This window comes from Cellulomonas sp. NEAU-ZC6 (genome assembly GCF_056844425.1).
Genome location: NZ_JBXFYH010000004.1, coordinates 229,505 through 341,960 on the forward strand (window position 1 = coordinate 229,505; position 112,456 = coordinate 341,960).

103 protein-coding genes, 2 tRNA genes, 2 rRNA genes, 1 other RNA gene and 1 riboswitch (2 of these 109 cut by a window edge) are annotated in these 112,456 nt (G+C 74.4%); of the genes, 63 read left to right on the top strand and 45 right to left on the bottom strand.

The window, feature by feature from the left end; genetic code table 11:
• The 6 genes in view from AC1050_RS17065 to mnhG are tightly spaced (each overlapping or abutting the next) and all read left to right on the top strand, a layout consistent with a single transcriptional unit that may run on beyond the window.
• Window positions 1-1,622, top strand: the 3' portion of a protein-coding gene (locus AC1050_RS17065) for a Na+/H+ antiporter subunit A (RefSeq protein WP_482388601.1). Its footprint begins 1,480 nt before the window's first position; the window shows 1,622 of its 3,102 coding nt (coding positions 1,481-3,102); the start codon falls outside the window, past its left edge; the stop codon is at window positions 1,620-1,622.
• Complete coding sequence (locus tag AC1050_RS17070) at window positions 1,619-2,155, top strand: Na(+)/H(+) antiporter subunit C (protein WP_482388602.1); 537 nt, start codon at window positions 1,619-1,621, stop codon at window positions 2,153-2,155. Before AC1050_RS17065 ends, AC1050_RS17070 begins: the two co-directional genes overlap by 4 nt.
• Window positions 2,152-3,699 carry a Na+/H+ antiporter subunit D gene (locus AC1050_RS17075; protein ID WP_482388603.1) on the top strand — a complete coding sequence of 516 codons (1,548 nt, stop codon included), beginning with the start codon at window positions 2,152-2,154 and terminating at the stop codon, window positions 3,697-3,699. Before AC1050_RS17070 ends, AC1050_RS17075 begins: the two co-directional genes overlap by 4 nt.
• On the top strand, window positions 3,696-4,277 hold the full coding sequence (locus AC1050_RS17080; RefSeq protein ID WP_482388604.1) for a Na+/H+ antiporter subunit E: 582 nt from the start codon (window positions 3,696-3,698) through the stop codon (window positions 4,275-4,277). The genes AC1050_RS17075 and AC1050_RS17080 overlap by 4 nt, the downstream gene beginning before the upstream one ends.
• Window positions 4,274-4,921, top strand: coding sequence for an MrpF/PhaF family protein (locus AC1050_RS17085; protein ID WP_482388605.1), 648 nt, complete (start codon window positions 4,274-4,276; stop codon window positions 4,919-4,921). Before AC1050_RS17080 ends, AC1050_RS17085 begins: the two co-directional genes overlap by 4 nt.
• A complete protein-coding gene (gene mnhG, locus AC1050_RS17090; RefSeq protein ID WP_482388606.1) occupies window positions 4,918-5,316 on the top strand; it encodes a monovalent cation/H(+) antiporter subunit G in 399 nt (132 codons plus the stop codon). The genes AC1050_RS17085 and mnhG overlap by 4 nt, the downstream gene beginning before the upstream one ends.
• Before the next feature lie 66 nt (window positions 5,317-5,382).
• Here the strand turns inward: mnhG and AC1050_RS17095 are convergent, their stop codons facing one another.
• On the bottom strand, window positions 5,383-5,667 hold the full coding sequence (locus AC1050_RS17095; protein ID WP_482388607.1) for a DUF4235 domain-containing protein: 285 nt from the start codon (window positions 5,665-5,667) through the stop codon (window positions 5,383-5,385).
• A gap of 144 nt (window positions 5,668-5,811) precedes the next feature.
• A riboswitch (TPP riboswitch) is annotated at window positions 5,812-5,943 on the top strand.
• An 80-nt stretch (window positions 5,944-6,023) separates the two neighbouring features.
• On the opposite strand from AC1050_RS17095, the gene AC1050_RS17100 reads away from it, so the two are divergent.
• Genes AC1050_RS17100 through AC1050_RS17110 form a run of 3 tightly spaced genes read left to right on the top strand, consistent with a single transcriptional unit; the run spans window position 6,024 to window position 9,890 of the window.
• On the top strand, window positions 6,024-7,133 hold the full coding sequence (locus tag AC1050_RS17100; RefSeq protein ID WP_482388608.1) for a thiamine ABC transporter substrate-binding protein: 1,110 nt from the start codon (window positions 6,024-6,026) through the stop codon (window positions 7,131-7,133).
• A gap of 10 nt (window positions 7,134-7,143) precedes the next feature.
• The gene (locus AC1050_RS17105; protein WP_482388609.1) at window positions 7,144-8,895 is read left to right on the top strand and encodes an ABC transporter permease; all 1,752 of its coding nucleotides are present in this window, start codon (window positions 7,144-7,146) and stop codon (window positions 8,893-8,895) included.
• Window positions 8,892-9,890 carry an ABC transporter ATP-binding protein gene (locus AC1050_RS17110; RefSeq protein WP_482388610.1) on the top strand — a complete coding sequence of 333 codons (999 nt, stop codon included), beginning with the start codon at window positions 8,892-8,894 and terminating at the stop codon, window positions 9,888-9,890. Before AC1050_RS17105 ends, AC1050_RS17110 begins: the two co-directional genes overlap by 4 nt.
• Before the next feature lie 23 nt (window positions 9,891-9,913).
• Here AC1050_RS17110 and AC1050_RS17115 read toward each other — a convergent pair whose 3' ends face one another.
• Complete coding sequence (locus AC1050_RS17115) at window positions 9,914-11,032, bottom strand: GNAT family N-acetyltransferase (protein WP_482388611.1); 1,119 nt, start codon at window positions 11,030-11,032, stop codon at window positions 9,914-9,916.
• 121 nt (window positions 11,033-11,153) lie between these two features.
• Here AC1050_RS17115 and AC1050_RS17120 point away from each other — a divergent pair, with 121 nt between their 5' ends.
• The 4 genes from AC1050_RS17120 to AC1050_RS17135 all read left to right on the top strand — a co-directional run bounded on the left by AC1050_RS17120 (window position 11,154) and on the right by AC1050_RS17135 (window position 14,888).
• Entirely contained in the window at window positions 11,154-11,804 is a 651-nt protein-coding gene (locus AC1050_RS17120; RefSeq protein WP_482388612.1) for a hypothetical protein, read from the top strand.
• 74 nt (window positions 11,805-11,878) lie between these two features.
• Window positions 11,879-13,117, top strand: coding sequence for an Nramp family divalent metal transporter (locus tag AC1050_RS17125; RefSeq protein WP_482388613.1), 1,239 nt, complete (start codon window positions 11,879-11,881; stop codon window positions 13,115-13,117).
• Window positions 13,118-13,312: 195 nt separating this feature from the next.
• On the top strand, window positions 13,313-13,975 hold the full coding sequence (locus tag AC1050_RS17130) for a TetR/AcrR family transcriptional regulator (RefSeq protein WP_482388614.1): 663 nt from the start codon (window positions 13,313-13,315) through the stop codon (window positions 13,973-13,975).
• A 73-nt stretch (window positions 13,976-14,048) separates the two neighbouring features.
• Window positions 14,049-14,888, top strand: coding sequence for a class II glutamine amidotransferase (locus tag AC1050_RS17135; protein WP_482388615.1), 840 nt, complete (start codon window positions 14,049-14,051; stop codon window positions 14,886-14,888).
• 24 nt (window positions 14,889-14,912) lie between these two features.
• Here AC1050_RS17135 and AC1050_RS17140 read toward each other — a convergent pair whose 3' ends face one another.
• The 6 genes from AC1050_RS17140 to AC1050_RS17165 all read right to left on the bottom strand — a co-directional run bounded on the left by AC1050_RS17140 (window position 14,913) and on the right by AC1050_RS17165 (window position 19,447).
• Complete coding sequence (locus AC1050_RS17140) at window positions 14,913-15,680, bottom strand: ABC transporter permease (RefSeq protein ID WP_482388616.1); 768 nt, start codon at window positions 15,678-15,680, stop codon at window positions 14,913-14,915.
• On the bottom strand, window positions 15,677-16,465 hold the full coding sequence (locus AC1050_RS17145; RefSeq protein ID WP_482388617.1) for an ABC transporter ATP-binding protein: 789 nt from the start codon (window positions 16,463-16,465) through the stop codon (window positions 15,677-15,679). Before AC1050_RS17145 ends, AC1050_RS17140 begins: the two co-directional genes overlap by 4 nt.
• Window positions 16,462-16,830: a DUF1048 domain-containing protein gene (locus tag AC1050_RS17150; protein WP_482388618.1), complete on the bottom strand. Its 369-nt coding sequence runs from the start codon at window positions 16,828-16,830 to the stop codon at window positions 16,462-16,464. Before AC1050_RS17150 ends, AC1050_RS17145 begins: the two co-directional genes overlap by 4 nt.
• A 1-nt stretch (window position 16,831) precedes the next feature.
• Window positions 16,832-17,236: a PadR family transcriptional regulator gene (locus tag AC1050_RS17155; protein WP_482388619.1), complete on the bottom strand. Its 405-nt coding sequence runs from the start codon at window positions 17,234-17,236 to the stop codon at window positions 16,832-16,834.
• Between the two features lie 192 nt (window positions 17,237-17,428).
• Entirely contained in the window at window positions 17,429-18,949 is a 1,521-nt protein-coding gene (locus AC1050_RS17160; protein WP_482388620.1) for an SDR family NAD(P)-dependent oxidoreductase, read from the bottom strand.
• A gap of 117 nt (window positions 18,950-19,066) precedes the next feature.
• Window positions 19,067-19,447 (bottom strand): HNH endonuclease, encoded by a 381-nt coding sequence (locus AC1050_RS17165; RefSeq protein ID WP_482388621.1) that lies wholly within the window; start codon window positions 19,445-19,447, stop codon window positions 19,067-19,069.
• Window positions 19,448-19,542: 95 nt separating this feature from the next.
• Between AC1050_RS17165 and AC1050_RS17170 the strand changes: the two genes are divergently transcribed.
• Window positions 19,543-20,499, top strand: a complete 957-nt coding sequence (locus AC1050_RS17170; protein WP_482388622.1) for a cold-shock protein — start codon at window positions 19,543-19,545, stop codon at window positions 20,497-20,499.
• 10 nt (window positions 20,500-20,509) lie between these two features.
• Here AC1050_RS17170 and AC1050_RS17175 read toward each other — a convergent pair whose 3' ends face one another.
• Window positions 20,510-21,964: an MFS transporter gene (locus AC1050_RS17175; RefSeq protein WP_482388623.1), complete on the bottom strand. Its 1,455-nt coding sequence runs from the start codon at window positions 21,962-21,964 to the stop codon at window positions 20,510-20,512.
• 79 nt (window positions 21,965-22,043) lie between these two features.
• Between AC1050_RS17175 and AC1050_RS17180 the strand changes: the two genes are divergently transcribed.
• Both AC1050_RS17180 and AC1050_RS17185 read left to right on the top strand, forming a co-directional pair.
• A complete protein-coding gene (locus AC1050_RS17180; protein WP_482388624.1) occupies window positions 22,044-22,805 on the top strand; it encodes a TetR/AcrR family transcriptional regulator in 762 nt (253 codons plus the stop codon).
• A 137-nt stretch (window positions 22,806-22,942) separates the two neighbouring features.
• Window positions 22,943-23,812, top strand: a complete 870-nt coding sequence (locus AC1050_RS17185) for an AraC family transcriptional regulator (RefSeq protein ID WP_482388625.1) — start codon at window positions 22,943-22,945, stop codon at window positions 23,810-23,812.
• A gap of 4 nt (window positions 23,813-23,816) precedes the next feature.
• On the opposite strand, the gene AC1050_RS17190 is transcribed toward AC1050_RS17185, so the two are convergent.
• The gene (locus tag AC1050_RS17190; protein WP_482388626.1) at window positions 23,817-24,767 is read right to left on the bottom strand and encodes an SDR family oxidoreductase; all 951 of its coding nucleotides are present in this window, start codon (window positions 24,765-24,767) and stop codon (window positions 23,817-23,819) included.
• A gap of 285 nt (window positions 24,768-25,052) precedes the next feature.
• On the opposite strand from AC1050_RS17190, the gene dnaK reads away from it, so the two are divergent.
• The 6 genes from dnaK (at window position 25,053) to AC1050_RS17220 (ending at window position 31,156) form a co-directional block, all read left to right on the top strand.
• On the top strand, window positions 25,053-26,921 hold the full coding sequence (gene dnaK / locus AC1050_RS17195) for a molecular chaperone DnaK (RefSeq protein ID WP_482388627.1): 1,869 nt from the start codon (window positions 25,053-25,055) through the stop codon (window positions 26,919-26,921).
• Between the two features lie 53 nt (window positions 26,922-26,974).
• Window positions 26,975-27,550, top strand: coding sequence for a nucleotide exchange factor GrpE (locus AC1050_RS17200; protein WP_482388628.1), 576 nt, complete (start codon window positions 26,975-26,977; stop codon window positions 27,548-27,550).
• Window positions 27,551-27,626: 76 nt separating this feature from the next.
• Window positions 27,627-28,637 (top strand): DnaJ C-terminal domain-containing protein, encoded by a 1,011-nt coding sequence (locus tag AC1050_RS17205; protein ID WP_482388629.1) that lies wholly within the window; start codon window positions 27,627-27,629, stop codon window positions 28,635-28,637.
• A 67-nt stretch (window positions 28,638-28,704) separates the two neighbouring features.
• A complete protein-coding gene (locus tag AC1050_RS17210) occupies window positions 28,705-29,151 on the top strand; it encodes a heat shock protein transcriptional repressor HspR (protein WP_482388630.1) in 447 nt (148 codons plus the stop codon).
• Window positions 29,141-30,124, top strand: coding sequence for a class A beta-lactamase (bla, locus tag AC1050_RS17215; RefSeq protein ID WP_482388631.1), 984 nt, complete (start codon window positions 29,141-29,143; stop codon window positions 30,122-30,124). Before AC1050_RS17210 ends, bla begins: the two co-directional genes overlap by 11 nt.
• A gap of 258 nt (window positions 30,125-30,382) precedes the next feature.
• Window positions 30,383-31,156, top strand: coding sequence for a hypothetical protein (locus tag AC1050_RS17220; RefSeq protein ID WP_482388632.1), 774 nt, complete (start codon window positions 30,383-30,385; stop codon window positions 31,154-31,156).
• Here the strand turns inward: AC1050_RS17220 and AC1050_RS17225 are convergent.
• From AC1050_RS17225 to AC1050_RS17245, 5 genes are all read right to left on the bottom strand, one after another.
• Window positions 31,101-31,916, bottom strand: coding sequence for an ABC transporter ATP-binding protein (locus AC1050_RS17225; protein WP_482388633.1), 816 nt, complete (start codon window positions 31,914-31,916; stop codon window positions 31,101-31,103). The genes AC1050_RS17220 and AC1050_RS17225 overlap by 56 nt on opposite strands.
• Before the next feature lie 12 nt (window positions 31,917-31,928).
• The gene (locus AC1050_RS17230) at window positions 31,929-32,840 is read right to left on the bottom strand and encodes an ABC transporter permease (RefSeq protein WP_482388634.1); all 912 of its coding nucleotides are present in this window, start codon (window positions 32,838-32,840) and stop codon (window positions 31,929-31,931) included.
• A gap of 71 nt (window positions 32,841-32,911) precedes the next feature.
• Complete coding sequence (locus tag AC1050_RS17235) at window positions 32,912-33,895, bottom strand: ABC transporter substrate-binding protein (RefSeq protein WP_482388635.1); 984 nt, start codon at window positions 33,893-33,895, stop codon at window positions 32,912-32,914.
• A gap of 77 nt (window positions 33,896-33,972) precedes the next feature.
• Entirely contained in the window at window positions 33,973-35,763 is a 1,791-nt protein-coding gene (gene atzF, locus AC1050_RS17240) for an allophanate hydrolase (protein ID WP_482388636.1), read from the bottom strand.
• The gene (locus tag AC1050_RS17245) at window positions 35,760-36,488 is read right to left on the bottom strand and encodes a GntR family transcriptional regulator (RefSeq protein WP_482388637.1); all 729 of its coding nucleotides are present in this window, start codon (window positions 36,486-36,488) and stop codon (window positions 35,760-35,762) included. Before AC1050_RS17245 ends, atzF begins: the two co-directional genes overlap by 4 nt.
• A gap of 591 nt (window positions 36,489-37,079) precedes the next feature.
• Between AC1050_RS17245 and nrdH the strand changes: the two genes are divergently transcribed.
• The 4 genes from nrdH (at window position 37,080) to nrdF (ending at window position 41,074) form a co-directional block, all read left to right on the top strand.
• Complete coding sequence (nrdH, locus tag AC1050_RS17250; protein ID WP_454050183.1) at window positions 37,080-37,325, top strand: glutaredoxin-like protein NrdH; 246 nt, start codon at window positions 37,080-37,082, stop codon at window positions 37,323-37,325.
• A gap of 84 nt (window positions 37,326-37,409) precedes the next feature.
• Entirely contained in the window at window positions 37,410-37,826 is a 417-nt protein-coding gene (gene nrdI / locus AC1050_RS17255) for a class Ib ribonucleoside-diphosphate reductase assembly flavoprotein NrdI (RefSeq protein WP_482388638.1), read from the top strand.
• Between the two features lie 35 nt (window positions 37,827-37,861).
• On the top strand, window positions 37,862-39,967 hold the full coding sequence (nrdE, locus tag AC1050_RS17260; protein WP_482388709.1) for a class 1b ribonucleoside-diphosphate reductase subunit alpha: 2,106 nt from the start codon (window positions 37,862-37,864) through the stop codon (window positions 39,965-39,967).
• Between the two features lie 132 nt (window positions 39,968-40,099).
• The gene (nrdF, locus tag AC1050_RS17265) at window positions 40,100-41,074 is read left to right on the top strand and encodes a class 1b ribonucleoside-diphosphate reductase subunit beta (RefSeq protein WP_482388639.1); all 975 of its coding nucleotides are present in this window, start codon (window positions 40,100-40,102) and stop codon (window positions 41,072-41,074) included.
• Window positions 41,075-41,153: 79 nt separating this feature from the next.
• On the opposite strand, the gene AC1050_RS17270 is transcribed toward nrdF, so the two are convergent.
• The gene (locus AC1050_RS17270) at window positions 41,154-42,818 is read right to left on the bottom strand and encodes a catalase (RefSeq protein ID WP_482388640.1); all 1,665 of its coding nucleotides are present in this window, start codon (window positions 42,816-42,818) and stop codon (window positions 41,154-41,156) included.
• Between the two features lie 46 nt (window positions 42,819-42,864).
• A complete protein-coding gene (locus tag AC1050_RS17275) occupies window positions 42,865-43,113 on the bottom strand; it encodes a DUF2180 family protein (protein ID WP_482388641.1) in 249 nt (82 codons plus the stop codon).
• A 148-nt stretch (window positions 43,114-43,261) separates the two neighbouring features.
• Here AC1050_RS17275 and AC1050_RS17280 point away from each other — a divergent pair, with 148 nt between their 5' ends.
• A complete protein-coding gene (locus AC1050_RS17280; protein ID WP_482388642.1) occupies window positions 43,262-43,891 on the top strand; it encodes a Type 1 glutamine amidotransferase-like domain-containing protein in 630 nt (209 codons plus the stop codon).
• 114 nt (window positions 43,892-44,005) lie between these two features.
• Here AC1050_RS17280 and AC1050_RS17285 read toward each other — a convergent pair whose 3' ends face one another.
• The gene (locus tag AC1050_RS17285) at window positions 44,006-44,761 is read right to left on the bottom strand and encodes an SRPBCC family protein (RefSeq protein ID WP_482388643.1); all 756 of its coding nucleotides are present in this window, start codon (window positions 44,759-44,761) and stop codon (window positions 44,006-44,008) included.
• A gap of 174 nt (window positions 44,762-44,935) precedes the next feature.
• On the opposite strand from AC1050_RS17285, the gene AC1050_RS17290 reads away from it, so the two are divergent.
• Complete coding sequence (locus AC1050_RS17290; protein ID WP_482388644.1) at window positions 44,936-45,370, top strand: methyltransferase domain-containing protein; 435 nt, start codon at window positions 44,936-44,938, stop codon at window positions 45,368-45,370.
• A gap of 6 nt (window positions 45,371-45,376) precedes the next feature.
• On the opposite strand, the gene AC1050_RS17295 is transcribed toward AC1050_RS17290, so the two are convergent.
• Window positions 45,377-46,057, bottom strand: a complete 681-nt coding sequence (locus tag AC1050_RS17295) for a class F sortase (protein WP_482388645.1) — start codon at window positions 46,055-46,057, stop codon at window positions 45,377-45,379.
• Window positions 46,054-46,707, bottom strand: a complete 654-nt coding sequence (locus tag AC1050_RS17300) for a DUF4142 domain-containing protein (RefSeq protein ID WP_482388646.1) — start codon at window positions 46,705-46,707, stop codon at window positions 46,054-46,056. The genes AC1050_RS17295 and AC1050_RS17300 overlap by 4 nt, the downstream gene beginning before the upstream one ends.
• 169 nt (window positions 46,708-46,876) lie before the next feature.
• Here AC1050_RS17300 and AC1050_RS17305 point away from each other — a divergent pair, with 169 nt between their 5' ends.
• Window positions 46,877-48,142: a YihY/virulence factor BrkB family protein gene (locus AC1050_RS17305; protein ID WP_482388647.1), complete on the top strand. Its 1,266-nt coding sequence runs from the start codon at window positions 46,877-46,879 to the stop codon at window positions 48,140-48,142.
• Here AC1050_RS17305 and AC1050_RS17310 read toward each other — a convergent pair.
• Genes AC1050_RS17310 through AC1050_RS17320 form a run of 3 tightly spaced genes read right to left on the bottom strand, consistent with a single transcriptional unit; the run spans window position 48,123 to window position 52,323 of the window.
• Complete coding sequence (locus AC1050_RS17310) at window positions 48,123-49,493, bottom strand: L-serine ammonia-lyase (RefSeq protein WP_482388710.1); 1,371 nt, start codon at window positions 49,491-49,493, stop codon at window positions 48,123-48,125. The two genes, AC1050_RS17305 and AC1050_RS17310, sit on opposite strands and share 20 nt — an antisense overlap.
• A 29-nt stretch (window positions 49,494-49,522) precedes the next feature.
• On the bottom strand, window positions 49,523-50,785 hold the full coding sequence (locus tag AC1050_RS17315; RefSeq protein WP_482388648.1) for a M20 family metallopeptidase: 1,263 nt from the start codon (window positions 50,783-50,785) through the stop codon (window positions 49,523-49,525).
• On the bottom strand, window positions 50,782-52,323 hold the full coding sequence (locus tag AC1050_RS17320; protein ID WP_482388649.1) for an MFS transporter: 1,542 nt from the start codon (window positions 52,321-52,323) through the stop codon (window positions 50,782-50,784). Before AC1050_RS17320 ends, AC1050_RS17315 begins: the two co-directional genes overlap by 4 nt.
• 101 nt (window positions 52,324-52,424) lie before the next feature.
• Between AC1050_RS17320 and AC1050_RS17325 the strand changes: the two genes are divergently transcribed.
• The 7 genes from AC1050_RS17325 to AC1050_RS17355 all read left to right on the top strand — a co-directional run bounded on the left by AC1050_RS17325 (window position 52,425) and on the right by AC1050_RS17355 (window position 60,466).
• Window positions 52,425-53,420, top strand: a complete 996-nt coding sequence (locus AC1050_RS17325) for an Lrp/AsnC family transcriptional regulator (protein WP_482388650.1) — start codon at window positions 52,425-52,427, stop codon at window positions 53,418-53,420.
• 70 nt (window positions 53,421-53,490) lie between these two features.
• The gene (locus AC1050_RS17330; RefSeq protein ID WP_482388651.1) at window positions 53,491-54,522 is read left to right on the top strand and encodes a LacI family DNA-binding transcriptional regulator; all 1,032 of its coding nucleotides are present in this window, start codon (window positions 53,491-53,493) and stop codon (window positions 54,520-54,522) included.
• Between the two features lie 270 nt (window positions 54,523-54,792).
• Complete coding sequence (locus tag AC1050_RS17335) at window positions 54,793-56,499, top strand: glycoside hydrolase family 13 protein (protein ID WP_482388652.1); 1,707 nt, start codon at window positions 54,793-54,795, stop codon at window positions 56,497-56,499.
• Window positions 56,496-57,881 carry an extracellular solute-binding protein gene (locus AC1050_RS17340; protein WP_482388653.1) on the top strand — a complete coding sequence of 462 codons (1,386 nt, stop codon included), beginning with the start codon at window positions 56,496-56,498 and terminating at the stop codon, window positions 57,879-57,881. Before AC1050_RS17335 ends, AC1050_RS17340 begins: the two co-directional genes overlap by 4 nt.
• Before the next feature lie 99 nt (window positions 57,882-57,980).
• Window positions 57,981-58,910, top strand: a complete 930-nt coding sequence (locus AC1050_RS17345; protein ID WP_482388654.1) for a carbohydrate ABC transporter permease — start codon at window positions 57,981-57,983, stop codon at window positions 58,908-58,910.
• The gene (locus tag AC1050_RS17350) at window positions 58,907-59,902 is read left to right on the top strand and encodes a carbohydrate ABC transporter permease (RefSeq protein WP_482388655.1); all 996 of its coding nucleotides are present in this window, start codon (window positions 58,907-58,909) and stop codon (window positions 59,900-59,902) included. The genes AC1050_RS17345 and AC1050_RS17350 overlap by 4 nt, the downstream gene beginning before the upstream one ends.
• 267 nt (window positions 59,903-60,169) lie before the next feature.
• The gene (locus tag AC1050_RS17355; protein ID WP_482388656.1) at window positions 60,170-60,466 is read left to right on the top strand and encodes a DUF1540 domain-containing protein; all 297 of its coding nucleotides are present in this window, start codon (window positions 60,170-60,172) and stop codon (window positions 60,464-60,466) included.
• A 160-nt stretch (window positions 60,467-60,626) separates the two neighbouring features.
• Here AC1050_RS17355 and AC1050_RS17360 read toward each other — a convergent pair whose 3' ends face one another.
• From AC1050_RS17360 to upp, 3 genes are all read right to left on the bottom strand, one after another.
• Window positions 60,627-61,292, bottom strand: a complete 666-nt coding sequence (locus AC1050_RS17360; RefSeq protein ID WP_482388657.1) for an SDR family oxidoreductase — start codon at window positions 61,290-61,292, stop codon at window positions 60,627-60,629.
• 313 nt (window positions 61,293-61,605) lie between these two features.
• Window positions 61,606-62,010 (bottom strand): hypothetical protein, encoded by a 405-nt coding sequence (locus AC1050_RS17365; protein ID WP_482388658.1) that lies wholly within the window; start codon window positions 62,008-62,010, stop codon window positions 61,606-61,608.
• Between the two features lie 250 nt (window positions 62,011-62,260).
• On the bottom strand, window positions 62,261-62,896 hold the full coding sequence (gene upp / locus AC1050_RS17370) for a uracil phosphoribosyltransferase (RefSeq protein WP_482388659.1): 636 nt from the start codon (window positions 62,894-62,896) through the stop codon (window positions 62,261-62,263).
• A gap of 64 nt (window positions 62,897-62,960) precedes the next feature.
• On the opposite strand from upp, the gene AC1050_RS17375 reads away from it, so the two are divergent.
• Window positions 62,961-63,425 carry a nucleoside deaminase gene (locus AC1050_RS17375; protein ID WP_482388660.1) on the top strand — a complete coding sequence of 155 codons (465 nt, stop codon included), beginning with the start codon at window positions 62,961-62,963 and terminating at the stop codon, window positions 63,423-63,425.
• A 15-nt stretch (window positions 63,426-63,440) separates the two neighbouring features.
• Here AC1050_RS17375 and AC1050_RS17380 read toward each other — a convergent pair whose 3' ends face one another.
• The 6 genes from AC1050_RS17380 to AC1050_RS17405 form a co-directional block, all read right to left on the bottom strand.
• On the bottom strand, window positions 63,441-64,811 hold the full coding sequence (locus tag AC1050_RS17380) for an ABC transporter substrate-binding protein (RefSeq protein WP_482388661.1): 1,371 nt from the start codon (window positions 64,809-64,811) through the stop codon (window positions 63,441-63,443).
• 40 nt (window positions 64,812-64,851) lie between these two features.
• Entirely contained in the window at window positions 64,852-65,832 is a 981-nt protein-coding gene (locus AC1050_RS17385) for a carbohydrate ABC transporter permease (RefSeq protein WP_482388662.1), read from the bottom strand.
• Complete coding sequence (locus tag AC1050_RS17390) at window positions 65,832-66,818, bottom strand: carbohydrate ABC transporter permease (RefSeq protein ID WP_482388663.1); 987 nt, start codon at window positions 66,816-66,818, stop codon at window positions 65,832-65,834. The genes AC1050_RS17385 and AC1050_RS17390 overlap by 1 nt, the downstream gene beginning before the upstream one ends.
• A gap of 252 nt (window positions 66,819-67,070) precedes the next feature.
• Entirely contained in the window at window positions 67,071-69,659 is a 2,589-nt protein-coding gene (locus AC1050_RS17395; RefSeq protein WP_482388664.1) for a LuxR C-terminal-related transcriptional regulator, read from the bottom strand.
• Window positions 69,656-70,951, bottom strand: coding sequence for an MFS transporter (locus tag AC1050_RS17400; RefSeq protein ID WP_482388665.1), 1,296 nt, complete (start codon window positions 70,949-70,951; stop codon window positions 69,656-69,658). Before AC1050_RS17400 ends, AC1050_RS17395 begins: the two co-directional genes overlap by 4 nt.
• A 61-nt stretch (window positions 70,952-71,012) precedes the next feature.
• Window positions 71,013-71,909 (bottom strand): Sir2 family NAD-dependent protein deacetylase, encoded by an 897-nt coding sequence (locus tag AC1050_RS17405; RefSeq protein ID WP_482388666.1) that lies wholly within the window; start codon window positions 71,907-71,909, stop codon window positions 71,013-71,015.
• Window positions 71,910-71,973: 64 nt separating this feature from the next.
• On the opposite strand from AC1050_RS17405, the gene AC1050_RS17410 reads away from it, so the two are divergent.
• Window positions 71,974-72,060, top strand: a tRNA-Ser gene (locus AC1050_RS17410).
• Window positions 72,061-72,208: 148 nt separating this feature from the next.
• Here AC1050_RS17410 and AC1050_RS17415 read toward each other — a convergent pair.
• Window positions 72,209-72,730 (bottom strand): MarR family winged helix-turn-helix transcriptional regulator, encoded by a 522-nt coding sequence (locus tag AC1050_RS17415; RefSeq protein WP_482388667.1) that lies wholly within the window; start codon window positions 72,728-72,730, stop codon window positions 72,209-72,211.
• A gap of 175 nt (window positions 72,731-72,905) precedes the next feature.
• Between AC1050_RS17415 and AC1050_RS17420 the strand changes: the two genes are divergently transcribed.
• Window positions 72,906-73,331: a DUF6069 family protein gene (locus AC1050_RS17420; protein ID WP_482388668.1), complete on the top strand. Its 426-nt coding sequence runs from the start codon at window positions 72,906-72,908 to the stop codon at window positions 73,329-73,331.
• Between the two features lie 207 nt (window positions 73,332-73,538).
• Here AC1050_RS17420 and AC1050_RS17425 read toward each other — a convergent pair whose 3' ends face one another.
• Entirely contained in the window at window positions 73,539-74,297 is a 759-nt protein-coding gene (locus tag AC1050_RS17425; protein ID WP_482388669.1) for a DeoR/GlpR family DNA-binding transcription regulator, read from the bottom strand.
• A 77-nt stretch (window positions 74,298-74,374) separates the two neighbouring features.
• Here AC1050_RS17425 and AC1050_RS17430 point away from each other — a divergent pair, with 77 nt between their 5' ends.
• Both AC1050_RS17430 and AC1050_RS17435 read left to right on the top strand, forming a co-directional pair.
• The gene (locus tag AC1050_RS17430; RefSeq protein ID WP_482388670.1) at window positions 74,375-74,740 is read left to right on the top strand and encodes a DUF4406 domain-containing protein; all 366 of its coding nucleotides are present in this window, start codon (window positions 74,375-74,377) and stop codon (window positions 74,738-74,740) included.
• Window positions 74,741-74,824: 84 nt separating this feature from the next.
• A complete protein-coding gene (locus tag AC1050_RS17435) occupies window positions 74,825-75,406 on the top strand; it encodes a dihydrofolate reductase family protein (protein WP_482388671.1) in 582 nt (193 codons plus the stop codon).
• A 3-nt stretch (window positions 75,407-75,409) separates the two neighbouring features.
• Here the strand turns inward: AC1050_RS17435 and AC1050_RS17440 are convergent, their stop codons facing one another.
• Window positions 75,410-76,123 (bottom strand): hypothetical protein, encoded by a 714-nt coding sequence (locus tag AC1050_RS17440; RefSeq protein ID WP_482388672.1) that lies wholly within the window; start codon window positions 76,121-76,123, stop codon window positions 75,410-75,412.
• 85 nt (window positions 76,124-76,208) lie between these two features.
• Here AC1050_RS17440 and AC1050_RS17445 point away from each other — a divergent pair, with 85 nt between their 5' ends.
• Complete coding sequence (locus tag AC1050_RS17445; protein ID WP_482388673.1) at window positions 76,209-77,237, top strand: Fpg/Nei family DNA glycosylase; 1,029 nt, start codon at window positions 76,209-76,211, stop codon at window positions 77,235-77,237.
• Between the two features lie 19 nt (window positions 77,238-77,256).
• On the opposite strand, the gene AC1050_RS17450 is transcribed toward AC1050_RS17445, so the two are convergent.
• From AC1050_RS17450 to AC1050_RS17460, 3 genes are read right to left on the bottom strand one after another with little or no spacing between them, the layout of a single operon-like run.
• Window positions 77,257-77,709, bottom strand: a complete 453-nt coding sequence (locus AC1050_RS17450) for a GNAT family N-acetyltransferase (RefSeq protein ID WP_482388674.1) — start codon at window positions 77,707-77,709, stop codon at window positions 77,257-77,259.
• Between the two features lie 41 nt (window positions 77,710-77,750).
• On the bottom strand, window positions 77,751-78,410 hold the full coding sequence (locus tag AC1050_RS17455) for a DUF1684 domain-containing protein (protein WP_482388675.1): 660 nt from the start codon (window positions 78,408-78,410) through the stop codon (window positions 77,751-77,753).
• 12 nt (window positions 78,411-78,422) lie between these two features.
• A complete protein-coding gene (locus AC1050_RS17460; RefSeq protein ID WP_482388676.1) occupies window positions 78,423-78,626 on the bottom strand; it encodes a hypothetical protein in 204 nt (67 codons plus the stop codon).
• Window positions 78,627-78,708: 82 nt separating this feature from the next.
• On the opposite strand from AC1050_RS17460, the gene AC1050_RS17465 reads away from it, so the two are divergent.
• Window positions 78,709-79,653, top strand: a complete 945-nt coding sequence (locus AC1050_RS17465; protein WP_482388677.1) for an LLM class F420-dependent oxidoreductase — start codon at window positions 78,709-78,711, stop codon at window positions 79,651-79,653.
• Here AC1050_RS17465 and AC1050_RS17470 read toward each other — a convergent pair.
• The gene (locus tag AC1050_RS17470) at window positions 79,634-80,986 is read right to left on the bottom strand and encodes a glycosyltransferase 87 family protein (RefSeq protein WP_482388678.1); all 1,353 of its coding nucleotides are present in this window, start codon (window positions 80,984-80,986) and stop codon (window positions 79,634-79,636) included. The genes AC1050_RS17465 and AC1050_RS17470 overlap by 20 nt on opposite strands.
• Before the next feature lie 120 nt (window positions 80,987-81,106).
• On the opposite strand from AC1050_RS17470, the gene AC1050_RS17475 reads away from it, so the two are divergent.
• Complete coding sequence (locus AC1050_RS17475; RefSeq protein ID WP_482388679.1) at window positions 81,107-82,444, top strand: uracil-xanthine permease family protein; 1,338 nt, start codon at window positions 81,107-81,109, stop codon at window positions 82,442-82,444.
• Between the two features lie 28 nt (window positions 82,445-82,472).
• Here the strand turns inward: AC1050_RS17475 and AC1050_RS17480 are convergent, their stop codons facing one another.
• Both AC1050_RS17480 and AC1050_RS17485 read right to left on the bottom strand, forming a co-directional pair.
• Window positions 82,473-83,135: a LytR C-terminal domain-containing protein gene (locus AC1050_RS17480; protein ID WP_482388680.1), complete on the bottom strand. Its 663-nt coding sequence runs from the start codon at window positions 83,133-83,135 to the stop codon at window positions 82,473-82,475.
• Entirely contained in the window at window positions 83,125-83,433 is a 309-nt protein-coding gene (locus tag AC1050_RS17485) for a type II toxin-antitoxin system VapB family antitoxin (protein ID WP_482388681.1), read from the bottom strand. Before AC1050_RS17485 ends, AC1050_RS17480 begins: the two co-directional genes overlap by 11 nt.
• A 185-nt stretch (window positions 83,434-83,618) precedes the next feature.
• Here AC1050_RS17485 and AC1050_RS17490 point away from each other — a divergent pair, with 185 nt between their 5' ends.
• Complete coding sequence (locus tag AC1050_RS17490) at window positions 83,619-86,420, top strand: bifunctional diguanylate cyclase/phosphodiesterase (RefSeq protein ID WP_482388682.1); 2,802 nt, start codon at window positions 83,619-83,621, stop codon at window positions 86,418-86,420.
• On the opposite strand, the gene AC1050_RS17495 is transcribed toward AC1050_RS17490, so the two are convergent.
• Window positions 86,312-88,795 carry a hypothetical protein gene (locus AC1050_RS17495; RefSeq protein WP_482388683.1) on the bottom strand — a complete coding sequence of 828 codons (2,484 nt, stop codon included), beginning with the start codon at window positions 88,793-88,795 and terminating at the stop codon, window positions 86,312-86,314. The two genes, AC1050_RS17490 and AC1050_RS17495, sit on opposite strands and share 109 nt — an antisense overlap.
• Window positions 88,796-88,929: 134 nt before the next feature.
• Here AC1050_RS17495 and pheA point away from each other — a divergent pair, with 134 nt between their 5' ends.
• Window positions 88,930-89,895: a prephenate dehydratase gene (pheA, locus tag AC1050_RS17500; RefSeq protein WP_482388684.1), complete on the top strand. Its 966-nt coding sequence runs from the start codon at window positions 88,930-88,932 to the stop codon at window positions 89,893-89,895.
• A gap of 1 nt (window position 89,896) precedes the next feature.
• Here the strand turns inward: pheA and AC1050_RS17505 are convergent, their stop codons facing one another.
• Window positions 89,897-91,075, bottom strand: a complete 1,179-nt coding sequence (locus AC1050_RS17505; protein WP_482388685.1) for a diacylglycerol/lipid kinase family protein — start codon at window positions 91,073-91,075, stop codon at window positions 89,897-89,899.
• A gap of 154 nt (window positions 91,076-91,229) precedes the next feature.
• Here AC1050_RS17505 and serS point away from each other — a divergent pair, with 154 nt between their 5' ends.
• From serS to AC1050_RS17540, 7 genes are all read left to right on the top strand, one after another.
• Window positions 91,230-92,525, top strand: coding sequence for a serine--tRNA ligase (serS, locus tag AC1050_RS17510; RefSeq protein WP_482388686.1), 1,296 nt, complete (start codon window positions 91,230-91,232; stop codon window positions 92,523-92,525).
• Window positions 92,522-93,343, top strand: a complete 822-nt coding sequence (locus AC1050_RS17515) for an HAD family hydrolase (RefSeq protein ID WP_482388687.1) — start codon at window positions 92,522-92,524, stop codon at window positions 93,341-93,343. The genes serS and AC1050_RS17515 overlap by 4 nt, the downstream gene beginning before the upstream one ends.
• A gap of 106 nt (window positions 93,344-93,449) precedes the next feature.
• Window positions 93,450-94,502: a LacI family DNA-binding transcriptional regulator gene (locus AC1050_RS17520; protein ID WP_482388688.1), complete on the top strand. Its 1,053-nt coding sequence runs from the start codon at window positions 93,450-93,452 to the stop codon at window positions 94,500-94,502.
• A 74-nt stretch (window positions 94,503-94,576) separates the two neighbouring features.
• Window positions 94,577-95,962 carry an ABC transporter substrate-binding protein gene (locus AC1050_RS17525; RefSeq protein WP_482388689.1) on the top strand — a complete coding sequence of 462 codons (1,386 nt, stop codon included), beginning with the start codon at window positions 94,577-94,579 and terminating at the stop codon, window positions 95,960-95,962.
• A 100-nt stretch (window positions 95,963-96,062) separates the two neighbouring features.
• Entirely contained in the window at window positions 96,063-97,052 is a 990-nt protein-coding gene (locus AC1050_RS17530; RefSeq protein ID WP_482388690.1) for a carbohydrate ABC transporter permease, read from the top strand.
• Window positions 97,049-98,014, top strand: coding sequence for a carbohydrate ABC transporter permease (locus tag AC1050_RS17535; RefSeq protein WP_482388691.1), 966 nt, complete (start codon window positions 97,049-97,051; stop codon window positions 98,012-98,014). The genes AC1050_RS17530 and AC1050_RS17535 overlap by 4 nt, the downstream gene beginning before the upstream one ends.
• Window positions 98,015-98,130: 116 nt before the next feature.
• Window positions 98,131-99,096, top strand: coding sequence for an EamA family transporter (locus AC1050_RS17540; RefSeq protein ID WP_482388692.1), 966 nt, complete (start codon window positions 98,131-98,133; stop codon window positions 99,094-99,096).
• Window positions 99,097-99,098: 2 nt separating this feature from the next.
• Here AC1050_RS17540 and AC1050_RS17545 read toward each other — a convergent pair whose 3' ends face one another.
• Together AC1050_RS17545 and AC1050_RS17550 are read right to left on the bottom strand one after the other, a co-directional pair.
• Complete coding sequence (locus tag AC1050_RS17545; protein WP_482388693.1) at window positions 99,099-99,674, bottom strand: bacterial proteasome activator family protein; 576 nt, start codon at window positions 99,672-99,674, stop codon at window positions 99,099-99,101.
• Window positions 99,675-99,700: 26 nt separating this feature from the next.
• A complete protein-coding gene (locus AC1050_RS17550) occupies window positions 99,701-100,684 on the bottom strand; it encodes an NAD(P)H-quinone oxidoreductase (protein ID WP_482388694.1) in 984 nt (327 codons plus the stop codon).
• 172 nt (window positions 100,685-100,856) lie between these two features.
• Between AC1050_RS17550 and AC1050_RS17555 the strand changes: the two genes are divergently transcribed.
• The 10 genes from AC1050_RS17555 to AC1050_RS17600 form a co-directional block, all read left to right on the top strand.
• The gene (locus tag AC1050_RS17555) at window positions 100,857-105,173 is read left to right on the top strand and encodes a sensor histidine kinase (RefSeq protein ID WP_482388695.1); all 4,317 of its coding nucleotides are present in this window, start codon (window positions 100,857-100,859) and stop codon (window positions 105,171-105,173) included.
• Between the two features lie 49 nt (window positions 105,174-105,222).
• The gene (locus AC1050_RS17560; RefSeq protein ID WP_482388696.1) at window positions 105,223-105,672 is read left to right on the top strand and encodes a roadblock/LC7 domain-containing protein; all 450 of its coding nucleotides are present in this window, start codon (window positions 105,223-105,225) and stop codon (window positions 105,670-105,672) included.
• Window positions 105,673-105,680: 8 nt separating this feature from the next.
• Window positions 105,681-106,055 (top strand): DUF742 domain-containing protein, encoded by a 375-nt coding sequence (locus AC1050_RS17565; protein WP_482388697.1) that lies wholly within the window; start codon window positions 105,681-105,683, stop codon window positions 106,053-106,055.
• Window positions 106,036-106,683 carry a GTP-binding protein gene (locus tag AC1050_RS17570; RefSeq protein WP_482388698.1) on the top strand — a complete coding sequence of 216 codons (648 nt, stop codon included), beginning with the start codon at window positions 106,036-106,038 and terminating at the stop codon, window positions 106,681-106,683. The genes AC1050_RS17565 and AC1050_RS17570 overlap by 20 nt, the downstream gene beginning before the upstream one ends.
• Before the next feature lie 36 nt (window positions 106,684-106,719).
• Entirely contained in the window at window positions 106,720-107,166 is a 447-nt protein-coding gene (locus AC1050_RS17575; protein WP_482388699.1) for a PIN domain-containing protein, read from the top strand.
• 10 nt (window positions 107,167-107,176) lie between these two features.
• A complete protein-coding gene (locus tag AC1050_RS17580; protein ID WP_482388700.1) occupies window positions 107,177-107,977 on the top strand; it encodes an SDR family NAD(P)-dependent oxidoreductase in 801 nt (266 codons plus the stop codon).
• 48 nt (window positions 107,978-108,025) lie between these two features.
• Window positions 108,026-108,117, top strand: a tRNA-Ser gene (locus AC1050_RS17585).
• Window positions 108,118-108,174: 57 nt separating this feature from the next.
• Window positions 108,175-108,561: RNase P RNA component class A (gene rnpB, locus AC1050_RS17590), an RNA gene on the top strand.
• Window positions 108,562-109,279: 718 nt separating this feature from the next.
• Window positions 109,280-110,800, top strand: a 16S ribosomal RNA gene (locus tag AC1050_RS17595).
• A 370-nt stretch (window positions 110,801-111,170) separates the two neighbouring features.
• Window positions 111,171-112,456 (top strand): 23S ribosomal RNA (locus tag AC1050_RS17600) (it continues 1,826 nt past the right edge of the window).
• The 16S and 23S rRNA genes sit together here, the layout of an rRNA operon.

A 112,456-nucleotide genomic window follows, 5' to 3' on the forward strand; every position in this document is an offset into this window, starting at 1 on the left:
TCGCCGTGCTCGGCCTGGCGGTGGCGCTGCTGCCCGCGTTCGGCGAGGAGCTGCTCGCGCCGTACGCGGACACCTACCCGGCCGGCGAGCCGGGTCACCTCGTGCTGTGGGGCGGCTTCACGCCGGTGCTCGCGATCACGGTCGCGGTGCTCGGCGTCGGCGCCCTGCTGTTCCTGGTGCGCGGGCCGGTCGAGGCCGCGCAGGCCGCCGTGCCCCACGTGCCCGAGGCCGACCGGGTGTACCGCCGGTTCATGCGCAAGCTCGACGACCTGGCCGCGGACGTCACCGCGATGACCCAGCGTGGTTCGCTGCCGTTCTACCTGGGCGGCATCCTCGTCGTGTTCGTCGTCGCGGTCGGGGTCCCGCTCGCGCGGTTCACCCAGCTGCCCGACGACGCCCGTGCCTGGGACCGACCGGCGCAGCTGGTGATCGGCGCGTTCGTCGCCGTCGCCGCCGTGCTGGTCGCGCGCGCCCGCCGGCGGCTGAAGGCGGTCATCCTGCTCGGGGTGTGCGGCTACGGCATCGCGGCGCTGTTCCTGCTGCACGGCGCACCCGACCTGGCGCTGACCCAGGTGCTGGTCGAGACCGTCACCCTGGTCGTGTTCGTCCTGGTGATGCGCCGGCTCCCGCCGTACTTCTCCGACCGGCCCCTGGTGGCGTCGCGCTTCGTGCGCCTCGTGGTCGCGCTGGCCACCGGCCTGACGGTCGGCGCGCTCGCGCTGGTCGTCCCGGGCGCGCGCATCCACGTGCCGGTGTCGGTCGACTTCGCCGAGGAGGCCTACTCGTTCGGCGGCGGCAAGAACATCGTCAACGTGACGCTGGTGGACATCCGCGCCTGGGACACCATGGGCGAGCTCTCCGTGGTGCTGGTCGCGGCCACCGGCGTCGCCTCGCTGGTGTTCCTGCGCCGGCGGTCCGGCGCGATCTTCCGCGCCGGGGACGCGCCCGAGCAGCGGCAGGTCTGGGGCGGCGGCGACGACCCGCTGGCCCGGGTCCGGCGGCCCGCGCAGGCCCGCGCCGCGTACCAGCCGCGCGAGTGGCTGCGCGCCGGCCGCACCCTGGCGCCGCGCCGCCGGTCCGTCGTGTTCGAGGTCGTGGTGCGGCTGCTGTTCCACACGATGATCGTGTACTCGCTGTTCCTGCTGTTCTCCGGGCACAACGCCCCGGGCGGCGGCTTCGCGGCGGGCCTGGTCACGGGCATCGCGCTGATCGTGCGCTACCTGGCCGGCGGCCGGTACGAGCTGGGCGAGGCGGCGCCGGTGCAGCCGGGCCTGCTGCTCGGCAGCGGCCTGTTCCTGTCCGCGGGCGTCGGGCTGGGCGCGCTGATCTTCGGCGGCAGCGTGCTGCAGTCCTGGATCATCGACGTCTCGCTCCCGCTGGTCGGGGACATCCACCTGGTCACGTCGCTGTTCTTCGACGTCGGCGTCTACCTGGTCGTCGTCGGTCTGATCCTCGACATCCTCCGGAGCCTCGGGGCGGAGATCGACCGGCAGTCCGAGGCCGAGGGCGATCCGGTGGGGGTCGGCGGCGACGCCGAGCCCGCCGAGGAGATCCGCGTGGACGCGGCGGCGGCCGGCCTCGTCGAGCACCGGCCCGGCGCCCGGACGGAGGACGCGCGATGATCGACATGAGCCCCAACCTGGTCCTGGTCGGTGTGATCGTCGTCCTGGTGACCGCGGGGGTGTACCTGCTGCTGGAGCGCAGCCTGTCCCGGGTGCTGATCGGCGTGATCCTGATCGGCAACGGCGCGAACCTGCTGTTCCTGGTCGCGGGCGGCGCCGCCGGGCGGCCGCCGATCGTCGGGCTGGAGCCCGAGGGCCGGATGAGCGACCCGCTGCCGCAGGCGATGGTGCTGACCGCCATCGTCATCACGCTCGGCATGACCGCGTTCCTGCTGGCCATGGCCTACCGGTCCTGGCAGCTGCACCGGCACGACGAGGTGCAGGACGACCTCGAGGACCGCCGCATCGCCCGCCTCGCCGCCCGCGACGAGCGCGCGTTCGCCGACGACGACACCGAGGAGTCGACGACCACCCTCGACGAGGAGGCCGCCGAGACCCGGGACGAGACGGACGAGGGCGAACGCTCGCCCGCCGCGGTGGGCCACGACGACCACGACCGACCGACCGACGACCGAGGGCAGGAGGGCCGATGAGCGAGTACAGCTGGCTCGTGCCGCTGCCCGTCGTCGTGCCGCTGTTCGGGGCCGGGCTGGCGCTCGCGCTGTACCGCCGCCCGCGGCTGCAGCGGATCATCAGCGTCATCGCGCTGAGCATCGTGCTGGTGGTCGCCGCCACGCTGCTGGTGCTCGCGGACGACGGCCCGCTGGTCGTGGACATCGGCGGCTGGGCCGCCCCGGTCGGCATCGACCTGGTCGCCGACCGGCTGTCGGCGCTGATGCTCACCGTGTCGGCGGCCGTGACGCTGTGCGTCCAGCTGTACTCGCTGGCCCAGGGCGAGGCCGACGGCGACGAGGCCGCGCCGGTGTCGATCTACCACCCGACCTACCTGATCCTGACCGCCGGCGTCGCGAACGCGTTCCTGTCCGGCGACCTGTTCAACATCTACGTCGGGTTCGAGATCCTGCTCGCCGCCTCCTACGTGCTGCTGACGCTCGGCGGCACCGGGGAGCGGATCCGCGCCGGCAGCATCTACGTGGTCGTGGCGCTGCTGTCCTCGCTGCTCTTCCTGATCGCCATCGCGATGACGTACGCCGCGACGGGCACCGTGAACCTGGCGCAGCTGGCCGAGCGGCTGCCGGAGATCGACCCCGGCGTCCGGCTGGCGCTGCAGGTGATGCTGCTGCTCGCGTTCGGCATCAAGGCGGCGATCTTCCCGCTGTCCGCCTGGCTGCCCGACTCGTACCCGACCGCGCCCGCGCCGGTGACCGCCGTGTTCGCCGGACTGCTGACCAAGGTCGGCGTCTACGCGATCATCCGCACCCAGACCCTGCTGTTCCCCGAGGGCCGGATGGACGACGTCCTCATGTGGGCGGCGCTGGCGACGATGGTGGTGGGCATCCTGGGCGCCGTCGCGCAGGACGACCTGAAACGTCTGCTGTCGTTCACGCTGGTCAGCCACATCGGCTACATGATCTTCGGCATCGCGCTCGCCTCGGAGACCGGCTGGGCCGCGGCGATCTACTACGTCGCGCACCACATCATCGTGCAGACCGGCCTGTTCCTGGTGGCGGGGCTGATCGAACGCCGGGGCGGGTCGACGTCGCTCGACTCGCTCGGCGGCCTGGCGAAGATCGCGCCGGTGCTGGCGATCCTGTTCTTCATCCCCGCGATGAACCTCGGCGGCATCCCGCCGCTGTCCGGGTTCCTCGGCAAGGTCGGGCTGCTGCAGGCCGGCGTGCAGGACGGCTCCGGGCTGGCCCTGACCCTGGTGGTGGGCGGCGTGCTCACCTCGCTGCTCACGCTCTACGCGCTGATCAAGGCGTGGAACAAGGCGTTCTGGCAGACCCCGCCGGAGCCGGTGCCCGACACGCACCTGCCCCGCGGCATGGTCGGCTCCGCCGGTGCCCTCGTGGTGCTCGGCCTGGCCCTGACCGTCGGTGCCGGACCCCTCTACGGGTACGCCGAGCGCGCGGCCGGCGCGCTGGCCGACCGCTCCGTGTACATCCAGTCCGTGCTGCCGGAGGACGGCCGCGGGTCCGGGGAGTCCGTCGACGCGGCGAGGGAGGGCGACCGGTGAGCCTGCACCCGCGCCGTCGCCGGCTGGCGACCCAGTGGCCGACCATGCTGTGGCTGGTCGCCGTCTGGGTCCTGCTGTGGGGCGACTTCTCGTTCGGGAACCTCCTGGCGGGCGCGGTGATCGCCGTGGCGGTCACCGGTCTGCTGCGGATGACCCCCATCGAGTTCCACGGCACGATCCGCCCCGTCGCGCTGGCCGTGCTGGTCGGCCGGTTCGCGTGGGACCTCGTGCACGCCTCGGTCGAGGTCTCCTGGGTCGCGCTGCGGCCCCGGCACACCCCCCGCGGAGCCGTGATCGGGGTCCAGCTGCGCAACCACTCGGACCTGTACCTGACGATGACCGCGGAGCTCTGCTCGCTGGTCCCCGGGTCGCTGGTCGTCGAGGCGCACCGGCTGACGGGCATGCTCTACCTGCACGTGCTGGACGTCGAGCAGTCCGGCGGCGTGGAGCGGGCGCGGCGCACCGTGCTCGAGCAGGAGGAGCGCGTGCTGCGGGCCTTCGCCTCGGACAGCGAGCTGCGGGAGGCGGGCCTCGAGCCGCGCGGCCGCGGCGCCCGACGCGCGGAGGTGCGCGCATGACCGTCGTCCTGCTGATCTGCGCCGCGCTGCTCACCGCCGCCGGCGTCCTGGCCCTGATCCGCGCCGAGCGCGGGCCGTCGATGCTCGACCGGACCGTGGCGCTCGACATCATCGTGACCGTCGTGGTGGCGGCCGTGGCGCTCTACGCCGCCGCCGAGCGCCGGACCGACGTCGTGCCGATCCTCGTGGTGCTGTCGCTGGTCGGCTTCGTCGGATCGACGACCATCGCCCGGTTCGCGTCCGTCGAGCCCGAGGGCGAGGGCCGCGTGCGGTCCCGCGAGGAGATCGCGGCGGAGGAGGCCGAGCGGATCCGCGCCGAGGAGGAGGCCGAGACCGCCCGCCGCGCGCGCCGGGCGCGCGAGGCCGAGGCGTCCGCCGTCGAGGCCCCGAGGCCCGCCGCGGACCCGGCCGAGGTCCGGGCCGAGCACGCCGCGCACGGCGACCAGGCGCGGCGTGCCGAGACCGTGCCCGACGAGGACCGCCGCGAGCACGGCGACGAGGCGCAGGTCGACGAGCACGGGCCGGGGGAGCACGCGGACGCCGCCGAGCTGGCCGGCGCGGACGCCGCCGCGGACCGGGCCGCGGCCGAGCGCGCGACGACCGACCACCCGTCCGACCGGTCCGAGCAGGGAGGTGCCCGATGAGCTGGGACACCATCGCGGACGTGGTGTCCGCGGTCTGCATGCTCGGCGGCGCGCTGCTCGCGCTGGCCGCCGGCGTCGGCGTGCTGCGGTTCCCCGACCTGCTGTCCCGGATGCACGCCGGGACCAAGCCGCAGGTGCTCGGGCTGATCCTGGTGCTGATCGGGCTGTCGCTGCGGCTGCGCTCCGGCGCCGCCGTGTGGGCGCTGGTGCTCGTCGCGCTGTTCCAGATGCTGACGGCGCCCGTCGCCGCGCACCTGGTGGGTCGCGCCGGCTACCGCACCGGCAAGGTCCGCCGGGACCTGCTGGTCGTCGACGAGCTGACGCAGGCGCAGGACGAGGTCGACGGCCGCGACGGCGGCGAGGCGGACGAGAGCCGCGACGAGCGGGACGCCTGACCCGCGCCGGGCAGCACGACGCCGGTGGCGGTCCGTCACGGCCCGCCACCGGCGTCGTCCGGAAGGTCAGCCGGGGAGGCGGCGGTTCCGGTCCACGCGCTGCACGAACTTCTTGGTGCCGCGGGTCGCGAACACGCGAGCCAGCGACACGGCGCCCGACGTGATCGCGGCGGCCAGGACGACCTCGCCGATCCGGATGTCGGTCGCGTCGTCCTCGGGCTTCGGCGGCTTGTGCCCCGAGGTGGCCTTCCAGACGGCGTCGACGGCCTTGCCGGCCAGCCAGGCGACCGCACCGGCGACGACCAGGCCGGTGATCTTGGCGAACGTGGACTGGGCTTCTTCGTCGGCCACGGGACCTCCAGGGTCGGGCGTCGTGCGGGCTCGGGTACCCGGCCCACGCTAGCGCCGTGGCGGCCCGGCCGCAGGTCACGGGCGGTCCGGGCCGGGCGCGCGCGGGCGGGGCCGGACGGCGCGCCCGTGCGGTGTAGGGTCGGCGGCGAACGACAGGGGAGCGTCCCGGGTCGCGCGACAAGCCGCGGCCCGACCGACGCTGAGAGTGCGGACGGACCGCAGACCCTCGAACCTGATCCGGTTAGCACCGGCGTAGGGAGTCGGGACTTCTCAGTCGCCCCGTGCCGTCGTGCACCGCTCGCGCGGGCGCGCCGGTGCGGAGCGACCCCCTCGGTGCCCATCGAGGAGGAACCACCATGGCGCGCACGCGCGCACACCGCCGGGCGTCCCGGCTCCCCGCCCCCGCGGGGCTGGCCGGGCTCGCCGCCACGGCCCTGGCCCTGTCCGCCTGCTCCGTCGCGGGGTCGTCCGGCTCGGCGTCGACCGCGGACCCCGCCGGGTCCGGCAGCGGCACCGTCACGCTGGTCACGCACGACTCGTTCCACGTGAGCGACGGGCTGCTGGAGCAGTTCGAGGAGGAGACCGGGCTGACGGTCACCCAGGTCGCGCCCGGTGACGGCGGGGCCCTGGTCAACCAGCTGATCCTGACCAAGGACGCGCCCCTGGGCGACGTCGTCTACGGGATCGACAACACCTTCGCCTCGCGGGCGATCGACGAGGGCGTGCTGGAGCCGTACGAGTCGCAGGTCCCCGCGGCCGCCGACGCCGCCCGGTACGCGCCCGACGGCTCGGGCTCGCTGACCGCGATCGACATGGGCGACGTCTGCCTGAACGTCGACCACGCCTGGTTCGCCGCGCAGGGCATCCCGGAGCCGGCCACGCTCGAGGACCTGACCGACCCGCGGTACGCGGACCTCACGGTGGTCACCAACGCCGCGACCAGCAGCCCGGGCCTGGCGTTCCTGCTCGCGACCGTGGGCGCGTTCGGCGAGGACGGCTGGCAGCAGTACTGGGCCGACCTGCAGGCGAACGGGCTGAAGGTCGCCGAGGGCTGGTCCGACGCCTACTACACCGACTTCTCCGGCGGCGGCGGGGGCGGCCCGAGGCCGATCGCGCTGTCCTACGCGTCGTCCCCGCCCGAGACCGTCCCCGAGGGCGGCGGCGAGCCGACCACCGGCGCGCTGCTGGACACGTGCTTCCGGCAGGTCGAGTACGCCGGCGTGCTGGCCGGCGCGCAGAACCCCGAGGGCGCGCAGCAGCTGGTCGACTGGCTGCTGTCCGACGAGGTGCAGGCCGACATCCCCGGCTCGATGTACATGTACCCGGTCAGCTCGGCCGTGGACCTGCCGGAGTCCTGGGCGCAGTGGGCGCCGCTCGCAGAGCAGCCGTTCGAGGTCCCGCTGGACGACATCGCCGCGCACCGCGACGACTGGGTCCGGGAGTGGACCGACCTGGTGACGGGCTGAGCACGCCCCGATGAGCACCACCACGCGGCCGTCCCCGGCCGGCACCCGCCGGCCGGGGGCGCCCGCGCGCCCGGGACCGGACCGGCCGCCGCTGCGGCCGCCCGCGCGGGCGTGGGCCGTCGGCCGGGGTGCCGCCTGGGCGGTCGCCGCCGCGGTGCCGCTGGTGTTCCTCGGCGTGTTCTTCGCGTGGCCGGTGCTGGCGCTGGTCGGGCGCGGGTTCGTGCCCGACGGTGCGCTCGACCTGTCGGGCTTCACCGAGGTGTTCGCCCGGCCCCGCACCTGGCGGATCATCGGGCTGACCCTGGCGCAGGGTGCCATCGGCACGGTGCTCGCCGTGCTGCTGGGCGTCCCCGGCGCCTACGTGCTGTACCGGTGCCGGTTCCCCGGGCGGGGCGCGCTCCGGGCGTTCGTCACCGTGCCGTTCGTGCTCCCGACCGTCGTCGTCGGCGTCGCGTTCCGGGCGCTGCTGCGGGAGAACGGGCCGCTGGGGTTCCTGCAGCTGGACGGCACGTTCACCGCGATCATCGCGGCGCTGGTGTTCTTCAACTACGCCGTCGTGGTCCGCACGGTCGGCGGCATGTGGGAGCGGCTCGACCCGCGGCCGGAGCAGGCCGCGCGGTCGCTCGGCGCGTCGCCCGCCCGGGCCTTCCGGACCGTCACCCTGCCCGCGCTGACCCCGGCCATCACGTCCGCCGCGTCGCTGGTGTTCCTGTTCTGCGCGACGGCGTTCGGCACGGTGCTGGTGCTCGGCGGGATGCGGTTCGGGACGGTGGAGACCGAGATCTGGATCCAGACGACGCAGTTCCTGGACCTGCGGGCCGCCGCGGTGCTCTCGGTGGTGCAGGTGGTGGTCGTCGCCGGCGCGCTGGCCGTCGCGGCGCGGGCGCGGTCGCGCCGGGAGCGCGCGCTGTCCCTGGTCGACACCGCCGTCGCCGCGACCGGCCGCCCGCACCCGCTGCCCGCCGCGGTGACCGCCGTGGTGCTGGTCCTGCTGGCGCTGCCGCTCGGCACGCTGGTGGCGGGCTCCCTGCGGACCGGCGACGGGTGGGGCCTCGGCCACTACCGGGCGCTCGGCACCACCGGCGGGCGCAACGCGCTGACGGTGACGGTGTGGGAGGCGCTGGGCAACTCGCTCCGGATCGCCGTCGACGCGACCGTGCTGGCGCTGGTCGTCGGCTGCCTGGTCGCCCTCGTGGTGTCCCGGCGCCCCCGGGTCCCCGCGGCCCGGCGCGCGGTCGGGGTGCTCGACGGCGTGTTCATGCTGCCGCTCGGCGTCTCCGCGGTGACCGTCGGGTTCGGCGCGCTGCTGACGCTCGGGCACCCGTTCGGCATCGCGACCGACCTGCGCAGCACCGGGGTGCTGGTGCCGGTGGTGCAGGCGGTCGTCGCCGTGCCGCTGGTGGTGCGGACCGTGCTGCCGGTGCTGCGGGCCGTCGACCCCCGGCTGCGCGAGGCCGCGGGCACCCTGGGCGCCGGGCCGGGCCGGGTGCTGCTCGGCGTCGACGGCGCGCTGGCTGCGCGGTCCGTCGGGCTCGCGATCGGGTTCGCGTTCGCGGTGTCGCTGGGCGAGTTCGGCGCCACGGCGTTCCTCGCCCGTCCCGACAGCCCGACGCTGCCCGTCGTGATCTTCCGGCTGATCGGGCAGCCGGGTGCCGACAACTACGGGATGGCGCTGGCCGCCAGCGTGGTGCTCGCCGCGCTGACCGCCGGCGTGATGGCCCTCGCGGAGCGTCTGCGCGGGCCGGTGGGAGGAGAGCTGTGACCGACGACGGGCTGGGCGTGCGGGACCTGGTGGTCCGCTACCGGGGCACCGGGCGCGGTGCGGGCGAGGTCACCGCCGTGGCCGGGGTGTCCCTCGACGTGCCCGCCGGCCAGGTGCTCGGGCTGCTCGGGCCGTCCGGCTGCGGCAAGTCCTCGCTGCTGCGCGCCGTCGCCGGGCTGGAGCCGCCGGCGGCCGGCTCGGTGACCTGGGACGGCACGGACCTGACCCGGGTGCCCGTGCACCGGCGGGGGTTCGGGCTGGTGTTCCAGGACGGCCAGCTGTTCCCGCACCACGACGTCGCCGGCAACGTGGCGTACGGGCTGCGCGCGCTCGACCGCGCCGCGCGCGCGGACCGGGTCGCCGAGCTGCTGGCCCTGGTCGGCCTGCCGGGGTACGCGGCGCGGCCGGTCGCCACGTTGTCCGGCGGTGAGCGGCAGCGGGTCGCGCTCGCCCGGTCGCTGGCGCCCCGTCCCCGGCTGCTCCTGCTGGACGAGCCGCTGTCCGCCCTGGACCGGTCGCTGCGCGAGCGGCTCGCCGACGACCTCCGGCACGCCCTGGTCGCCACCGGCACCACCGCCGTGTTCGTCACGCACGACCAGGACGAGGCGTTCACCGTCGCCGACCGGGTCGCCGTGATGTCCGCCGGTCGGCTGCTGCAGCTGGACGCCCCCGAGGCGCTGTGGCGGCGGCCGGCGTCGCGCGAGGTGGCGGAGTTCCTCGGCTACCGGACGTTCCTGGACGGCGCGCCGCTGGCCGTGGCGCCGGGTGGCTGGCGTGTGCTGGCGCCCGACGACGAGGGCGCCGCGACGCCCGTGCGGTCCGCGCTGGTCACCGGGCGACGCACGCGGCGCGGTCGCGTCGAGCTGGTCGCCCTGCTCGACGGCGAGGACGTGCCCGTCACCGCGGCGCTGCCGCCCACCGGCGACGTGCCGGCCGCGGGGGAGCGGGTCCGGGTGGCCGCCGACGAGGGCGCGGTCGCGGTCGTCGGCGGCTGAGGTCCGCCGCGGGCCCGCGTGGCTCAGGTCAGGCGGAGCTGCCACCCGCCGCACCCGCCCGCGGGCCGGAAGCCCAGCGCCACGTTGATCGCCAGCATGTGCGCGTTCTCCTCGGCGTTCCAGGTGACGATCCGGCGGGCCGCGGGCTGCACCTCGGCCAGCCGCGCCAGGTTGGCCGTCTTCACCAGCATCCCCAGCCGCCGGCCGCGGTGCTCGCGCAGCACCAGCGTGTCGTCCTGGTAGAGGAGCTCCTCGGTGTCCGGGCGGCTGAGCAGCACCGAGAACGCCGCCAGCACGCCCGTCGGCCGGTGCAGCGCCGCGGAGACGCGGTAGGTCATCTCCCGCTCGACGAACGCCTGCTCGGCGGTGCGGATGCGCGCGGCGTCCCAGACGTCCTCGCGCAGGTCCAGCCCGCCCGACGGGGCGTCGGTGCTCATCCGGGTCTGCAGCAGCGCGTACTGGTCGACCAGCTCCTCGGGGCAGCGCCGGTCCCACTGCACCACCTCGTAGTCCGGCCCGGCCACGGCCCGGGCGGCGTCGGCGTGCCGGGCCAGCGCGCCCGCGGGCAGCGGCACCGGCAGCAGCGACCGGCGCTCCACCTGCTCCAGGTCCCAGCCCCGCCGCACCAGGAACCGGACGCCCGCGTCGTCCGCCCGCACGCGGCCCGAACCGGTGCTGGGGACCAGCGTTCCGGGGCCGGCCTCGGGCTCGGTGCGCTGGTCCGTCGCGCCGGTGAGCATCGTGCGGCCCTGCTCCCGCGCGGTGCGCAGCGCCAGGTCGTGCAGCGCGGTGCCGATCCCGCGGCCGCGGTGCTCGGGCCGCACGCCGACGTCCGCGTCGCCGGTGTGCGTGTTGTCCTGCCGCGGCAGGTCGAGCAGCAGGTAGCCCAGCACCCGCGCGGGGTCCGCGGGCCCGGCGTCGACGGGGCCGTCCAGCGCGACGTACCGCAGCTTCGCGGTGTACTCCTGGTGCTGCAGGCCCCGCAGCGTCTCCCCGGGCAGCCGGGCCTCGTCGAGGGTGCCCCACTCGTCCAGCAGCACCGCGTTCCACGCGTCGACGAAGCCGTGCAGCAGCCACGCGTCCGGCGCGTCGAGCGCGTCGGGCACGGGGAGCGGGACCAGGTGCGGCTGCGTGGCGATCATGCGGCCATCGTCCCGCCGTGCCGCGCGCCGGTCGACGGGTTTTGCCGCCCGGGAGGTCGCGCGCGGTTGTCGGAGTCGCGCTACCGATTGCGCGGCGGCCCGCGGGCGGTACGGTCACGCCATGCTGGTGCTGGAGATCATCGGGTGGGTCGGGTCGGCGCTCGTCGTCGTGTCGCTGATGCAGGCGCGCGTGCTGCGGTTCCGCTGGATGAACCTGGCCGGGTCCGTCATCGCGACCGCCTACAACGCGGTCGTCGGGATCTGGCCGTTCGCGGTGATGAACGGGGTGATCGCGATCATCGACGTCTACTGGCTGGTGCGGCTGCAGCGCGAGCGCCACGACGCCGACGTGTACGAGGTGGTCCCGGTGGGCGCCGACGACCACTACCTGCGGCACGTCCTGGGCGTGCACGCGGACGACATCGCCCGGTACTACCCGTCGTTCGTGCTGCCCGGGGCCGGCGCCCCGGCCGACGCGCCGGCCCGGTGGGCCTACCTGGTGCTGCGCGGCGACGAGACGGTCGGCGTGGTCGTCGTGCGGGACGTGGGCGACGCGGTCGGCGAGGTCGAGCTGGACTACGTGACGCCGCGGTTCCGGGACTTCACGCCCGGCGAGTTCGTCTACCGCCGCAGCGGGGTGTTCGCGGGCACCGGGCTGCGGGCGCTGGTGGTGGCCGACGACGCCCGGGACACCGGGGACTACCTCGAGCGGGTCGGGTTCGAGCAGGTCGGGGGACGCTGGCGCCGCGACGTGCGGCCCGCCGCGGCCTGACACCCGTCGTCGCTGGCTGGCGTCGGCGGCAGCGGTGCCTACACTGAGTTCGGACATCCGAACTTGGAGGTACGGTGACCACGACAGCCGATCGCCGCGCGGTCTCGCGCGGCCGGGTGCTGCCCCTGCTCGGCCCCGCCTTCGTGGCGGCGATCGCCTACGTGGACCCGGGCAACGTCGCGGCCAACCTGACCGCCGGCGCCCGGTACGGGTACCTGCTGCTCTGGGTGCTCGTCGCCGCGAACGCGATGGCGGTGCTGGTCCAGTACCAGTCGGCCAAGCTCGGCATCGTCACCGGCGACTCCCTGCCCGGGGTGCTCGGCGCGCGGCTGCGCAAGGGCCCCCGGCTCGCGTTCTGGGCGCAGGCCGAGGTGGTCGCGGCCGCCACCGACATCGCGGAGGTCGTCGGCGGCGCCATCGCGCTGAACCTGCTGTTCGGGCTGCCGCTGGTGCTGGGCGGCCTGGTGGTGGGCGGCGTGTCCATGCTGCTGCTCGCCACGCAGGACCGGTACGGCCAGCGGCGGTTCGAGACGCTGGTGATCGGGCTGCTGCTGGTGATCGTCGTCGGGTTCCTGCTCGGGCTGGTCGTCGGGCCGCCCGACCCCGCCGCGATGCTCGGCGGCCTCGTGCCGCGGTTCGCCGGGACGGACTCCGTGCTGCTCGCCGCGTCGATGCTCGGTGCGACCGTCATGCCGCACGCCATCTACGTGCACTCCGCGCTCAGCCGGGACCGGTTCGGCCGGGTGACCGACGACGAGGGCCGCCGCGGCCTGCTGCGTGCCACGCGCTGGGACGTCGGCGCGGCGCTCACGCTGGCCGGCACGGTCAACATCGGCCTGCTGCTGCTCGCGGCCGCCAACCTGCGCGGCGTGGAGGGCACCGACACCATCGAGGGCGCGCACGCCGCGATCAGCTCGGCCCTCGGGCCCGTCGTGGGCGTCGTGTTCGCGATCGGGCTGCTGGCCTCGGGCCTCGCGTCCACCTCGGTCGGCTGCTACGCCGGCGCGGCCGTGATGGAGGGGCTGATCCACCGCCGGATCCCGCTGCTGCTGCGGCGCGCGATCACGCTGGTCCCGGCGCTCGCGCTGCTCGGCGTGGGTGCCGACCCGACGTGGACGCTCGTGGTCAGCCAGGTGGTGCTGAGCTTCGGCATCCCGTTCGCCGCGATCCCGCTGGTGAAGCTCAACCGGGACCGCGCGCTGATGGGCGAGTTCGCCAACGGCCCGCGCCTGCAGGGCGCCCTGGTGGTCGTGGTCGTCCTGGTCGTGGCCCTGAACCTCGCCCTCCTGGTCCTCCTGGCCACGGGCGCGTGACCGGCTTCCGGTAGCCCCGCTACCAAAACCGCCCCGTACCCAGCCCACTCGCACCCGTGCGTGCTCGCCGAGCGGGCAGCAGGCGTCGCCTCGCGGGCGCCGGAAGCCGCATCGAGTGCCCGCTCGGCGGGCGTGCCGCGGGAAGTGGGAGTGGCGCTACGAGAAGGAATTCGTAGTTCTGCTACCGTTGCGGGCGTGAGCAGCGGGGATGCCGTCGGCGACGGGCGGGCGCGGCGGTCGGCCGCGACGCGCGCGAGGATCGCCGCGGCCGCGACCACGCTGTTCGTCGAGCAGGGCTACGCCACCACGTCCATCACGGCCGTCGCCCGCGCCGCCGGCGTCGGGGTGCAGACCGTGTACTACTCCTACCCCAGCAAGGCCGACATCCTGGTCGGCTGCCTGGACCACGCCGTCGACGGGGCCGACCACCGCGACGCCGACCCGGACCTCGCCGCCCAGCCCTGGGTGCGCGCGGTCGCCGCCGAGCCCGACCCCGCGCGCCGCGTCTTCCTGCACGTCCGCGGGTCCGCCGAGCTGATGGGCCGCGCGGGCGCCGTGCTCGACCTGGTCCGGCTCGGCGCCGCGGGGGAGCCCGTCCTGCAGCAGGCGGCCGCCCGGGACGAGCAGCGGCGCCGCGCGGTGCACCGGGTGCTCGTCGACGCCTGCGCCCGCGACGGCGTGCTCCGTGCGGGCCTGGACGCCGGCCAGGCGACCGACCTGGTCACCCTGGTGCTCGGTCCGGAGACGTGGAACGCCCTCGTCCGGCGCGGCGGGTGGAGCGCCCTGGCGTGGGTGCGGTGGGCGCACCGGACGCTGCTCGCCGACCTGGTGCCGTCCCGCTGGGAGGCGGACGCGTAGCCGCTGCGAGGCCCGGGTGCACAGTGGCTCGTGGAGGGCCCGCGCCCGCGGGTCCACGCCCCAGGAGGCCGCCATGTGCCGTTGGATCGCCTACACCGGGTCGCCGGTGACGCTCGACGAGCTGCTCTACAAGCCCGCCAACTCCCTGGTCATGCAGAGCCAGAAGAGCAGGCTGGGGGTCGAGCCGACCAACGGTGACGGCTTCGGCGTCGGCTGGTACGACGAGCACTCGCCGATCCCGGGGGTGTTCCGCAGCACCGAGCCGGCGTGGAGCGACCGGAACCTGCGCGAGCTCGCGGCGCACATCCGGTCCGGGGTGGTGCTGGCGCACGTCCGGGCGACCACGGGCACGCCCGTGCAGCAGACCAACTGCCACCCGTTCCGGCACGGCCAGTGGTTGTTCGTGCACAACGGGGCCATCAACGGGTTCAGCACGCTCAAGCGGGACCTCCAGCTGGCGGTCGACCCGACGCTGTACCCGCTGATCGAGGGGTCGACCGACTCGGAGACGCTGTTCTTCCTGGCGCTGACGTTCGGGCTGGCCGACGACCCGCCCGCCGCGATCGCCGCGGCCATCGGGTTCGTCGAGGACGTGGCCCGCTCGCACGGCGTGCCATTCCCGATGCAGGGGACGGTCGCCACGACGGACGGCCAGCGGCTGTGGGCGTTCCGGTACTCGTCCGAGGGGCGGTCGCGGTCGCTGTTCCGGAACCGCGACGTCGCGGTGCTGCGCGCCCAGTACCCGGACAACCCGGTGCTGCACGGGCTGTCGGACGACACGCGGCTGGTGGTGTCCGAGCCGCTCGGCGACCTGCGCGGCGCGTGGCTCGAGGTGCCGGAGAGCTCGTACCTGGTGGTCGCCGGCGGTCAGGAGGAGATCGTGCCGTTCGCCCCGGTGCTGTCGGCGGCCTGAGCCGTCACGCGCGGGCGGGCCGGCTCAGCCGACCTTGCGCCGGTAGGCCCGGACCGCCAGCGCGTACGCCAGCGCCAGGATCCCCACCAGCCACGCCAGCGCGATCCACAGGTCGCCGCCGACGGGCTCCTGCTCGAACAGCGCGCGGATCGAGTCGACCACGGCCGTCACCGGCTGGTGCTCGGCGAACCACGCGACCGCGGTCGGCATCGACTCCGTCGGCACGAACGCCGAGCTGATGAACGGCAGGAAGATCAGCGGGTAGGAGAACCCGCTCGCCCCGTCCACCGTCTTGGCCGACAGCCCGGCGAGCACGGCGATCCAGGTCAGCGTCAGCGTGAACAGGACCAGGATCCCGGCGACGCCGAGCCAGGCGAGGACCGACGTCCCCGTGCGGAACCCCATGAGCAGCGCGATCCCGACGACCAGGACCACCGAGGTCAGGTTCGCCGCCATCGAGGTCAGCACGTGCGCCCACAGGACGCTCGGCCGGGCGATCGGCATGGACTGGAAGCGCTCGACGATGCCGCCCTGCAGGTCCAGGAACAGCCGGTACGCCGTGTACGCGACGCCCGACGCGATGGTGATGAGCAGGATGCCGGGCAGCAGGTAGTCGACGTACGACGCGGTGGAGCCGCCGTGGATCGCGCCGCCGAACACGTAGACGAACAGGAGCATGAGGGCGACCGGGGTGACCACGGTCGTGATGATCGTGTCGGGGCTGCGCAGGATGTGCCGCAGCGACCGGTCGGTGAGGGCGACGGTGTCGCCGATGACGTGGGCGGTGCTCATCGCGGGTCCTTCCCGGCCGGCTGGTCGCCGGTCCCGACGAGGGCGAGGAAGACGTCCTCGAGCGTGGGCTGCTTCTCGACGTACTCGACCCGCGCGGGCGGGAGGAGCCGCTTGAGCTCGGCGAGCGTGCCGTCCTGGATGATCGTCCCCTCGTGCAGGATGGCGATCCGGTCGGCGAGGCGCTCCGCCTCGTCCAGGTACTGCGTGGTGAGCAGCACGGTCGTGCCGGCGGTCGCGAGCTCCTCGACGGTCCGCCAGACCTCGTTGCGGGCCTGCGGGTCGAGGCCCGTGGTCGGCTCGTCGAGGAAGATGACCGGCGGGTCGCCGATCAGGCTCATGGCGATGTCGAGCCGGCGCCGCATGCCGCCGGAGTAGGTCGACGCCCGCCGCCCGCCGGCCTCCGTGAGGGAGAACCGGTCGAGCAGGCGGTCGGCGACCGCACCGGGGTCGGGCAGGTGGCGGAGCCGCGCCACCAGCGCGAGGTTCTCCCGCCCGGTGAGCATCCCGTCGACGGCAGCGAACTGGCCGGTGAGGCTGATCGACTCCCGGACGTCGGCCGCCGCGGTGACGACGTCGAACCCGTGGACCGTGGCGGTGCCCGAGTCCGGCTTGAGGAGCGTGGACAGGATGCGGATCAGCGTCGTCTTGCCCGCCCCGTTGGAGCCGAGCAGCGCGACGATGGTCCCCGGCGCCACCTCGAGGTGGACGCCCCGCAGCACGCGCAGGTCGCCGAACGACTTCTCGACGCCGCGGACGGCGACGGCCGGCGCGGTCCCGGCGCTCACCGGGGGTCTCCCTGCTCCGCGTCCTCGATCGCCTGCGTCAGGCGCGAGCGCTCCTTGTCGATCCACCGCTCGCCGACGTACGCCTGGCCGAACGTCTCGGCGAAGTCGACCGGGTCGTCGCCCACGACGTCCCGGACCGGGGTGCCGTCGGCGGCCGCGCGCTCCCAGAGGTCGGCGAGGTCGGTGAACATGGTGATCATCGCCTCGCCGCCGGTGACGCCGCCCGAGTACAGGAGGTACCGGTGCGTGGCCTTGGCGGCGGTGCGGTACGGGGCCGGGAGCGCGTCGATGCGCGCCACGGCCTGCTTGTACTGCTTCTTCTGCTCGAGCGAGCCCGTCAGGGCCTCGATCCACTTCGCGACCATGTCAGTCGTCCCCTTCGGTGCTGTCGGTGGTGCTGCGGGTGGTACCGGTGTCGGTGCTGGTGGAGCCGGTCGTGCTGTCGGTGCGCGCGGGGCGGAGGTGCTCGATCCGCGCCACGAGGAACGCCCAGGTGGCCCAGAACTCGCCGAGCTGGGTGCGGCCCGCGTCGTTGAGCGCGTAGACCTTGCGCGGCGGGCCCTTCTCGGACGGCACCTTGGTGACGTCCACGAACCCGCGCTGCTCGATGCGGACCAGGAGGGCGTAGACGGTGCCCTCCGCGAGGTCGGTGAACCCCTCGTCCCGCAGCTGCGCCGTGATCTCGTAGCCGTAGGCCGGGCGGGCCTCGAGGATCGCGAGGACGATCCCCTCGAGCGTGCCCTTGAGCATCTCGGTCATCTGGCTGGCCATCGGGGCCTCCTGTACTCGGTGTCGCTGACTACCGGTACAACGTAACGCTAGGTACCGGTACTTGGCAACACTGATTACCGGGCCAGTGCCGTCCGCGCCGGTGGACGGGACGTGGGTGGACGAGACACGCCCGGGGCGCCCTCGTCGAGGGCACCCCGGGCGTGTCTCAGGCGCTCCGGCGAGCGGGCGCGCTCACCACTGCGAGCGGGCGTAGTCCTTGAGGAAGCAGCCGTACATGTCCTCGCCGGCCTCGCCGCGGACGATGGGGTCGTAGACCCGCGCCGCCCCGTCGACGAGGTCGAGCGGGGCGTGGAAGCCCTCCTCGGCGAGCCGCACCTTGGTGGGGTGCGGCCGCTCGTCGGTGATCCAGCCGGTGTCGACCGCCGTCATCAGGATGCCGTCGGCCAGCATCTCCGTCGCGCTGGTGCGGGTCAGCATGTTGAGCGCGGCCTTGCTCATGTTGGTGTGCGGGTGCCCGGGGCCCTTGTAGCCGCGGGAGAACACGCCCTCCATCGCGGAGACGTTGACGATGTACGTCCGGCGCGCGGGCGACGCGGCCAGCGCCGGGCGCAGCCGGCTGACCAGGATGAACGGCGCGGTCTGGTTGCACAGCTGCACCTCGAGCAGCTCCATCGGGTCGACCTCGTCGACCGTCGCGACCCAGCTGTTCGTCTCGGCGACGTCCGGGACGAGCCCGCCGGCGTCGATCGACGTGCCCGCGACCAGCCGCTCCAGGCTGGCGGCCTCGGCCGTGAGGGACTGCGCGACGAGCTCGTCGGCGTCCCGGGCGGCGCGCTCGATGGCCAGCGCGGGGCTGGTCAGGTCGCTCACCGAGCCGGCCAGCGCGCGGGGGTGGGCGTCGCTGGTGCGCCCGAACGTGGTGATCATCCGCGCGGCGTCGTCGGCGAGCGGTGCCAGCTCCGCCTCGGCGATCCGGGAGTACGCGCCCGGCGACCGGCGGACCGTCTGCGCGGCGTTGTTGATCAGGATGTCGAGGGGGCCCTGCGCGGCGACGTGGTCGGCGAGCGACACCACCTGGGCGGGGTCGCGCAGGTCGATCCCGACGACGTGCAGGCGGTGCAGCCAGTCGGCCGCGTCGTCCATCGCGCTGAACCGCCGGACCGCGTCCTTCGGGAACCGCGTCGTGATGGTCAGGTCGGCGCCGTCCCGCAGCAGCCGCAGCGCGATGTACATGCCGATCTTCGCGCGGCCGCCGGTCAGCAGCGCGCGGCGGCCGGTCAGGTCCGTGCGGGCGTCGCGCTTGGCGTGGTGCAGCGCCGCGCACTCCGGGCAGAGCTGGTGGTAGAACGCGTCGACGACCGTGTAGTCCTGCTTGCAGACGTAGCAGGCCCGGGCCCGCAGCAGCACGCCGGCGGTGGCGCCGGTCGCCGCGGAGGTGAGCCCCAGCCCGTTGGTCTCGTCGTCGATCCGGCCCGGGCTGCCGGTCGCCGTCGCGGCGACGACGGCGGCGTCGGCCGCGGAGATCGCGCGGCGCTTCTCGGTGCGGCGGTGCTTCTTGGCGGCCTTGAACAGGCCGGAGGCGGCACGGCGCGCGGCGGAGTGCTGCGCGTGCGTCTGCGGCAGGGCGGCGACCTGGTCCGCGACCCGCAGGAACGTCGCGAAGTCGGCGGGGTCGACACCGGGCAGGTCGAGCTGCTCGGGGTCCGTGCCGTCGCCGGCCTCGCTCGCGGGCGTGGTCGTCTGCGCGCTCATGCGCCGTCCGTCCTGGGGTGGGAGAGGGCCGTCGCGGTGTGCCGCGGGCCCGGAGAATCGTACGCGGGCGGCGCGCCGGGGCCGAGGGTGCGACTGGTCACACCCGCTCGTCGCGCGTCAGGCGACGTCGGGGTCGGCCGGCAGCAGCGCGCGCACGATCGTCGCCTGCCGGACCAGGAACGCGCGCTCGTCCAGCTTCTTGCGCCGGAGCCACCCGGTGACCTCGTCGTTGTGCTTGCTCGCGTTGCAGGACGCGCAGGCCGGGACCACGTTCGCCAGCGTGTACCGGCCGCCGCGCGAGATCGCCAGGACGCAGTCGCGCTGCAGCGGGACCCCCGCCGCCCGGCAGTAGGCGCAGCCGGCCCACTCCTCGACCAGCGCGTCCCACTGCGACGCCGTCAGGTCGTTGTCCGCGAGCGCGACCCGGCGGCGGCGCCGCTTGGCGTAGCGGGCCCGGGCCGTCGTCGCGGCGGCGGAGGTCGTGCGGCGTGGGACCACGCGCCGACGGTACCGCCCGGGCGCCGGAGGCGGTGCCCGCGACCCGCGTCGGGGACACTGGGGGCAGCAGCCGCCGTCAACACGAGGAGTCCACCGTGCCCCAGGGAACCGTCCGCTGGTTCGACGCCGAGCGGGGGTTCGGCTTCCTCGCCCTCGGCGACGACGCCGAGGACCTGTTCGTCCACGCGTCCGAGATCGTCGGCAACGACGACGGGACGCGGTCGCTCCGCGAGGGGCAGGAGGTCGAGTTCGAGGTCGGCGAGGGGGACCGCGGCCCGCAGGCCCGCCGCGTCCGGGTCACGGGTGACCTCCCGGCGGACGCCACCCTCGGCGTGCTCGGCACCGTCGCCTGGTACGAGCCGGCCAAGGGCTACGGCTTCGCGACGGTCGACGGCAGCGACGCCGAGATCTTCGTGCACAGCTCCGCCATCGTGGGCGGCGGCGTGATCACCGAGGGGCAGCGGGTCGCGTTCCTGGTCGTCGAGGGGGAGAAGGGGCCGCAGGCCGACCACCTGCTGCCGCTCGGCGCCGACGCCGGTGCCGGCCCGCGCCAGGAGGCCGCGCGACCCGACGGCGCCGACGGCACGGTGACCTGGTACGACGCCGGCAAGGGGTTCGGCTTCATCACCCCCGACTCCGGGGACCAGGACGTCTTCGTGCACGCCCGGTCGCTGTCCGGGGACGTCGGCGAGCTGACCGAGGGCGACCGGGTGAGCTACCGCCTCTCCGAGGGCGAGAAGGGCGCGCAGGCCCAGGGCGTGCGGCTCGTGGGCGGTTCGGCGACCCGGGGCGGGCGCGCCCCGGCCGGTCGCGGCGGCCCGGGCCGCCCGTCCCCGTCCCGCGCCCCGGCGCGCGGCGGCCAGGGCACCGTCGCGCGCTACGACGCGGACCGCGGCTTCGGGTTCATCACGCCCGACGACGGCGGGCCGGACCTGTTCGTGCACGTGTCGGTCGTGCGGGACGGGACGGTGCTGTATGAGGGCGACCGGGTCCGGTTCCAGGTGCGGCAGAGCGACCGGGGGCCGCAGGCCGACCGGGTCGACCTGACCTGACCGCGGCGGCTCACGGGTGCTCCTCGACCGCCCGTGAGCTGCTGAGGGACAGGGCGCCTGCGCCTGCGACCAGTCCGACCACGACGGCGAGCGTGGTGTAGACGACGCGCTCGCCGTGGAAGAACGACGCCACGAGGGCGCTGGTCCACGCGCCGTCGGGCAGGACGGTCGTGACGAGCACCGCGACGAGGGTCCCGACCAGGGCGGTCCCGACGCTCGTGCCGACCTCCTGCGCGGTGTCGTTCAGGGCGGCGCCCAGCGACGTGCGGTTCTCGGGCATCGCGCTCACGAGGGCCACGGCGCAGATGGTCATGATCGTGCGCAGGCCGAGCGTGAAGGTGACCATGAGGAGCGCGATCGCGAGGTAGCCGTGCTCGACGCCCCACGCGAGCCCGCCGAGCGACCCCGCGAGCAGCGCGGCGCCGACGAGGCAGGCGACGCGGTGGCCCCAGCGCCTCGCCATGCCCTCGGACAGCGGCGTGGCGAGGACCATCGTCGCGATCAGGGGCAGGTTGGCGAGACCGGCTCGGACGGGGCTCCAGCCGTACGCGTACTGGAAGTGCAGGATCAGGCCGAACATGACGCCGGCCATCGCGATCGAGGTGCCGACCTGCGCGAGCGCGGCGCCCCGGACGACGCCGTCCCGGAAGACGGACAGGTCGAGCATCGGGTGCGCGGTGCGGCGCTCGTGCCGGAGGAACCCGACGAGGGCGAGCGCGGCCCCGATCCCCGCCGACCAGGTCCACGCCGACGTCCAGCCGTGCTCGACGCCGCTGGTGGCGGTCCAGCAGGCGAGGCCGATGGTGGCGATGCTCAGCACCGAGCCGGGCAGGTCGAGGCGGTCGCGCGTCAGGCCCGCGGGGTCGTCCGGAGCGACGCCCGCCCGCACGCCGATCCACGCCACGAGCGCGATCGGGGCGTTGACGAGGAGCAGCCACTGCCAGCCGACGTGCGCCAGCGCGGTGCCGCCGAGGACCGGCCCGAGGATGAACCCGCTCATGCCGACGACGATCATCACGGTCATCGCCCGCGCGCGCAGGGCCTGCGAGTCGAAGAGGCGGAACACCAGCGAGTTCGTGATGGGCGCCATCGCGGCGGCGGCGACGCCGAGCGCGGCGCGCAGCGCGACGAGCTCGCCCGACGTGGTGACCAGCGCGGCCAGGAGGCTCACGAGCCCGAACGCGGTGAGCCCGGAGAGCAGGACCCGGCGGCGGCCGAGCCGGTCGGCGGCAGAGCCCGCCGTCAGCAGCAGCCCGCCGAAGGTGAGCGAGTAGGCGCCCGTGACCCACTGCAGCGCCGTGGTGCCGGCGCCGAGGTCCCGGCCGATGGTCGGCAGCGCGATCGTGAGCAGGGTGTTGTCGACCATCTCGACGAAGAAGGCGAGGCAGAGCGCGGCCATCGGGATCCACGCGGCACGGAGGGAGGGGTAGGTCCGCCGGAGCGCGGGCGCGGCAAGAGCTGACATGGAGAGTCCTCTACTAGAACAATGTTCGGTTATCGAACAGTGTTCCGTACGCTAGAACGGCGTTCGGTAGAGTGCAACCATGCGCGAGGACGAGGTCGTGGACGACGCGGCGCCGGGTGCGCCGGCGGAGGCGGGCCGTCGCCGTGGCGGTGCTCGCGCTGCGAGCGGCCGGCGGCGCTCCTCGCACTCGATGGAGGCCGTCGTCGCGGAGGCCGTGGCGCTGCTCGACGAGGCGGGGGAGTCCGGCCTGACGTTCCGCGCGCTCGCGGCTCGCCTCGGCGGCGGCGTCGGGAGCATCTACTGGTACGTGTCGAGCAAGGACGAGCTGCTCGAGCGCGCGGCGGACCACGTGCTCGCCGAGGTCCTCGCCCGGACCGCGCACCTCGGCACCGGTGACGACCCGATCGCGGAGCTGCGCGAGCTGGCGACCGAGTTCTACGCGGCGACGGTGGACCGGCCGTGGCTCGGCGCGTACTTCCTGCAGGACTCCGGCACCCAGGTCAACGGGCTGACGCTCTACGACCGGATGGGCCAGGAGCTGATGCGGCTGGACCTGACGCCGCGGCAGCGGTTCGACGGCGTGGCGGCGATCATGGCGTACGTCGTGGGCGTGGCGGCCGACCGGGGTCAGGACCCGCCGCCGGAGGTGCGCGACGGCCGGGTCGAGCGCGACGAGTTCGTCGCGACGTTCCGCGCGGGGCTCCTCGCCCTGGACGAGGTCGACTTCCCCTTCCTGCACCACGTCGCCGAGGAGTTCGCCGCGCACGACGACGCCGAGCAGTTCCGCGCGGGCCTCGACCTGCTGCTCGCCGGGATCCGGCTCCAGGCCGGAACGCCCTAGCAGGTCCGGCCGCGGGCCGCGGGCGAGCGTCGGGCGGGGCGGGAGCGCGAGGCGAGGCTCCGGCGATCGCACCGGACCGCGATGATCGGGTCCCGGGCGGCGTGGGTGCGCGAGGCTCGACGGCGGAAGGGAGCACCGTGATCGCCTCGCTCAACCGGCTCGTCGACCTGGTCGAGGACCACCTCGCCGAGGACCTCGACGTCGCCCGCCTCGCCACCGCGCTCGGCACCACCGAGCACCACCTGCGGCGCATGTTCTCGTCGTTGGCGGGGATGCCGCTGTCGGAGTACGTGCGCCGCCGGCGGATGACGGTCGCGGCCGCGGAGGTCGTCGGCGGGTCCGGGGACCTGCTGGGCATCGCGGTGCGCCACGGGTACGGCTCGGTCGAGGCGTTCGGCCGGGCGTTCCGGTCGGTGCACGGCGTCGGCCCGGGGGACGCGCGGCGTTCCGGTGGTCCCTTCCGCAGCCAGCCTCGCCTGAGGTTCCGCCTGACCGTCGAAGGAGCAGCACCCGTGGACGTCCGCATCGCCGCCCGGCCCGCCTTCCGCCTCGCGGGGCACGCCGCCCGCGTCCCCCTCGTGCACGAGGGGGTCAACCCCGCGATCCAGCAGCACGTCGCCGCGATCGCCCCCGAGGAGCACCTGCGGCTGAAGGCCCTCGGTGACGCCGAGCCGGCCGGCCTGCTCGCCGTCAGCACCGACCTGGACCCGGACCGGCGCGAGGGGTCGGAGCTGACGTACCTGCACGGCGTGGCCGTCACGGCGCAGGCCGTCGTCCCCGGGGACCTGGACGTCGTCGACGTCGACCCGGGCACCTGGGCCGTCTTCCGGGCGGAGGGCGCCTACCCGGACGCCCTGCAGGAGCTCTGGGCGGCGACGGCGACCGAGTGGTTCCCGTCGAACCCGTGGCGGCTGCGGCCCGGTCCCGAGGTGGTGGCGGTGCTCGACCGCGCGGACGACTTCAGCACCGCCACGGTCGAGCTGTGGCTCCCCGTCGAGGGCGGCTGACGGCTCACACCCCCGCGCCCAGGCCGAGCTGCACCCCCGCCAGCGCCTCGGACACCCGCCAGACGCGCTCGGCCTCCGCGGCGTCGCGCAGCGGGCGGAACAGGGCGTGCTCGGCCGGCGCCCCGCCGAGGTGGCCCGGTCCGGCGGGGCCGTAGAGCCGCCCGCCCCGTGCCTGCGGGGACGTCGCCGCGTACAGCGCGGGCAGCTGCGCGCTGTCCACCGTGCCGAGCAGGATCCCCGCGCGGGACAGCCGGCGGATCACCCCGATCTGCGGGGTGTCGCGCTCGCGGCCGAGCTCGGGCCGCGCCGAGAGCAGGCTGGTCGGGGCGACCCCGGGGTGCGACAGGTTGCTCGTGATGCCCCAGCCCTCGGCGCGGCTGCGGCGGTCGAGCTCGAGCCCGAACAGCCCGAGCGCGATCTTGGACTGGCTGTAGGCGCGGCGGCCGTCGTAGGAGGTCTCCCAGCTGACGTCGTCCCAGTGCATCGCCCCGCTCCGGGCGGCGACGCTGATCTGGGAGGTCACGCGCGCCCGGCCGGCGGACAGCAGCGGGAGCAGGTGCGCGACCAGCGCGACGTGCCCGACGTGGTTCGTGCCGAGCTGCAGCTCGAGCCCGTCGACGGTGGTCTGCCGCTCCGGCGGCGTCATGAGCCCGGCGTTGTTGACCAGCAGGTGGATCGGGTCGCCCTCGGTGCGGAGCAGCAGGCCCAGCGCGGCGACGGAGTCGAGCGACGCCAGGTCGAGGTGCCGCAGCGAGACGCGGGCGCCGGCGTACGCCCCGCGGATGCGGTCGAGCGCCGCCTCGCCCTTGGCGACGTTGCGGACGGGGAGCACGACCTCGGCTCCGGCGACGGCGAGCCGCTGCGCGATGCCGAGGCCGATGCCGTCGCTGGCTCCGGTCACGACGGCGCGCCGGCCGGTCAGGTCGGGCAGGGACAGGTGCGGGGTACGAGGCACGGTGGGGCTCCTGTGGTCGAGGGGGTCGGCTCGGTGGCGTGGTCGTACCAGCGTCGGGCGCGGCCCCGACCGCAACCAGGACCTGCCGATCCGTGCCTGCGCCCGGCCCGGGAATGCGGCGCGGCGATCCGTAGTTGAGCCAGGCAGACTCAAGTTCGACGCCGCGAAGTTGCCAACCGGCGACCGCCGACGCAGACTTGAGCGCAGCAGGCTCAAGGCGCCGCCGTCCCAGTCCCGGGGCGGCTCCGGACGCCGGACCACGCAGCACGACGAAGGAGCACAGACATGGCACGAGCAGTCGGCATCGACCTGGGCACCACGAACTCCGTGGTCGCCGTCCTCGAGGGCGGGGAGCCCACCGTCATCGCCAACGCGGAGGGCGCGCGCACGACCCCCTCGGTCGTCGCCTTCTCCAAGACCGGCGAGGTCCTCGTCGGTGAGGTCGCCAAGCGCCAGGCGGTCACCAACGTCGACCGCACCATCGCCTCGGTCAAGCGCCACATCGGCACGGACTGGACGACCGAGATCGACGACAAGAAGTACACGGCGCAGGAGATCTCCGCCCGCGTGCTCGGCAAGCTCAAGCGCGACGCCGAGGAGTACCTGGGCGAGCCCGTCACCGACGCGGTCATCACCGTCCCGGCGTACTTCAACGACGCCGAGCGCCAGGCGACCAAGGACGCCGGCCAGATCGCGGGCCTCAACGTCCTGCGCATCGTCAACGAGCCCACCGCGGCCGCCCTCGCCTACGGGCTGGAGCGCGGCAAGGAGGACGAGCTGATCCTCGTCTTCGACCTCGGTGGCGGCACGTTCGACGTCTCCTTGCTCGAGGTGGGCAAGGACGACGACTTCTCGACGATCGAGGTCCGCGCGACCTCCGGCGACAACCGCCTCGGCGGCGACGACTGGGACAACCGGATCGTCGAGTGGCTGGTCGGCCAGGTGAAGAACTCGACCGGCGTCGACCTGTCCAAGGACAAGATCGCGCTGCAGCGGCTGCGCGAGGCGGCGGAGCAGGCCAAGAAGGAGCTGTCGTCCGCGACCAGCACCAACATCAGCCTGCAGTACCTCTCGATGTCGGAGAACGGCCCGATCCACCTGGACGAGAAGCTCACCCGGGCGCAGTTCCAGCAGATGACGGCCGACCTGCTCGAGCGCACCAAGGCGCCGTTCAACGCGGTCATCCGCGACGCGGGCATCAAGCTGGCCGACATCGACCACGTCGTGCTCGTCGGCGGCTCCACCCGCATGCCGGCCGTCGCCGACGTGGTGCGCGAGCTCACCGGCGGCAAGGAGCCCAACAAGGGCGTCAACCCGGACGAGGTCGTGGCCGTCGGCGCCGCGCTGCAGGCCGGTGTCATCAAGGGCGACCGCAAGGACGTCCTGCTGATCGACGTCACCCCGCTGAGCCTCGGCATCGAGACCAAGGGCGGCGTGATGACCAAGCTCATCGAGCGCAACACCGCCATCCCGACCAAGCGCTCCGAGATCTTCTCGACGGCCGAGGACAACCAGCCGTCGGTGCTGATCCAGGTGTTCCAGGGCGAGCGCGAGTTCGCCCGGGACAACAAGCCGCTGGGCACGTTCGAGCTGACCGGCATCGCGCCGGCGCCGCGCGGCGTCCCGCAGGTCGAGGTCACCTTCGACATCGACGCGAACGGCATCGTGCACGTGTCCGCCAAGGACCGCGGCACGGGCAAGGAGCAGTCGATGACGATCTCCGGCGGGTCCGGCCTGCCGAAGGACGAGATCGACCGCATGGTCAAGGAGGCCGAGGCGCACGCCGCCGAGGACAAGGCGCGTCGTGAGGAGGCGGAGACCCGCAACTCCGCCGAGCAGCTGGTGTACTCCACCGAGAAGCTGCTGACCGACAACGACGACAAGCTGCCCGACGACGTCAAGACCGAGGTCCGCTCGGCCGTCGACGACCTGAAGAAGGCGCTCGAGGGCGACGACCTGGCCGAGGTCACCGCGAAGCAGACGGCGCTCGTCACCGCCAGCCAGAAGATCGGCGAGGCGCTGTACTCGGCGAACCAGCAGCCCGAGGGCGCCCCGGCCGGCGAGCAGCCGACCGACGGTGCGACGGGGTCGTCCGCGCAGGACGACGACGTGGTGGACGCCGAGATCGTCGACGACGAGGGTGACAAGAAGTGAGCGAGGACCCGACGAGGGAGACCGGAGGACCGGACCCCGAGGAGCAGCCGCGCGTGACCGACAAGCGCCGCATCGACCCGGAGACGGGTGAGCTGCGCGAGCCGACGGCCGAGGAGCAGGTGCTGGCCGAGGCCGAGCAGGCGGCGTCCGCCGCCGAGGAGGCCGTGGTGCTGGAGGGTCTCGTCGAGGCGCAGAAGCTCGCGGCCGAGCGGCTGGACGAGCTCCAGCGCCGGAACGCGGACTACTACAACCTCGAGCAGCAGTACTCGGCGTACGTGAAGCGGTCGAAGGCCGAGGCGCTCGGCGCCCGCGACCAGGGCGTCGCCTCGGTCGCCGAGGCGCTGATCAGCGTCCTCGACGACATCGAGCTGGCCCGCCAGCACGGTGACCTGGTCGGCCCGTTCGCGTCCATCGCCGAGAAGCTGGAGGCCACGCTGGGCCGGTTCGGCATCGAGCGGTACGGGGCGGCCGGCGAGCCGTTCGACCCGCAGGTGCACGAGGCCCTGATGCACGGCCACTCGGCCGACGTGTCCGAGCCGACGGTGCAGCAGGTGCTGCAGCCGGGCTACCGCATGGGCGACCGCATCGTGCGCGCCGCCCGGGTGGCGGTCGTCGACCCGGAGGCGTGACGAGCAGGATGGGGACCCGGCCGCGCAGGTGCTGCGCGGCCGGGTCCACCACGATGGCAGGACGGAAGGAGGCGTCGTGAGCGGTCAGGACTGGCTGGAGAAGGACTTCTACGCCGTGCTCGGCGTCCCCAAGGACGCCGACGCCGCGGCCATCAAGAAGGCGTACCGCAAGCTGGCCCGCACCATGCACCCGGACCACAACCCGGGCGACGCGGTCGCGGAGGCCAAGTTCAAGGAGGTCGGCGAGGCCTACGCCGTGCTCTCCGACGCCGAGCAGCGCCAGCAGTACGACCAGCTGCGGGCCATGGCCGGCGGCGCGCGGTTCCGCGCGGGCGCCGGTGGCCCCGGTGGTGCGGGTGGCGCGAACGGCGGGTTCGAGGACCTGTTCGGCGGCGTGTTCAGCGGGGCGGGCGGCGGCGGCAGCCGCGTGCGGTTCCCGCAGGGCGGCGCGCCCGGCGGCGCCGGCGGCAACGGCGGGTTCGAGGACATCCTCGGCGGGCTGTTCGGCGGGGGCGGCTTCGGCCAGACCCGCACGGCGCGCCGCGGCGCGGACCTGTCGGCGGTCACCACGCTGCCGTTCCGGCAGGCCGTGGAGGGCTCGACCGTGCAGCTCGGCGTGGAGGGGCGCACCGTCAAGGCGCGCATCCCCGCGGGCGTGCGGGACGGGCAGAAGATCCGGCTGCGCGGCAAGGGCCGCCCCGGGGAGCACGGCGCACCCGCCGGCGACCTCGAGGTCACCGTGCGCGTGACGCCGCACCCGGTGTTCGCGCTCGACGGCACCAACCTGCGCCTGACGCTGCCCGTCGCGTTCGACGAGGCGGCGCTCGGCGCGGAGGTCACGGTGCCGACGCTGGACGGCAGCACCGTCCGGCTCAAGGTCCCCGCGGGCACGCCGTCCGGGCGCACCCTGCGGGTCAAGGGCCGCGGCGTCCCGGGGCCCGACGGCGCCGGCGACCTGCTGGTCACGGTGCAGGTGGTCGTCCCGCAGCGGCTCAGCGCCGCCGCCAAGGAGGCCGTGCAGGCCTTCGGCATCGCGACGTCCGGGGAGGACCCGCGCGCCGACCTGCTGGCCCGCGCGAAGGAGTGACCGAGCCGGCCGGCGGGACGGGGCCCACCCGTCCCGCCGGGCCGCGACCCGTCGGGAGGTGGTCGTGATGGCGTCCGACGACGCCCAGCTCTACGTGATCTCGGTCGCCGCCGAGCTCGCGGGCATGCACCCGCAGACCCTGCGGCAGTACGACCGGCTCGGGCTCGTGCAGCCCGGCCGCACGCGCGGCCGCGGCCGCCGCTACTCGATGCGCGACATCGCCACCCTCCGCGAGGTGCAGCGGCTCTCCCAGGAGGAGGGCGTCAACCTCGCGGGGATCAAGCGGATCCTCGAGCTCGAGTCCGAGGTCGAGCGCCTCAGCCGCCAGGTCGAGTACCTGCGGGCGTTCACCGAGACCGGGCGGCGCGTGTTCACCGCGCACCCCTCGGGGGACGTCGTGGCGATGGGCCGTGGTCAGCGGCGGCGTGCCGCGACCGCGGGCGAGCCGGTCGAGGACCCGCGCGCCACCGGCTCGCGCGGCGCCATCGTGCTGTGGCGGCCCGGTGGGCGCTGAGCCGACGCGCCCGCTCGTGGCCCGGGCCGGGGCCGTGATGGCGCTCGCGGTCGGGACGGCCCTGCTCGTCGCGGGCTGCACCGCCGGCGGCGACGCCACGGTTTCCGGGCCGGTGGCGCCGTCGGCGAGCGCGTCTCCCACCCCGAGCCCGGCCGCCGCGCCCGTCGACCTGAGCCCGTCGGTCGCCGACGACCTGGCGGCGCTGGAGTCGACCTCGGGTGCGCGGGTCGGCGTCTACGCCGTCGACACCGCGACGGGCGACGTCGTCGCGCACCGCGCCGACGAGCGGTTCGGCTACGCCTCGACCATCAAGGCCCTGGCCGCCGGCGCCGTGCTCGCCGGCCGCCCCGCCACGGCGCTCGACGAGGCACTGGCGATCACGGCCGAGGACGTCGCCGGGGCGGGCCACGCGCCCGTGACCGGCGAGCGGGTCGGCAGCACGATGACGGTGGCGGAGCTGTCCGCGGCCGCCGTCTCCGTGAGCGACAACGGCGCGTTCAACGTGCTGCTCCGGCACCTCGGCGGACCGGAGGCCCTGCAGGCGGCGCTCGTCGGGATCGGCGACACCACCACGCAGGTCGACACCGGCGAGCCCGGGCTCAACCAGTTCACCCCCGGCGAGACGCCCCGCACCAGCACCCCGCGCGCGCTGGCCGACGGCCTGGCCGGCTACGCCCTCGGCGACGCGCTGCTTCCGGACGTGCGCGCCGCCTACGTCGGCTGGCTCACCGGTAGCACCACCGGCGCGGACGCGATCCGCGCGGGCACGCCCGACGGCTGGGTCGTCGGCGACAAGACGGGCACCGCCGGCCGGTACGGCTCCCGGAACGACATCGCGGTCCTCTGGCCCCCCGACGGCGCGCCGGTCGTCCTGGCCGTCCTCACCGACCGCCCGGCGTTCGACGCCGAGCCGGACGACGCCGTGCTCGCCCGGGCCACCGAGATCGTCCTCGCCGCCTACACCTCCCGCTGACCCGGCGGCGCCCCGTTCCGCACCGCCAGCCGATTCTCGCGTCCCCAGCCGCGATCCCAGGGGGCGTCCCGAGAAAGCGCCGGCGATGCGGCCGGGCCGGCGCACCTGCCTGCGCCCGCTCCTGCGCCGAGATGGCACTCCGCGCCTGTGATCGACGTCCGGCACGCAGGCAGGAAGTGTCATCTCGGCGGGGCTCTCGCGCACGGCGGGCGCGGCGCCGACGTGCGGCGGCGGGCGGGCTGCGCCAGCATGCCGGGCATGGGCCAGCCGGACACCGACGCCGTCGTGCCGCCCACCCGCGCAGCCCGGCACGCCGCCGCGGCCGCGGTCGGCTGGCAGCCGATGCGGTTCCGGGACGTCGCCGCGGTGACCTGGACGACGGCGTGCGACGGGGTCCCGGCCGGCGTGCGCGGTCCGGTGCGGGCCGTCCTGGCGGCGTGGTGCTGGCCCGGGCGGCTGCTCGTCGTCGCCGGCGGGCGCTACCACCGGGACGACCGCCGGACGACGGTGTCGCTGCAGCGGGTGCCGGCCCTGGCCTGGACGGTCGGGCTCGGCGCCGCCGTGCTCGTCCTGCTCCGGGTGCTGCGGCGCTCGCTCCCGGAACAGCTGGTCACGGCGATGTTCGTCGGCATCGGCGCGGCCTGGGCGTACGGGCTCACGGTCGCCGTCCTGCAGTGGCAGCGCAACCGTGGCGAGCGCACCCCCGCCGAGCGCCGTGGCCTGATGCGCACGCCCGCGCAGCTGCGCACCACCTGGTGGCTCGGCCGGGTCGCGACCCGTGACCCCGACGTCGACCGCCGCGAGGTGCTGGCCCGGGCGGCGGAGCTGGTCCGCGCGGTCACCGCGCCGGGCGAGACCGTCGGCGCGGCGGCGAAGTCCGACCGCCAGCAGCGCGAGCTGGAGGAGGAGGGCTTCGCCGAGCCGCGCGGTCACAAGGGGCTGGTTGTCTACCCGCCGCCGGCCGCGGCCGAGCGGATCACGCCGCCGGGGCCGCGACCTCCTCGTGCACGAGGGCCGCGATCCGGCGCTTGAGCGCGTTGAACTCCGTCGACGTCACGTCCCGGTCCGCGCCGAGGTCGACGCGCACGATCTCCCGGACGTGGCCCGGCACGCCGTGCGAGGCGCCGCCGGCCATGACCACCACGCGGTCGGCGAGGAACACCGCCTCCTCGATGGAGTGCGTGACGAACAGGACGGTCGTGCCGGTCTCGCGGTGGATGCGGGACAGCTCGCCCTGCAGCGTGGACCGGGTGAGCGCGTCGAGCGCCCCGAACGGCTCGTCCATCAGCAGGAGCGACGGGTCGTTGGCCAGCACCCGGGCGATCGCGACGCGCTGCTGCATGCCGCCGGACAGCTCGTTGGGGTACTTGTCCGCGAACCGGGTCAGCCCGACGGCGTCGAGGAACCGGTCGGTGCGCTCGGTGACCACGCCGCGCTGCAGGCGCGCCTGCCTGGGGCCGTAGGCGATGTTCTCCCGGACGGACAGCCACGGGAACAGGCCGTAGTCCTGGAACACGACGCCGCGCTCGGGGTCGGGACCGGTGACGGGCGCGCCGCCGACCGCGACCTCGCCGAGCGAGGCGTCCTCGAAGCCGGCGAGGATCCGCAGGAGCGTGCTCTTGCCGCACCCGGAGGCGCCGACGACGCAGACGAACTCGCCGGCCGGGACGTCGAGGTCGACGTCGGCCATGGCCACGACGGTGCCGCCGGAGCGGGTGGCGTACTGCTTGCCGAGCCCCGCGACGCGGACGTCGGCGGGCTGGCGGGGACGGACGGAGCCGATGCGAGGCATGTGCTCCTCCTCTCAGGTCAGGGTGGGGCGCCCGCGGGTGACGAGCGTGAGGAGGGCGGTCAGGAGCCGGTCGGCGACGAACCCGCAGAGGCCGATGACGACCATGCCGGCGACGATGAGGTCGGTCTTCGACTGGTCGCGGGCTTGCGTGATCATCGCGCCGAGCCCGGTGTTGATGCCGACGGTCTCGCCGACCACGAGGATCACCCAGGCCAGGCCCAGGGCGACCCGCAGGCCGCTGGCGATCGACCGCATCGAGGCCGGTAGCACCACCTTGTAGAGCACCTGCGCGGGCCGGGTGCCGAGCATCGCGGCCGCCTCCAGCAGGCGGACCGGAACCTGGCGCACGCCCGCGATGGTGTTGAGCAGCACGGGGAAGAACGCGGCGAGGAACACGAGGAAGATCGCCGAGCCGTCGCCGTACCCGATGATCAGCAGGGTCAGCGGCGCCCACGCGGTGACCGGGATCGGCCGCGCGAGGTTGACCGTCGGCTCGAGCATCCGGAACGCCAGCGAGAACCGGCCCATGACGACGCCGAGCGGCACGGCGAGCGCCACGGCCAGGGCGAACCCGGCCAGCACGCGCTGCGTCGAGGCCCACAGGTGCGCGAGCAGCGTGCCGCTGAACGCGTCGTCGACCACGCCGCCGACGGCCAGGTCGACCAGCCGCCGCCCGACCTCCAGCGGCGTGGGCAGGAAGCCCATCTTGATCCCGAACGGGAGCTCCCACGCCTGCTGCACGCCGAGCGTCCACAGCACGAGGACCAGGGCGGGGACGGGCAGGGCGAGCAGGAGCGGGCCGACGCGCGGGCGGCGGCGGGCGGTGCGCGCGGGGGTCGTCGCGGCGGGTGCCGGGACGGTGGGCGCGGCGGGGGTGCGGGGACGGGCGACCCCGGTGGCCGCGGGGGCCTCGGTGCTGCTCATGTCTCTCCCTCGGGGAAGTGGGGTGGTGCCGGTGGGTGCCGGCCCCGCACGCGGCGGGGCCGGCACCGGGGTCAGGAGGCCTCGCCTGCCTCGGTGGCCTCGACGAAGGTGGTGTCCAGCAGCGCGGACACGTCCACGTCGCCGTCGATCTGCTGCAGGGCCGTCATCTGCTCGACGAGCGCCGCGACCTGGCTCTCGTACTCGGCGTCGATCTCCCAGCGCGGCCAGATGTTCTGCACGGCGGTGTCGACCACGGCCTGGTCGATGCCGAACTCGGCGACCACCCCGTCGGCCCACGCCTGCGGGTCCGCGGCCATCTGCTCGGTGGCGCGCACGTGGGTGTCGACCACCTGCTGCACCAGCTCGGGGTCCTCCTCGATCAGCGTGCCGGTCGTGTAGAGGCCGATGTTCACGCGGCCGACGGGGGTGTCGTACGGCGAGGCGACCTCGACGGCACCCGCCTGCAGCGCGGTCGACGGGCCGAGCTCGGCGCTCGCGAACGCGTCGATCCGGCCGGCCTCCAGCGCGCCGGCCATGTCGGAGAACGGCAGGTTGACCAGCTCCAGGTCGGTGTCCGCGTCCATCCCGGCGGCCTCGAGGGTGAGGCGCAGCAGGATCTCCTGCGACGAGCCCTGCGGGTATCCGACCGTCTGCCCGGCGAGCTGCTCGATGCCCTCCAGGCCCTCGCGGCCGATGATGCCGGAGCCGCCGTCGGCCGCCGCGGCGACCACGACGACGTCCTGCCCGGCGGCCGTGCCCGACACCGCGGACGGCACGCCGGCCACCCCGAAGTCGATGTTCCCGCTCACCACGGCGTTCTTGATGTCGGGGGAGGTGTCGAACTGGACGACCTCGAACTCGACGCCCTCCGGCGCGAGGTCGGCGTAGAGGAACGGGTGGTACAGGTGTGGCTGCCCCTTGAGGGTGCCGACGGTGACGACCGTGGTGCCGTCCTCCTCGGCCGTGCTGGCGCCGGCGGAGTCGGGGCTGCACGCGGCGAGGCCGGCGACGAGCAGGACGGAGGAGGCGGTCGCGAGGCGACGGGTGAGGCGCACGGGGATCTCTTCTCTTCGGGGGTTCGGGGGGGTCGGGAGGCTCAGGAGGGTCCGGCGGGGCCGGCCGGACCGGGGGGTCAGGCGGGAGGGGCCGGGACCAGGCCGGCGTCGAGCGCGGCCCGCCAGCCGCCCAGGTGCGTGACGTCGACGCCGGTGCCGTCGGCCACCGCGCCGGGCTGGCCGAGGAACCCGACGACGTCGCGCCCGTCCTCGGTGCGCAGCCGGCCCAGGCCGAGCGGTGCGCCGATGCTCAGCAGCAGCCGGCCCAGCGCGTGCGGGGTCAGCAGCCACTCCTCGCCGGCGAGCGCACCGCCGGTGCCGGGCGGGACGGCGTGCACCAGGGGCTTGGCCGGGGCGGTGGGCAGCGCGAGCATCCGGTAGTCGGGCGCCGTGCGGACCGGGCCGACCCACCGCGCGCCGAGCGCGACGAGCTCGTGGTGCAGCGGCTGCCCGCGCAGGTGGGCGCCGAACACCACGACCGGGACGCCGCCGGCCGCGTACGGGTCGGGGGCCGGGGCGTCGCGGTCGACGTCGTCCACCAGCAGGGCCGCGAGGTCGATCGCGACCTGGTCGTCGAACGCCCGGGTCAGCACCGTGACGCCCGCCTCGCCGTGCGGCGTCGCGCCGAGCGGCACCGCCACCCCGGCCATGTCGAACAGGTTGACGAAGTTGGTGAACACCCCGAGCCGCGCGTTGGTGGTCAGCGGGTCGGCTGCGACCTCGGCGAGCGTCGGGTGCTCCGGGGCGGTGGGCACGAGCAAGGCGTCGCAGCCGTCGATCCGGGCCTGCGCGGCGAGCCGCAGCTGCGCCACCTCGTCGCGCGCCGCGATGTACTCCGCGGCGGTCACCCGGCCGGCCGCGGCCGCGATGCCGGCCACCGACGGGTCGGCGCCGTCCGGGTGCTCGGCCAGGAACGCGCCGTAGGAGGCGTAGCGCTCGGCGACCAGGCCGCCGCCGTAGAGCAGCTGCGCCGCCTGCAGGAACGGCGTGAGGTCGACGGTCCTGATCCGGGCCCCGGCTCGCTCGAGGCGCGCCACGGCGGCGTCGAACCGGTCCAGGACCTCCGGGTCCACCACGTCGAGGTCGGCCCGGCGGGGGACCGCCACGACCGGCGACGGCGGGGCCGCGAGCCGGACGTCGGCCGGCCAGGTGCGCGAGGCCGGGTCGAGGGCGCTCGGCGCGGTCATCACGGCGAGGGTCCGGCGCGCCAGGTCCAGGTCGCCGGCGAGCACGGTCACGCAGTCGTAGGACGGGCAGGCCGGGACGACGCCGTCCTTGGGCACCAGGCCGAGCGTCGGCTTGATGCCCACCACCCGGTTGAACGCGGCCGGCACCCGGCCGGAGCCCGCGGTGTCCGTGCCGAGCGCGATGTCCGCGACGCCCAGCGCCACGGCGACCGCCGAGCCCGACGACGACCCACCGGACACCCGGTCCGGGGCCACCGCGCTGGCCACCGCGCCGTACGGGCTGCGGCTGCCGGTCAGCCCGGTGGCGAGCTGGTCGAGGTTCGTCTTGCCGAGCAGCACCGCCCCGGCGTCCCGCAGCAGGTCGACGACGGTCGCCGACCGCTCGGGCACCACCTGGCGGGCCGGGTGCGCGGCGGTGGTCGGCAGGCCGGCCACGTCGATGTTGTCCTTGACGGCCAGCACGAGGCCCGCGAGCGGCAGGTCCTCGCCGGCCGCGACCCGGGCGTCGACCGCGCGGGCGTCCGCCTCGACGTCGGCCCGGGACCGGACCAGGGTCCACACGTCCGGCCGGGCGGCGGCGTCCAGGTCGGCGAACGCCCGGGCGACGCGCTCCGCCACGGTGCCGGTGGTGCCGGGGCCGCCGGTGGTGCTCGTGGTCGGGGTGCTGGTCACGGCGGTCATCGCTGCTCCTCGCTCGCCATCATCCGGGTCGTGGCCAGGGCGGCCGCGGCGCGCTCCATGACGACCTGGCGGGACGCGCCGACGTGGGCGCGCAGGGCCTCGAGCGCCTGCGGCAGCCGGTCGCGGACGACCAGCTCGGCGATGCCGATGTGCTCGGTGATCGTGGCCGCCATCCGGTCCTCGGTCAGGTAGTCGTACATCCGCACGGACCGGATCCGGCGGTTGGCCTGGTCCAGCGCGTGGGTCAGCGCCGGGTTGCCCGAGGTGTCCAGCAGGGTGGCGTGGAACCGCTCGTCCTGGGCCACGAAGCCGGCGTCGGGGGCGGGGCGGTCGTCGCGGTACGCGTACCAGCGGTCCAGCTCCGCCTCGAGCCGCGCCCGGTCGTGGTGCACGGTCGGGTCCTCGAGGGCCCGGGTGAGCCCGCGCAGCTCCAGGGTGATCCGCAGCTCGTACAGGTCCGTCAGCTCCTGGAAGCTCGGCACGTACAGGTGCAGCCCGCTGTCCCGCTTCACGACGATGCCGTCGGCCTGCAGCCGGGCCAGCGCCTCGCGGACCGGCGTCCGGGACACGCCGTGCCGCTCGGCCAGGCGCTCCTCGGTGAGCCGCTCGAACGGCGAGACCCGCCCGCTCATCAGCTCGGCGCGGATGGTCAGGTAGACCCGCTCGCGGCGGGAGACGACCGGCCCGGGCGGCGGGACCGCCCCGGGGACGACTTCTGTGCTCATGGATGTATACAGAACCGGGTACGTGTTTCGGCACGTCACGCCCTGTGTTGCGAGCGCGTGACGCGTGCGCGGCCCCCCGACAGCTGCTCTCCGCGCTCGCGCGCGCGAGGCCCGGGTGCTCCGGCGACGACGTCAGGGGACGTGCCGCGGCGCCGCGACACGCCGACGCGGCACGACACGCCGCGGCTTCCGGGTGCTGCCACCTGGGACCTGCGTCACGCCCGCCGAGCGGGTGAAACGTCGTCCACATGTGCACCCACATGTGGGCGGATCTGGGGACGCCTGTGGACGAATCCGCAGGCCCGCAGCACCGTCCCCAGGCGGGGTGTGTGTCAGTGGTCGCCCGTAGCCTGTGGATGAAGTCGGACACAGGGCGGTCGTGCACAGGCTGTGGAGAACGACACGGGTGTAACACCAGTCCTAGTGGTCCCTTGCCGGACCGACCCCTAGGTGTAGTGTTCTGACTCGCCGCTGGACGTGGGGCCCGGACCTCTGGTCGACCCGCCGCAGCGGCTCGAGAACAGCAACCAGCAGTGCGGGGCGGGCGCGGGGGCGCACGTACCAGCCAGGCCTTCAGACCGGGGAGACACGATGACCATCACCGTCTACAGCAAGCCGTCGTGCGTCCAGTGCAACGCGACCTACCGCGCCATGGACAAGGCCGGCCTGCAGTACGAGGTCGTCGACATCACCGAGGACGCCGACGCGCGTGACTACGTGATGTCCCTCGGTCACCTCCAGGCGCCGGTCGTCGTGGCCGACGGCCAGCACTGGTCCGGCTACCGCCCCGACCAGATCAAGGCGATCGCCGACCGCGCCGCGGTCTCCGTCGCCTGACGCGGCCGCGCGCCGCCCGGAGCACCCGGGCGGCACGGTCGCCCCGCAGCACGACCCAGGTCCGGGACGAGGAGTGAGCACGCCATGAGCTCCCTGGTCTACTTCTCCAGCGTCTCGGAGAACACCCGCCGGTTCGTCGACAAGCTGGACATCGACGCCACGCGGATCCCGCTCCGTCCCACGGAGCCCGCCCTGCACGTGCAGGACCCCTATGTGCTGGTGGTCCCCACGTACGGCGGCGGGAACGAGGGCGGGGCGGTGCCGCGCCAGGTCATCAGGTTCCTGAACGACCCGGCCAACCGTTCCCTCATCCGCGGCGTGATCGCGGGCGGGAACACCAACTTCGGCTCGCACTACTGCATGGCCGGAGACATCATCGCGGCGAAGTGCCAGGTCCCGTACCTGTACGCCTTCGAGCTCATGGGGACCGCTGAGGACGTCAGCAGGGTCCGAAAGGGATGGGGACGATTTTGGCAGCGACACTCACAGATGCCGGCGTGACGGACGCGACCGAGGTCATCTCGATCACCCCGGACATGGACTACCACTCGCTCAACGCGATGCTGAACCTGTACGGCGCGAACGGCGAGATCCAGTTCGACAAGGACCGGGAGGCGGCGCGGCAGTACTTCCTGCAGCACGTCAACCAGAACACGGTCTTCTTCCACGACCTGGAGGAGAAGCTCGAGTACCTGGTCGAGAACAAGTACTACGAGGCCGAGGTCCTGGCCCGGTACAGCCAGGAGTTCGTCAAGGCGCTGTTCAAGCACGCGTACTCGAAGAAGTTCCGCTTCCAGACGTTCCTCGGCGCGTTCAAGTACTACACCTCGTACACGCTGAAGACGTTCGACGGCAAGCGGTACCTGGAGCGCTTCGAGGACCGCGTCGCGATGGTGTCGCTCGCGCTCGCCGAGGGTGACGAGACCTTCGCGCTGCAGCTGGTCGACGAGATCGTGTCCGGCCGCTTCCAGCCCGCGACCCCGACGTTCCTCAACCTCGGCAAGGCGCAGCGCGGCGAGCCCGTGTCCTGCTTCCTGCTGCGCATCGAGGACAACATGGAGTCCATCGCGCGCGGCATCAACTCCGCCCTGCAGCTGTCCAAGCGCGGCGGCGGCGTGGCCCTGCTGCTGTCGAACATCCGCGAGCACGGCGCGCCGATCAAGCACATCGAGAACCAGTCGTCCGGCGTGATCCCCGTGATGAAGCTGCTCGAGGACTCCTTCTCCTACGCGAACCAGCTGGGTGCCCGCCAGGGCGCCGGCGCCGTGTACCTGCACGCGCACCACCCGGACATCATGCGGTTCCTCGACACCAAGCGGGAGAACGCGGACGAGAAGATCCGCATCAAGACCCTGTCGCTGGGCGTCGTGATCCCGGACATCACGTTCGAGCTCGCGAAGAACAACGAGGACATGTACCTGTTCTCGCCGTACGACGTCGAGCGCGTCTACGGCAAGCCGTTCGCCGACGTGAACGTCTCCGAGAACTACCGCGCGATGGTCGACAACGGCCAGATCCGCAAGCAGAAGATCAAGGCGCGCGACTTCTTCCAGACGCTGGCCGAGCTGCAGTTCGAGTCCGGCTACCCGTACATCCTGTTCGAGGACACGGCCAACAAGGCCAACCCGATCAAGGGCAAGATCACGCACTCGAACCTGTGCTCGGAGATCCTGCAGGTCTCGACGCCCTCGACCTTCAACGAGGACCTGTCCTACGACCACGTCGGCCGCGACATCTCCTGCAACCTCGGGTCGATGAACATCGCGCTGGCGATGGACTCGCCGGACTTCGGCCGCTCGGTCGAGACCGCGATCCGCGCGCTGACCGCCGTGTCCGACCAGACCGACATCGAGTCGGTCCCGTCGGTCAAGCGGGCCAATCGCGGCGGCCACGCCATCGGCCTCGGGCAGATGAACCTGCACGGGTACCTGGCGCGCGAGCGGATCTTCTACGGGTCCGAGGAGGGCCTGGACTTCACGAACATCTACTTCTACACGGTGGCGTACCACGCCATCCGCGCGTCGAACCTGCTGGCCAAGGAGCGGGGCCAGGCGTTCGGAGGCTTCGAGGACTCCAAGTACGCCTCGGGTGAGTACTTCGAGAAGTACGTGACCGGCACCTGGATCCCGAAGACGGCCCGCGTCGCGGAGCTGTTCTCGACGGCCGGCGTGCACATCCCGACGCAGGACGACTGGCGGGCGCTGGCGGAGTCGGTGCGCGAGCACGGCCTCTACAACCAGAACCTGCAGGCGGTCCCGCCGACCGGCTCGATCTCGTACATCAACAACTCGACGTCGTCGATCCACCCGATCGCGTCGAAGATCGAGATCCGCAAGGAGGGCAAGCTCGGCCGCGTGTACTACCCGGCGCCGTTCATGACGAACGACAACCTGGAGTACTACGACGACGCGTACGAGATCGGCTACGAGAAGATCATCGACACGTACGCCGAGGCCACGCAGCACGTGGACCAGGGCCTGTCGCTGACGCTGTTCTTCAAGGACACCGCCACCACGCGCGACATCAACAAGGCGCAGATCTACGCCTGGCGCAAGGGCATCAAGACGATCTACTACATCCGCCTGCGGCAGATGGCGCTCGAGGGCACCGAGGTCGAGGGCTGCGTCTCCTGCATGCTCTGAGCCGATGACGCCGGCCGGGCCCTCGGGCCCGGCCGGCGCACCCGCGTCAGGGTGCAGGATGGACGCAGTACCTCGCGGGCCCGCCCGCCGCCGCGGTGATCGCGGCCCGAGAAGACACGACATGGAGCTGTGATGGCCGAGAAGCTGAAGCTGGTCGACCGCGTGCAGGCGATCAACTGGAACCGGGTCGAGGACGAGAAGGACGTCGAGGTCTGGGACCGGCTCGTCGGGAACTTCTGGCTGCCCGAGAAGGTGCCGGTGTCCAACGACATCCAGTCCTGGGCGACCCTGACCGAGGCCGAGAAGCAGATGACCAGCCGGGTGTTCACCGGCCTGACCCTGCTCGACACCATCCAGGGCACCGTCGGCGCCGTGTCGCTGATCCCCGACGCGATCACCCCGCACGAGGAGGCGGTGTACACCAACATCGCGTTCATGGAGTCGGTGCACGCCAAGAGCTACTCCTCGATCTTCTCGACGCTGGTCTCCACCCGCGAGATCGACGAGGCGTTCCGCTGGTCGGAGGAGAACCCGAACCTGCAGCGCAAGGCCGAGATCGTCCTCGACTACTACCGGGGCGACGAGCCGCTCAAGCGCAAGGTCGCATCGACCATGCTCGAGTCGTTCCTGTTCTACTCCGGCTTCTACGCGCCGATGTACTGGTCCAGCCGCGCCAAGCTGACCAACACGGCCGACCTGATCCGCCTGATCATCCGCGACGAGGCCGTCCACGGGTACTACATCGGGTACAAGTTCCAGAAGGGCCTGGAGCAGCTCACCGAGGCCGAGCGCACCGAGCTCAAGGACTACACGTTCGAGCTGCTCTTCGAGCTCTACGACAACGAGGTGGAGTACACCCAGGACCTGTACGACCCCCTGGGCCTCACCGAGGACGTCAAGAAGTTCCTCCGGTACAACGCCAACAAGGCCCTGATGAACCTGGGCTACGAGGCGCTGTTCCCGCGGGACGAGACCGACGTGAACCCCGCGATCCTCGCGGCGCTGTCGCCGAACGCCGACGAGAACCACGACTTCTTCTCGGGGTCGGGCTCGTCGTACGTCATCGGCAAGGCCGTGAACACCGAGGACGAGGACTGGGACTTCTGAGCCCCGCCTGAGACGCACCGACGACGACGCCCCGCCGAGCAGCAGCCCGGCGGGGCGTCGTCGCGCGTGGCGGACCCGCTCAGCGCTCGACGACCACGTGCTCGTTCGGGACGACGTGCGTCATCCGGAGCCCCGTGACGTCCCGGGGACCGTTGGCCCCGAGGTTCGCCAGGCGCTTCAGCTCGTCGTCCGACAGCGTCTGGCTCTGCAGCGGCGGCAGGTCCTTGACGTCGTCGACCCCGATGCCGAGGCCCTCGCCGACCCGCAGACCGAGCTCGTCGTCGGCCATGAGGAAGTGCCACACCATGCGCTCCTGCACCGGTCGGGCGGCCTGGCCGATCAGCGTGACGAAGTTGGCGACCAGGTCGTCCTTCTCCCACTGCTCCATGAGCTGGTAGCGCTGTCCGGCCTGCGTGTAGTCGTTCGTCCGGGGGATGCGCTGCCGCGTGAGGCGGCCGGAGAGGACCGGACCCTGCTCGTCGTGCGTCGGGTACTGGGCCTCGCGCAGGCCGCCGGTGATGGACGGCTCGTAGTTGACGTGCGGGTTCTGCCCCTCGCCCAGGTCGACGCCGTAGGACATCTGGCCGCCGCGCTGGTTGGTCGCCACCCGGGCGCCGCGCGGGCTGTTGACCGGCAGCTGCAGGTAGTTCGGCCCGACCCGGTACCGCTGGGTGTCGGAGTAGGAGAACGTGCGCCCGACCAGCATCTTGTCGTCGGAGAAGTCGAGGCCGTCGACCAGGACGCCGGTGCCGAACGCGATCTGCTCGTTCTGGTTGTGGTGGTCCGAGACGTTGCTGGTCAACGTCATGGTGCCGACCAGCTTCGGCTCGAAGTCGTTCTCCGGCCAGACCTTGGTGTCGTCCAGCGGGTCGAAGTCGAGCTCGGGGTGCTCGTCGTCGCTCATCAGCTGCACGTACAGGTCCCACTGCGGGTGCTCGCCGCGCTCGATCGACTCGTAGAGGTCCTTCGAGGCGTGGCCCAGGTCGGTGGCCTGGATGTTCGCGGCGTCCGCCTCGGTGAGGCTCGCGACCCCGGCTCGCGGCAGCCAGTGGTACTTCACCAGGTGCGTCTCGCCCTCGGCGTTGACCCACTTGTAGGTGTTCACGCCGAAGCCCTGCATCGTCCGGTAGTTCGCCGGGATGCCGCGGGGGCTGAACAGGTTGACCAGCATGTGCATCGACTCGGGGGTCTGCGACATGAAGTCGAAGATCCGCGCCGGCTCCTGCCGGAACGTCACCGGGTCCGGCTTGAGCGCGTGGATGACATCCGGGAACTTGATGGCGTCGCGGATGAAGAAGACCGCGAGGTTGTTGCCGACCAGGTCCCAGTTGCCGTCCTCGGTGTAGAACTTCACCGCGAAGCCGCGGGGGTCGCGTGCCGCCTCCGAGGAGTCGCGGCCGCCGATCACCGTGGAGAACCGGATCGCCAGGTCGGTCGTCTTCCCCGGCTCCGCGAACAGCTTGGCGCGGGTGTACCGGGCGATCGGCTCGTCGCCCCAGGTCCCCGTCGCCTCGAAGTGGCCGAACGCGACGGCGCCCCGCGCGTGCACCACCCGCTCGGGGATCCGCTCGCGGTCGAAGTGGCTGACCTTCTCGAGGAACTGGTAGTTCTCCAGCGTCGCCGGGCCGCGTGCCCCGACGGTCCGCTGGTTCTGGTTGTCGTAGACGGGGTGCCCCTGCCGGTTGGTGAGGACCGGACGGTCCTGCTCGCTCGGCTCGGGCCCCTGGTGCGCGACGTCGGTCATGCGGACTCCCCCTTGCACTGGACGGCGACTGCTCGCCGTCCCGAGGCTAGGCGGCGACCCGGGACGCGGCGACCGGGGCGCGGCCCGCCGTGCCGGACGGCGCGGCCCGGTGGCAGGTCGGGCAGTGCAGGACCCGGCCGTCGGGCCGGACCGTGGGCGCGCCGACCCCGTTGGTGCTGATGCTGGTGGTCGCGGACTCCTGGACGTGCGTCGCGCACACGCCCGCCCCGCAGCTCCGGCAGAGCGCCACCGCGGGCACCTCGTCGCCGGTCTTCGCGTCCTCGTAGCAGAGCACGTCCGCCTCCTGTTTGATCGTTACTGGAACGACTCCAGAATAGGGGCGGGTCGTGCGGCCGGCCGCCGCGTCCTCATCGTGGACACCGGGCGCTCCCACCAGGGAGGCCGTCGTCCGTCCGTCGGCGGCACCGCGTACCGTCACGACCGTGACCTCCCTGCTGCTGCTCTCGCTGGGCGTCGGTGCCGTCCCGGCGTTCCTCGCCTCCCAGGCCCCGGCGGGCCGGCCGCTGACGATCGGCTACGTCCCCGACGCCGCCCGCGCGGACGCCGACGCCCCGTGGGCCCGCGCCGAGCGCGAGCGGGTCGCCGGCCTCGGCCACCCGGTGGTCGACGTGCGCCTCACGGGGACGGACGTCGAAGCCCTGGCGGTCACGCTCGACGGGGTCGACGCCCTCTACGTCGCGGGTGGCAGCACCTTCGCCCTGCTGGACGCCTTCCGCACGTCCGGTGCCGACCGGCTGGTCCCGGAGCGCGTCCGCGCCGGCCTGCCGTACATCGGCCTGAGCGCGGGGTCGATCGTCGCCGGGCCGAGCATCGAGCCCGCGTCGCTCATGGACGACCCCGCCGACGCCCCCGGGCTGACGGACCTGCGCGGGCTCGGCCTCACGGACGCCGTCGTCGTGCCGCACGCGGACGGGAAGCTGCCGCCGTACCCGCTGGAGCTCATCGGCCGGACGCTGGACCGGTACGGGTCCGACCACGAGCTGGTGCCGCTGTGCGACGACGAGGCGCTGCTGGTCACGGGCCCGGGGTGGAAGGTCGTCGCCTCGGCCTGACCGGGTAGCTCGCCGGGGGCCGAGGCCGGCGCGCCGGCGGCTCGCGACGGCCGAGGGGCCCCGACCGCGGACGGCGGTCGGGACCCCTCGGTGCGCAGGACGGCGCCGTGCTGCTCAGATCCGCGTGCCGGGGTCCGTCCCGTCGTCGAGCCCGGTCCCCGTCGGCGGCACGTCGGTGACGACGACGTCGGTCTCCTCGACGACGACCGGCGTCACCGGCTGCACGTCGTCCACCGGCGTGACGTCGGCGGTGTCGTCCTTCCGGGACGCGGCTGCGGCGCCGGCCGCGGCGACCCCGGCAGCAGCGACGCCGGCCGCCGCGGCGACGGCCTTGGCCGAGACGCCGGCCTTGCCCTTGTCGCCCTGGGACGCGGCGGCGTGCTCGACGCCGGGCGTGCCCACGCCTGCGCCGGTCCCCGTGCCCACCGTCCCGCGCCAGGCGCCGGAGGCGTAGCCCTCGTCCTCGATGAAGGCCTTGAACCGCTCGAGGTCCTTCTCGGCCTGGTTCTCGACCACGTTCAGCTTGTCGCCGACCTTCTCGACCAGGCCCTCGGGCTCGTACTCGAGGTGCAGGTGCACCGAGGTCTGGCCGCCGCCCAGGTCCTCGAACGTCACGGCGCCGGCGTTCGTGGCACCCTCCGTCGCGGCCCAGGCGACCTTCCGGTCCGGGACCTGCTCGAGGATCCGGGCCTCCCACTCGCGCTTCACGCCCGCGATCTCGGCCACCCACTGCAGGCGCTCGTCGTCGAGCTGGGTCACCTTCTTGACTCCGCCCATGAAGTGGGGGAAGTCCTCGAACTGGGTCCACTGGTTGTAGGCCACGCTCACGGGCACGTTCACCATCAGCGACTTGTCGACGGTCGTCGTCATCGTCTCTCCTCGGATGCGCTGCGTGGCGGGGCCGGCGGCTGGACCCCACGCTCCTCCCCAGCATGCGCGCGGACGGTCCGGCCCGCACGGGCAGAGCGGACCCGGCACGCGACCTGTCCGGGCGCGGTCCCCGGCGGTACCGTCGGGTCCGCGCGCGCGGTGAGGGGGCCGACGATGACCGACCTGTCGCCCCGCCTGCGCGCGGTCGTCGACGCCCTGCCCCTGCGACCGGGCCTGCGCGTCCTGGAGGTCGGCGGCGCGCCGGGCGCCGCGGCCCGCGCGGTCGTGGCGCGGGTCGGGCCGGACGGGCACGTGCTGGTGCTGGACCGGTCGCGCACCGGGATCGACCGGACGCGGGACGGCTGCCGACAGCAGGTCGGGGCCGGCCTGCTGTCGACGCTGTGCGCCCCGGTCGAGGACTTCGTGCTGCCGCCGGGCGTCGACCCGTTCGACCTGGCCTTCGCCTGCCGGGTGGGGGTGCTCGACGGGCGGCACCCGCGCTCGTACGCCGCCGCGCTCGCCTGCCTCCGCGCGGCGCTGGTCCCCGGGGGCGTCCTGCTCGTCGACACCGGTGACCCGCTCACGGCGGTGCCGCTGGACGCGCGATGACCGGCGTCAGGCCGGGGTCGCGATGACGACGGCGTTGTCCGCGTAGCGACCGGTGGTGGTGTCGAAGGCGCCGCTGCACGTGATGACGACCAGGCGCGCCGGTCCGTCGGCGCGGAACAGCTCGGCCGGCAGCCCGGCGTCCTTAGCGTAGGTCCGGCGCTCCGTCACGGCATAGCGCACCGTCGTGCCGTCGGCGGTGACCACGTCGAGAACCGTCCCGAGCGGCGCCCGCAGCAGGCGGGAGAGCGGCCCGGCGCCCACGCCGGCCGCGTCCACGTGCGCCGCGAGCACCGTCGAGCCCTGCGCGGCCCCGGGGACGGCGCCGCTCGACCACCAGCCCGCCACGCGCGGGTCGGCGGGGACCTGCAGCGCGCCGGAGTCGTCCACCCCGACGGGGACGACGTCGAGCCCGGTCCCGAGGTCCGGGACGTCCAGCCGCGCGGGAGCCGCGACCGCGTCGGTGGACGGCGCCGCAGCCGGGGGCACGGGCGCCAGCACGTCCGGGGCCGGTGCCGACGGGGTCCCGCCCGGCTCCGCCGGCACCGCACCGGTCGGCGCGGCCGCGGCGGCGACGTGCAGCGTCGGCGGTGCCGTCAGGAGCACGGCGCCGCCGGACGCCGCCAGGACGCCCGCCACGGCGAGGGCCGTGGCAGGCGCCCGGCGACGACCGGCGGGAGGGGTGGTCACGCCTGCTGCCGCCGCAGGACCAGGACGCCGGCAGCCACGACCGCGAGCACGCCGGTGCCGAGCAGCACCACGCCGAGGGTCTGCGACGACTCGGCCGCCTGCCCGCCGGTGCCGGCCGGCACGGACGTCGGCACGCCGAGCTCCTGCGCCGTGGCGAGCAGCCCGTCCAGGTGTCCCTGGACGACCGGGGCCGCGGCCGCCGCGAGGTCCTTGACCGTCTGCTCGGTGCCCTGCGCGAGCTCCTGCTCGCCCGCGGCGAGCGTCGCGCGGTGCCCGGCGATCTGCGAGGCGACCCACGCGCGGTCGAACGCCTCGCCGGACTGCGCGGCGACCTCGGCCAGCGCCGCCTGCTGCTCGGGGCTCGGCTCGGCCGGGAGGGTCACGCCCAGCTGCTGCGCGACCGGGGTCAGCGCGGCGTCCAGCCGCGTGTGGTCGTCGATCAGCATCTGGCCGTGCATGCGGACGTCCTCGCTGACGGCGCGCTGGACGGCCGCCTGGCCCGCGGCGATCTCGGCGAGGTTGCTCTGGTGCGCGGCGACGAGCCAGGTCTGGTCCTGCGGGGACGCCTGCGCGGTGGCGGTGCCGGCCGCGAGGCCGAGCAGGGCGAGGGTGGAGACGAGCGCCACGGAGGCGCGGCGGAGCAGGTGCATGGTGACTCCCGGTGAGCTCCAGCGGTCGCGAGCCCGACGCTGGACCCCCGCCTCATCATCAGGACGCCCGCGTCGTCCCGCATCCCAGGGGCGTCCCGCGGCCGCGCCCCGCCGCGCACCGTAGGGTCGCGGGATGACCCGCCCGCAGCCCGGCGCCCCCGCCTGACCCGTGCTCGTCGTCCTGGTGCTCGCCGGCCTGGCCGTCGCCGTGCTGTCCCGGCGCGTGCCGTGGGTGCGGGACCGGCTGCCGGTCCCGGCGACGACGATCCTGGCGTGGGCCGCCGCGGGCGTCGCCGGCCTGGCGCTGGCGTCGGTCGGGGACGGGGCGGCCCGGGTGGTGCTGGCCGGTGCCGTCGCCGTCGCGGCCGGCGCGCTGGTGATCGCCGCGGCGGGCTGGGTGGTCGGGGCGCTGCGCGGGCCCGTGGACCGGCACCGGGCCCGGCGCGCGGGTGCGCCGACGCTCCCCGAGCGCGCCGTGGCGCTCGCGGACCGGCACCCGGTGACGGTCCGGGGCTGGGACCTGACGGGGCTGACGGTGCGCTCGGTCGTCCGTTCCGGGGAGGTCCGGATCACCGGGCTGGCGGCCGAGATGACCTACTACGCGCTGATCTCGCTGGTGCCGATCACCACCGCGCTCGGTGCCAGCCTCGGGTACCTGCGGCCGCTGCTCGGCGGCGACGAGGTGGAGCAGATCCGCACCGGCGTCGTCGACGGCCTGGCGACGGTGTTCGCCCAGCAGGTGGCGAGCGACGTGCTGGCCCCGCTGGTCGACGGGCTGCTGGACGAGGAGCGCGGCGGGTTCGCGCTGGGGGCGCTGCTGGTGACGCTGTACCTGGCGAGCCGGGTGTTCCGCGCCGCCGTCCGGGCGCTCGACGACGCCTACCGCGTCGCCTCCCGGCAGGGCGTCGTGACGCAGTACCTGCTGGGGTTCGCGTTCACCGTCGGCGCCCTGGTCACGCTCGTGACGGTCCTGCTGCTGGTCGTGATCGGCCCGCTGCTGGGGGACGGCGACGCGTGGGCGGAGCGCCTGGGCCTCGGGGACGCGTTCCGCGCCGCGTGGTCGGTGCTGCGCTGGCCGACGGTGCTGGCGCTCACCGTGGCGTTCCTGACGCTGCTGTACCGGTACGCGCCGAACGTGCGGACCACCTGGCGCCGGTGCCTGCCGGGAGCGGTCGTCGGGACGCTCGGGGCCCTGCTGGTCTCGGCCGGGTTCGTCCTCTACGTGGCCGCCGCGGTCCCGGAGACGCCGGGCGCCGACGCCGGCAGCGCGGCCGTGGTGCAGGCGGCGGCGCAGATGCTCGGCCTGGTGCTCGCCGCCGCGCTGTGGATCTGGCTGTCGAGCATCGCGGTGCTGCTGGGCGGCGTCCTCAACGCGGAGGTCGACGCCGCCCGCGACCGCGCGCGCCCGGCCGGGCTCAGCACTCCACGACGTTGACCGCCAGCCCGCCGCGGCTGGTCTCCTTGTACTTGTCGCTCATGTCGACGCCGGTCTGCCGCATCGTCTCCACGACCGCGTCCAGGGAGACGATGTGCGAGCCGTCGCCGTGCAGCGCCAGCCGCGCCGCGGTGACCGCGGTCGTCGCCGCGATGGCGTTGCGCTCGATGCACGGCACCTGCACCAGGCCGGCGATCGGGTCGCAGGTCAGGCCCAGGTGGTGCTCCATGGCGATCTCGGCGGCGTTCTCCACCTGCTCCGGCGTGCCGCCGAGGACGGCGCACAGCCCGGCGGCGGCCATCGCGCACGCCGAGCCGACCTCCGCCTGGCAGCCGCCCTCGGCCCCCGAGATCGACGCGTTCGCCTTGATCAGGGAGCCGACGGCCGCGGCCGTGAGCAGGAACCGGTGCACCCCGTCGACCGTGGCGGCGGGCTCGGTCCGCCAGTAGTGGTGCAGCACCGCGGGCAGGATCCCGGCGGCGCCGTTGGTCGGCGCGGTGACGACCCGGCCGCCGGCGGCGTTCTCCTCGTTGACCGCGAGGGCGTACACCTGGAGCCACTCGCCCTGCACGTGGCGGCCCTCGGCCTCGGCCGCCTCGAGGCTCGTGCGCATCGCGGCGGCGCGGCGGCGGACGCGCAGGCCGCCCGGGAGCGTGCCCTCCGCGGACATCCCGGCCTGCACGCACGCCTGCATGGCCGCCCACACGGCGTCGAGCCCGGCGCGGACCTCGGCGAGGTCCCGCCGGGCGACCTCGTTCCGCCACGCCACGTCGGCGACGGTCAGGCCGTCGCGGCACAGCGCGAGCAGCTCCGCGCCGGAGCGGAACGGGAGGGGGGCGGGGGCGTCCGCCGGCGCGGGTGCCGGCGGCGCCGGGTCCTCGCCCACGCACCGGATGAAGCCGCCGCCGACCGACTCGTACGTCACCTCCAGGGCGGGATCGTCGCGCCCTTGGGTCCAGGCGCGCAGCACGAGCGTGTTCGGGTGCCCCGGCCGGCGGACGCGCGGCTCGAGCACCACGTCCGCGCCGTCGAACGGCACGGGCAGCACGCCGCCGAGCAGCAGGGCCTGCCCGGTGGGGTGGCCCGACCAGGCGCCGCGCACCGCGGCGGGGTCGCACGTCTCCGGCGCGAGCCCCGCCAGCCCGGCGACCAGCGCGTCCGGCGTCCCGTGCCCCAGGCCGGTCGCGGCGAGCGAGCCGTACAGCACCCCGCCGACCCGCGTCACCCGGTCCGGCAGCGCGAGGGCGCGCCGGGCGAAGTCCGCCCCCGCCCGCATCGGGCCGACGGTGTGCGACGAGGACGGGCCGATCCCGACGGAGAACAGCTCGAGCGCGGAGACGTACACGCCCACATCCTCGCGCGCGCCGGCCGGTGCTGCCGTCACGCGTCGGCCTGCGGGGTCGTCGTCGCGCCCGCCGGCCGCGCGGCCTGCCGCGCGAGCAGGTCCGCCCGGGCCTCCGGGGACAGCGCCGCGGCGCACGCGGCCCAGGCGAGCCCCGTCGCGGCGTCGAGGACCGCGGCGTCGGCGGCCGGGGACACCGCGTCGGCGGCGAACCCGGTGGTGTGCGGCGCGGCCGTGGACCCGTGCACCGCGATGGCGGGGTGGATCGACGGCACGACCTGCGACACGTTGCCCATGTCCGTGGACCCGCCGGCCGCCCCGGCGACCGTGACGGTCGGGCGGCCGAGGTCGGCGAGCGCGGCGTTCCACGCCTGCGCCAGGAACGGGTCCTGGCGGAGCGGGTCGTACCGCGGCTCGGTGCGGCGCTGCTCCCAGGTGCACCCGGACGCGAGGGCCCCGGCCTCGAAGCACGCGAGGACGCGCCGCTTCGCGTCCTGCAGCTCGTCCAGGTCGAAGGACCGGACCTCCGCCTGCACGACCGTCCGCGCCGGGATGATGTTGGTGACCTCGCCGCCCGAGGTCACCACCGCGGCCGTGCGCACGGTGGTCGGCAGCTGCTGGCGCAGCAGCCCGATCGACGTCAGCGCGATGGTGGCCGCGTCCAGCGCGTTGACGCCCGCCTGCGGCGCCGCGGCCGCGTGCGCCGCCCGCCCGGTGTAGACGACCTCGAACCGGTCGACGGCCTGGGTCGCGAAGTCGTCGCAGCGCACGTCCACGCCGGGCGCGCCGTGCACCATCAGCGAGACGGTCGCGTCCTCCCAGGCGCCGGCCTCCAGCATCCGGACCTTGCCGCCGCCGTGCTCCTCGGCGGGCGTGCCGAGCAGCTTGACGGTCAGCCCGGCGTCGTCCGCGACGGCCGCCAGGGCGACGGCCGCGCCGAGCCCGGCCGCGGCGATGATGTTGTGCCCGCAGGCGTGGCCGAGGCCCGGCAGCGCGTCGTACTCGGCGCAGACCGCGACCACGAAGTCGCCCGAGCCGGCTGTCGCCTCGATCGCGGTGTCCAGCCCGAAGGCCCCGACCGTGACGGCGAACCCCGCGTCCCGCAGGGCGTCGGCCAGCAGCCCGGCCGCGCGGTGCTCGGCGAAGGCGGTCTCCGGGTGGGCGTGGATCTCGTGGCTGATGGCGACCAGGCGGTCCTCCCAGCGGCGGACGACCTCGGCCGTGCGGCTCCGCGCCTCGGCGCCGTCGATCCGGACCGGTGCGACGGGGGCGGCGGGCGTGGTGGGGGCGGTGACGGTCATGCGTGCTCTCCTGCGGTGACGGCCTGGACGGCGGGGACGGTGGCGGCGGGGGCGACCACGGCGGCCGGGGCCGCGGCGGGCACCGTGGTCGCGGCGGGTGCCGGCGGACGGAGGAACCGCGCCAGCACGGTGATCGCGACGCCGATCGCGGCGCACACGGCCCAGACGGCGACGTACCCGCTGAACGACGTGGTCGTCACGGCCGCGTCGCCGGAGCCGAACGTCGCCACGAAGCTCGCCATCAGCAGGGCGAAGACGGCACCCGCGACGGCGCCGGCCGCGGTGCGCGACGTGTTGTACAGCGCCGAGGCGATGCCCACGGAGTCCGCGGGCGCCCGGGTGACCACGATGGTCGGCAGCACGGAGATCAGCACGCCGTTGCCGAGCCCGCCGACCACCATGGCCGCGAGCACGAGGGGGGCCGAGCCGGAGCCGAGCAGGAACCCGGCGTAGTGCAGCGCGAGCAGCACGCCGCCGAGCGCCACCGCGCCCGGGACGCCGATCCGGCCGGCCACGCGGTCGCCGACGCTCGACGCGGCGAACGCGGCGAGCGCCGCGACCAGGGCGACGACGCCGACGGCCGCCGAGGTGAGCCCGAGCCCGAACCCGACGACGTCGGGGTCGCTGAGGATGAAGACGGTCGACGCGGTCTGGCTGCCGAACAGCTGCGCGCCGAACAGGAACGCGATGACGATCGGCAGGCCGATGCCCCCGCGCACCAGCAGCGTGACGTCGATCAGCGGGTGCGCGACCCGGCGCTCGACGGCGACCCAGGCCACCAGGACCGCGATCCCGCCGAGCACGGTCACCGCCGTCACCGGGCTGGTCCAGCCCCACGCCGAGGCGTTCGAGATGCCGCCCAGCACCGCGAGCAGGCCCAGACCGAGCAGCGCGGCACCGAGCCAGTCCGTGGTGCCGCGGGCGCGGACCCGGGACTCCGGCACCAGGAACGCCACGACGGGGACGCAGAGCACCAGGAACACCGCCGGCACCCACAGGACCGTGCGCAGGTCGCCGATCGCGGTGTACAGGGCACCGGCGCCCAGCGAGCCGATCGCGGCCCCGAAGGTCAGCGCGCCGACCAGCTTGCCGATCGACCTGCCGGCCGACTTCGGGTCGCGGTCCCGGACGATCGCGAACTCCAGCGGCAGGAACGCCGCCAGCGGTGCCTGCAGCGCGCGGCCGAGCAGCAGCACCCCGAAGCTGGGGGCGAGCGCGACGACGACCGAACCCAGCGCGACCAGCGCGGCGGCGATCGTGAGCATCCGCTTGTGCCCGTACCGGTCGCCGAGCTTGGCGATGATCGGCACGCACACCACCGTGGCGAGCATGTACGCCGCGCTCACCCAGTTCAGCGTGGCGGCGGTGACGTCGAACTGGCTGCCGATGGCGGACAGCAGCACCGGGTACCAGCCCTGGAGCATGCCGGAGCCGAGCTCCATGACGACGAGGAAGCCGACGACGCCGCGGAGCGCGGTGCGGGCCGGGGTGGCGGTGCCGGGCGCGGTGGCCGGGCCGGGCGGTGCGGAGGCGGTCATGAGGTCTCCTGGAGGACGGGCCGACGAGGTGGCGAGACGCTAGGAGCCCGGTTCGCCTGCATGGTGCACACTGCAGGGAATACACCGGGAGGCGGTCGAACGTGCAGGAAGACGTCCTCGACGACCTGGACCAGCGCCTGATCCACGCGCTGCAGATCAGCCCGCGCGCGCCGTGGTCCGCGCTCGCGCCGGTGCTCGGCGCGGACCCCGTCACGCTGTCCCGGCGCTGGGCCCGGCTGGTGCGCGAGGGTCTGGTCTACGTCACCGGCTACGGCTGGGACCAGGGGCAGCTGTCCCTCATCGAGATCGAGTGCAGCCCGGGCGAGACCCTCGCCGTGGCGCACGCCCTCGCCCAGGACCGCGAGGCGTTCACCATCGACCTCACCGCGGGCGGGCGCGACATCATGCTGACCCTGGGCGCGGCGGGGACCGAGGCCGTCGCCTCCTGGACGCTCGAGCGGATCCGCGGCGTCCCGGGCGTCCGGTCGATGCGGACCCACCTGGTGTCGGAGGTCGTCACGGACGCGCGGAGCTGGCGGATGCGGGTGCTGTCCAAGGACGAGGTGGCGCGGGTCGCCGCGCTCGACGCGCGGCCCACCGGCGGCGCCGTGGCGATCCGGCCGGAGCAGGGCCGGGCGATCAGCGAGGCGCTGACCGAGGACGCGCGGATGGGCGTCGCGGAGCTCGGCGCGCGGGTGGGGATGACGCCACGTCGGGCCCGCGACGCCCTCGCCACCATGCGGGCGTCGGGCCGGTTCGTCATGCGCCTCGACGTGGCACGCGCGCACACCCCGTGGCCGATCTACGCCTGGTACTTCCTCCGCGTGCCGGCGGCGATGGTCGCGCGCGTCGGCCCGCAGCTCGGCCGGATGGACGAGGTGCGGCTCGTCGTCACCACCGTCGGCGAGTACAACGTCATCGTCGCGGTGTGGCTGCGGACGCTGCAGGACGTCGGCCGGCTCGAGGCGATCATCGAGGAGCGCCTGCCGGGGGTCACGATCGCCGACCGGTCGGTGGTGCTGCGGACGACCAAGCACCTGGGGCACCTGCTGGACCCGCACGGGCGCGCCACCTCCGAGGCGGTCCCGATGCCTTGACGCCCTGCGCCATCGCCCCCGTACGCAAGCGACGCAAGCCGCTTGCGCGCGGAGGCGTAGAGTCGGCGGCGTGTCGAGGCGTCTGGCCGAGGTGGCCACCAAGGTCGGGGTGAGCGAGGCGACGGTCAGCCGCGTCCTCAACGGCAAGCCGGGGGTGAGCCAGGCGACCCGGGACGCGGTGCTGACCGCGCTCGACGTCCTCGGCTACGAGCGGCCCACCAAGCTCCGCGGCGAGCGCGGCCGGCTGGTCGGCCTGGTGCTGCCCGAGCTGGCGAACCCGATCTTCCCGGCCTTCGCCGAGGTGATCGGCGGCGCGCTCGCGCAGCAGGGCTTCACGCCGGTGCTGTGCACCCGCACCGCCGGCGGCGTCTCCGAGGCCGAGTACATCGACCTGCTGCTCGGCCAGCACGTGTCCGGCGTGATCTTCGCCGGTGGCTTCTACGCGGAGCGGCGGGCCGACCACGCGCACTTCCGCCGCCTGGAGCAGCTGGGCCTGCCGGTGGTGCTGATGAACGCCTCCATCGAGCAGCTCGACTTCCCGCGGGTGTCGACCGACGACCTGATCGCGATGCGGCAGGCGCTCGGCCACGTCACCTCGCTGGGGCACGAGCGGGTCGGGCTGCTGCTCGGGCCGGCGGACCACGTGCCGTCGGAGCGCAAGCTCGACGCGGCCCGGTCGTTCGCCGACGCGCACGGGCTGCGGCTCGACGCCGAGCTGGTCGCCCACAGCCAGTACTCGCTGGAGAGCGGCCAGGCCGCGGCGCACCGGCTGGTGGAGGCGGGCGCGACGGCCATCGTGTGCGCGAGCGACCCGCTGGCGCTGGGTGCCGTGCGCGCGGTGCGCCGGGCGGGCCTGCAGGTGCCGGGTGACGTCTCCGTGGTGGGCTACGACGACTCGGCCCTGATGAACTCCACCGACCCGGCGCTGACCACGGTGCGGCAGCCGATCGAGCCGATGGGCCGGGCGGCGGTGGACCTGCTCGCCGGGATGATCGCCGGCGTCGACGTGCCGCGCGACGAGCTGCTGTTCGAGCCGGAGCTGGTGGTGCGCGGCTCGACCGCCGCGGTGCCCACGGCGCGCCGCACGACCACCGGCCGGTAGCCCGACCGCTCGTCCCCGGGCCCAGGGCGCCGACCGCACCGGTCGGCGCCCTCCGAGGCGCGCCCCGTGCCCGATCCGGTGTCCTGAGGTCGCGTTTCGATAACGGCGCTGTCAGGTTCTTGCGCGGATACCGTCCACTAGTTACGGTCGTGCCAGACGACGTCGTCCTCGCTCCGGCGGACCCCGCCGTCCCGGCCGGCCGGACCCCGGCGGTCGGATGCGCGCGGTCCACCGTCCGCGCACCGCGCAGGACGAGGCAGACGAGGACCCGTGACCGAGACACGACCGGCGCAGCAGGCGACCGACGCGCCGTGGTGGCGCAGCGCCGTCATCTACCAGGTCTACGTCCGCAGCTTCGCGGACGGCGACGGCGACGGCACGGGTGACCTGGCCGGCGTCCGCGCCCGGCTGCCGTACCTGCGCGACCTGGGCGTCGACGCGATCTGGTTCACCCCCTGGTACGTGTCCCCGCTGGCCGACGGCGGCTACGACGTGACCGACTACCGCGCGATCGACCCGCAGTTCGGCACGCTGGCCGAGGCGGAGCAGCTCATCGCCGAGGCGCGGGCGCTGGGCATCCGGACGATCGTCGACGTCGTCCCGAACCACGTCTCGGCCGAGCACCCGTGGTTCCGCGCGGCGCTCGCGGCCGGGCCGGGCTCGCCGGAGCGGGAGCGGTTCTGGTTCCACCCGGGTCGGGGCGCGGACGGCGCCGGGATCCCCACGCACTGGGTGTCGGACTTCCAGGGCAGCACCTGGACCCGCACCACCGAGCCCGACGGCACGCCGGGGGAGTGGTACCTGCACCTGTTCACGCCCGAGCAGCCGGACCTCAACTGGGACCACCCGGACGTGCGGCGCGAGCACGAGGACGTCCTGCGGTTCTGGTTCGACCGGGGCGCCGCCGGGATCCGCATCGACTCCGCCGCGCTCCTGGTCAAGGACCCGGCGCTGCCCGAGGTCCCCGCCGAGCCGGGCCCCGGGGAGCACCCGCACGTGGACCGCGACGAGGTCCACGACGTCTACCGCGCCTGGCGCGCCGTCGCGGACTCCTACGACGAGCCGCGGGTCCTGGTCGGCGAGGTCTGGCTGGCGGACCGCGAGCGGTTCGCGCACTACCTGCGCCCGGACGAGATGCACACCGCGTTCAACTTCGACTTCATGGCCCGCCCGTGGTCCGCCAAGGAGCTGCGCGAGTCGATCCAGACCACGCTGGACGCGCACGCCCCCGTCGCCGCCCCGCCCACCTGGGTGCTGTCGAACCACGACGTGACCCGGCCGGTGACCCGGTACGGCCGGGCGGACACCTCGTTCGCGTTCGCCCGCAAGCGGGCCGGCACCCCCACGGACCTGGCGCTCGGCCGGCGGCGCGCGCGGGCCGCCGCCCTGCTGACCGCCGCGCTCCCGGGGGCGCTGTACGTGTACCAGGGGGACGAGCTGGGGCTCCCGGAGGTCGAGGACCTGCCCGCCGGGGCCGTCCAGGACCCGATGCACTTCCGGTCCGGCGGGGTGGACCCCGGTCGCGACGGCTGCCGGGTCCCGCTGCCGTGGCGCCGGACCGGCAGCACGTACGGCTTCGGGCCCGAGGGCGGCGCCCCCGCGTGGCTCCCGCAGCCCGCGGGCTGGGGCGGGCTGTCGGTCGAGGCGCAGGCGGCCGACGGCACGTCGGTGCTCGCCCTCTACCGGCGGCTGCTCGCCACCCGCCGGGCGGAGCCCGCCCTGCACGGCGCCGACCTGCGCTGGCTGACCGACCTCGACGGCGCCCCGGTGCCCGACGACGTGCTCGCGTTCGCTCGCGGGGACGTCGCGTGCCTGGTGAACCTCGGCACGGAGCCGCTGCCCCTGCCGCGCACGGCCACCGTGCTGCTGGCCAGCGCGGGCGACCCCGACGACCACCTGCCCACCGACACGGCGGCCTGGCTCCGGCTCGGCCCGCCGCACCCCACCCCGCACCACCCGACCAAGGAGCGACGATGAAGTCCACCCGGCAGACGATGGCCCTCACCCTGGCGGGGACCCTGGCGATCGGCGCGCTCGCCGCCTGCTCCAGCGGTCCCGAGGACGACGGCACGGCCGAGGACGGCACGGTGACCCTCAAGGTCGTCGCCCTGCTGCCCGGGTCCACCGACGAGGCGGTCGCGGCGTTCGACCAGCAGGTCGCCGAGTTCGAGGAGGCGCACCCGGACATCGACGTGCAGCCCGAGGAGTACGAGTGGAAGGCGACGACGTTCGCCGCCCAGCTCGCGGGCGGCACGCTCCCCGACGTCTTCGAGATCCCGTTCACCGACGCGCAGGGCCTGGTCGAGAACGGCCAGCTCGCGGACATGGACGCCCAGTTCCGCGCCCTGCCGTACGCCGACACGTTCAACCCGACGATCCTCGAGGCCGGCACCGGCCCCGACGGGCACGTCTACGCGATCCCGGCCAAGAACGCCTACCCGGTCGCGCTGCACTACAACCGGGCGCTGTTCGAGTCGGCCGGCCTGGACCCGGACGCACCCCCGACCACCTGGGACGAGGTGCGCGCGGCCGCGAAGGCGATCGCCGACGCCAACCCCGGCGTCGCGGGCTTCGCCACGATGACGCAGAACAACACCGGCGGCTGGCAGCTGACGGCGCAGACCGTCGCGCACGGCGGCCGCACGGTGGAGGTCGACGACGAGCAGGTCGCCACCGCGACGCTGGACAACGACGGCACCACGGCGGCGCTCGAGCTGCTGCAGCAGATGCGCTGGGACGACGGCTCGATGGGCGCGAACTTCCTGCTCGACTGGGGGTCCATCAACCAGGAGTTCTCGGCCGGCCAGGTCGGCATGTTCACGTCCGGCTCGGACATCTACACCTCGATGGTGCAGACCAACGCCATCGACCCGGCCATCTACGGCCTGGCCCCGATCCCGCTCGAGGGCGACGACGCCGCCACGCTGACCGGCGGCACCCTGGCCGGCGTCCCGGCCGGCGCGAGCGAGGAGGTCAAGGACGCCGCCATCGAGTGGATCGACTTCTTCTACCTGAACAAGCTGGTCGACGAGGACCGCGCCGTCGCGGACGCCGAGACGCTCGTGGCCAACGACCAGCCCGTCGGCACCCCGGTGCTGCCGATGTTCTCCGAGGAGCAGTACCAGCAGAACCAGGAGTGGATCGCGGACTACATCAACGTCCCCCTGGACCAGATGGCGCCGTTCACCGACGCGATGTTCGACCTGCCGCTGGTGGGCGAGCCGTCGCAGAAGACGCAGGAGATCTACGCGCTGCTCGACCCGGTGGTGCAGGCCGTGCTCACCGACGAGAACGCGGACGTCGACGCCCTGCTGGAGCAGGCGGACACCCAGGCGCAGGCCCTGCTCGACCAGGGCTGACCCGCCACGGAGCGCGGCGGGCCGGGGCACCCCGACCCGCCGCCCTCGACCCGCCGCTCCCGACCGGCCCGACCTGATCCACCTGACCGGAGGACCCGCGTGACCGCCACCACCGCCCCGCCCCGCCCGGGCCGACGATCGCCCGCGACCTGGGTGCGCGGTGGCGGCCTGAGCACGCTGGTGTTCCTCGTCCCGCTGCTGGTCGTCTTCGGCGTCTTCTCCTGGTTCCCGATCGTCCGCGCGGTCGTGATGAGCGTCCAGGAGACCAACCTCGTCACCCCGCCGACGTTCGTGGGGCCGGCCAACTTCCAGCACGTGCTCGCGGACCCGCTGCTCGGCACCGCCGTGCGCAACACGGCGTACTTCGCGCTGCTCGCGCTGCTGATCGGCTACCCCGTGCCGCTGGTCGCCGCGGTGCTGATGCGGGAGGTCCGGCGCGGCCGCGGGCTGTACTCGGCGCTCGCCTACCTGCCCGTGGTCGTGCCGCCCGTGGTCGCCGTCCTGCTGTGGAAGTTCTTCTACAAGGGCGGGCCGCAGGGCGTGTTCAACACGATCCTCGGCTGGGTGGGGCTCGGGCCGTACCCCTGGCTGCAGGACGCCACGTGGGCGATGCCCTCCCTGGTGCTCGCCGCGACCTGGGCCGGCGCCGGCGGCACGATCATCATCTACCTGGCGGCGCTGACCAGCGTCCCGCCGGAGCTGTACGACGCCTCCGAGGTCGACGGCGCCGGGCTGTGGCGCAAGGTCTGGCACGTGACGCTGCCGCAGCTGCGCGGCGTCCTGTTCATCACCCTGATCCTGCAGATCATCGGGACCGCGCAGGTGTTCCTGGAGCCGTACCTGTTCACCGGCGGCGGCCCGAGCAACGCGACCGTCACCGTGCTGCTGCTGATCTACCGCTACGCGTTCCAGAACAGCCTCGGCGGCGACTACGGCGCGGCCACCGCGCTCTCGCTGATGCTGGCCGCGTTCCTCGCGGTGCTGTCGCTGGCCTACTTCCGCCTCACCCGGTCCTGGAGCACGTCATGAGCACCGCACCCGGCAGCGTCCTGGACGCCGCCGCCTCCGCCGCACCTCCGCCCGCCGGCGGCCCGGCCGCACCCCGGCGGCGCCGGCGCCCGAGCCGGCGGGGCGCGGCCGACGCTCCCGACCGCGCCGCCCTGTCCGAGGCCGACTGGCGCCGCCCGGCGGTGCGGTGGGGGATGGGCACGACCCACGTCGTGCTGCTGGTGCTGCTGGTCGTCGCCGGGCTGGGCCCGATGCTGCTGCTCGCGAAGTTCGCGGTGACCCCGACCCCCGACATCCTGCGCAGCCCGATGGCGGTGTTCCCGAACGGGATCGCCTGGGAGAACCTGGACCGGGCGTGGAACGACGTGCGGGTCAGCACGTACTTCCTCAACACCGTGTGGCTCGCGGCCGGGTCGTGGGCGGTGCAGATCCTGGTGGCCACCACCGGCGGCTACGCGCTGTCGGTGCTGCGGCCCCGGTACGGGAAGGTCGTCCAGGCGCTGGTGCTGTCGACGATGTTCGTCCCCGCCGTGGTGCTGCTGGTGCCGCTGTACCTGACGGTGCTGGACCCGCCGCTGCTGGGCCGCTCGCTGATCAACAGCTTCTGGGCCGTCTGGCTGCCGGCCGGGGCCAGCGCGTTCAACGTGCTGCTGGTGCAGCGGTTCTTCGACAACCTGCCCCGCGAGGTGTTCGAGGCCGCGCGGGTGGACGGCGCCGGGCCCTACCGGCTGTTCTGGTCGATCGTGCTGCCGATGTCCCGGCCGATCCTCGGCGTGGTGTCGGTGTTCGCGGTGATCGCCGCCTGGAAGGACTTCCTCTGGCCGCTGCTGGTGCTCAAGGACCCGTCGATCCAGCCGCTGTCCGTGCGGTTGCCCGCGATCGAGGCGTCGACGGAGCTCGGCGTGTTCCTGGCCGCGCTGGCCATCGCCACGATCATCCCCGTGCTGGTGTTCGTGGCGTTCCAGCGGCTCTTCCTGCAGGGCGCCGGCATGGGCGGCGCCGTCAAGGGCTGACCCGCCCCACCCCCGCCCCCACCCCCGCCCCCGCCCCGGGCCCGCGCGCGGCGGCGACCTCGCGGCGGTGAATTGCGTGACATGGGCGTTGGGTATTTCCGGAATGGCCGATCCGCAGGCTCCGCATCGGCAAATTTCCGGTGCCGCAGCGCGCTGAACTGCGGGGACGTGAGTGAGCCAGGCCTTCCTTTCTAGACGCGCCGGAAAAGGGCATCTACCGTCGACGAGGTCAGCAACCCGCACGCCCCATTCCCCGGAGGTCCGTCGATGAGCACCCTCATGGAGCAGCCGCCCGTCTCCGAGTGCTCGGTGGACGGGTGCTCGTACAACCACGAGCACGCCTGCAGCGCCGCGGCCATCACGGTGGGCGGCACCGGCGACGCGCAGTGCTTCACCTTCATCCCGCTGAGCGTCAAGGGCGGCCTCGACCGCGTCGTGTCGCACGTCGGCGCCTGCCAGCGCGGCGACTGCGTCCACAACGAGCACCTGACCTGCGCCGCGAGCTCCGTGCGCATCGGTGCGGGCCACGACCTGGCCGACTGCCTCACCTTCGCGCCGGCCTGACCGCCGCGCCCGCCCGACGGGCCGCCCCGCGCGGGGAGCCCCCCCGCGACACCGCGCCGCAGCCCGTCACCCCACCGCCGACCCTCGTGCCCCTCGACCGGGCCCGGGGGTCGCGGCACGTCCGGGCCCGGGAGCGGCGCGTCCCGGACCCCGTGCCGCCTCAGTCCTCGCGCTCGAGCGCGGCGGCGATCGCCGCGGCCACCGGGACCTGGCCCTCCGACAGCTCCAGGGTGAGCCCGGCGGTGCGCGGCTCGTCCAGCAGCGCCACGAGCACGGCGGCCACGTCGTCCCGCGGCACCTGGCCGCGCGGGATCTCCGCACCGAGCCGGACGTGCCCGGTCCCGGCGTCGTCGGTCAGCCCGCCGGGCCGCAGGATCGTCCAGTCCAGGTCGCGGCCGCGCAGGTCCTCCTCGGCCGCGGTCTTCGCGCGCAGGTAGGCGGCGAAGGTCGGGTCCGTGCCCTCCGGCGGCTCGGAGCCCGCGCCGACCGAGGACACCAGCACGTAGCGGCGGACCCCGGCCCGGGTGGCGGCGTCGGCCAGCAGCGCGGCCGCACCGCGGTCCACGGTGTCCTTGCGGGCGTCGCCGCTGCCCGGCCCGGCCCCGGCGGCGAACACGACGGCGTCCGCGCCGGTCAGCTGCGCCGCGAGGGCGGTGGCGTCGGTGTCCTCGAGGTCGAGCAGCACCGCGGTGGCGCCGTCGGCCTCCACGTCCGCGACGTGCGCGGCGTTGCGCACGATCGCGAGCGGGGAGTCCCCGCGCGCCGCGAGCAGGCGGTTGAGTCGGCGAGCGATCTGTCCGTGGCCTCCGGCGATGGCGATGCGCATCCGTCCACCGTAGGAGCCTGCCGGCGGCGACGCACCCGGGGCGCCGTGCCCGCTGGTGGTGGTCGGCTCCCGGGACGCGGCAGGGGGGCCGGATCACGCCTCCCGGGAACCGACCGTGCCGCCCGCGCCAGGGGGGACGGCAGCGGGCGGACGGTGCCCGGCCGGGCGGGACCCGAGGTCCTGCCGTGGTGGCCGAGCACCTCCGACGTTAGGGCAGCGAGCCGCCCGGGTGAAGACCGATGAGTAGCGGCCGCGACGATCTGAGGGGCGGCCGACGCGATCTGAGGGGCGCCGGCGGCCGTCGTGCGACCACTCAGGCGCTGTCGGCCACCGGGCCGTCGGCACCTACCCGGTCCGCGCCGCCGTCGGCGGTGCCACCGGTGTCGTCGGCGCCGCCGCCGGCGTCCGTCCCCAGCGGCCGCAGCCCGGCGAGCCGGGCCCGCAGGCTCGGCACATCATCGGCCCCGCCGGTGCCCGGCACGAGCGACAGCGCGGTGAACGTCTCGGCCGTCGGCAGGAGGTCCCGCGCGAGGTCGCGCAGGGCCTCGGCGACCTCCGCCAGGTCGGCCGCGTGCGCCGCGTCGAGGTCGGGGGAGTCGCCCTGCAGGCCGACGTACAGCACGAAGCCCGCGCGGGCGGGTTCGGCGCCGGTCGACGGCGGGGCCGGCCGCGGTGCGACGGCGAGGCGGGGTGGTGCGGGGGTACGAGGACGTGCCACGGGATGCTCCGGAGGGTGCGCGGGACCGCGGCGAGGGCGGTCGGGGTGCGGTCGGGCGGCGGACGACGGGGCGTCAGGGCCGACAGCGCGTGCGGAGCGCGCCCGGGCGCACGCCGGCGGACGCCGTGACGGCGTCGGTCCGGTGCGTGCGGGGGTGGCTCATCCCACGATCGTGGCAGGCCGGGGGACGGGTGTCCACGGCCTTTCCGTGGCCGGTCTCAGCGGGCGAGACCGGAGGTCGCGGACGTGCTCAGACGACGCCGTACAGCCGGTCGCCGGCGTCGCCGAGGCCCGGGATGATGTACGCGTTCTCGTCCAGGTGGTCGTCGACCGCCGCGACCACGATGGTGACGTCGCCGCGGTCGCCGACGGCCGCCTCGACGGTCTCCAGGCCCTCGGGCGCCGCGAGCAGGCAGACGACGGTGACGTCGCGCGCGCCGCGGGCGAACAGGAAGTCGATCGCGGCGACCAGGGTGCCGCCGGTGGCGAGCATCGGGTCGACCAGGAAGCACTGCCGGCCCGTGAGGTCCTCGGGGAGCCGGTTGGCGTACGTGATCGCCTCGAGCGTCTGCTCGTCGCGCTGCATGCCGAGGAACCCGACCTCGGCGGTCGGCATCAGCCGGGTCATGCCGTCGAGCATGCCGAGCCCGGCGCGCAGGATCGGCACCACCAGGGGCAGCGGCTCGGCGATCTTCACGCCCGTGGTCGTCGCCACCGGGGTCTGCACCTCGACCGGCTCGGTGCGCACGTCGCGCGTCGCCTCGTACGCGAGCAGCGTCACGAGCTCGTCGACGAGCTTGCGGAACGTCGGGGACGACGTCTCCTTGTTGCGGAGCACCGACAGCTTGTGGGCGACGAGCGGGTGGTCGGCAACGTGCAGGCGCATGGTGCTCAACCTACCGTGCGCGGGGTGCCCGGGGCTCCGCGGGTGCGTGCGGGAGGATGGCGGCATGTTCGCGCGCCCCGACGACCTCACCGCCATGGGCCTGGCCCTCACCGAGGCCGCCGCCTGCGCGGCCACCGGCGACGTCCCCGTGGGCGCCGTCGTGCTCGGGCCGGACGGCGCCGTGGTCGGTGCGGGGCGCAACCGCCGGGAGGCCGACGGCGACCCGACGGGCCACGCCGAGGTGCTCGCGCTGCGCGCGGCGTCGGCGGCGCTGGGCCGGTGGCGCCTGGACGACTGCACGCTCGTGGTGACGCTGGAGCCGTGCCTGATGTGCGCGGGCGCGACGGTGCTGGCGCGCGTCCCGCGCCTGGTGCTCGGGGCGTGGGACCCCAAGGCCGGCGCCTGCGGGTCGCAGTGGGACGTGGTGCGCGACTCCCGGCTGAACCACCGGGTCGAGGTGGTCGGCGGGGTGCGCGAGGACGAGTGCGGCGCGGTGCTGCGCGCGTTCTTCGCGCAGCACCGCGCCTGAGCCGGGGCGCGGGGGTCAGCCGCCCGTCACGTTGTCGTACGCGCGCATCGCCGCGTCCTGCGCCTCGGCGAGGGCCTCCTCGGCGGTCTTGTCGCCGAGCAGGGTGGCGGTGATGGCGTTGTTCAGCTCGTTCTGGATGTCCTGGCCGGCGGGCGAGGACCCGAAGGTCCGGCCGGCGTCCACCACCTCGTAGAACGTCTCGATGACCTGGTCGAACCCGGCGTCGCCGGTCGGTGCGACGAACTCGTCCCGGACCGCCTGGTCCGCCTCCGGGGAGCCGGTGAACAGCCCGGTGTTGATCCCGCCCTCGGTGGCGATCGTGTCGGCGCGCGCCTGACCGGCCGCCGTCCAGGCGTCGAGCGACGTGAGCTCGAGCATCCAGGCGCACGCGGCGTCGGGGTTCTCGGCGCCGGCCGGGATGACGAAGGCCTGCCCGGAGGCGACGGAGAACGGCTGGCCGTCCTGGTCCAGGAACGGCACGGCCTCGATCTCGATCTGGTCCGCGTACGCGCTCAGCACGTTCGGGTACCACTGGGCGTTGACCTGCGCGCCGACCTGGTCGGTGACGAACTGGTTGCTGTCGCCGAAGGTGTCGAAGGAGTCGCTGAACGACTTCACCTCGGCGAACCCGCCCTGCGCGTCGGTGATCTGCTTGAGCAGCTCCATGCCGGCCAGGTTGGACGGGTCGTCCAGCGTCGGCCGGCCCTCCTCGTCGATCAGCTGCCCGCCCTGCCCGAGGATCCACAGCCCGCCCTGGCCGGTCGCGACCGGGTCGAAGCCGAGCGTCGTGGGCACGCCGCCGCCCTCGGCGTACATCGCGTCGATCGCGGCCAGCAGCGTGTCCGGCTGGGAGGTGTCGATCTGGTCGGGCGTGACGCCGGCCGCGTCCATGACCCGCTTGTTCAGCAGGATCGCGACGGGCTGGAAGAACTGCGGCACGCCCCAGACGGCGTCCTCGTACCGGACGTCGTCGATCACCGAGGAGTAGAACCGCTCGTCGGGGTCCACGTCGTGCGCCTCGTAGCAGGCGTCCAGCGGCAGGATCAGGTCCTGCGCGGCGTACGTCGTCACGTACCGGCGGTCCATCTGCACGACGTCCGGCACGTCGCCCGACGCCAGGCGGGTGGTGAACTTCTGCGCGTCGAACGCGGTGGCGTCCAGCTCGACGTCGACGTCGGCCAGCTGCTCGGCGGCGAAGTCCAGGCGGGCCTGGCCGACGTCGTCCGCGTTCTCGAAGCCCCAGGCGCGCAGCGCGCCGGAGGCGGAGTCCGTGAACTCCGCGGACCCGCCGCCCTCGCCACCGTCGTCTCCTCCGGAGCTGCACGCGGCCAGGGCGAGCGCGGTGATCGGCAGCAGCGCGATGGCGCCTCGGCGCGACTTCCTCATGGCTGTTCCTTCCGTGGTGGGTGGGGCGGGACCGGCGCGGTCACCCGCGCCGTCCCGTCGTGGCGACGCCCTCGATGAAGTAGCGCTGCCCGAAGGCGAACAGCGCGAGCATCGGCAGGGTCACGAGCAGGGAGGCGACCATCACGTACTGGTAGTCGCCCTGACCGCCCGCCGTGGGGCTGTACTTGGTCATCGCGTACGCGATGCCGAGCGGGGCGGTGAAGTCCTCGGGGCTCCCGGCGTTCAGGTAGATCAGCGCGGCCTGCAGGTTGTTCCACGACGCCTGGAACTCGAACAGCAGCACGATGATGAACGACGGCAGGGACAGCGGGAACACGATCCGCCAGTACGTCACCCACTGGTTCGCGCCGTCGATCCGCGCGGCCTCGGACAGCTCCCGCGGCAGGCCGAGGTAGAACTGCCGCTGCAGGAAGATGTAGAACGCCGAGCCGAACAGGTTCGCGCCGAACAGCGGGATCCAGGTGCCCAGCGCCCCGAGCTCCTTCCAGATCAGGTAGATCGGGATCATCGTGACCGCGCCGGGCAGCATCATCGTGGCGAGCACCAGGCCGAACAGCACCGTGCGGCCGGGGAACCGGAAGTGCGCGAAGCCCCAGGCGACCAGCGAGCTCGACACGGCGACCGTGACCGCGGCGAGGAGCGCGATCGCGATGCTGTTGAGCATCCAGTTGCCCAGCGGCAGCTCCTGCCACACCGTGACGTAGTTGTCCCAGTTGAAGGTGCTCGGCCACAGCGAGTTGTCGAAGACCTGGCCGCGGTCCTTCAGGCTCGCCGCGAGCAGCCACGCGAACGGGTAGAGGAACACCACGGTCATCACGACCAGCAGCGCGATGACCACCCCGCGGCGCACCCGCCGGCGGGCGCGCCCGCTCGGGGAGCCGGGGACGGGGGCGAGCGGCCGCGGCGGGCCGGCGGGGTGGTCGGCCCGGCCCGTGGCCTCCTCGGGGAGCCCGGGGACCTGGCGGATGCCCGGGGTGCCGGTGGTTCCGGTGCTCGTCATCAGTCCCGGCTCCCCTCGTAGTAGACGAAGCGGTTGCCGAACTTCATCTGGATGGCCGTGATGATCATGATGATCACGAACAGCAGCCACGCCATCGCCGCGGCGAACCCGAAGTTGAACTGGCGGAAGGCCTGCTGGAACAGGTAGATCGCGTAGAACAGCGAGGCCTCGGGGGAGGCGTTCGACTGGTCGCGCCAGAACAGCAGGTAGGCCTGGTCGAACACCTGGAACGCCGCGATCGACAGCACGATGACGTTGAAGAAGATCGCGCTGGAGATCATCGGGAGCGTGATGTTGCGGAACCGCTGCCAGACGCCCGCGCCGTCCAGCTCGGCCACCTCGTAGAGCTCCCGGGGCACGTTCTTCAGTGCCGCGAGGAAGATCACCATGGTCCCGCTGACGCCCCACAGGGTCATCAGCACGATCGACGGCTTGATCCACGCCGGGTCGACCAGCCACTGCGGCCCCTCGATCCCGAACATGCCGAGGAACTGGTTGATCGCGCCGGTGTTGCCGTTCAGCAGCAGGAAGAACACCGCCGCCGTCGCGACCGCGGGCGTCATCTTGGGCAGGTAGTACACGGTCCGGAAGAACCCGGCACCGCGACCCGCCTGGTTGAGCAGCGACGCCAGCCCGAGGGCGACCAGGATCTCCAGCGGGACCGCCAGCACGGCGTAGAACAGGGTGTTGCCGAGCGAGGTCGCCACCCGCGGGTCCTCGAACAGCTGGGCGTAGTTCTCCAGGCCGTTCGGCCGCGCGGTGTTGGTGGCCAGGTTGTACCGGCTGAACGAGATGATCAGGGAGTAGATCATCGCGCCGGCCGTGAAGACGAGGAACCCGATGATCCACGGCGAGATGAACAGGTAGCCCGTCAGCGCCTCGCGCCGGTTGTACCGGACCTTGGCACCGGACGGCCTGCCCGCACGTCGGCGCCGGCCGGACGTCGTCAGCGCCGCGGGTGCGGCCTCGGCTCGCAGCTGCGTCATCGCGTCCTCCCGCCGGGTGCGGACGTCGAGGTGCCGTGCGGCCCGGACGAGCCGCACGTCGACGTGGCGACGGTGCCACGTGCTGCGAGGCACGAGGGGAACGGCCGTGACGCCGTCACGGATGTGCTCCCGCGCGCTGCTGCACGGGTCCCTGCTGCGCACCGTGCCACGACTTCGACGCCTCCGCTACCTGAACGGTTCAAGCCCCGAACCGTGCACCGTCGCCGCAGGTCAGCGCGCCTCCTGCGCGCCTCAGAGCAGGCCGAGCTCCCGCGCGCGGGACACGGCGTCGGCCCGGCGGCGCACGCCGAGCTTGCGGTAGGCGCTCCGCACCTGGGACTTGACGGTGTTGTGCGACACGTGCAGCCGGGCGGCGACCTCGGCGAGCTCCGCGTCGTCGGCGAGCTCGCGCAGCACCACCACCTCCCGCTCGCTCAGCCCGACGCCGTCCTGGGCGTCCGGCACGGCCACGGGCACGGGGGCCAGCGCGGCGAGGAGCTCGTCGACGGCGGGGTCCGCGAGCCCGGTGGCGAGCGTCCGGACGGCTGCGCGCTCCTCGGCGGAGACCAGGACCCACCCGGTCGCCGAGCCGCCCAGCGCGACGACCGCGGCGGCCTCCCGCAGGGCGCGCGCGGCGACCGCCTCGGTGCCGTGCCGCGCCGCCGCCGCTGCCAGCAGGAGCCGGCGCGTGACCCGGAGCCGCGGACCCTCGTCGGGCAGGTCGGGGGCGGCGAGCAGGGCCAGCGCCTCCGCCGTGCGGCCCGTGGACAGCAGCAGCCGGGCACGGGCCACCCGCGCCGCCGGCACCGTCGAGGGCACCGGGGCCAGCAGGGTCGCGCCGGCCTCCGCCTGGCCGGCGGCCAGCGCCAGCACGGCGCGCGCCGCGGTCAGCCGCGCGCGCCAGGCCGAGCCCGCGGGGGAGCGCCGGCCGCGGCGCATCCGCTCGTCCAGCGCCTCGGCGCCCGGCAGGGCGCGGCCGGACAGCAGGTCGACGGTCACCTGCACCTCGGCGAACGCGGGCCAGAACTCGTTGGTCCGCAGCTCGGCCGCCAGGGCGTCCAGCACCGCGGTCGCCGCGTCCAGGTCGCCGTCCTCGACCGCGAGGTGCGCGCGGGCCAGGTCGAGCGTCGACCGCCGGTACGCGGTCTCGGGCCGGCGCGGCGGCTCGAGCGCGGCCGCGACCGCGACGAGGTGCCGGGCCGCGGCGAGGTCGCCCTGGGCGGCGGTGAGACCGGCCAGCAGGCTGTACGTGCTGAACGCGGCGAGGGAGCCCGACGGGTCGTGCGGCAGCGCGCCCTCGATCGCCCGCAGCCCGCCCTCGACGTCGCCGCCGGCGACCAGGCCGACCCCCAGCTGGCGGTGCAGCAGACCCCGCAGCGCGTCCACGGTGGCGTCGTCGCCGGGCGCCACGGTGGCGAGGTGGTCCAGCGCGGCGAGCGCGGCGGTCCGGGCGCGGCCGCCCCGGCCCAGCAGCCGCGCGGCCACGCTCTCCCCGGCGCGCAGCACCGCGCGCTCCGCGGGGGTCGCCCGGGGCAGGTGGTAGACGGCGGCGGCCGCGGCCACGGCGAACCACTCGAGCGCCTTGACCCGGTGCTCCGCCCGCGTGTTGTAGAGCAGCGCGAGCAGCAGGGCGAGCTGCGGCCGCCGGCTCACGGCCGCCCGCGGCAGGGACTCCAGCACGCGGATCGTCTCGGGCGCGTCCCGCACCTGCCCCGAGCCCCAGATCCGCACGACCGTGGCCTGGACCAGGTCCACGTCGCCGGTCTCGGCGGCGGCGTGCAGCGCCGGGTAGAACCGGCCCGACGCGATCCCCCAGGAGGCGACCGCGCGCAGCAGCCCCTCCACCTCCGCCGGCGCGGCGTCCCGCAGGCCCGCGCGCAGCGCCGCCCGCACCAGCGGGGTCAGCACGAGCTCCTCGCCCTGCCACGTCCCGAGGCCGTCCGCCTCGAGCCGGTCGAGCAGCCCGTCGGCCGCCGGGCCGGCCAGCGCGGCGGCGAGGTCGGGCGTCAGCGACTCGACCACCGAGACCCGCCGCGCCGCGACCAGGTAGTCGTGCTGCCGGTCGTCGGCCTCCAGCGTCGGCACGACCCCGCGGGCCGCGACCCGGAGCAGCTCGTCGACCGGTGCGGTGTCCAGGTCGACGGCGCCCCGGTCGGCGGCGATCGCGACCGCGCGCACGCCCAGGGCGAGCCCGTCGGTCGCGGACCGCACGCGGGCGGCCGCGCCGGCGGCCACCGCCGGGTCCGTGCCGGCGGCGGTGAGCAGCGCGGCCGTCGCGCCGTCGTCCAGCCGCAGGTCCGCGGGGCGCACCTCCGCCACGTCGACCTGGAGCGCCGCCGCCTGCAGCAGGCGGGCGGGCGTGCGGCGGGTGGCGACCGCGACGTGCAGCCGGTCGACCCGCGCGAGCAGCTCGACGAGGCGCGCGTCGGTCGCGGGCGAGGTCAGGTGCTCGTAGCCGTCGACGACCAGCAGGACGGGACGGGTGAGCCGCTGCAGGGCCGCGAGCACCGCCGGCCGGCCGGTGCGCGGTCCGTCGGTCCTGCCCGGGTCACCGGGGTCGTCCGCCCGGGGCTCGGGGACGAGCCCCGCCGAAGCCAGCGCCGCGAGCGCCCGCTCCGCCAGGCCGTCGCCGGACGGCGCCGTGGCGCCGTCGAGCCAGACGACCGCGCGGTCCGCCGGCTCGTGCGTGCGGGCCCACCACGCGAGCAGCAGCGACTTGCCCGCGCCGGCGGGTCCGTGCACGACGACCAGCGAGGCACCGGGCGCCATCCGGTCGGCCGCCGCGGGCAGCGGCACGTACCAGGACGGCACCCGCGGCACGCCGTGCCGGGCGGTCGTCACGCCCGGCTCCGGGCGGCGGCGAGCAGCGTCACCACGCCGGCCAGCAGCGCACCGGCGGCGGGCAGCGCGGGGTGCAGGCCGTACGCGGCGGTCGAGAGCGCCGGTCCGACCACGAAGGTGAGCGCGTTCACGGCGTTGACCAGCCCCGCGACGTCGCCCTGCTCCGCCGGGCCGACCGCGGAGGCCGCTGCGGAGGTGCAGCCGGCGGCGGCAGCACCGACACCCGCGCCGAAGACGAGCGCGACCGCGACCAGGACCGGCTCCGGGACCGGCAGCGCGTAGGCCGACACGGCCACCACCACGACGGCACCACCTGTCCCCACGAGCCGCCACGGGGCCCAGCCGAGCCGGGGGACGAGGACGCCCTGCGCCAGCACGGACCCGGCGCCGGCCACGAGCAGCAGCAGGCCGGTCAGCGCGGTGGCCCGGCCGGCGGTCACGCCGTACCGGTCCTGCACCAGGAACCCGATGCTGCTCTGCACGAACGCCGTCGCCAGGAACACCGCCGCCGAGGCCACCGCCGCCCTGCGGACGCCGGGCACCGCGAGGGTGGACCGGCGGACGGCCCGGGCCGCCGGGACCGGTGCCGGCCCGTCGGTCGGGGACGGCTCGGGCTCGGGCGGGTCGGCGGGCAGCGGGGCGGCGGAGGCGGCAACCCGGCGGGTCACCCCCACGAAGGCCAGCACCGCAGCCGCGAGCACCCCGGCCGCGGCCAGCACGGGCAGCGCCGCCCCCAGCGCCCCGAGGGCCGCGGCGAGGCCCGCCCCGACCATCGTGCCCAGGCCCCGGGCGGCACCGCCGCGCGCGATCCACGCCACCCGCTCCCGCTCGGCGGCACCGGCGACGAGCAGCGCCTGCACCGCGGGGCCGACCGCCGCCACCGCCAGCCCGAACACCGCCCCGCGCGCCAGCACCAGCGCGGCCCAGGCGAGCCCGGGGCTCGCCTCGGGCCCCGCGGCGAGCACGGCGGCCACCCCCAGCGCGCCGAGCACGCCGGCGGCGCCGCCCGTGACCACGACGACCCGCGGCCCGAGCCGGTCGGCCCGCCGTCCCCACGCCGCGCTGGTCAGCACCACCACCGCGGCGGTCGCCGAGGTCACCGCACCGGCCTGCCAGTCGCCCAGTCCCAGCTCGCGCGTGGTGGCGGGCAGCACGGCCGCGGTGGCGACCTGCGCCACCGACACGGAGAGCACGGCCAGCAGCGCGACCGCGGGCACCGCGCCCGTGATCCCGCGCTCGGCCGAGCTCGCGGGTCCGGCGCCCCGCGGCGGGCTCTCGTGGCTCAGGGGCACGACGGGCAGGATATCCACGCCGCCGCAGGTCACCGCCCCGTCGTCCACGGGCGGCGGAGCGTCAGAGCCGCTCCGCGAGCTCCGTCAGCGTCTCGGTCGTCCCGGCGTCGATCGTCAGGGTGGCCAGGGGGTCGCCTCGCGTCGCCCCGCGGTTCAGGATGACGACGGGCTTGTCGGCCGCGGCCGCGTGCCGGACGAACCGCAGCCCGGACTGCACCGTCAGCGACGACCCGGCGACCAGCAGCGCGTCGGCCTCGTCCACGAGGGCGTACGCCGCGGTGACCCGCTCGAGCGGCACCGTCTCCCCGAAGTAGACGATGTCCGGCTTGAGCATCCCGCCGCACGGCCCGTCGCCGCCGTCGGGATCGGGCTGCCAGCAGTCGACCACCACGAAGTGCGACGTCTGCTCGATCACCGCGTCGGCGTCGGGCGCGATCTCCACGTCGCCGACCGCGCCGACCGACTCGGCGAACCCGGGGTTCAGCGCCTCCAGCCGCTCCGCCAGTGCGGTGCGCGTCACCACGCGGTGGCAGCGCAGGCAGACCACCCGGTCGTACCGGCCGTGCAGGTCGATCACCCGGCGGGACCCGGCCTGCTCGTGCAGCAGGTCGACGTTCTGCGTGATCAGGCCCGCCACCACGCCGTGCGCCTCCATCGACGCCAGCGCGCGGTGCCCCGCGTTCGGGTGCGTGCGGTGCACGTGCTGCCAGCCCACGTGGTTGCGTGCCCAGTAGTGCTGCCGGAACGCCGGGTCGCCGACGAACTGCTGGTAGGTCATCGGGTTGCGCGGCGGGGAGTCCGGGCTGCGGTAGTCCGGGATCCCCGAGTCCGTCGACAGGCCCGCGCCCGTCAGCACCGTGAGGCGGCTCCCGCGCAGCAACCGGACGGCGTCGTCGACGGTCCCCGGGTTCGGCCGGACGGCGTCGTGGGCGGGCACGGGGAGGCGCGGGGGTGTCACGCGGACCACCGTACGTCCGCCGATGCGAGAGTTCCGCCTGGCATCCGGTACTGTTCTGGCCCGAGGTAGCGTGTCCGAGCGGCCTAAGGAGCACGCCTCGAAAGCGTGTGTGGGTGAAAGTCCACCGTGGGTTCAAATCCCACCGCTACCGCTCGTCCGAAGCCCCCGCCGGGTCACCCCGGCGGGGGCTTCGTCGTGCACCTGGCGCCGGCCGTCGTGGATCGCCGGCGGATTCTGCGCAGTCCAGCCGATCGATCGGCCGGCGGAGGCAGGACCGGCTGGCGATCGCCGGCGGCTCCTCAGTGCGCGGCCGGCAGCTCCACGGCCGCGGCGACGTTGGCCTCCACCCGGTCCAGCAGGCCGACCAGCGTGCCGAGCTCGTCCGGCGACAGGTCGCCCACGGCCGCCGCCTCCAGCTGCGTCCAGAGCGCCTCGACCCGCGCGTGCACCGCGCTGCCGGCGGGCGTGGACTCGACCAGGATCGCCCGCCGGTCCCCGTCGCAGGCACCGCGCCGGACGAAGCCCGCGCGCTCGAGGCGCTGCACCGTGCGCGTCATCGTCGCCGCGTCCGAGCCGAGCACGCGCACGAGGTCGGCGGGCCGCTGCGGGCCCTGGTCCCACAGCTGCATCATCACCAGCTCCTGGCCGGGGTGCAGGCCGACCTCGCGGAACAGCTGCGCGGCGAGTAGCCGGTGCAGCCGCGCGACCCGCAGCAGCGCCGACGACAGCGGCCCCGCGTCCTCGGCGGGCCGGCAGCCCGGGGTGCCGATCATCGTGGCCTCCTGCGTGCTCGCGCCGGGCGGTCCCTGGGCGCCCAGCATCCCGAGTCTAGGGCCGTTCCGGGCGATCGCGACGGGGCGACGTCGCTGCTGGCGGGCCTGCGCGTGACGCCGGTCACCCAGCGGTCCGGAATGCGCGCGGCCCGATACCTGTTCGGTCAAACATGGGCGACGCCGATCTCGGCTGCGCACCGCCCACCAGCGAAGGACTCCCGCGATGACCACTCTCGTCTCCCCGCCGCGCGCGGTCCCCGTCCCCCGGGTCGCCGTCGCGGACACCGTCGCCCAGGTCGCCTTCGCCGCCGCCGTCGCGGTGGCGACCAACGTCGTCGTCCTGTGGTTCGCGACCGCCCTCGGCGTGACCTTCCAGGTCATCACGCCCCGGCCGGTCACCGCGCTCGCGGTGGCGCTGCTGACCGTGCTCCCGCTCGCGCTCGGCGCCACCGCGGTCACGCTGCTCGACCGCCGTCGCCCGGGCACCGCGCGGGTCGCCGCGTGGGCGGGCCTCGCCGTCGCCGTGGTCAGCACCGCCGGCTCCGCGCTGGCCGCGGCCGACGCCCCGACGGCGCTGGCGCTGTCCGCCATGCACGTCGTGGTGGGCGTCGCGTGGTTCGTCGGCCTGCGCCGCCCCGCCGCCGCCTGACTCCCGCCCGGCGCAGCGCAGCGCGACCCCCGACCGGCGCAGCGCAGCGACCCCCGCCCCGTGCCCGCCTCGCCCCGCCGCGAGCGCCCCGGCCGCCGAGATGACACGTTCCGCCTGTGCCGCACCCTCCGCAGTCAGGCGCGGACTGTCATCTCGGCGAGGGGCTCGCCGCTCGGCGACGGACTCGCCGCCCGGCGCCGCGCCGGGTCAGGGTGCCTCGATCAGCGGCGCGCCCGCCTCGAGCAGCGCCCGGGCCGGCGGGCCGTCGAACGGCGCGTCGGTGACGATGCCCGTCACCTCGGCGAGCGGGAGCACCCGGAACGGCGACGCCGCCCCGATCTTCTCGGCGCTCGCGAGCACGTAGGTGTCCCCGGCGCGGGACGCGAGCGTCCGCTTCGTCGCCGCCTCCTCGGCGTCCCCGGTCGTCAGCCCGGTCTGCGCGTGCACCCCCGTGACGCCGAGCAGGAACACGTCCGCGGACACGCCCGCCGCCGCTTCGGCCAGCATCGACCCGGACGTCACGACGGAGTGCTTGAACAGGCGCCCGCCGAGCACCAGCACCTCGACGGTGGGGTGCTCGGCCAGCGCGGCGGCGACCGTGGGGCTGTGCGTGACCACCGTGGCGGCCAGGTCGGGGGGCAGTGCCCGCGCCACGGCGAGCGCCGTCGTCCCGCCGTCGAGGATCGCCGTCATCCCCGGCTCGACCAGCGCGGCGGCGCGGCGGGCGACCCGGTCCTTGTTCTCGACCGCGACCGTCCGGCGGCCGGCGTAGTCCACGACCGCGGGGGACACCGGCAGCGCCCCGCCGTACACCCGCTGGCAGAGGCCCGCGGCGGCGAGCTCGCGCAGGTCGCGGCGGACGCTGTCCTCCGACAGGCCGAGCCGTGCGGCGACGTCCTTCGCGACCACCCGGCCCTCGGTGCGGAGCAGGTGCAGCAGCTCGTCTCGACGCTGGGCGGGCAGCATGGGTCCTCCGGGGTGCTCGACGGCGACTTCCGACTAATGCCTAGTGTTGCACGGTTCTGCACGATACGGTCGGCGGCATGACAGCACAGATGATCCTGATCGCCGGCCCCTACCAGTCCGGCACGCACGGCGACCCGGCGGCGATGGCCGCCAACCTCCGCGCGCTGGAGGCGGCCGCGTGGCCGGTCTTCGAGCGCGGGCACGTCCCGATGATCGGCGAGTGGGTGGCTCTGCCCGTCCTGGCGAGCATGGGGGCGTCCGGCCCGACCGACCCGCGCGCGGCCGACGTCCTGTACCCGACGGCCGAGCGGCTGCTGGAGCACTGCGACGCCGTGCTCCGGCTGCCGGGGGAGTCGCGCGGTGCCGACAACGACGTCGCGATCGCCCGGCGGCGCGGTCTGCCGGTCTACACCGCGGTCGAGGACATCCCGCGCGCCGGGTGACCGGGGGGCTAGGCAGGGCGCGTGCCGGTGGGTTCTGATGGACCCCCGGCGCGCCCGGTGCCGGCCGGCCACGGAGGACCCTCGATGGCGACGATCGTCTCCACCCTGTTCATCGCGCTCGACGGCGTGGCCGAGATCGACCCGGCCTGGCACTTCCCGTACTTCGACGAGCACATGGGTGCTGCGGTCGCGGAGGACTACGCGGGGACGGACGTGCTCCTGATCGGGCGCGTCACCTACGACAGCTTCGCCGGCGCGTGGCCCGGCCGGGAGACCGCCGGCGAGGAGGACGCCACGTTCGCCCGGCAGCTCGGCGACACCCGCAAGGTCGTCGTGACCCGCGGCGACGCCGACCTCGGCTGGCGGAACGCCGAGCGGCTCCAGGGCGACCTCGTCGAGGCGGTCACCGCGCTGAAGGCCGGGCCGGGCCTCGGCAAGGTCCTCGTCCCCGGCTCGCTGTCGGTCGTGCGGCAGCTGCTCGCGGCGGGCCTGCTCGACGAGCTGCGGCTGCTGGTGCACCCGGTGGCGGCCCGGAGCGGCGAGCGGCTGTTCGACGAGGGTGCGCCGGTCTACCCGCTGCGGCTGCTCCGGTCGGACATCTTCCCGACCGGGGTGGTCCGGCTGGTCTACGCCCCGGGCGAGCTGCCGGGGACCGGCGGGGTCTGAGCCTCAGCCCGCGAGCGCCGCCGTCGCCGCCTCGATCGCGACGCGGGCGGGGTCCATCTGCAGCGTCAGGTCGGCCAGCAGGTACTGGTCGGTCATCTCGACCGGGGTGTCCCGCACGGCGATGCCCGCGTCGAGCGCCGCCCGGAGCGCGGCGCGGGCCGCTGCGTCGCCCCCGCCGGCGGCGTACGCCTGCTCCCCGGCGTCGATCGCCGGCACGAGGACGCCGAGCCGCTCGTGGTAGCTCGCGATGTCGATCTCGATGGTGGCCTCGTACGCGGAGGTCATCACCGCGGCGTTCGCCGCGGTGACGTCCTCGATCTCGGCGAGCACCCGCTCGTGCAGCGCCCGCACGGCTGCGGCGCGCTCGCGCAGCGAGCCGTCCTCGGGCGGCGTGGTGTCCAGCTGCTCCGCGGCCGCGACGACCGCGGCCGCGTCGCTGCGGACCTGCGGGTCGGCGGTCTCCCCGCTGCTGCCGATCGCCTCGTGGGTGCCGGAGATCCACTGCGACAGCTCGAGGGCGGCGGGCTCGTACGCGGCGAGCGCCTCGTCCAGGTCGGCCTGTGCCTGCGCCTGGGCCCGCTGGTAGCCCACCAGCGAGAGGGTCCCCGCGACGGCCAGGGCGAGCACGAGCAGCGCGGTCCCCGTGACGAGCACGCGCCGCCGGCGGGGGTCGCGCGCCCGGGCCTCGACGGGTGCGGGTGGCGTGCTCGTGGCCATGCGGGTCCCCCTGGACGTGCTGGTCGGTCGGCCGCAGCGTACCGGTCGGCCCGCGGGTGTCGGACGAGCGCCCTAGCCTGGGCGCATGCCCGAGGGTCACACCGTCCACCGCATCGCCCGCCAGTTCGCCCGCGACTTCGTGGGGCACCGCGTGGCGGTCTCCTCGCCGCAGGGCCGGTTCGCCGCGGGCGCCGCGCTGCTCGACGGCCGGGAGCTGCTGACGTCCGCCGCGGTGGGCAAGCAGCTGTTCCTGGGCTTCGCGGGCGGGCACGTGCTGCGCGTGCACCTGGGTCTGTACGGGGCGTGGGACTTCCTGGGCGAGGTGTCCCCGCTGGTCGAGGGCGGCGGCGCGGTCGCCAGCCTCGGGGCGCCACGGGTGCGCCGCTCGGTCCGGATGGGCGAGGGCGAGCAGGAGGGCGACGTCGGCGCCGAGCTCGAGGACTTCCCGCCGGCGCCCGTCGGGCAGGTGCGGGTGCGGCTCGCCACGGAGACGACCGTGGCCGACCTGCGCGGCCCCACCGCGTGCGAGGTGCTCGACCCCGCGGCGACCGCCGCCGCGCTCGCGAAGCTCGGTCCCGACCCGGCGGTCGAGGACGACGTGCGCGCCCGCATGGCCGACCCGCACGCCGTCGCCGCCGCGACCGGCGCGAGCGGGACGGTCCCGACGTCGGACGGCTCCGTCGCCGACCACATGGCACCGGGCGGCACCGCCGCCGACGTGATGGTGCGGCGGCTCACCTCCCGCGGCGTCCCGGTCGGCCAGCTGCTGATGGACCAGGCGGTCGTCGCCGGCATCGGCAACATCTACCGCGCGGAGATGCTCTACCGTGCCCGGCTCGACCCGCACACCCCCGGCAAGCGGGTGCCCGCGGAGACGGCCCGGGCGCTCTGGGACGACTGGTCCGTGCTGCTGGCGGACGGCATCCGCACCGGGGTGATGCTGACCCGGGAGGACCTGGACGAGGCCGGCCGCGCCGCGGCGCTGCGGGACCCGGCGGAGCGGCACTGGGTGTACGGCCGAGCGGGGGAGCCGTGCCGGACGTGCGGCACCCCGGTCGTCGTGGAGGAGATGGCGGGCCGCAAGCTCTACTGGTGCCCGACCTGCCAGCGCTGACCGGGTGCCCGGCGCCGGGTCAGGCGGCGGTCCGCGGCGTGCGCGTCATCGGCACGTGCGGGATGCCGTCCTCGTCGTAGTCCTCGCCGGCACGCTCGAACCCGAACCGCGCGTACCACTGCTCGAGGTGCGCCTGCGCGTGCAGGTGGATGGTCGCGTCCGGCCGGCACAGCGTGATGCCGTGCGCGATCAGCGCGCCCGCGACGCCCCGGCCGCGCGCGGTCGCGGCCGTGGCCACCCGGCCGATCGCGGGCTGGTCCGACCCGGCACGCAGCACGCGGATGCAGCCCAGCAGCTCGCCGTCGTCGTGCGCCCACACCTGCAGGGTGTCCTCCAGCAGGTCCTGCCCGTCCAGGTCGGGGTAGGGGCAGTCCTGCTCCACGACGAACACGTCGACGCGGAGCCGCAGCACCGCGTACAGCTCGGCGGCGGTGATGTCGGCGGGGGTGCGGGTCTCGATGGTCGTCGGCACCGGGTCAGCCTAGGCGCCCGCCCGGCGTCGCGACCGCGGGGTCAGTCCAGGTCGAAGTCCGCGACCAGCTTCGGGTCCGGCTGCTGCTCGCCGACGGGCACCGCCGCGGCCAGCACGTTGCCGCGGGTCGCCAGCGGGCAGGCCCAGGCCGGGTCGTAGGCGCACGAGGGGTTGTACGCGAAGTTGAGGTCGAGGATCAGCCCGCCGTCGGTCGCCCGGCCCAGGTCGGCGTGCTTGATGGTGTCGAGCACGTACCGCCCGCCGCCGTAGGTGCCCTTCCCGGCGGTGGCGTCCTTGACCGGGACGAAGATGCCGCCGCCGTAGGTGCGCAGCGCCCACACCGACAGCCCGCCGAGGCCCTCCAGCTCGACCCGCCCGACGCGGTCGAACGGGACGACGCCGTCCGTGCCGGTGGCGACCTCGAGCCGCTGCGCCGACGTCGCCCGCACGCGGACCTCGAACCGGAACGCCGGGTCGTACGGGGCGACGGACAGGCCCTCGAAGACGGCCTTCGCCGCGGGGCGCAGCGGCGACGCGGCGTGGTCCGCGAACAGCTCGTCGCGGCGGGCCACCCACTCGGCGTGCGCGGCGGCGGGGTCGTCCTCCGCCAGGCGCCGCACGTCGGCGTACACCTGCGCCGTACGCCGCCGCCAGTCCGCGACCGCCAGCGCGTCGAGGGCCAGGCCGAGCTGCGTCACCATGGCCTCACCGTCTCACGGCAGCGGGCGCCGGGCAGGTCGCCCGCGCCGGTCCATCCGCCGCAGCGCGCGGACCTCGCGCACGGCCGTCGCCGCGCAGACGACGCCGACCAGCACCGCCCACGGCCGGCCGCGCAGGGCGAGCACCAGGCAGACCAGCGCGAGCACGCCCGCGCCGACCACCACGACCAGGCTCGACCACCGGACGCTGCGCAGCACCTGCCCGACGCTACCCGCCGCAGCCGGCGTGAGCGTCGCCGCCCGGGCCGCGGCACCCCGGCCGACGTGAAAGGCTCGGCGCATGGACCTGAGGATCTTCACCGAACCGCAGCAGGGCGCCACCTACGACGACATCCTCGCCGTCGCGCGCGCCACGGAGGACCTGGGCTTCGACGCCTTCTTCCGCTCGGACCACTACCTGACCATGGGCGGCGACGGCCTGCCCGGCCCGACCGACGCCTGGACCACCCTGGCCGGCCTGGCCCGCGAGACGAGCCGCGTCCGCCTCGGCACCCTGGTCACCTCCGCGACGTTCCGCCACCCCGGCGTGCTCGCGATCCAGGTGGCGCAGGTCGACCAGATGTCCGGCGGCCGGGTCGAGCTCGGCCTCGGCGCCGGCTGGTACGCCGAGGAGCACGCGGCGTACGGCATCCCGTTCCCGGAGAAGCGGTTCGGCCCGCTCACCGAGCAGCTCGAGGTCGTCACCGGCCTGTGGGGCACGCCGGTCGGCGAGCGGTTCAGCTACGCCGGCGAGCACTACACACTGACGAACAGCCCCGCGCTGCCCAAGCCGGTGCAGACCTCGCCGCTCGACCCGTCCCGCGCGGGCGTCCCGGTGATCGTCGGCGGCCTGGGCCCGAAGCGGACCCCGGCGCTCGCGGCCCGGTTCGCGTCCGAGTTCAACCTGTCGTTCCCCGAGCTGAACCAGGTCGGGGAGAAGCTCGAGACGGTGCGCGAGGCCTGCCGCACCATCGGCCGCGACCCGGAGTCGCTCACCATGTCCGTCGCCCTCGTCCTGGCCGCCGGCCGCGACGACGCCGAGGTGGACCGCCGGTCCGCCGCGATCGGGCGCGACCCGGTCGAGGTCCGCGGCGTCGGCATCGCCGGCACGCCGACCGCGATCGTGGACCGCCTGGGCTCGCTGGCCGAGCTCGGCGTGAGCCGCGTCTACCTGCAGGTGCTCGACCTGCAGGACCTGGACCACCTGGAGCTGGTGGCCTCCGAGGTCATGCCGCAGCTGGGCTGACGGCGTCGGCCCGCGACCTGCCCGCCGCACGCCCGGTGCGGAGCAGGTCGCGGGCCAGCACCGCCGCCAGCACGACCAGCAGCACGTTGCGGACCGCGAGCACCAGCGACGGCCCGGCCTGCTGCAGCGTGATCGCGTCGTACGCGACCGGGAACACCACCTGGGTCAGCCCGGCGACGACCAGCACCAGCACCGCCGGCAGCCGCCATGCGCGCAGCCCGGCGCCGCCGGGCCGCGCGAGGCCGACCGCGAGCGGCCCGGCCAGCCAGCCCACGAACTGCGGCGAGCCGACCTTGTTGGCCAGGATCAGCGTGACGGCCACCAGCAGAGCGCCGCGCGCCAGGAAGCCCGCCGTGTCCAGCGCGTCGCCGCAGCGCACCCGCACCCAGGTCAGCAGCCCGGTGACCGCCGCCAGCGCGAGCGGCAGCACCAGCCCGAGCGCGCCCGCCACCGCCGCCGTGCCCGGGCCGGCGATCTCCCACGTGGTGATCGCGTCGTTCAGCACCACCCGCACGTCCGGGCTGCCCAGACCGGCCAGCACCCACGGCGTGGCGGCCACCGACTCCAGCTGCAGCCCCCGCTCGCCCTGCTCGGACAGGAAGCTCGTCAGGTGCCCGAGCCCGCCGCCGGCCGCGACCACCCCGGCGACCAGCACGCAGACCGCGGCCGCGGGCAGCACCAGGTCCCGCCACGGCCGGCGCAGCACGAGGACCAGCGGCAGCAGCAGCGCGCCGGGCGCCACCTTGATCCACGCGCCGGCGGTCAGCAGCGCGGAGGCGGCCGCGGGGTGCCGCAGGGCGACGGTCAGCGCCACCACGACGACGGGCGCGACCACGGCGTCCAGCCGGCCGATCGCCACCGGACCGAGCAGCAGCACGAACGCCAGCCACCACCACGCGCCGATCGCGGGGTCGTGCCGGGTGCCCGCCGCCGGGACGACCACGCCCCGCAGGCCGGGCCCCGCGCCTGCCCGGGCGCCCCGCAGCAGCACCCCCACCGCGACCGCGTCCAGCGCCGTCACCAGCACGGACCAGGCGACCGCGTACGGCTGCGTCCCTACGGCGTCCACCAGCGCGGGCAGCAGCATCGGCACGACGGCACCGGCGGGGTAGACCCAGTCGCCGTCGAGCACCGGCCACACGCCCTGGTGCAGGCCCTGCCACATCCACCAGCGGTACAGGTCGAGGTCCCAGAACGCGCGGGCCGGGATCAGCACCGTCCCGACGTACGCGATCCAGCCGTGCACCAGGACGAACGCCGTCCACAGCGCGGCGCGGGAGCGCAGCAGGCGGTCGATGGTGCACCTCCACGACGGACGTCCTCGGGCGGGCACACCCTACGGGGCGCCGGCCGGCGGGTGACCGTGGGCGCGACCGCGCCCGCGGCGGCTCACCCGCTAGCCTCCTCGTCGGCGCCCGGACGGACCGGGGACGCCGACGAGGAGGCGGACCGCGTGAGCGCGATCGGGTGGCGGGTGCACGGCGACGGACGGCGGGTCGAGCCGGGGGCGGTCGTCGCCCCCGACGAGCGGCTGTCCTGGCCGCGGACCATCGGGATCGGCATGCAGCACGTCGTCGCGATGTTCGGCGCGACGTTCCTGGTGCCGCTGCTGACCGGGTTCTCGCCCGCGACGACGCTGCTGTTCTCGGCGCTCGGCACCGTGGTGTTCCTGCTGGTCACGGGCAACCGGCTGCCGTCGTACCTCGGGTCGAGCTTCGCGTTCATCGGCCCGATCGTCGCGGCCACCGCGTCCGGCGGGCAGTCCGCGGCGGTCGGCGGCGTGCTGGCCACCGGCGTGCTGCTCGCCGTGATCGGCCTGGTCGTGCACCTGGCCGGCTCGCGCTGGATCGACCTGGTGATGCCGCCGGTGGTCACCGGCACCGTGGTCGCGCTGATCGGGTTCAACCTCGCGCCGACGGCCTGGGGCACGTGCGACGAGACCGGGGCGTGCAGCGGGTTCCGCGCCGCCCCCGTCACCGCGGTCATCACCCTCGCGGCGATCGTGCTGTCCGCCGTGCTGTTCCGCGGCATCCTCGGCCGGCTGTCCATCCTGGTGGGCGTCGCCGTCGGGTACGTCGTGGCCACCCTGCGGGACGAGGTCGACTTCACCGCCGTCGGCGACGCCGCCTGGTTCGGCCTGCCGGAGTTCGTCACCCCGACGTTCGAGCCCCGCCTGCTCGGGCTGTTCCTGCCGGTGGTGTTCGTGCTGATCGCCGAGAACGTCGGCCACGTGAAGTCCGTCGCCGCGATGACCGGCAAGGACCTGGATCCGCTGACCGGCCGGGCCCTGCTCGCCGACGGCCTGGCCACGACGCTCGCGGGCGTCGGCGGCGGCTCGGGCACCACCACGTACGCGGAGAACATCGGCGTCATGGCGGCGACCAAGGTCTACTCCACGGCCGCGTACTGGGTGGCCGCGGCCACCGCCCTGGTGCTCAGCCTGTCGCCGAAGTTCGGCGAGCTGATCAACACCATCCCGGCGGGCGTGCTCGGCGGGGCCACCACGGTGCTCTACGGGATGATCGGCGTGCTCGGCGCCCGGATCTGGGTGCAGAACAAGGTGGACTTCTCGAACCCCGTCAACCTCACCACCGCGGCCGTGGCGCTGGTCGTCGGCATCGCCAACTACACCTGGGTCGTCGGCGACCTGGCGTTCGAGGGCATCGCGCTCGGCACCGCCGCCGCGATCGGGGTCTACCACCTCATGCGGGCCGTGGCCCGGTGGCGGGGGACCACGCAGGAGCCGGCGTCCCCGGCGTCCGTGCCCGGCGGCACCGAGCTGGAGCGCTGAGCGGACCGGCGCGCGCCGGCCGGGGGCGTCAGCCCTCGGCCGGCGCCTCGGTGGCCGGGGGCGGGGTCGGCTGCGGGACGGCCGTGACCTGGTCCAGGGCGATGCAGCCCTCCGGGACGGCGAACGGCTGGTCCGCGACCAGCACCACGTCGGCGGCCGCCACCAGCGCGCTGTAGGACGACCCGACGACGACGTCGACCGTCGCGTCCGCGCGGGCGTCCAGCACGAGCTTCGGGGTGTCGAACTGCGCGGCCACCGTGTACGCCGCGGCGACGCCCTGGGTGCCGAACTGGATCAGCGCGCTGCCGGGGTAGCCCTGGTAGCCCATGTCGGTGGCGTTGGCCTGCTGCCCGATCACGAACCCGCGGGCCGCGAGCGCCGCGGCGGTGTCGCCCGCCAGGCCGATCCGGTTGGTCCCGTTGGCGACGTTCAGCGTCACCTGGCCGTAGGGCACCGGCGTCGCGCCCTCGGGCGGGCAGGGCGAGTCCTCCGCCGCCAGGCCGGTGGGCTCGGGGGAGGAGAAGTCGCGGGCCAGTAGCGGCGGCGTCCAGCTGCCGGTGTAGACGGCGGCGGCGCCGAACGCGGCGACCGCGAGCCCGCCGATCAGCACGCCGAACACGACGGCCTGGCGCTCACGGGTGTGCCGGCGACGTCGCTGCCGTGCGGCGTCGGGCGTGCGGTCAGCGCTCATCGGACTCGATCACGAGGACGCGCGCGTGCAGCACGGGCCGCTGGTGCAGGGCGGCGCGCACCGCGCGGTGCAGGCCGTCCTCGAGGTACAGGACCCCGCGCCACTGCACGACGTGCGCGAACAGGTCCCCGTAGAACGTGGAGTCCTCGGACAGCAGGTTGTCCAGGTTGAGGGTCCGCTTGGTGGTGACGAGCTCGTCCAGGCGCACCTGGCGCGGCGGGACCTCGGCCCACTGCTTGGGCGTGACGAGGCCGTGATCGGGATAGGGCCTGCCCTCGCCCACCGACTTGAAGATCACGCTGGCGAGTGTAGGGGCAACCGGGCCACCCCCGTGCGGCGGCTCGCGGGGCGGACGGCCGGGACCGGCGTGCGGGTGAACTTGCTGCTCGAGGTCGCGAGGAGGCGCGCGCGGGCCGATGGGACGGGTACGGCGGGCCGCCGGTCGTGGTGGCCCCGTCGCGCAGGCCCGAGGAGGAGGTGCGCATGCCGCTCGTCGCGCGTCGGCGCGCCCGCAGGCGGGTGCGCCTGCTGGTGGCCCTCGCCGTCCCCGCCGGTCTGGCCCTGTCCCTCGTGGCCTCCGCCGTCGACGCCCAGCAGCAGCGCGAGCGCGCCCAGGACCGGGCCGCCGGGCAGCTCGCCGTCACCGCGCAGCAGCTGCTCGCCAAGGTGGAGGGGCAGACCCGGCTGGCGAGCACCTCGGCGTCGATGCTGACCCCCGCCGGCGCCGGGGCGGACGGGGCGGACCCGGCGGGCGCGTGGGAGTCGCACCTGCGCGTGCTCGGCGGGCTGAGCGCGGTGGACGGGCACGGCGACCCGGTCACCGGTGCCGTCGCGTGGGTGCCCGCGCCCGCGAGCCTCGCGGACCGCGCGGGGGACGTGGAGCTGGTGCCGACCGGGCACGCGGGCACGGGCTCGGTGCAGGTCGACCGGCTGGTGCGGTTCGGCGGGCCCTCCCTGCTGGACCGCCTCGTCGCCGGGCAGCGGGACCCGGCGGGGCTGCCGGCGGTGGCGGAGGCGCTCGCCGCGGCGCGGGAGTCCGGGGAGCCCACGCTGTCGGCGCCGTACGACGGGCGCCTGCCCGGCGCGCCCGGCGCCGCCCAGGTGCGCGGCCCGGAGCTCGCCGTCGCCGTGCCCGTGTTCGACGGCGGGCGGGAGCCCGAGGACCCGGCGGAGCGGCAGCGCCGGCTCCTGGGCTGGACCGTCACGACCTTCCGCGCGGGACCGCTGCTGGACGCGGTCGTCACCCGGCCGGCGGACGCCACCCTGGTGCGGGACGGCGGCACGGTGCTCGGCACGCTGGACGCGGGTCAGGGCGGGGTCGCGGTGGTCCGGGACCACGGCGCGCCGACCCTGGCGGTGCCCGTGGCCGGCCGGGAGTGGACGCTCGTCGCCGCGCCGGGCGAGCTGCCGCCGCTGCTGTCGTGGTTCCCGTTCGCCGCCGGGGCGGTGCTGACCGCGCTCGTGGCCGGCCTGGTCGCCTCGCGCGCCGCCGCCGAGGGCCGCGCGGTCGAGGTCGCCGCCGACCGCACCCGCGCGCTCGCCGCCCGGACCCGCGACCTGGAGTCGATCACCCGGAACACCCCCGACGCGCTCGCCCGGGTCGACGCCGACGCCCGCCTGCGGTTCGTCAACGCCGCGATGCGCGGGGCCGCGCACGTCACGGACGCCGACCTCGGGTGCACCGTCGCCGAGCTGGCCGGCCGCTCGGTGGTCGCCGACGCCGTGCGGTCGCTCGCGCACCACATGCTGGCGCTCGACGGCGCCCCGGTGAGGGACGTCGAGGACGACCCGCGCCGCCGGATCAGCATGACCGCGCACACCGACGGCCGCTGGTACGACGTGCGGGCGGTGCCGGAGGCCGGCCCGGACGGCCGGGTGGAGTCGGTGCTCGTCGTCGCCCGGGACGTCACGCGGTTCCGCGAGGCGCAGGACCGGCTCACGCACGCCGCGACGCACGACCCGCTGACCGGTCTCGCGAACCGCGACGTCGCCCGCGAGCGCGCGGTCGCCGCGCTGGCCACCTCCCGGGCGGGGACGGCGCTGCTGCTGCTGGACCTGGACCGGTTCAAGCTGGTCAACGACTCCTACGGCCACGCGGTCGGCGACCAGCTGCTGCTGCGCGCCGCGACGCGGGTGGCGGACGGCCTGCCGGAGCGGGCGACCGCGGCGCGCCTGGGCGGCGACGAGTTCGTCGTCCTGCTGCCCGACGCGACCCCGGCGGAGGCCGACGCCGTCGCCCGCCGGCTGGTCGCCGCGTTCGACCAGCCGTTCGCGCTGCGCGACGAGGAGTTCGCGGTCGGGTGCAGCGTCGGGGTGGTGCACGCCGAGCCGGGCGCCCTGCCCTGGGACGAGCTGCTGCGCTCCGCCGACGTGGCCATGTACCGGGCCAAGGCCGACGGGGGCGGCTGCCACCGGTGGTACGAGGAGCACGGCGCCGACCAGGCCCGGCAGCGGCTCACCATGGCCGCCGACCTGCGCCGCGCGACGGAGGAGGGCGAGCTCTCGCTCGTCTACCAGGCCGAGGTCGACCTGATCACGGGCCGGGTCGAGGGCGTCGAGGCGCTGATGCGCTGGACCAGCCGGACGCGCGGCCCGGTGTCCCCGGCGGAGTTCATCCCCGTGGCCGAGGAGACCGGCCTGATCGGGGAGCTCGGCGCCTGGGCGCTGGACCGCGCGCTGGGCGAGCTCGCCGCGCACAACCGCGCGACCGGCAGCGACCTGCGCGTCTGGGTCAACGTGTCCCCGCGGCAGTTCGGGCCGGGCCACGACCGCGCCGACCTGGTCACCCAGGTCGCCGACCTGCTGACCCGGCACGACGCGCCCCCGGGCTGGCTCGGCGTCGAGGTGACCGAGAGCGCGCTCGCGGACGACGCGCGGGCGGTGCCGATCCTGCGGGCCCTGCGCGAGCTCGGCGTCGGCGTGGCCATCGACGACTTCGGCACCGGGTACTCGTCGCTGTCCCGGCTGCACGACTACCCGGTGACGCTGCTGAAGATCGACCAGTCCTTCGTGCGGGAGCTCGGTCGCCCGGGCGCCGCGGGTCCGCGCGCCGCGGGCGTGGTCGAGGCGGTGGTCGCCCTCGGCCGGTCCCTCGGCGCCGACGTCATCGCGGAGGGCGTCGAGGACGAGCCGCGCTACACCGCGCTGCGCTCGCTGGGCTGCGACCTCGCCCAGGGCTACCTGTTCGGCAGGCCCGGCGCGTTCGCGGACGCGGTGCGACCGGTCGACGTGCCCGGGCCGGCGCTGCCGGGGATGGTCGGCGCCAGGCTGCCCGGCCCCCGCTGAGCCACCGGCTGCTGCAGCAGCATCCAGGTGGCGCACGACGCCGCCAGCAGCGGCACCGCCAGCCCGATCCCGGTCGCCGGCACCACGACCCCGGAGTCGTTCAGCGCGAACCCGATGCCCAGCGTGACGGCCAGCGCGATCAGGCCCTTGAGCAGCATCGGCGCGTCCGTGCCGATCTGGCGCAGCGGGGCGCCGCCCGACAGCCACGCGTACGGGCCGCCGTCGGGGGCGCTGACGGCCGAGCGCGCCGGGCGGCCGACCAGCAGCACCACCAGCAGCAGGCCGCCGATGGCCAGCAGCGTCTGCTCGCTGCCGAACAGGATGCGCAGGTTGGTCTCGCCCTTGCGCAGCAGGACCGTCCACAGCCCGCCGTCCAGCACCGTCTCGACGAACGCCCCCAGGTGGGTGCGCTCGTCGGCGGGCCGCAGCCAGTCGGCCACCGCGATGCTCACCACGGTGACCGCGCCCGCGGCCAGGACGACCAGCACCCGGCGCCAGTTCAGCCGGATCCCGGCCGCGAGCAGCGCCAGGATCGCGAACCCCGGGACCAGCGCCGGCGGCCCACCGAAGTCCGCGCCGATCGACGGCGTCCCGTTGATGACCACCGCGACCACGCCCATCACCGCGATCACGGCGACCGCGAGCCCCTTGCGGCCCGCGCGGAGCAGCGGGTCCGCGAGCGCGACCGTCGTGAGGATCATCGCGGTCGCGAACAGCGCGAACGCGGGGTTGCCGAACCCGTAGAACCGGCCCGCCACCAGCGAGCCCGGGCCCATCATCGAGTCCAGCGCGAGCCGGGCGCCCGTCGCGACGTCCGCCGCCAGGACGACCGCCGTGATCCCGCCGACCACGCCGAGCGGGCCCAGCAGGCGCCCGCGCCACCACGGCGGCAGCAGCGTCAGCGCCACGATGGCGCCGGAGAACAGCGCGATCGTCCCGGCCAGGGCCCACGCCGGCGACGCCGAGCGCCACCACGGCACCAGGTTGGCCAGGAACGTCGAGACCGGCACGGCCGCCACCGCGACCGCGGCGATCCGCAGGCCGTGCAGCACCCGGCGGGGGTGCACGGTGCCCGAGGGCCGGCGCCGGAGCGGCCGCACCAGCCGCGACCACCAGCCCCGCACCCGCGCGTTCAGCCCGACCACCACCATCAGGTACAGCGCGAGGTTGAGCGCCACCCACCAGACGTAGAACCCGCCGACCAGGGGCTTGGCGGCCTGCGCGTGCCGGTTCTCGTCGATCAGGTCGGCCACGCGCGCGCCCGCGGTGGCGTCGTCGGGGGAGTGCCGGAGCGTCGACCCGACCAGGGCGCCGGTCGGCGCCTGGTCCCGGACGCCCAGCGCCTCCAGCAGCGTCGGCGTCACGTCGGTCGCCTGCAGGAAGCCCTCCTGCCGCGTGGAGGACGTGCCGATCGTGCCCCCGGCGTAGCGGCCGCCGTCCGGCGTGGGCCCGAGCGCGGCGGCCAGCTGCAGCTGGGCGCGGCGGCTCGAGTCCGCGAGGGACAGCACCAGCACGGTGGCGTCGGTGCCGGAGTCCCGCACGGCGTCCAGCACCGCGCCGATCCGGGCGTCGATCACCTGCACCTGCTCGGCACGCGTGGGCTCGATGACCACGTCCGTGCCCGACAGGTCGGGCTGGTCCTCCTCGTCCGCCGGGATGACCGCGTCGGCCTCCGAGCGGCCGCGGGTCTGGTAGCCGGGGTCCCGGACCGATCCCGCGTCCACCACGACGAGGCCCGACGCCGCGAGCGCCGCCGCCGTCGCGTCCTCGAGGGCGCCGGCGTCCGCGGGCCGCCGCACGTGCTCGCCCGCGGGGACGCCGTCGGTCCCGGCGAGCGCGATCGCGGCCCCCGGCCCGATACCGGTCACCGGGACGCCGGCCGTGGTCAGCGTGTCGCCCAGCAGCCCGAGCCGGGAGTCGTACGACGAGTCGTCCGTCGCCTGCACGTAGTCGGCCCAGCCCGGCGTCGCGCCGTTGGCCAGCGGGTCGCGCAGCGTGCGGCAGGTGCCGTCGGCCACCGACAGGTCGTCCGCGCGGCCGCCGGCCGACACCGCGAGCCAGCCCGCGGCGGGGCAGGTGAACGAGCGCACGCTGCGCACCACGGTCGTGCCGACCGCCGCCTCGCGGGACAGCTCCCACAGCGCCGGCGTCGTCAGCGAGCCGAGGTCGTCCCAGCGCAGACCCGTGACGCCGACCAGCACCACGGGCGCCGTCGCCGCGTCGCCCTCGTCGGTCGCCGCCGCGGCGCCCGCGGCCCCGCCGGCCCAGCCCAGCGCGACGGCCAGCAGGGCCGCCAGCGACGCGGCCAGCACCCGGGCCGGGGCGGTGCGGGAGCGGGGCGTGGGCGTGCGCGACGCGGGCGTGGACAGGGGCACCGGCCCAGCGTACGGGCGCACTACTCTCGGACGGGTCGGGCGGGGCGACCCCGCCCGGCACGTGCACGCGCGCCGCACAGGGCGCGCACGCCGCGGTCACACGCGCCGACGTGCCCCACCCGGAGGTCGATGAGATGACACGTCCCCGCTACGCCTACCTGGGTCCGGCGGGCACGTTCACGGAGGTCGCCCTGCGGCAGGTCGTGGGCCCCGAGGACGCGGAGTACCTGCCCCAGGCCGACGTGGTCACCGCGATCGAGGCCGTGCGCTCCGGCGAGGCCGACCACGCGGTCGTCGCCATCGAGAGCACCATCGAGGGCGGGGTCACCGCCACCCTGGACGCCCTGGCCGTCGGCAGCGCCCTCGTGCTGCAGCGCGAGGTCCTGGTCCCCGTCGGCTTCACCCTGGTCGGGCGGCCCGGGACGGCGCTCGCGGACGTGCGGCGGGTCGCCGCCCACCCGCACGCCTGGGTGCAGTGCCGGCGCTGGCTCGCCGCCCACGTGCCCGGCGCCGTGCACGTGGCGGCGGCGTCCAACACCGCGCCCGCCGCCCAGCTCGCCGGCGTCGCGGCGGCGGCCGTGGGTGCCGAGGTGGACGACCTCGCGTTCGACGCCGCGCTCGTCCCGCCCGCCGCCGTCGAGCACTACGGGCTCACGGTGCTCGCCGAGGGCGTCGCCGACAACCCGCACGCGGTGACCCGGTTCGTCGTCGTGGGCCGCCCCGGCGCGGTGCCCGCACCCACCGGCGCGGACAAGACGACGCTCGTCGTGCACCTGCCCAGCAACGAGGCCGGCGCGCTGCTGACCATGCTCGAGCAGTTCGCCGCCCGCGGCGTGAACCTGTCCCGGATCGAGTCCCGGCCGATCGGCGACTCCCTGGGCCGGTACTCGTTCTCCATCGACGCCGAGGGCCACATCGCCGAGGAGCGGATGGGGGAGGCGTTCATGGGCCTGCACCGGGTGTGCCCGCAGGTGCGGTTCCTCGGGTCCTACCCCCGCGCCGACGGCCGGGCCGCCGACGTGCACCTGGGCACCGCCGACGGGGACTTCCGCACGGCCCGGGACTGGCTGCGGGCGGTCCGCGGCGGCGCGAGCGTCTGACTCAGGCGCCCGCGACCCGCACGACCAGCGCGCCGGGGTCCACCCGCACCGACAACCGGGTGGCCCGGCCGATGACGTCGCCGTCCACCTGCACCCACTCGCCGCCCTCGACGTCGATCAGCACCTGGCGGGCGCGGGCGTGGTCGATCCGGCCGATCTTGGCCGGCAGCTCGTTCCGCACCCCGACGCCCTGCAGCACGACCTCGCCCAGCAGCTGCGCCCAGCCCGCGACCCCGCCGCGGGTGTCGATCGCCGCGACGTCCAGCCAGCCGTCGTCGAGCACCGCGTCCGGGAGCAGCGTGATCCCACCCGGCAGCCGCCCGCAGTTGCCGACCAGCAGGCTGCGGACCCGGGCCGGCGTCGCCGCCGCGCCGTCCAGCGCCACGGAGGTCCGCAGGCGCCGGCCGTGCAGGTGCTTGATCCCCGCGACGAAGTAGGCGATCCAGCCGACCCGCGCCTTGAGCTGGTCGTCCGCGTCGGCCACCATCGCCGCGTCGAACCCGATGCCCGCGATGACCAGGAAGATGTGGTCGCGCGGCAGCTCGGTGTCCGCGGGCAGGTCGTCGGCCGCCTCGGCGACGTCGTCGTCGACGTCCGCCTCGGACCGCAGCACCTGCATCCAGCCGACGTCGATCGTCCGGTCCGTGCCGTCCAGCGCGATCTGCAGCGCGGACAGCGGGTCGCCGAGCGGGATGTCGAGGTTGCGGGCCAGCAGGTTGCCGGTGCCCACCGGGATGAGCCCCATCGGGACGGCCTTGCCGACCAGCGCCTCGGCCACCGCGCGCACCGTGCCGTCGCCGCCGAGCGCCACCACCACGTCGGCGCCGCGGGCGACCGCGTCCTTGGTCTGGCCGATGCCCGGGTCGTCCAGCGTCGTCTCGAGCCACAGCGGCTCGGGCAGGTACTGCTCCGCGCAGGCGCGGCGGACGGTCGCGCGCAGGTCGGTGACCCCCGGCTTGGACGGGTTGGCGACGAACGCGACCAGCGGGCCGCGGGGCGCCGGCGCGGCGGCCGTCGTCGCGTCCGCCGGTCCCGCGGGCCCCGCCGCGGTGCTGAGGATGCGCCCGGCCCGGCCCGCCTGCCGCTCCGCGGCGGTCGCCCGCCACGCGGCGGTCCCGACCACCAGGGCCGCCACGGACACGACCATCGCGGCGACCGCCAGCCATCCCTCCCACGTCATGCGTCGAATCTAGGGGCAAACCCCCCGCGCGCCCACGCCTTCCCGCGCGTCGAGAGCGCATCGACCGACCCGAGACGTCCCGGTTCGTCGCTCGGGTCGTGCGCTGTCGACGCGAGGCGCGAGGGTGCGCGCGGTGATCGGTAGGCTCGGGTGCGTGATCGATCTGAAGCTGCTGCGGCAGGAGCCGGACGTCGTGCGCGCGAGCCAGGTGGCCCGGGGGGACGACCCGGGGCTGGTGGACGAGGTGCTGGACGCGGACGCCCGCCGCCGCGCCGCCCTGACGGACTTCGAGACCCTGCGGGCCGAGCAGAAGGCCCTGGGCAAGAAGGTCGCGTCCGCGCAGGGCGACGAGAAGCAGGCGCTGCTCGCGCAGGGCAAGCAGCTGGCCGAGCAGGTCAAGGCGCTGCAGGCCGACGCGGACGCCGCGGACGCGCTCGCCACCGAGCTGGCCCGCCGGATCGGCAACGTGGTCGAGGACGGCGTGCCCGCCGGCGGCGAGGACGACTACGTGGTCCTGCGGCACGAGGGCACCCCGCGCGACTTCGCCGCGGAGTACGGCGCCGGGTTCGCGGTGCGCGACCACCTGGAGCTCGGCGAGGGCCTGCGCGCGATCGACACCGAGCGCGGGGCCAAGGTCTCCGGCGCGCGGTTCTACTACCTGACCGGCATCGGCGCCCGCCTGGAGCTGGCGCTGCTGAACGCCGCGGTCGACCTGGCGCTGCAGGCCGGGTTCACGCCGGTGATCACGCCGACCCTGGTCAAGCCCGAGGTCATGGCGGGCACCGGGTTCCTCGGCGCGCACGCCGACGAGATCTATCGCCTCGAGGCCGACGACCTGTACCTGGTCGGCACCAGCGAGGTCGCGCTGGCCGGCTACCACTCGGGCGAGATCCTCGACCTGTCGGCGGGCCCGGTGCGGTACGCGGGCTGGTCGGCCTGCTACCGCCGCGAGGCCGGGTCGTACGGCAAGGACACCCGCGGCATCATCCGGGTGCACCAGTTCCACAAGGTCGAGGCGTTCTCCTACACGACCGTCGAGGACGCCGCGGACGAGCACCGCCGCATCCTCGGCTGGGAGGAGCAGATGCTCGCGCTGGCCGGCCTGCCCTACCGCGTCATCGACACCGCGGCCGGCGACCTCGGGTCGAGCGCCGCGCGCAAGTTCGACTGCGAGGCGTGGCTGCCCAGCCAGGAGCGCTACCTGGAGCTGACGTCGACCTCCAACTGCACGACGTACCAGGCGCGCCGCCTCGGCATCCGGGAGCGCACGGCGGAGGGCGAGACCCGCCCCGTCGCGACCCTGAACGGCACCCTGGCCACGACCCGCTGGATCGTCGCGATCCTGGAGAACCACCAGCAGGCCGACGGCTCGGTGCGGGTCCCCGAGGGGCTGCGGCCCTACCTGGGCGGCCTCGAGGTCCTGGAGCCCGTCGGGGGCGGATCGCGATGACCCACCCGCGCTCCGCGGCCGGCACCCTGGTCGCCCTCGACGTCGACGGCACGCTGATGACGTACGACGGGGTGCTGTCGCCCGCGGTGCGCGACGCTGTGGCAGCGCTGCGGGACGCCGGCGCGCACGTCGTCCTGGCGACGGGGCGCGGGGTGCGCAGCGCCGTGCCCGTCGCGGTCGACCTCGGGCTGACCGACGGCTGGATCGTCTGCTCGAACGGCGCCGTCACGGCGCGGCTCGACCCGGCGGCGGCCGGCGGCTACGAGGTCACGAGCACCACGACGTTCGACCCCGAGCCGGCCCTGCGGGTGCTGCAGCTGGAGCTCCCGGACGCCCTGTTCGCGGTCGAGGACCTGGGCCTGGGCTTCCGGGTGTCGAAGCCGTTCCCGGACCACGAGCTGACCGGCGACCAGCGGGTGATGCCGTTCGACGAGCTCGTCGCCGAGCCCGCCACCCGCGTCGTCGTGCGGGACCCGGGCAGCACGCCGGAGGAGTTCCACGCGCTGGTCGAGCGCGTCGGCCTGCACCAGGTGTCGTACGCCGTGGGCTGGAGCGCGTGGCTCGACCTGACGCCCGGCGGCGTGTCCAAGGCCAGCGCGCTGGAGGAGCTGCGCCGCGCGCTCGGCGTGCAGCCGTTCGCCACCGTGGCGCTGGGCGACGGAGGGAACGACGTGGAGATGCTCCGCTGGGCCGCCCGCGGCGTGGCGATGGGGCACGCGCCGGACCACGTGCGGGCCGCGGCCGACGAGGTGACCGGCACGATCGCCGACGACGGCGCCGTCGCCGTGCTGCGCAGCATCGGCCGCGTCGCGGGCTGAGGCGCCTGCGGCGGGAGTGCGGTCGCGCTCCCACGCCGGAGAGCGCTTGCGGGCGGGTGGCGCGGCCCCTGGACCCGGCCCCCCTCGGCGGAGCACAATCCCCGCCATGGCGCACGGCATCGTCGACGTGGCCCGGGCGGCCGGGGTGTCCACCGCGACGGTGTCGCGCGCGCTGCGCGGCCTGCCGAACGTCACGGCGGCGACGCGGGAGCGCGTGCAGCGCGCCGCCGACGAGCTCGGCTACGTCCCGTCGCCGTCCGCCTCCTCGCTGGCCTCGGGGCGGACCCGGACGATCGGGCTGATCACGCCGTGGGTGGCGCACTGGTTCTTCGCCAACGTGATCGAGGGCGCCGAGCGGGCGCTGCGGGTCGAGGAGTTCGACGCGCTGCTGTACACGTTCGAGGTGTCCCGGGCGGCGCCGCGCCGGCGCCTGGACCCCGACGTGCTGCGCCGCCGGGTCGACGGGGTGCTGGTCGTCGGTCTGCCGCTGGAGGCGGACGAGGTCGCCGCGATCGAGGAGCTCGGCTACCCGGTCGTGTTCGTCGGCGCGGGCGCCCCGGGGCAGGTCACCGTCGGCCTCGACGACGTCGGCACCGCGCGCCGCGCGGTGGCGCACCTCGCCGACCGCGGGCACCGGGTCATCGCCCACCTGAGCGGCGAGCCCGACGACGTCCTGCCCTGGTCGCCGGCGCTGCGGCGCGCGGAAGGCTGGCGGGCGGAGCTGCAGGCCCGCGGCCTGGAGCACGCGGACCTGGAGGTGCACGGGCACTTCGACGTCGCGGGCGGCCGCGCGTCGACCCACGTCCTGCTGGACCGCCGCCCCGACGTCACCGCGGTGTTCGCCGCGTCCGACGAGATGGCCATGGGCGCGCTGCTCGCGCTGCGGGACCGGGGGCTGCGGGTGCCGCAGGACGTGTCCGTCGTGGGGGTGGACGGGCACGACATGGGAGAGCACCTGGGGCTGACCACGATGGCGCAGAACGCGCACGACCAGGGGGTCACGGCGGCGTCGATGCTGCTGGAGATGATCACCGGCGCGCCGGTCCCGCGGGAGGTCCTGTTCCCGACGGTGCTGGTCGACCGGGGGTCCACGGCGGGGGTGCGTGACCAAATCGTGACAACTCCGTCACGCGATTCGGTTGTGCCCAGAGGCATGTAAACGCTTGCATAGGGTCCACGCACCGAGGCGTACCCGCCTCGGCATGAGCGACCACGACGAGGTGGAGGCAACGCATGACCAGGATTCGTCGTCGCGGCACGGCCGCGATCGCCGGCGGGCTCGGGCTGGCGCTCGCGCTGGCGGCATGTTCCGGTGGGGATTCCGGGGACGAGAGCACCGACAGCGGCGGGGACACCGACGCGGCGAGCGAGATCGACTGCGCGCCCTACGAGGAGTTCGGTGACCTCGAGGGCACGTCGGTGTCGATCTACACGTCGATCGTCGAGCCCGAGCAGCAGACGCAGGTCGACTCGTACGTCCCGTTCGAGGAGTGCACCGGCGTCACCGTCGAGTACGAGGGCTCGCGCGAGTTCGAGGCGCAGCTGCTGGTGCGCATCCAGGCGGGCAACGCCCCCGACATCGCCTACCTGCCGCAGCCCGGCCTGCTGAAGACCATCGTCCAGGACTTCCCGGACGAGATCGTCCCGGCGCCGGAGGCCACGACGGCCAACGTCGACGAGTTCTTCACCGAGGGCTGGAAGGAGTACGGCTCGGTCGACGGCACGTTCTACGCCGCCCCGCTGGGCGCGAACGCCAAGTCGTTCGTCTGGTACTCGCCGAGCATGTTCGAGGACGCCGGCTACGAGGTCCCGGAGACCTGGGACGACATGATGGACCTCTCGCAGCAGATCGTGGACGACGGTGCGATGCCGTGGTGCGCGGGCGTCGAGTCCGGTGACGCCACCGGCTGGCCGGGCACCGACTTCATCGAGGACGTCGTGCTCCGCACCGCCGGGCCGGACGTCTACGACCAGTGGGTGAACCACGAGATCCCGTTCAACGACCCGCAGATCGTCGAGGCCTGGGACACCGCCGGGGAGATCCTCAAGAACGACGAGTTCGTGAACGCGGGCCTGGGTGGCGTGGACTCCATCGCCACCACGCCGTGGACGGACGCGGGCTACCCGATCCTCGACGGCACCTGCTGGATGCACCGCGCGGCCAACTTCTACGCCACGCAGTGGCCGGAGGGCACCGAGGTCGCCGAGGACGGCGACGTCTACGCGTTCTACCTGCCGACCAACCAGACCGACATCAAGCCGGTCCTGGGCGGCGCGGAGTTCGTGGCGGCGTTCGACGAGCGTCCCGAGGTGCAGGCGTTCCAGACCTACCTGTCCAGCGCCGACTGGGCCAACGCCAAGGCCAAGGCCACCCCGATGGGCGGCTGGGTCAGCGCCAACAACGGGCTCGACCCGGAGAACCTCGCCACCGACTTCGACAAGCTGTCGGCCGAGATCCTCTCCAACCCCGACTCCGTCATCCGGTTCGACGCGTCCGACCTGATGCCCGGCGAGGTCGGTGCCGGCACCTTCTGGAACGGCATCGTCAACTGGCTGACCGGCTCCTCCACCGAGCAGGTCACGGACGAGATCGAGGCGTCGTGGCCGGCGGCCTCCTGACCCGACCGGCACGGACTGTCTGACTGACTGACGGCCGGCCCGGCCGGACGGGGAGACCCTCGTCCGGCCGGGCCGAGCCGCCCTGGGCTCGGAGGGGCACATGGACTGGTTCACCGACGCGACGTCGGCGGGGCACAAGTTCGCGCTGATGTTCGTGGCGATCGCACTGTTCGTGGTGGTGATGGGCGCGATCCTGCTGCTGGTCGACCGCCCGAAGCGGATCCCGCGGTGGGTGGTGGCCGCCGCGTTCGCGGGCCCCGCGCTGCTGCTGCTGGCCTGGGGGCTGGTGCGGCCGGCACTCATCACCATCTGGAACTCGTTCTTCGACAAGCGGGGGAACTCGTTCGTCGGGCTGGACAACTACCAGCGGGCCCTCACCGAGGGCCAGTTCCAGGGCGTCCTGGCCAACACGGCCGTCTGGGTCATCCTGGTGCCGGTCGGCGCGACGCTGATCGGCCTGGTCTACGCGGTGCTGGTGGACCGCACCCGGTTCGAGCGGCTGGCCAAGGCGCTGGTCTTCATCCCGATGGCCATCTCCATGGTCGGGGCGTCGATCATCTGGAAGTTCGTCTACGAGTTCCGGCCGAACCAGCCGGGCGTCAGCCAGACCGGCCTGCTCAACCAGCTGCTGGTCTGGGTCGGGCTGGAGCCGCGGCAGTTCCTCATCGACTCCCCGCTGAACACGCTGATGCTCATCGTGGTGATGGTGTGGATCCAGACCGGGTTCGCGATGACGGTGCTGTCCGCGGCGATCAAGGCCATCCCGGACGACATCATCGAGGCCGCGCGGCTCGACGGGCTGCACGGCACCAAGATGTTCCGCTTCATCACGGTGCCGTCCATCCGGCCGGCCCTCGTCGTCGTGCTGACCACGATCGCGATCGGGACGCTCAAGGTGTTCGACATCGTCCGCACCATGACCGGCGGGCAGTTCGGCACCCAGGTCATCGCGAACGAGTTCTACACGCAGGCGTTCCGGCAGAACAACCAGGGCCTCAGCGCCGCGCTCGCGGTGATCCTGTTCATCCTGGTGGTGCCGATCGTCGTCTACAACGTGCGGCAGCTGCGCAAGTCGGAGGAGATCCGATGACGACCACACCCCTGCCCCCGACCGCCCCGGTCAACGAGGCGATCGACGAGACCGCCTCCGCGGACGGCCGGTCCCGGCGGATGAGCCGGCTCGAGAAGCGGGCCATCGCGACCAAGGGCAAGCTCTCGTCGCCCTGGGCGTCGTTCCTCGCGATCGTCATCGCGATCCTGTGGACCGTCCCGTCGATCGGCCTGCTCGTCACGTCGTTCCGCCCGGAGCTCGACATCCGCCGCTCCGGCTGGTGGACGGCCTTCGGCGGCCTGTTCAGCGGCGAGTCCGAGTTCACGCTGGACAACTACGAGCAGGCGCTCTTCGGGTCGGGCGCGAACCTGGCGGAGTACTTCGTCAACTCGTTCGTCATCACCATCCCGGCGGTGATCATCCCGATCACCATCGCGCTGCTCGCGGCCTACGCGTTCGCCTGGATCGACTTCCGGGGCCGCAGCATCCTGTTCGTCGCGGTGTTCGCGCTGCAGATCGTCCCGCTGCAGGTGGCGCTGGTGCCGCTGCTCACGGACTACGTGAACCTCGGCGTGAACGGCTCGTTCTGGACCGTGTGGCTGTCGCACGCGATCTTCGGGCTGCCGCTGGCGATCTTCCTGCTGCACAACTTCATGAAGGACATCCCGGCGTCCCTGGTGGAGGCGGCCCGCGTCGACGGCGCGGGGCACGTGAAGATCTTCTTCCGGGTGCTGCTGCCCCTGCTGGTGCCGGCCATCGCGGCGTTCGGCATCTTCCAGTTCCTCTGGGTGTGGAACGACCTGCTGGTCGGCCTCACGTTCGCCGGCACGGGGTCCCGGCCGCTGACCGTGGCGGTCGCCGAGATGGCGGGCTCCCGCGGCGGCGACTGGCACGTGCTCACCGCGGGCGCGTTCATCTCGATGGTCGTCCCGCTCATCGTGTTCATCTCGCTGCAGCGGTACTTCGTCCGCGGCCTGCTGGCCGGCTCCGTCAAGGGCTGACCGACCCTGCGTCGCCCACCCCTTCTCGCGTCGCCCCCGCTTCTTGCGGGGTGCGGCGCGAGACAGGGTGGGCGACGTCGTCGTCCGGGCCCGCGCCCGCCGTAGAGTGCGCTGCGGTGACGACGTCAGAGCAAGCCCCGGCCGCCCCGCGGCACACCGGGCTCGGCCGCGTCCCGGCCCCGGCCCTGTTCCTGGTCTCGGGGCTCGCGCAGTACGGCGGCGCGGCGCTCGCGGTCGCGCTGTTCGCGGTCATCGCCTCCCCGACGGTCGCCTGGCTCCGGATCGCCGTCGCCGCGCTCGTGCTGCTCGCGTGGCGCCGGCCCTGGCGCGCCCGGTGGAGCCGCGCCGACCTGCTCGCGGCCGTGGCCTTCGGCGTGGTGCTCGCCGCGATGAACGTGTCGTTCTACGTCGCGATCGACGTGCTGCCGCTGGGCACCGCCGTCGCGATCGAGTTCCTCGGCCCGGTGGCCGTCGCCGCCGTGGCCGGCCGGACCTGGCGCGAGCGGCTGGGCATCGTCGTGGCCGGGGCGGGGGTGGTGGCGCTCGCGGGCGTCGAGCTGACCACGGGCGGCGACGACGCGGTGCGCGGGCTGGTCGCCATCGGGATCGCGGCCGCCTGCTGGGCGGGGTACATCCTGCTCGGCCGCCGCGTGGCCCAGGGCGCCCGGGGCAGCCAGGGCGCTGCTCCGGCTGCCCCGGGCGCGGGCCGGGGCGCCGCGCGTCCCAGCGGCGTCGACTCCCTCGCCGTCGGCATGACCGCGGGCGCGCTCGTCGGCGCGCCGTTCCTCGCCGGGCCGGCGGCACCCGTGCTGCACGACGCGGGTCTCGCCGCCGCCGTCGTCGGGATCGCGGTGCTGTCGTCCGTCGTGCCCTACGGCATCGAGCAGGTCGTGCTCCGGCGGGTCACCGCCGCGACCTTCGCGGTGCTGCTCGCGATGCTGCCCGCGACCGCCGCCGTCGTGGGCGCGGTGGCGCTGCGGCAGTGGCCGCACGGCTGGGAGGTGGTCGGCCTCGCGTGCGTCTCGCTCGCGATCGTGCTGACCGCCGGCCGGCGCGCGCCCGCGGTCGAGCAGCCCGCCTAGCGCTACAGGTACTGCCCGGGGCCGGGATCGGCGCCGGGCACGCCGGGTCCGCCGGGGCCACCGGTCCCCGGGGCGCCGCCGTGCCCGCCCGGTCCGCCGGGCCCGCCCGGCAGCGCCCGCCGCATCTGCGTCAGCTGCGCCTGCGCCGCCATCTGCTGCGCCACCAGCGCCGTCTGGATGCCGTGGAACAGCCCCTCCAGCCAGCCGACCAGCTGCGCCTGCGCGATCCGCAGCTCGGCATCGCTCGGGGTCTGGTCGTCGGCGAGCGGCAGCGTGATCCGGTGCAGCTCGTCGATCAGCTCGGGGGACAGGCCGTCCTCGAGCTCGTGCAGCGAGCGCTCGTGCACCTCGGCCAGCCGGGCCCGGGCCGCGTCGTCGAGCGGGGCGGAGCGGACCTCCTCGAGGAGCTGCTTGATCATCGTGCCGATCCGCATCACCTTCGCGGGCTGCCCGACGGACGCGGGGCCGTCCGCCTCCGCGCCGGGCGTGGCGGTGCCGGCGGCGGGGTCGTCCTCGCCGACCACCACGACGCGCGGCTCCTGCGGTCCGGTCGTCCTCGGGTCGCTCATGCGGGCCATCCTCTCGCGCGGGGCGCCCGGCGTCATCAGGGGACGAGCAGCACCTTGCCGAACACCTCGCCCGAGTCCAGCAGGCGGTGGGCGTCGCCCGCGCGCGCCAGCGGCAGCCGCGCGTGCACCACGGGCCGCAGCCGGCCGTCCGTCAGCATCGGCCAGGCGTGCGCCCGCACGTCGGCGACGATCCGCTCCTTCTCCGCCGGCGGTCGCGCGCGCAGGGTCGTGCCGATCACGCTGGCGCGCCGGGCCATGAGCAGCCCCAGGTCGATCTCGCCGCGCGCTCCCCGCTGGGTCCCGATGACGACCAGCCGGCCGCCGGTCGCCAGCGTCGCGAGGTTGGTCGCCAGGCCACCAGCGCCGAGCACGTCGAGCACCACGTCGGCGCCGTGCCCACCGGTGGCCTCCCGCACGGCCGCGACGACGTCCTCGGTCCGGTGGTCGACCACCGTCCGAGCCCCGAGCTCACGGCACCGCCGCGCGCGCTCGGCCCCGCCGGCGGTCGCGACCACGTGCGCGCCCAGCGCCGCACCGAGCTGCACCGCCACCGAGCCGACGCCCCCGGACCCGCCCTGCACCAGCAGCACCTCGCCCGCGACCAGGCGTCCGGCGTCGACGACGTTCGTCCACGCCGTGAGCACCGCCTCCGGCAGCCCGGCGGCGTCGACCAGGTCGACCTCGTCCGGGACGGGCAGCAGCAGCCCGGTCGGCACCACGGCCGCGGTGGCGTAGCCGCCGCCCGGCAGCAGCGCCGCCACGCGGGCGCCGAGCGGCCACGCCGCGGCATCGACGCCAGGCCCGTGACCTGCGACGACGCCGGAGATCTCGAGCCCGGGCCACTCCGGGGCGCCGGGCGGCGGCGGGTACCGTCCCTCGCGCTGCAGCAGGTCCGCGCGGTTCACACCGGCGGCTGCCACCCGCACCAGGACCTCGCCCGGACCCGGCTCCGGGTCGGGCCGGTCGGCCACCTGGAGCTGCTCCGGACCACCGGACGTCTTGACCGCGACCACCTGCATCGTGCGAGCCTACGCACCGTGTCCTCGCAGGACACGGTGGATGAAACCGTCCGTAGCGCTCATGTCGGGGTGCAGGTGCGCCGATGAGGTCTCGACGGGTGCCCTGGAGGGGTGCTCGGGCCGGACGTGCGAACGACCGGCCGGACGACGAGGGATCGGGAGGCAGGTCGACATGCTGCGCAGGCTCGGCATCCGCGCCAAGGTGCTGGCGGTCCTCGCTGTGCCCGTGCTCGTCCTGCTGCTCACGGCGGCCTACATCACCGTGCAGTCGGTGAACGAGGCCCGCACCGCCCAGACCGTCAGCGACGTCGTCGACGTCCTCCCGCAGTACGCCCGCACCGCCGAGGCGCTGCAGCAGGAGCGCACGCTCTCGCTCCAGGTCGTCGGCGACCAGCCCCTCAGCGGGAACCTCGAGGTGGCGCGCGACGCGACGGACTCCGCCATCGCGGAGCTCGAGGCCTCGGTCCGCGACGTCGGCCTGTCCTCGCTGGACCCCCGCGTGTCGCAGGCGGTCGAGGACTCGCGCAACCAGCAGGTGCGGCTCGCCGACATCCGCGGGCGCATCGACTCCGGGTCCATCCCGACGTCCCTGGTCGACAGCAACTACACCGACATCGTCTCCGCCGAGAACGACGTGCCGGTCGTCGTGGCCGAGACGCTCTCCGAGCGCTCCCTGGCCTCCCAGATGTCCGCGTACGGCGCCATCGCCGACACCGTCGAGCAGGTGCTGCGCTCGCAGCCCACCGCCGTCGAGGTCCTGGACACCGACGGCGCCGACGCCTCGCAGGTCCGGGAGCTCGCGTCGTTCTTCGCGGTCCAGGACCAGGCCCGCACCGAGGCCCGCACGATCACGAACAACCTGCGCGTCGACGGCATCCAGCTGCCGTCGCGCGACGCCGACCTGACGGCGATGCAGCTGTCCCTGGTGTCCGGCAACGAGCTGACCGTGTCCGCGCTGGACCAGACCCGGTGGAACGGCCTGGTGAACGCCGAGCTCGCCGCGCTGCGCCCCGTCGCCACCGACCTGCTGGCCTCCGCCTCCGAGCGCGCCGGCACGATCGCGACCCAGGCGCAGGAGCAGGCGTGGATCACCGCCGGCAGCACCCTGGCCGCCGCCGCGCTGTCGATCGTCATCGCCTTCGTCGTCTCCCGCGGGATCGTCGTCCCGATGCGGCGCCTGACCGCCGCGGCCGGTGCCGTCCGCGAGGAGCTGCCGCGCCTGGTCGAGCAGGTGGCCGTCCCCGGCCAGACCCCCGACCTCTCGCTCGCCGACATCCCCGTCGAGTCCGAGGACGAGGTGGGCCGCCTGGCCCAGGCGTTCAACGACGTCAACGCCACCACCATCCAGGTGGCCCGCGAGCAGGCCGCGCTCCGTGGCTCCATCGCCGAGATGTTCGTCAACGTCGCCCGCCGCGACCAGGTGCTGCTCGGCCGCCAGCTGTCGTTCATCGACTCGCTGGAGCGCGCCGAGGAGGACCCGGCGACCCTGGCCAACCTGTTCCGCCTGGACCACCTCGCCACGCGTATGCGCCGCAACGCGGAGTCCCTGCTGGTGCTCGCCGGCATCGACTCCGGCCGCCGGCTGCGCGAGGCCATGCCGCTGTCCGACGTGGTCCGCACCGCCTCCTCCGAGATCGAGCAGTACGACCGCGTCCAGCTCGAGCTGCGCGCCGACCCGCTGATGCACGGCTTCAACGCCCTGTCCGCCGCGCACCTGCTGGCCGAGCTGCTCGAGAACGCGACCGTGTTCTCCGAGCCCGGCACGCCGGTCGTCGTGCAGACCGACGTCGACGGCGACCACGTGGTCGTCCGCGTCGTCGACCAGGGCCTCGGCATGTCGCCGGACGAGATCACCGCCGCCAACGCCACCATCGCCTCGACGTCCCCCACCGAGGCCCTCGGCGCCCAGCGCCTCGGCCTGTTCGTGGTGGCGCGCCTGGCCCAGCGCCTCGGCGCCCAGGTCCGGCTCGAGCGCGCGGTCGGCGCGGTCTCCGGCACCGCCGCCGTCGTCCGGTTCCCGGTCGGCCTGTTCACCGCCAACGACCCGGCCCTCACCGGCGGCCAGGGCGCCCCGCAGCGCTCCGCCGCGCCCACGACGGGCTCGCTGCCCCAGGTCGACGCGCCGGTCGCCGTGCCGGTCGACCTGGCCGCGCTGACCGACGGGTCCACCGGGACCGGCCTGCCGCGCCGCCGCACCGCCGACGCCCCGGCCGCCGCACCGGCCGCCCGCTCCGACGTGCCGACCGAGCAGGACGTCGTCCTCCCCGCGCCCACCGAGGCCACGCTCTCCCCGGAGATCGCCGCCGAGGCCTCGGGCTGGACCCCGCTGGTCGCGCCCGCCCCCGACGCCCCCGCGGCCCTGCCGTCGCGCGGCTCGCTGCCCACCCGCGGCGGCGGTCTCCCCGCCCGGGAGAGCGCCCTGCCCAGCCGGGAGAGCGCCCTGCCCGCCCGGACCCCGGCAGCCGCAGCGGGCGACGCGCCCGCCACCGTCCCGGCGCTGCCGGACGGTCCGCGCGGCGGCCTGTTCGCGGGCTTCCGCGGCCGCGACGCCGTCGCGGCGGCTGCCGCACCCACGGACGCCACCACCCCGCCCGCCGAGCCGGAGCAGACGCCCGAGGCCGGCACCGTGCCCGACGCGCCCGCCGAGGCCGCAGCGCCCGTGGGGACGTCGTCCCTCGCGGACCCGCTCGACCACGAGCCCGAGCTCAGCGCCGAGGACCACGCCCACCTGGACGCGCTGTCCGCGCCGCTGACGGCTGGTCTGCCCGTGGTGGCACCGACGGCCTCCGCCGAGCCGGCCGAGCCCGCGGTCGACGCGATCCCCGAGCCCGCCGCGACGCCCGAGCCCGAGCCCGAGCCGACCCCCGCGCCCGCGCTCGTCGTGCCCGGCCTGGTGCCGGACGAGCCCGTCGAGCCCGCGTGGAGCTCGTGGGCCGAGCCCGTCGCCACCGAGCCCGCGGCGAGCGAGCCCGTCCTGGATCCCCTCGCCACCGAGCCCGTCGCCGAGCCGTCCTGGGCCCCCGCGGCGCAGGCCGAGCCCGCGGCCGGCCTCGGCGCCGCGCCGATCGGCCGCGCGGACGACACGCAGTGGCTGGGTGCACCCGTGCCGCAGCAGCCCGCCCCGGAGGCGCCCGCGCCGTTCGGCCAGCCGGCCTCGTTCGCCCCGCCGGCCCCGGTCGCCCAGGCCCCGGCGGCCCCGGTCGCGCCGGCACCCGCCCCGCAGCCGCTCCCGGTCGCCGCGGCGCCGGCCCCCGTGCTGCCCGACTTCTCGTCGCTGCTGCAGGGCGCCGAGCCCGCCGAGCCCGCCAAGCGCGCCCGGCAGAAGCGGTCGTTCTTCTCGTTCCGCCGCAAGGACAAGGACGCCCCGGCGCCCGTCGAGGCCGGCCAGGCAGCGACGGCGCAGGCCCTGGCCGCGCCCGTCTCGCCCGCGTGGCCCGCGACGTCGGCTCCGGCCGGCGCCCCGGTCCCGGCACCGCAGGTGCCCGTGGCGGCGGCTCCGGTGGCTCCCGTGGTCCCGCAGGTCCCGGCTGCCGAGGCGCCCGCCGCCCCGCCGGCCGGTCAGACCTGGAGCCCGTCCGCGGCCTGGGCCCCGGCCACCGAGCAGCCGCGCACGCCGCTGACCCCCGCCGAGCCGACGTGGTCCGCCGCGCCCGCCAGCGAGTGGGGCTCGGCGCCGCAGGCGACGGACGCCCCGGGCTGGGGTGCGCCGGCCTCGGCCGCCGCCTACCCCGGTGCGGCCCCGCTGCCGGCTCCCGCGCAGCAGCACCTGCCGGCGCAGCCGGTCGCCCCGGCCTGGTCGGCCGCTCCCGCGCCCGCCGAGCCCGTGTGGTCCCCGGCCGCCCCCGCCGAGCCGGCGGAGCCCGCGGAGCCGGGCTGGGCCTCCGCCCCGGCCGCACCGCGGTCCGGCAGCCCGCTGCCGACCCGCACCCGGGGCGACGTCCCGCCCCCGGCCCCCGAGCCCGCCCCGTCCACCGGTCCGCGACCGCACCGCGACATCAGCGCGTGGGCGTCGTCCTGGTCGCCGGACGGCGGCAGCGTCCCGCAGCCGACCCCCGCGCCGTCCTGGTCCGCGCAGCCCGGTCCCGCGACCTCGGCCGCCCCGGCGGCGCCGGGTCCCCGCCCGGGCGGGATGGACACGGAGGCCGCGGCGATGCTCGGCCTGCGCGCCGACATCCAGGAGCAGGCCTTGAGCGAGCTGAGCCAGCTGTCCGCGTACCGGCCCCAGGTCGACGTGCCCGCCGGCGGCTCCCTCACCCGCCGCGTGCCGACCGCCATCCCGGCGGCACCCGAGATCTCGCAGCCCGAGCCCGGGCAGGCCACGGCGCGCGACGCCGACGGCCTGCGCGAGCGGCTGGCGAGCTTCCAGTCCGGTTCCCGGCGAGGGCGTCGTGCCCTCACGGAGCCCGGTCCGGGGCAGTCCGGCGACCAGCCGGAGCAGCCTCGCAGCGAGTCCGACCACCAGCCCGTCCCGCCGTCGCCGTCATGGTGACACCCGTCCCCGCAGCCGCAGCAGCGCCTGCATCACGTCAGGAGGATGTGTGACCACCCTCAGCACCGAGGCAGCCAACTTCGGCTGGCTCCTGGACAACTTCGTCCGGACCGTGCCCGGCACCCGGCACACGCTGGTGGTGTCGGCCGACGGTCTGCTCATGGCGATGTCCGAGCAGCTCGACCGCACCAGCGGCGACCAGCTCGCGGCCATCGTCGCGGGCATGTCGAGCCTCACCCGCGGGGCGGCGCGCCAGCTGCGCGCCGGCGACGTGCGCCAGTCGATCGTGGAGATGGACAACCTGTTCCTCTTCCTCATGAGCGTGTCCAACGGGTCCGTGCTCGCGGTCGTGGCCGAGGCCACCTGCGACGTCGGCCTGATCGGCTACGAGATGGCGATGCTGGTCTCGCGGACCGAGTCCACGCTCACCCCGCAGCTGATCAGCGAGATGCGCGGCACCCTGCCCGTCGACGGCGCCGTGCGCGCGCCCACCGTGTGAGGTAGCCCATGAGCGAGAGCGAGTTCGAGACCAGGACCGTGCGTCCGTACGCCCTCACGGGCGGCCGGGTGCGGTCCGACCGGTCCGACTACCCCCTCGAGGCCCTGGTCGAGATGCTGCCCGCAGCGGCGTCCGCGCAGGGGCTGACGCCGGAGAAGCGCGCGATCCTGCAGCACGCGTCGCACGGCTACATCTCGGTCGCCGAGCTGTCGGCGCTGCTGCACCTGCCCCTGGGCGTGACGCGCGTCGTCGTGTCCGACCTGGCGGACGCGGGATTCATCAAGGTCCACACGTCCGACCCGGTCGAGGCCACGACCGGCCAGTCGCCCGCCCTGTCCCTCAGCGTCCTGGAGAGTGTTCTCAATGGCATTTCCGCCCTCTGAGGCCGGCACCGCGACCGGCCAGGCCGCTGCCGTGCCCACCGCGCGCCCGTCGGGCGACTCCGGCGAGATGGGTGCTGCACCCACCGTCGTGAAGATCGTCGTGGCGGGTGGCTTCGCGGTCGGCAAGACGACCTTCATCGGGTCGATCTCGGACATCGAGCCGCTGAACACCGAGGCCGCGATGACCGAGCACTCGGTCGGCGTCGACGACGCGGGCGGCCAGACCGACCGCAAGACCTCGACCACGGTCGCGATGGACTTCGGTCGCATCGCGCTGCCGGGCTCGCTGTGGCTGTACCTGTTCGGCACCCCGGGCCAGGACCGGTTCCTGTTCATGTGGGACGACCTGGTGCGCGGCGCCATCGGCGCGGTCGTGCTGGTCGACACCGACCGGCTGGACCAGTGCTTCCCGGCGGTGGACTACTTCGAGTCCCGCGGCATCCCGTTCGTCGTGGGCGTGAACTGCTTCGACGGCGTGGCCAAGCACCGCCTGGAGGACGTGCGCGAGGCGCTCGCCATCCCGGCCCACGTCCCGGTCCTCTACACCGACGCACGGTCCCGCACCGCCACCAAGCAGACCCTGATCTCGCTGGTGCAGCTGGCCATGGAGCGGCTCCGCGGCGCGTGACGCCGCCGGCCCGCACGTCCCGATAGGGTTCGGGGCGTGCGGGTCTACGCCGACGGTTCGGCTCTGGTGCGCTACCTCCCGGCCCCGGACCACTCGGTCGACTGGCAGAGGTGGGCCGAGCAGCACGGACCCGATCTCCTGGTCACGTCGCTGTCGCTGATGGAGCTGCGCCACGCGCTCACCACGACGCCGGCGCACGTCCGCGCGCGCGTGCACGCCCTCGTCGACCGGCTCGAGGTCGTGCGCTACTCGGACCAGGCCGTCGCCGCGGCCGCGACGATCGACGCGGGGCTGTCGCCGTTCGCCTCCATCCACCTCGGCGTCGCGGTGGCGCATCCCGACGTCACCGCGTTCGCCTCCTACGACGGCCGGCTGGCCGACGCCGCCGCGACGCACGGGCTCGAGATCGTCTCGCCCGGCCTGGCCGACGGCTGGTGGCACGCGGGCACCCGGGCCGCTGCGCGTCCGCCCGCGCTGTCCTAGCGTCAGGGTCATGACGCAGCTCGACCTCGCCGGGAAGACGGCGCTCGTGACCGGGTCCACGCAGGGCATCGGGGCCGCCATCGCGCTCGGGCTGGCCCGCGCGGGCGCGCGGGTGGCGGTGAACGGCCGCACCGCGACGTCCGTGCAGGCGGCGCTGTCCGAGCTGTCCGCGTCGCAGGACGTGCCGGGATCCTTCGTCGCCGCACCGGGCGACGTGACCACCGACGACGGCGTCGCCGCCGTGCGGGGTGTGGTGCCCGACGTCGACGTCCTGGTCAACAACCTCGGCATCTTCGGCGCCCGGCCGGCGCTGGAGATCACCGACGACGACTGGCGCCGCTACTTCGAGGTCAACGTCCTCGCCGCCGTCCGGCTGATCCGCGCGTACCTGCCGGGTATGACCGGCTTGGGCTGGGGCCGGGTGCTGAACATCGCGAGCGACTCGGCCGTGGTCATCCCGGCCGAGATGATCCACTACGGCGTGTCCAAGACCGCGCTGCTCGCGGTGTCCCGCGGCTTCGCGAAGGAGGCCGCGGGGACGGGCGTCACGGTCAACTCGGTGATCGCCGGCCCGACGCACACGGGTGGCGTCGAGGACTTCGTCTACTCCCTGGTCGACCGGTCGCTGCCCTGGGACGAGGCGCAGCGGGAGTTCATGCGCGTGCACCGCCCGCAGTCGCTGCTGCAGCGGCTCATCGAGCCCGAGGAGATCGCGCACATGGTGGTGTACCTGGCCTCCCCGCTCGCGTCGGCGACCACCGGCGGCGCGGTGCGGGTGGACGGCGGGTACGTGGACGCGATCCTGCCGTGATCCCCCGGGGGCGGCGCCGGGCCGCTGGTAGGGTCGCGGCGCAGCACGGGAGGGCTGGCTGAGCGGCCGAAAGCGACGGTCTTGAAAACCGTTGGGGCGGGACAACCCCGTCCTCGTGGGTTCGAATCCCACGCCCTCCGCACCGCAGCCCGGCCTGCCCGTCGCGCCCGGCGCCGGTGTAGTCTGACCGGCGCGGATGAGCTGGACAGGCGGCCGCGTCGGGCCCTCGGGCCCGCCGAGGAACGTCCGGGCTCCACAGGGCAGGGTGGTGGGTAACGCCCACCCGGGGTGACCCGCGGGACAGTGCCACAGAAAGCAGACCGCCGTCGTACGCCCCTCGGGACGTGCGGCGGTAAGGGTGAAACGGTGGTGTAAGAGACCACCAGCGTGCCGGGTGACCGGTACGGCTCGGTAAACCCCACCCGGAGCAAGGCCAGACAGGGAGCGTCCGAGGGCTGCTCGCCCGAGCTCCCGGGTAGGCCGCTGGAGGCGTGCGGCGACGCACGTCGTAGATGGATGGTCGCCACCCGCACCGGGGCAACCGGGTGCGGGGACAGAACCCGGCGTATCGGCCAGCTCATCCGCACCCGCACGGCTCCGGACCAGGCCAGTTGACGCCGGCCCGGTGGCAGCGTAATGTTCTCGAGGTTGCCCGCCAGGGAGGAACAGACACCGAGCTCGGCTCGGAGGCTGGTCCCGGAGGGCGACCACCCCCCAGCAGGACCTCGAGGCGCTTCGGCGTCCCCACGGTCGTGCGGGCCGGGCCTCGACGTGACGGACACCGCATGGAATGCGGCAAAAGCACGGCGGAAAGCCCGGTAGAGTGGAGGAACGCAAAGCCGGAATGCATGAGGCCGGCAGAGCGGGCCAGAATCTCTGGTAGAGTCGAGAAACGTCAGGCCGCTCGTAAGAACGGCAGGACGGAAGACAGGCTCTGATAGAGTTCGGGTCAGCGAGAACGCGGAATGCCGCGGACGAGCGGACCAGGAACTCTGGTAGATTGGAAAGAGGCCTCCGGCCGCGAAGCCCGCAAGGGTGAGTGGGGGATGCGCGTCTGTTCTTTGAGAACTCAACAGTGTGCCTAAGTAGTTGATGCCATATCGGTGCATCGGCTCGGGTGGTTGCCTCGTTCGGGGTGGCTTTCAGAGTTGGTGTGCTTTTTTGGTGTCGTGGGTCTGGCCCTGCTCCGTCTGGGTCGGCCCGCACAGCCATGTTGAACTGGCTGCCCCTTCGTCAGCGTGGGGGTGGTCGTTTCGTGTGTCGGTGGACTGCTGCCTTCGGGTGGTGGTTGCCATGTAGACATCAACGGAGAGTTTGATTCTGGCTCAGGACGAACGCTGGCGGCGTGCTTAACACATGCAAGTCGAACGGTGAAGCCCAGCTTGCTGGGTGGATCAGTGGCGAACGGGTGAGTAACACGTGAGTAACCTGCCCCTGACTCTGGGATAAGCCTTGGAAACGAGGTCTAATACCGGATACGAGACGCTCGGGCATCCGAAGTGTCTGGAAAGATTTATCGGTCAGGGATGGACTCGCGGCCTATCAGCTTGTTGGTGGGGTAGTGGCCCACCAAGGCGACGACGGGTAGCCGGCCTGAGAGGGCGACCGGCCACACTGGGACTGAGACACGGCCCAGACTCCTACGGGAGGCAGCAGTGGGGAATATTGCACAATGGGCGCAAGCCTGATGCAGCGACGCCGCGTGAGGGATGAAGGCCTTCGGGTTGTAAACCTCTTTCAGCAGGGAAGAAGCGCAAGTGACGGTACCTGCAGAAGAAGCGCCGGCTAACTACGTGCCAGCAGCCGCGGTAATACGTAGGGCGCAAGCGTTGTCCGGAATTATTGGGCGTAAAGAGCTCGTAGGCGGTTTGTCGCGTCTGCTGTGAAAACTCGAGGCTCAACCTCGGGCTTGCAGTGGGTACGGGCAGACTAGAGTGCGGTAGGGGTGACTGGAATTCCTGGTGTAGCGGTGGAATGCGCAGATATCAGGAGGAACACCGATGGCGAAGGCAGGTCACTGGGCCGCAACTGACGCTGAGGAGCGAAAGCATGGGGAGCGAACAGGATTAGATACCCTGGTAGTCCATGCCGTAAACGTTGGGCACTAGGTGTGGGGCTCATTCCACGAGTTCCGTGCCGCAGCAAACGCATTAAGTGCCCCGCCTGGGGAGTACGGCCGCAAGGCTAAAACTCAAAGAAATTGACGGGGGCCCGCACAAGCGGCGGAGCATGCGGATTAATTCGATGCAACGCGAAGAACCTTACCAAGGCTTGACATACACCGGAAACTTCCAGAGATGGTTGCCCCGCAAGGTCGGTGTACAGGTGGTGCATGGTTGTCGTCAGCTCGTGTCGTGAGATGTTGGGTTAAGTCCCGCAACGAGCGCAACCCTCGTCCTATGTTGCCAGCGGGTCATGCCGGGGACTCATAGGAGACTGCCGGGGTCAACTCGGAGGAAGGTGGGGATGACGTCAAATCATCATGCCCCTTATGTCTTGGGCTTCACGCATGCTACAATGGCCGGTACAAAGGGCTGCGATACCGCGAGGTGGAGCGAATCCCAAAAAGCCGGTCTCAGTTCGGATTGGGGTCTGCAACTCGACCCCATGAAGTCGGAGTCGCTAGTAATCGCAGATCAGCAACGCTGCGGTGAATACGTTCCCGGGCCTTGTACACACCGCCCGTCAAGTCACGAAAGTCGGTAACACCCGAAGCCGGTGGCCCAACCCTTGTGGGGGGAGCCGTCGAAGGTGGGACTGGCGATTGGGACTAAGTCGTAACAAGGTAGCCGTACCGGAAGGTGCGGCTGGATCACCTCCTTTCTAAGGAGCTTCTGACGCTCTGCCTGGTGCAGGGTGTGCAGAGACCAGGCCCGGACCGTACGCGTTCGGGGTGGTGCTCACGGGTGGAACATCAACTACGGCGACCTCTTGCTGGGTCGGCATCGCGTCAGTACTCCGCCTTCGGGTGGTCGGAACCTCGCACCGCTGATCTGGTCGGGTCGCCTGGGCACGCTGTTGGGTCCTGAGGGAACAGCCCGCTTTGGGGGTGTTGCTTCATGACGGGCCCGGTCGGTCGGTCGAACCGCTCACACCAGCTGGTGGGGGCAGGCGCCGGCGGAAGACCTGGGGATCGTTCGTTGTTTGAGAACTGCACAGTGGACGCGAGCATCTTTTAAAGTAATGTCTTTGTGGTCAAGTTTTTAAGGGCACAGGGTGGATGCCTTGGCACTAGGAGCCGAAGAAGGACGTTGTAGCCTGCGATAAGCCTCGGGGAGTTGGCAAACGAACCGTGATCCGAGGATGTCCGAATGGGGAAACCCCGCACGAGTCATGTCGTGTGACCCGCACCTGAATATATAGGGTGTGTGGAGGGAACGCCGGGAAGTGAAACATCTCAGTACCGGCAGGAAGAGATATTCCGTGAGTAGTGGCGAGCGAAAGCGGATGAGGCCAAACCGTATGCGTGCCAAGCCGGCAGGCGTTGCGTGTACGGGGTTGTGGGACCTTTCCGATGGATCTGCCGATCCGTCAGGGAGTCAGAAAGCCGCGTTATAGTCGAAGGGCATTGAAAGGCCCGGCACAGAGGGTGGTACCCCCGTAGACGAAATGACGTGGCCTCCCGAAGGGGATCCCAAGTAGCACGGGGCCCGAGAAATCCCGTGTGAATCTGGCAAGACCACTTGCTAAGCCTAAATACTACCTAGTGACCGATAGCGGACAAGTACCGTGAGGGAAAGGTGAAAAGTACCCCGGGAGGGGAGTGAAATAGTACCTGAAACCGTGTGCCTACAATCCGTCGGAGCCTCCCTAGCAGGGGTGACGGCGTGCCTTTTGAAGAATGAGCCTGCGAGTTAGTGGTACGTGGCGAGGTTAACCCGTGTGGGGAAGCCGTAGCGAAAGCGAGTCCGAATAGGGCGATACAGTCGCGTGCTCTAGACCCGAAGCGAAGTGATCTAGCCATGGGCAGGTTGAAGCGCGGGTAAGACCGCGTGGAGGACCGAACCCACCTGGGTTGAAAACCGGGGGGATGACCTGTGGTTAGGGGTGAAAGGCCAATCAAACTTCGTGATAGCTGGTTCTCCCCGAAATGCATTTAGGTGCAGCGTCACGTGTTTCTTGCCGGAGGTAGAGCTACTGGATAGCCGATGGGCCCCACCAGGTTACTGACGTTAGCCAAACTCCGAATGCCGGTAAGTGAGAGCGTGGCAGTGAGACTGCGGGGGATAAGCTCCGTAGTCGAGAGGGAAACAGCCCAGACCACCAGCTAAGGCCCCTAAGCGTATGCTAAGTGGGAAAGGATGTGGAGTTGCACAGACAACCAGGAGGTTGGCTTAGAAGCAGCCACCCTTGAAAGAGTGCGTAATAGCTCACTGGTCAAGTGATTCCGCGCCGACAATGTAGCGGGGCTCAAGTATACCGCCGAAGCTGTGGCATTCACATTTCAGGCAGGCCTTCGTGGTCCAGCCGTGTGGATGG

What these genes read in the sequence shown, in the direction of transcription:
- AC1050_RS17070 (WP_482388602.1), top strand. Translation starts at nt 1,619, where the DNA reads ATGATCGACATGAGCCCCAACCTGGTCCTGGTCGGTGTGATCGTCGTC.
- AC1050_RS17075 (WP_482388603.1), top strand. Translation starts at nt 2,152, where the DNA reads ATGAGCGAGTACAGCTGGCTCGTGCCGCTGCCCGTCGTCGTGCCGCTG.
- AC1050_RS17085 (WP_482388605.1), top strand. Translation starts at nt 4,274, where the DNA reads ATGACCGTCGTCCTGCTGATCTGCGCCGCGCTGCTCACCGCCGCCGGC.
- mnhG (WP_482388606.1), top strand. Translation starts at nt 4,918, where the DNA reads ATGAGCTGGGACACCATCGCGGACGTGGTGTCCGCGGTCTGCATGCTC.
- AC1050_RS17100 (WP_482388608.1), top strand. Translation starts at nt 6,024, where the DNA reads ATGGCGCGCACGCGCGCACACCGCCGGGCGTCCCGGCTCCCCGCCCCC.
- AC1050_RS17105 (WP_482388609.1), top strand. Translation starts at nt 7,144, where the DNA reads ATGAGCACCACCACGCGGCCGTCCCCGGCCGGCACCCGCCGGCCGGGG.
- AC1050_RS17115 (WP_482388611.1), bottom strand. Translation starts at nt 11,032, where the DNA reads ATGATCGCCACGCAGCCGCACCTGGTCCCGCTCCCCGTGCCCGACGCG.
- AC1050_RS17120 (WP_482388612.1), top strand. Translation starts at nt 11,154, where the DNA reads ATGCTGGTGCTGGAGATCATCGGGTGGGTCGGGTCGGCGCTCGTCGTC.
- AC1050_RS17135 (WP_482388615.1), top strand. Translation starts at nt 14,049, where the DNA reads ATGTGCCGTTGGATCGCCTACACCGGGTCGCCGGTGACGCTCGACGAG.
- AC1050_RS17140 (WP_482388616.1), bottom strand. Translation starts at nt 15,680, where the DNA reads ATGAGCACCGCCCACGTCATCGGCGACACCGTCGCCCTCACCGACCGG.
- AC1050_RS17150 (WP_482388618.1), bottom strand. Translation starts at nt 16,830, where the DNA reads ATGGTCGCGAAGTGGATCGAGGCCCTGACGGGCTCGCTCGAGCAGAAG.
- AC1050_RS17155 (WP_482388619.1), bottom strand. Translation starts at nt 17,236, where the DNA reads ATGGCCAGCCAGATGACCGAGATGCTCAAGGGCACGCTCGAGGGGATC.
- AC1050_RS17160 (WP_482388620.1), bottom strand. Translation starts at nt 18,949, where the DNA reads ATGAGCGCGCAGACGACCACGCCCGCGAGCGAGGCCGGCGACGGCACG.
- AC1050_RS17175 (WP_482388623.1), bottom strand. Translation starts at nt 21,964, where the DNA reads ATGTCAGCTCTTGCCGCGCCCGCGCTCCGGCGGACCTACCCCTCCCTC.
- AC1050_RS17180 (WP_482388624.1), top strand. Translation starts at nt 22,044, where the DNA reads ATGCGCGAGGACGAGGTCGTGGACGACGCGGCGCCGGGTGCGCCGGCG.
- dnaK (WP_482388627.1), top strand. Translation starts at nt 25,053, where the DNA reads ATGGCACGAGCAGTCGGCATCGACCTGGGCACCACGAACTCCGTGGTC.
- AC1050_RS17210 (WP_482388630.1), top strand. Translation starts at nt 28,705, where the DNA reads ATGGCGTCCGACGACGCCCAGCTCTACGTGATCTCGGTCGCCGCCGAG.
- AC1050_RS17220 (WP_482388632.1), top strand. Translation starts at nt 30,383, where the DNA reads ATGGGCCAGCCGGACACCGACGCCGTCGTGCCGCCCACCCGCGCAGCC.
- AC1050_RS17225 (WP_482388633.1), bottom strand. Translation starts at nt 31,916, where the DNA reads ATGCCTCGCATCGGCTCCGTCCGTCCCCGCCAGCCCGCCGACGTCCGC.
- AC1050_RS17230 (WP_482388634.1), bottom strand. Translation starts at nt 32,840, where the DNA reads ATGAGCAGCACCGAGGCCCCCGCGGCCACCGGGGTCGCCCGTCCCCGC.
- atzF (WP_482388636.1), bottom strand. Translation starts at nt 35,763, where the DNA reads ATGACCGCCGTGACCAGCACCCCGACCACGAGCACCACCGGCGGCCCC.
- AC1050_RS17245 (WP_482388637.1), bottom strand. Translation starts at nt 36,488, where the DNA reads ATGAGCACAGAAGTCGTCCCCGGGGCGGTCCCGCCGCCCGGGCCGGTC.
- nrdH (WP_454050183.1), top strand. Translation starts at nt 37,080, where the DNA reads ATGACCATCACCGTCTACAGCAAGCCGTCGTGCGTCCAGTGCAACGCG.
- nrdI (WP_482388638.1), top strand. Translation starts at nt 37,410, where the DNA reads ATGAGCTCCCTGGTCTACTTCTCCAGCGTCTCGGAGAACACCCGCCGG.
- nrdE (WP_482388709.1), top strand. Translation starts at nt 37,862, where the DNA reads ATGGACTACCACTCGCTCAACGCGATGCTGAACCTGTACGGCGCGAAC.
- nrdF (WP_482388639.1), top strand. Translation starts at nt 40,100, where the DNA reads ATGGCCGAGAAGCTGAAGCTGGTCGACCGCGTGCAGGCGATCAACTGG.
- AC1050_RS17270 (WP_482388640.1), bottom strand. Translation starts at nt 42,818, where the DNA reads ATGACCGACGTCGCGCACCAGGGGCCCGAGCCGAGCGAGCAGGACCGT.
- AC1050_RS17285 (WP_482388643.1), bottom strand. Translation starts at nt 44,761, where the DNA reads ATGACGACGACCGTCGACAAGTCGCTGATGGTGAACGTGCCCGTGAGC.
- AC1050_RS17290 (WP_482388644.1), top strand. Translation starts at nt 44,936, where the DNA reads ATGACCGACCTGTCGCCCCGCCTGCGCGCGGTCGTCGACGCCCTGCCC.
- AC1050_RS17300 (WP_482388646.1), bottom strand. Translation starts at nt 46,707, where the DNA reads ATGCACCTGCTCCGCCGCGCCTCCGTGGCGCTCGTCTCCACCCTCGCC.
- AC1050_RS17315 (WP_482388648.1), bottom strand. Translation starts at nt 50,785, where the DNA reads ATGACCGTCACCGCCCCCACCACGCCCGCCGCCCCCGTCGCACCGGTC.
- AC1050_RS17320 (WP_482388649.1), bottom strand. Translation starts at nt 52,323, where the DNA reads ATGACCGCCTCCGCACCGCCCGGCCCGGCCACCGCGCCCGGCACCGCC.
- AC1050_RS17340 (WP_482388653.1), top strand. Translation starts at nt 56,496, where the DNA reads ATGAAGTCCACCCGGCAGACGATGGCCCTCACCCTGGCGGGGACCCTG.
- AC1050_RS17350 (WP_482388655.1), top strand. Translation starts at nt 58,907, where the DNA reads ATGAGCACCGCACCCGGCAGCGTCCTGGACGCCGCCGCCTCCGCCGCA.
- AC1050_RS17355 (WP_482388656.1), top strand. Translation starts at nt 60,170, where the DNA reads ATGAGCACCCTCATGGAGCAGCCGCCCGTCTCCGAGTGCTCGGTGGAC.
- AC1050_RS17360 (WP_482388657.1), bottom strand. Translation starts at nt 61,292, where the DNA reads ATGCGCATCGCCATCGCCGGAGGCCACGGACAGATCGCTCGCCGACTC.
- upp (WP_482388659.1), bottom strand. Translation starts at nt 62,896, where the DNA reads ATGCGCCTGCACGTTGCCGACCACCCGCTCGTCGCCCACAAGCTGTCG.
- AC1050_RS17375 (WP_482388660.1), top strand. Translation starts at nt 62,961, where the DNA reads ATGTTCGCGCGCCCCGACGACCTCACCGCCATGGGCCTGGCCCTCACC.
- AC1050_RS17380 (WP_482388661.1), bottom strand. Translation starts at nt 64,811, where the DNA reads ATGAGGAAGTCGCGCCGAGGCGCCATCGCGCTGCTGCCGATCACCGCG.
- AC1050_RS17385 (WP_482388662.1), bottom strand. Translation starts at nt 65,832, where the DNA reads ATGACGAGCACCGGAACCACCGGCACCCCGGGCATCCGCCAGGTCCCC.
- AC1050_RS17390 (WP_482388663.1), bottom strand. Translation starts at nt 66,818, where the DNA reads ATGACGCAGCTGCGAGCCGAGGCCGCACCCGCGGCGCTGACGACGTCC.
- AC1050_RS17415 (WP_482388667.1), bottom strand. Translation starts at nt 72,730, where the DNA reads ATGCTGGGCGCCCAGGGACCGCCCGGCGCGAGCACGCAGGAGGCCACG.
- AC1050_RS17420 (WP_482388668.1), top strand. Translation starts at nt 72,906, where the DNA reads ATGACCACTCTCGTCTCCCCGCCGCGCGCGGTCCCCGTCCCCCGGGTC.
- AC1050_RS17425 (WP_482388669.1), bottom strand. Translation starts at nt 74,297, where the DNA reads ATGCTGCCCGCCCAGCGTCGAGACGAGCTGCTGCACCTGCTCCGCACC.
- AC1050_RS17430 (WP_482388670.1), top strand. Translation starts at nt 74,375, where the DNA reads ATGACAGCACAGATGATCCTGATCGCCGGCCCCTACCAGTCCGGCACG.
- AC1050_RS17435 (WP_482388671.1), top strand. Translation starts at nt 74,825, where the DNA reads ATGGCGACGATCGTCTCCACCCTGTTCATCGCGCTCGACGGCGTGGCC.
- AC1050_RS17440 (WP_482388672.1), bottom strand. Translation starts at nt 76,123, where the DNA reads ATGGCCACGAGCACGCCACCCGCACCCGTCGAGGCCCGGGCGCGCGAC.
- AC1050_RS17445 (WP_482388673.1), top strand. Translation starts at nt 76,209, where the DNA reads ATGCCCGAGGGTCACACCGTCCACCGCATCGCCCGCCAGTTCGCCCGC.
- AC1050_RS17455 (WP_482388675.1), bottom strand. Translation starts at nt 78,410, where the DNA reads ATGGTGACGCAGCTCGGCCTGGCCCTCGACGCGCTGGCGGTCGCGGAC.
- AC1050_RS17465 (WP_482388677.1), top strand. Translation starts at nt 78,709, where the DNA reads ATGGACCTGAGGATCTTCACCGAACCGCAGCAGGGCGCCACCTACGAC.
- AC1050_RS17480 (WP_482388680.1), bottom strand. Translation starts at nt 83,135, where the DNA reads ATGAGCGCTGACCGCACGCCCGACGCCGCACGGCAGCGACGTCGCCGG.
- AC1050_RS17490 (WP_482388682.1), top strand. Translation starts at nt 83,619, where the DNA reads ATGCCGCTCGTCGCGCGTCGGCGCGCCCGCAGGCGGGTGCGCCTGCTG.
- pheA (WP_482388684.1), top strand. Translation starts at nt 88,930, where the DNA reads ATGACACGTCCCCGCTACGCCTACCTGGGTCCGGCGGGCACGTTCACG.
- AC1050_RS17505 (WP_482388685.1), bottom strand. Translation starts at nt 91,075, where the DNA reads ATGACGTGGGAGGGATGGCTGGCGGTCGCCGCGATGGTCGTGTCCGTG.
- AC1050_RS17515 (WP_482388687.1), top strand. Translation starts at nt 92,522, where the DNA reads ATGACCCACCCGCGCTCCGCGGCCGGCACCCTGGTCGCCCTCGACGTC.
- AC1050_RS17520 (WP_482388688.1), top strand. Translation starts at nt 93,450, where the DNA reads ATGGCGCACGGCATCGTCGACGTGGCCCGGGCGGCCGGGGTGTCCACC.
- AC1050_RS17525 (WP_482388689.1), top strand. Translation starts at nt 94,577, where the DNA reads ATGACCAGGATTCGTCGTCGCGGCACGGCCGCGATCGCCGGCGGGCTC.
- AC1050_RS17530 (WP_482388690.1), top strand. Translation starts at nt 96,063, where the DNA reads ATGGACTGGTTCACCGACGCGACGTCGGCGGGGCACAAGTTCGCGCTG.
- AC1050_RS17535 (WP_482388691.1), top strand. Translation starts at nt 97,049, where the DNA reads ATGACGACCACACCCCTGCCCCCGACCGCCCCGGTCAACGAGGCGATC.
- AC1050_RS17545 (WP_482388693.1), bottom strand. Translation starts at nt 99,674, where the DNA reads ATGGCCCGCATGAGCGACCCGAGGACGACCGGACCGCAGGAGCCGCGC.
- AC1050_RS17550 (WP_482388694.1), bottom strand. Translation starts at nt 100,684, where the DNA reads ATGCAGGTGGTCGCGGTCAAGACGTCCGGTGGTCCGGAGCAGCTCCAG.
- AC1050_RS17555 (WP_482388695.1), top strand. Translation starts at nt 100,857, where the DNA reads ATGCTGCGCAGGCTCGGCATCCGCGCCAAGGTGCTGGCGGTCCTCGCT.
- AC1050_RS17565 (WP_482388697.1), top strand. Translation starts at nt 105,681, where the DNA reads ATGAGCGAGAGCGAGTTCGAGACCAGGACCGTGCGTCCGTACGCCCTC.
- AC1050_RS17570 (WP_482388698.1), top strand. Translation starts at nt 106,036, where the DNA reads ATGGCATTTCCGCCCTCTGAGGCCGGCACCGCGACCGGCCAGGCCGCT.
- AC1050_RS17580 (WP_482388700.1), top strand. Translation starts at nt 107,177, where the DNA reads ATGACGCAGCTCGACCTCGCCGGGAAGACGGCGCTCGTGACCGGGTCC.